This is a genomic window from Cloacibacillus sp., from assembly GCA_036655895.1.
In the GTDB taxonomy this organism is placed as follows: Bacteria; Synergistota; Synergistia; order Synergistales; family Synergistaceae; genus JAVVPF01.
In genome coordinates, this window is sequence record JAVVPF010000002.1 from 1 (window position 1) to 113,947 (window position 113,947).

The 113,947-nt window shown below is 52.0% G+C and carries 114 protein-coding genes, 10 tRNA genes, 1 other RNA gene, 1 pseudogene and 1 riboswitch (1 of these 127 cut by a window edge); of the genes and pseudogenes, 67 read left to right on the forward strand and 59 right to left on the reverse strand.

Annotation, left to right across the window (positions count from 1 at the left end):
- Positions 1-260, forward strand: a 260-nt coding sequence (locus RRY12_01005) for a hypothetical protein (GenBank protein MEG2183241.1), incomplete at its 5' end; no start/stop codon positions are given.
- A gap of 422 nt (positions 261-682) precedes the next feature.
- A complete protein-coding gene (locus RRY12_01010) occupies positions 683-1,546 on the forward strand; it encodes a VIT1/CCC1 family protein (protein ID MEG2183242.1) in 864 nt (287 codons plus the stop codon).
- Between the two features lie 65 nt (positions 1,547-1,611).
- Here RRY12_01010 and RRY12_01015 read toward each other — a convergent pair whose 3' ends face one another.
- The 4 genes from RRY12_01015 to RRY12_01030 form a co-directional block, all read right to left on the reverse strand.
- A complete protein-coding gene (locus tag RRY12_01015; GenBank protein ID MEG2183243.1) occupies positions 1,612-3,999 on the reverse strand; it encodes a Synerg-CTERM sorting domain-containing protein in 2,388 nt (795 codons plus the stop codon).
- A gap of 6 nt (positions 4,000-4,005) precedes the next feature.
- Entirely contained in the window at positions 4,006-6,525 is a 2,520-nt protein-coding gene (locus tag RRY12_01020; GenBank protein ID MEG2183244.1) for a Synerg-CTERM sorting domain-containing protein, read from the reverse strand.
- Positions 6,526-6,692: 167 nt separating this feature from the next.
- Positions 6,693-6,777: riboswitch (cyclic di-GMP riboswitch) on the reverse strand.
- Positions 6,778-6,940: 163 nt separating this feature from the next.
- Entirely contained in the window at positions 6,941-8,350 is a 1,410-nt protein-coding gene (gltA, locus tag RRY12_01025) for an NADPH-dependent glutamate synthase (protein MEG2183245.1), read from the reverse strand.
- Complete coding sequence (locus RRY12_01030) at positions 8,341-9,186, reverse strand: sulfide/dihydroorotate dehydrogenase-like FAD/NAD-binding protein (protein ID MEG2183246.1); 846 nt, start codon at positions 9,184-9,186, stop codon at positions 8,341-8,343. Before RRY12_01030 ends, gltA begins: the two co-directional genes overlap by 10 nt.
- A 346-nt stretch (positions 9,187-9,532) precedes the next feature.
- On the opposite strand from RRY12_01030, the pseudogene RRY12_01035 reads away from it, so the two are divergent.
- From RRY12_01035 to RRY12_01100, 14 genes and pseudogenes are all read left to right on the forward strand, one after another.
- A pseudogene (locus tag RRY12_01035) lies at positions 9,533-9,733 on the forward strand (glutaredoxin domain-containing protein).
- A 114-nt stretch (positions 9,734-9,847) separates the two neighbouring features.
- Positions 9,848-11,209 carry a glucose-6-phosphate isomerase gene (locus RRY12_01040; GenBank protein MEG2183247.1) on the forward strand — a complete coding sequence of 454 codons (1,362 nt, stop codon included), beginning with the start codon at positions 9,848-9,850 and terminating at the stop codon, positions 11,207-11,209.
- A gap of 46 nt (positions 11,210-11,255) precedes the next feature.
- Positions 11,256-12,458, forward strand: a complete 1,203-nt coding sequence (metK, locus tag RRY12_01045) for a methionine adenosyltransferase (protein MEG2183248.1) — start codon at positions 11,256-11,258, stop codon at positions 12,456-12,458.
- 236 nt (positions 12,459-12,694) lie between these two features.
- Complete coding sequence (locus tag RRY12_01050; protein MEG2183249.1) at positions 12,695-13,246, forward strand: phosphoribosyltransferase family protein; 552 nt, start codon at positions 12,695-12,697, stop codon at positions 13,244-13,246.
- A gap of 55 nt (positions 13,247-13,301) precedes the next feature.
- Positions 13,302-14,264, forward strand: a complete 963-nt coding sequence (pfkA, locus tag RRY12_01055; GenBank protein ID MEG2183250.1) for a 6-phosphofructokinase — start codon at positions 13,302-13,304, stop codon at positions 14,262-14,264.
- Between the two features lie 109 nt (positions 14,265-14,373).
- Positions 14,374-15,243: a DUF4392 domain-containing protein gene (locus tag RRY12_01060; GenBank protein MEG2183251.1), complete on the forward strand. Its 870-nt coding sequence runs from the start codon at positions 14,374-14,376 to the stop codon at positions 15,241-15,243.
- Positions 15,244-15,364: 121 nt separating this feature from the next.
- Positions 15,365-15,820 (forward strand): hypothetical protein, encoded by a 456-nt coding sequence (locus RRY12_01065; protein MEG2183252.1) that lies wholly within the window; start codon positions 15,365-15,367, stop codon positions 15,818-15,820.
- A 616-nt stretch (positions 15,821-16,436) separates the two neighbouring features.
- Complete coding sequence (gene rho / locus RRY12_01070; GenBank protein MEG2183253.1) at positions 16,437-17,921, forward strand: transcription termination factor Rho; 1,485 nt, start codon at positions 16,437-16,439, stop codon at positions 17,919-17,921.
- Between the two features lie 44 nt (positions 17,922-17,965).
- The gene (locus RRY12_01075; protein MEG2183254.1) at positions 17,966-19,372 is read left to right on the forward strand and encodes a peptidoglycan DD-metalloendopeptidase family protein; all 1,407 of its coding nucleotides are present in this window, start codon (positions 17,966-17,968) and stop codon (positions 19,370-19,372) included.
- A gap of 39 nt (positions 19,373-19,411) precedes the next feature.
- Positions 19,412-21,025 (forward strand): CTP synthase, encoded by a 1,614-nt coding sequence (locus RRY12_01080; GenBank protein MEG2183255.1) that lies wholly within the window; start codon positions 19,412-19,414, stop codon positions 21,023-21,025.
- Positions 21,026-21,032: 7 nt separating this feature from the next.
- Positions 21,033-22,175, forward strand: coding sequence for a hypothetical protein (locus RRY12_01085; protein MEG2183256.1), 1,143 nt, complete (start codon positions 21,033-21,035; stop codon positions 22,173-22,175).
- A 14-nt stretch (positions 22,176-22,189) separates the two neighbouring features.
- The gene (lptC, locus tag RRY12_01090) at positions 22,190-22,729 is read left to right on the forward strand and encodes an LPS export ABC transporter periplasmic protein LptC (GenBank protein MEG2183257.1); all 540 of its coding nucleotides are present in this window, start codon (positions 22,190-22,192) and stop codon (positions 22,727-22,729) included.
- Positions 22,717-24,570, forward strand: coding sequence for a hypothetical protein (locus tag RRY12_01095; protein MEG2183258.1), 1,854 nt, complete (start codon positions 22,717-22,719; stop codon positions 24,568-24,570). Before lptC ends, RRY12_01095 begins: the two co-directional genes overlap by 13 nt.
- Positions 24,571-24,602: 32 nt before the next feature.
- On the forward strand, positions 24,603-25,532 hold the full coding sequence (locus RRY12_01100; GenBank protein ID MEG2183259.1) for a D-alanine--D-alanine ligase: 930 nt from the start codon (positions 24,603-24,605) through the stop codon (positions 25,530-25,532).
- 84 nt (positions 25,533-25,616) lie between these two features.
- On the opposite strand, the gene greA is transcribed toward RRY12_01100, so the two are convergent.
- A complete protein-coding gene (gene greA, locus RRY12_01105; protein MEG2183260.1) occupies positions 25,617-26,105 on the reverse strand; it encodes a transcription elongation factor GreA in 489 nt (162 codons plus the stop codon).
- Between the two features lie 213 nt (positions 26,106-26,318).
- On the opposite strand from greA, the gene RRY12_01110 reads away from it, so the two are divergent.
- The 10 genes from RRY12_01110 to RRY12_01155 all read left to right on the forward strand — a co-directional run bounded on the left by RRY12_01110 (position 26,319) and on the right by RRY12_01155 (position 36,674).
- Entirely contained in the window at positions 26,319-27,983 is a 1,665-nt protein-coding gene (locus tag RRY12_01110) for a diphosphate--fructose-6-phosphate 1-phosphotransferase (GenBank protein MEG2183261.1), read from the forward strand.
- A 375-nt stretch (positions 27,984-28,358) separates the two neighbouring features.
- Positions 28,359-29,399, forward strand: coding sequence for a threonine synthase (gene thrC, locus RRY12_01115; protein MEG2183262.1), 1,041 nt, complete (start codon positions 28,359-28,361; stop codon positions 29,397-29,399).
- A complete protein-coding gene (gene thrB / locus RRY12_01120; protein MEG2183263.1) occupies positions 29,396-30,358 on the forward strand; it encodes a homoserine kinase in 963 nt (320 codons plus the stop codon). The genes thrC and thrB overlap by 4 nt, the downstream gene beginning before the upstream one ends.
- Positions 30,355-31,590, forward strand: coding sequence for an aspartate kinase (locus tag RRY12_01125; protein MEG2183264.1), 1,236 nt, complete (start codon positions 30,355-30,357; stop codon positions 31,588-31,590). Before thrB ends, RRY12_01125 begins: the two co-directional genes overlap by 4 nt.
- On the forward strand, positions 31,590-32,591 hold the full coding sequence (locus RRY12_01130; GenBank protein MEG2183265.1) for an aspartate-semialdehyde dehydrogenase: 1,002 nt from the start codon (positions 31,590-31,592) through the stop codon (positions 32,589-32,591). Before RRY12_01125 ends, RRY12_01130 begins: the two co-directional genes overlap by 1 nt.
- Positions 32,592-32,721: 130 nt before the next feature.
- Positions 32,722-33,501, forward strand: coding sequence for a Nif3-like dinuclear metal center hexameric protein (locus tag RRY12_01135; GenBank protein MEG2183266.1), 780 nt, complete (start codon positions 32,722-32,724; stop codon positions 33,499-33,501).
- A gap of 54 nt (positions 33,502-33,555) precedes the next feature.
- Complete coding sequence (gene trpS / locus RRY12_01140) at positions 33,556-34,551, forward strand: tryptophan--tRNA ligase (GenBank protein MEG2183267.1); 996 nt, start codon at positions 33,556-33,558, stop codon at positions 34,549-34,551.
- Between the two features lie 9 nt (positions 34,552-34,560).
- Entirely contained in the window at positions 34,561-35,349 is a 789-nt protein-coding gene (locus RRY12_01145) for a segregation/condensation protein A (GenBank protein MEG2183268.1), read from the forward strand.
- Positions 35,336-35,950, forward strand: a complete 615-nt coding sequence (scpB, locus tag RRY12_01150) for an SMC-Scp complex subunit ScpB (GenBank protein MEG2183269.1) — start codon at positions 35,336-35,338, stop codon at positions 35,948-35,950. The genes RRY12_01145 and scpB overlap by 14 nt, the downstream gene beginning before the upstream one ends.
- A complete protein-coding gene (locus RRY12_01155) occupies positions 35,943-36,674 on the forward strand; it encodes a pseudouridine synthase (protein ID MEG2183270.1) in 732 nt (243 codons plus the stop codon). Before scpB ends, RRY12_01155 begins: the two co-directional genes overlap by 8 nt.
- A gap of 24 nt (positions 36,675-36,698) precedes the next feature.
- Here the strand turns inward: RRY12_01155 and RRY12_01160 are convergent, their stop codons facing one another.
- Positions 36,699-37,376 (reverse strand): ATP-binding protein, encoded by a 678-nt coding sequence (locus tag RRY12_01160; protein ID MEG2183271.1) that lies wholly within the window; start codon positions 37,374-37,376, stop codon positions 36,699-36,701.
- A 153-nt stretch (positions 37,377-37,529) separates the two neighbouring features.
- Here RRY12_01160 and RRY12_01165 point away from each other — a divergent pair, with 153 nt between their 5' ends.
- Genes RRY12_01165 through RRY12_01175 form a run of 3 tightly spaced genes read left to right on the forward strand, consistent with a single transcriptional unit; the run spans position 37,530 to position 39,911 of the window.
- Positions 37,530-38,213, forward strand: coding sequence for a response regulator transcription factor (locus RRY12_01165; protein ID MEG2183272.1), 684 nt, complete (start codon positions 37,530-37,532; stop codon positions 38,211-38,213).
- Positions 38,214-38,257: 44 nt separating this feature from the next.
- Positions 38,258-39,349, forward strand: coding sequence for a lysylphosphatidylglycerol synthase transmembrane domain-containing protein (locus RRY12_01170; GenBank protein MEG2183273.1), 1,092 nt, complete (start codon positions 38,258-38,260; stop codon positions 39,347-39,349).
- On the forward strand, positions 39,327-39,911 hold the full coding sequence (locus RRY12_01175; protein ID MEG2183274.1) for an isoprenylcysteine carboxylmethyltransferase family protein: 585 nt from the start codon (positions 39,327-39,329) through the stop codon (positions 39,909-39,911). Before RRY12_01170 ends, RRY12_01175 begins: the two co-directional genes overlap by 23 nt.
- Here RRY12_01175 and RRY12_01180 read toward each other — a convergent pair.
- Together RRY12_01180 and RRY12_01185 are read right to left on the reverse strand one after the other, a co-directional pair.
- A complete protein-coding gene (locus RRY12_01180; protein ID MEG2183275.1) occupies positions 39,908-40,780 on the reverse strand; it encodes an MBL fold metallo-hydrolase in 873 nt (290 codons plus the stop codon). The two genes, RRY12_01175 and RRY12_01180, sit on opposite strands and share 4 nt — an antisense overlap.
- A 9-nt stretch (positions 40,781-40,789) precedes the next feature.
- Complete coding sequence (locus RRY12_01185) at positions 40,790-41,488, reverse strand: SprT family zinc-dependent metalloprotease (protein ID MEG2183276.1); 699 nt, start codon at positions 41,486-41,488, stop codon at positions 40,790-40,792.
- Between the two features lie 120 nt (positions 41,489-41,608).
- On the opposite strand from RRY12_01185, the gene RRY12_01190 reads away from it, so the two are divergent.
- The 8 genes from RRY12_01190 (at position 41,609) to RRY12_01225 (ending at position 49,993) form a co-directional block, all read left to right on the forward strand.
- Positions 41,609-43,429 carry a YgiQ family radical SAM protein gene (locus tag RRY12_01190; GenBank protein MEG2183277.1) on the forward strand — a complete coding sequence of 607 codons (1,821 nt, stop codon included), beginning with the start codon at positions 41,609-41,611 and terminating at the stop codon, positions 43,427-43,429.
- Positions 43,430-43,565: 136 nt separating this feature from the next.
- Positions 43,566-43,982 carry an OmpH family outer membrane protein gene (locus tag RRY12_01195; GenBank protein MEG2183278.1) on the forward strand — a complete coding sequence of 139 codons (417 nt, stop codon included), beginning with the start codon at positions 43,566-43,568 and terminating at the stop codon, positions 43,980-43,982.
- 151 nt (positions 43,983-44,133) lie between these two features.
- Complete coding sequence (locus RRY12_01200; GenBank protein MEG2183279.1) at positions 44,134-44,619, forward strand: CtsR family transcriptional regulator; 486 nt, start codon at positions 44,134-44,136, stop codon at positions 44,617-44,619.
- 13 nt (positions 44,620-44,632) lie between these two features.
- Positions 44,633-45,139: a UvrB/UvrC motif-containing protein gene (locus tag RRY12_01205; protein MEG2183280.1), complete on the forward strand. Its 507-nt coding sequence runs from the start codon at positions 44,633-44,635 to the stop codon at positions 45,137-45,139.
- The gene (locus RRY12_01210) at positions 45,139-47,610 is read left to right on the forward strand and encodes an ATP-dependent Clp protease ATP-binding subunit (protein MEG2183281.1); all 2,472 of its coding nucleotides are present in this window, start codon (positions 45,139-45,141) and stop codon (positions 47,608-47,610) included. Before RRY12_01205 ends, RRY12_01210 begins: the two co-directional genes overlap by 1 nt.
- Before the next feature lie 105 nt (positions 47,611-47,715).
- Positions 47,716-48,651 (forward strand): peptidylprolyl isomerase, encoded by a 936-nt coding sequence (locus RRY12_01215; GenBank protein ID MEG2183282.1) that lies wholly within the window; start codon positions 47,716-47,718, stop codon positions 48,649-48,651.
- A 156-nt stretch (positions 48,652-48,807) separates the two neighbouring features.
- Positions 48,808-49,812, forward strand: a complete 1,005-nt coding sequence (locus tag RRY12_01220; protein MEG2183283.1) for a mechanosensitive ion channel family protein — start codon at positions 48,808-48,810, stop codon at positions 49,810-49,812.
- Between the two features lie 106 nt (positions 49,813-49,918).
- Positions 49,919-49,993, forward strand: a tRNA-Val gene (locus tag RRY12_01225).
- Positions 49,994-50,124: 131 nt separating this feature from the next.
- On the opposite strand, the gene RRY12_01230 is transcribed toward RRY12_01225, so the two are convergent.
- The 13 genes from RRY12_01230 to RRY12_01290 all read right to left on the reverse strand — a co-directional run bounded on the left by RRY12_01230 (position 50,125) and on the right by RRY12_01290 (position 59,045).
- Positions 50,125-50,667 carry a glycosyl hydrolase 108 family protein gene (locus RRY12_01230; protein ID MEG2183284.1) on the reverse strand — a complete coding sequence of 181 codons (543 nt, stop codon included), beginning with the start codon at positions 50,665-50,667 and terminating at the stop codon, positions 50,125-50,127.
- A complete protein-coding gene (locus tag RRY12_01235) occupies positions 50,664-51,089 on the reverse strand; it encodes a hypothetical protein (protein MEG2183285.1) in 426 nt (141 codons plus the stop codon). Before RRY12_01235 ends, RRY12_01230 begins: the two co-directional genes overlap by 4 nt.
- Before the next feature lie 12 nt (positions 51,090-51,101).
- Positions 51,102-51,338: a hypothetical protein gene (locus tag RRY12_01240; protein ID MEG2183286.1), complete on the reverse strand. Its 237-nt coding sequence runs from the start codon at positions 51,336-51,338 to the stop codon at positions 51,102-51,104.
- Positions 51,339-51,754: 416 nt separating this feature from the next.
- Positions 51,755-52,186: a phage tail protein gene (locus RRY12_01245; protein MEG2183287.1), complete on the reverse strand. Its 432-nt coding sequence runs from the start codon at positions 52,184-52,186 to the stop codon at positions 51,755-51,757.
- A 159-nt stretch (positions 52,187-52,345) separates the two neighbouring features.
- Entirely contained in the window at positions 52,346-53,050 is a 705-nt protein-coding gene (locus tag RRY12_01250) for a hypothetical protein (protein ID MEG2183288.1), read from the reverse strand.
- Between the two features lie 33 nt (positions 53,051-53,083).
- Positions 53,084-53,587: a phage tail protein gene (locus tag RRY12_01255; GenBank protein ID MEG2183289.1), complete on the reverse strand. Its 504-nt coding sequence runs from the start codon at positions 53,585-53,587 to the stop codon at positions 53,084-53,086.
- 16 nt (positions 53,588-53,603) lie between these two features.
- A complete protein-coding gene (locus RRY12_01260; GenBank protein MEG2183290.1) occupies positions 53,604-54,164 on the reverse strand; it encodes a hypothetical protein in 561 nt (186 codons plus the stop codon).
- A complete protein-coding gene (locus RRY12_01265; protein MEG2183291.1) occupies positions 54,161-54,760 on the reverse strand; it encodes a putative phage tail protein in 600 nt (199 codons plus the stop codon). The genes RRY12_01260 and RRY12_01265 overlap by 4 nt, the downstream gene beginning before the upstream one ends.
- A complete protein-coding gene (locus tag RRY12_01270) occupies positions 54,750-55,799 on the reverse strand; it encodes a baseplate J/gp47 family protein (GenBank protein ID MEG2183292.1) in 1,050 nt (349 codons plus the stop codon). Before RRY12_01270 ends, RRY12_01265 begins: the two co-directional genes overlap by 11 nt.
- Complete coding sequence (locus RRY12_01275; protein ID MEG2183293.1) at positions 55,789-56,271, reverse strand: phage GP46 family protein; 483 nt, start codon at positions 56,269-56,271, stop codon at positions 55,789-55,791. The genes RRY12_01270 and RRY12_01275 overlap by 11 nt, the downstream gene beginning before the upstream one ends.
- Positions 56,272-56,282: 11 nt before the next feature.
- Positions 56,283-56,819 carry a phage baseplate assembly protein gene (locus tag RRY12_01280; GenBank protein MEG2183294.1) on the reverse strand — a complete coding sequence of 179 codons (537 nt, stop codon included), beginning with the start codon at positions 56,817-56,819 and terminating at the stop codon, positions 56,283-56,285.
- A 1-nt stretch (position 56,820) separates the two neighbouring features.
- Positions 56,821-57,906 carry a hypothetical protein gene (locus tag RRY12_01285; GenBank protein MEG2183295.1) on the reverse strand — a complete coding sequence of 362 codons (1,086 nt, stop codon included), beginning with the start codon at positions 57,904-57,906 and terminating at the stop codon, positions 56,821-56,823.
- Complete coding sequence (locus RRY12_01290) at positions 57,906-59,045, reverse strand: DNA circularization N-terminal domain-containing protein (protein ID MEG2183296.1); 1,140 nt, start codon at positions 59,043-59,045, stop codon at positions 57,906-57,908. Before RRY12_01290 ends, RRY12_01285 begins: the two co-directional genes overlap by 1 nt.
- Before the next feature lie 60 nt (positions 59,046-59,105).
- Here RRY12_01290 and RRY12_01295 point away from each other — a divergent pair, with 60 nt between their 5' ends.
- Positions 59,106-59,402, forward strand: coding sequence for a hypothetical protein (locus RRY12_01295; protein MEG2183297.1), 297 nt, complete (start codon positions 59,106-59,108; stop codon positions 59,400-59,402).
- 1 nt (position 59,403) lies between these two features.
- On the opposite strand, the gene RRY12_01300 is transcribed toward RRY12_01295, so the two are convergent.
- The 31 genes from RRY12_01300 to RRY12_01450 form a co-directional block, all read right to left on the reverse strand.
- The gene (locus tag RRY12_01300; GenBank protein MEG2183298.1) at positions 59,404-61,311 is read right to left on the reverse strand and encodes a hypothetical protein; all 1,908 of its coding nucleotides are present in this window, start codon (positions 61,309-61,311) and stop codon (positions 59,404-59,406) included.
- A 99-nt stretch (positions 61,312-61,410) separates the two neighbouring features.
- On the reverse strand, positions 61,411-61,701 hold the full coding sequence (locus RRY12_01305; GenBank protein ID MEG2183299.1) for a phage tail assembly protein: 291 nt from the start codon (positions 61,699-61,701) through the stop codon (positions 61,411-61,413).
- Complete coding sequence (locus tag RRY12_01310) at positions 61,701-62,057, reverse strand: phage tail tube protein (protein ID MEG2183300.1); 357 nt, start codon at positions 62,055-62,057, stop codon at positions 61,701-61,703. The genes RRY12_01305 and RRY12_01310 overlap by 1 nt, the downstream gene beginning before the upstream one ends.
- An 18-nt stretch (positions 62,058-62,075) precedes the next feature.
- On the reverse strand, positions 62,076-63,557 hold the full coding sequence (locus tag RRY12_01315) for a phage tail sheath subtilisin-like domain-containing protein (GenBank protein MEG2183301.1): 1,482 nt from the start codon (positions 63,555-63,557) through the stop codon (positions 62,076-62,078).
- 3 nt (positions 63,558-63,560) lie between these two features.
- On the reverse strand, positions 63,561-63,755 hold the full coding sequence (locus RRY12_01320) for a DUF2635 domain-containing protein (protein MEG2183302.1): 195 nt from the start codon (positions 63,753-63,755) through the stop codon (positions 63,561-63,563).
- Positions 63,756-64,328: a hypothetical protein gene (locus RRY12_01325; protein MEG2183303.1), complete on the reverse strand. Its 573-nt coding sequence runs from the start codon at positions 64,326-64,328 to the stop codon at positions 63,756-63,758. It abuts the gene before it with no gap.
- Between the two features lie 26 nt (positions 64,329-64,354).
- Positions 64,355-64,663, reverse strand: a complete 309-nt coding sequence (locus RRY12_01330) for a hypothetical protein (GenBank protein ID MEG2183304.1) — start codon at positions 64,661-64,663, stop codon at positions 64,355-64,357.
- 14 nt (positions 64,664-64,677) lie between these two features.
- Positions 64,678-64,992 (reverse strand): DUF2190 family protein, encoded by a 315-nt coding sequence (locus RRY12_01335; GenBank protein MEG2183305.1) that lies wholly within the window; start codon positions 64,990-64,992, stop codon positions 64,678-64,680.
- A 13-nt stretch (positions 64,993-65,005) separates the two neighbouring features.
- Positions 65,006-66,919, reverse strand: coding sequence for a hypothetical protein (locus RRY12_01340; protein ID MEG2183306.1), 1,914 nt, complete (start codon positions 66,917-66,919; stop codon positions 65,006-65,008).
- Entirely contained in the window at positions 66,919-68,415 is a 1,497-nt protein-coding gene (locus tag RRY12_01345; protein MEG2183307.1) for a phage portal protein, read from the reverse strand. The genes RRY12_01340 and RRY12_01345 overlap by 1 nt, the downstream gene beginning before the upstream one ends.
- Before the next feature lie 211 nt (positions 68,416-68,626).
- The gene (locus RRY12_01350; GenBank protein ID MEG2183308.1) at positions 68,627-70,474 is read right to left on the reverse strand and encodes a phage terminase large subunit family protein; all 1,848 of its coding nucleotides are present in this window, start codon (positions 70,472-70,474) and stop codon (positions 68,627-68,629) included.
- Positions 70,464-71,030 (reverse strand): hypothetical protein, encoded by a 567-nt coding sequence (locus RRY12_01355; GenBank protein MEG2183309.1) that lies wholly within the window; start codon positions 71,028-71,030, stop codon positions 70,464-70,466. Before RRY12_01355 ends, RRY12_01350 begins: the two co-directional genes overlap by 11 nt.
- 121 nt (positions 71,031-71,151) lie before the next feature.
- Positions 71,152-71,775 (reverse strand): hypothetical protein, encoded by a 624-nt coding sequence (locus RRY12_01360; protein ID MEG2183310.1) that lies wholly within the window; start codon positions 71,773-71,775, stop codon positions 71,152-71,154.
- Between the two features lie 316 nt (positions 71,776-72,091).
- A complete protein-coding gene (locus RRY12_01365) occupies positions 72,092-72,679 on the reverse strand; it encodes a site-specific integrase (GenBank protein ID MEG2183311.1) in 588 nt (195 codons plus the stop codon).
- Between the two features lie 16 nt (positions 72,680-72,695).
- Entirely contained in the window at positions 72,696-72,899 is a 204-nt protein-coding gene (locus RRY12_01370; GenBank protein ID MEG2183312.1) for a hypothetical protein, read from the reverse strand.
- 89 nt (positions 72,900-72,988) lie between these two features.
- Complete coding sequence (locus RRY12_01375; protein MEG2183313.1) at positions 72,989-75,043, reverse strand: ATP-binding protein; 2,055 nt, start codon at positions 75,041-75,043, stop codon at positions 72,989-72,991.
- A 184-nt stretch (positions 75,044-75,227) separates the two neighbouring features.
- Positions 75,228-75,758 (reverse strand): hypothetical protein, encoded by a 531-nt coding sequence (locus tag RRY12_01380; protein ID MEG2183314.1) that lies wholly within the window; start codon positions 75,756-75,758, stop codon positions 75,228-75,230.
- 43 nt (positions 75,759-75,801) lie between these two features.
- Positions 75,802-76,713, reverse strand: coding sequence for an ATP-binding protein (locus RRY12_01385; protein ID MEG2183315.1), 912 nt, complete (start codon positions 76,711-76,713; stop codon positions 75,802-75,804).
- Between the two features lie 19 nt (positions 76,714-76,732).
- The gene (locus RRY12_01390) at positions 76,733-77,650 is read right to left on the reverse strand and encodes a hypothetical protein (protein ID MEG2183316.1); all 918 of its coding nucleotides are present in this window, start codon (positions 77,648-77,650) and stop codon (positions 76,733-76,735) included.
- A 628-nt stretch (positions 77,651-78,278) separates the two neighbouring features.
- Positions 78,279-78,812, reverse strand: a complete 534-nt coding sequence (locus RRY12_01395; GenBank protein MEG2183317.1) for a methyltransferase domain-containing protein — start codon at positions 78,810-78,812, stop codon at positions 78,279-78,281.
- On the reverse strand, positions 78,796-79,293 hold the full coding sequence (locus tag RRY12_01400) for a Lar family restriction alleviation protein (GenBank protein MEG2183318.1): 498 nt from the start codon (positions 79,291-79,293) through the stop codon (positions 78,796-78,798). Before RRY12_01400 ends, RRY12_01395 begins: the two co-directional genes overlap by 17 nt.
- A 137-nt stretch (positions 79,294-79,430) precedes the next feature.
- Positions 79,431-80,189, reverse strand: a complete 759-nt coding sequence (locus RRY12_01405; GenBank protein MEG2183319.1) for a hypothetical protein — start codon at positions 80,187-80,189, stop codon at positions 79,431-79,433.
- 11 nt (positions 80,190-80,200) lie between these two features.
- Positions 80,201-80,527, reverse strand: coding sequence for a hypothetical protein (locus RRY12_01410; protein MEG2183320.1), 327 nt, complete (start codon positions 80,525-80,527; stop codon positions 80,201-80,203).
- Positions 80,528-80,611: 84 nt separating this feature from the next.
- On the reverse strand, positions 80,612-80,821 hold the full coding sequence (locus RRY12_01415) for a hypothetical protein (GenBank protein ID MEG2183321.1): 210 nt from the start codon (positions 80,819-80,821) through the stop codon (positions 80,612-80,614).
- Positions 80,821-81,048, reverse strand: a complete 228-nt coding sequence (locus tag RRY12_01420) for a hypothetical protein (GenBank protein MEG2183322.1) — start codon at positions 81,046-81,048, stop codon at positions 80,821-80,823. Before RRY12_01420 ends, RRY12_01415 begins: the two co-directional genes overlap by 1 nt.
- 141 nt (positions 81,049-81,189) lie before the next feature.
- On the reverse strand, positions 81,190-81,447 hold the full coding sequence (locus RRY12_01425; GenBank protein ID MEG2183323.1) for a hypothetical protein: 258 nt from the start codon (positions 81,445-81,447) through the stop codon (positions 81,190-81,192).
- Between the two features lie 170 nt (positions 81,448-81,617).
- Entirely contained in the window at positions 81,618-81,992 is a 375-nt protein-coding gene (locus RRY12_01430; protein MEG2183324.1) for a hypothetical protein, read from the reverse strand.
- 120 nt (positions 81,993-82,112) lie between these two features.
- Entirely contained in the window at positions 82,113-82,331 is a 219-nt protein-coding gene (locus RRY12_01435; protein MEG2183325.1) for a hypothetical protein, read from the reverse strand.
- Between the two features lie 346 nt (positions 82,332-82,677).
- Entirely contained in the window at positions 82,678-82,812 is a 135-nt protein-coding gene (locus tag RRY12_01440) for a hypothetical protein (protein MEG2183326.1), read from the reverse strand.
- A gap of 83 nt (positions 82,813-82,895) precedes the next feature.
- Positions 82,896-83,372 carry a hypothetical protein gene (locus tag RRY12_01445; protein ID MEG2183327.1) on the reverse strand — a complete coding sequence of 159 codons (477 nt, stop codon included), beginning with the start codon at positions 83,370-83,372 and terminating at the stop codon, positions 82,896-82,898.
- Between the two features lie 212 nt (positions 83,373-83,584).
- The gene (locus RRY12_01450) at positions 83,585-83,866 is read right to left on the reverse strand and encodes a helix-turn-helix transcriptional regulator (GenBank protein ID MEG2183328.1); all 282 of its coding nucleotides are present in this window, start codon (positions 83,864-83,866) and stop codon (positions 83,585-83,587) included.
- A gap of 186 nt (positions 83,867-84,052) precedes the next feature.
- On the opposite strand from RRY12_01450, the gene RRY12_01455 reads away from it, so the two are divergent.
- The 5 genes from RRY12_01455 to RRY12_01475 all read left to right on the forward strand — a co-directional run bounded on the left by RRY12_01455 (position 84,053) and on the right by RRY12_01475 (position 89,246).
- Positions 84,053-84,517 carry a helix-turn-helix domain-containing protein gene (locus tag RRY12_01455; GenBank protein MEG2183329.1) on the forward strand — a complete coding sequence of 155 codons (465 nt, stop codon included), beginning with the start codon at positions 84,053-84,055 and terminating at the stop codon, positions 84,515-84,517.
- A gap of 192 nt (positions 84,518-84,709) precedes the next feature.
- Positions 84,710-86,368: a DUF4041 domain-containing protein gene (locus RRY12_01460; GenBank protein ID MEG2183330.1), complete on the forward strand. Its 1,659-nt coding sequence runs from the start codon at positions 84,710-84,712 to the stop codon at positions 86,366-86,368.
- A 17-nt stretch (positions 86,369-86,385) separates the two neighbouring features.
- The gene (locus tag RRY12_01465) at positions 86,386-87,162 is read left to right on the forward strand and encodes a potassium channel family protein (GenBank protein MEG2183331.1); all 777 of its coding nucleotides are present in this window, start codon (positions 86,386-86,388) and stop codon (positions 87,160-87,162) included.
- Between the two features lie 511 nt (positions 87,163-87,673).
- The gene (locus RRY12_01470; GenBank protein MEG2183332.1) at positions 87,674-88,666 is read left to right on the forward strand and encodes a hypothetical protein; all 993 of its coding nucleotides are present in this window, start codon (positions 87,674-87,676) and stop codon (positions 88,664-88,666) included.
- Positions 88,667-88,688: 22 nt separating this feature from the next.
- Positions 88,689-89,246 (forward strand): hypothetical protein, encoded by a 558-nt coding sequence (locus RRY12_01475; GenBank protein ID MEG2183333.1) that lies wholly within the window; start codon positions 88,689-88,691, stop codon positions 89,244-89,246.
- Between the two features lie 77 nt (positions 89,247-89,323).
- Here the strand turns inward: RRY12_01475 and RRY12_01480 are convergent, their stop codons facing one another.
- Positions 89,324-90,211: a hypothetical protein gene (locus RRY12_01480; GenBank protein MEG2183334.1), complete on the reverse strand. Its 888-nt coding sequence runs from the start codon at positions 90,209-90,211 to the stop codon at positions 89,324-89,326.
- 48 nt (positions 90,212-90,259) lie between these two features.
- A complete protein-coding gene (locus RRY12_01485) occupies positions 90,260-91,450 on the reverse strand; it encodes a tyrosine-type recombinase/integrase (protein MEG2183335.1) in 1,191 nt (396 codons plus the stop codon).
- 537 nt (positions 91,451-91,987) lie between these two features.
- Between RRY12_01485 and RRY12_01490 the strand changes: the two genes are divergently transcribed.
- Complete coding sequence (locus RRY12_01490) at positions 91,988-93,310, forward strand: Y-family DNA polymerase (GenBank protein ID MEG2183336.1); 1,323 nt, start codon at positions 91,988-91,990, stop codon at positions 93,308-93,310.
- Between the two features lie 53 nt (positions 93,311-93,363).
- Here RRY12_01490 and RRY12_01495 read toward each other — a convergent pair.
- From RRY12_01495 to RRY12_01510, 4 genes are all read right to left on the reverse strand, one after another.
- Positions 93,364-93,439, reverse strand: a tRNA-Lys gene (locus RRY12_01495).
- 36 nt (positions 93,440-93,475) lie between these two features.
- A tRNA-Lys gene (locus tag RRY12_01500) sits at positions 93,476-93,551 on the reverse strand.
- 21 nt (positions 93,552-93,572) lie between these two features.
- A tRNA-His gene (locus RRY12_01505) sits at positions 93,573-93,649 on the reverse strand.
- Between the two features lie 27 nt (positions 93,650-93,676).
- Positions 93,677-93,753: transfer RNA gene (locus RRY12_01510), tRNA-Arg, on the reverse strand.
- A gap of 270 nt (positions 93,754-94,023) precedes the next feature.
- On the opposite strand from RRY12_01510, the gene RRY12_01515 reads away from it, so the two are divergent.
- Genes RRY12_01515 through RRY12_01585 form a run of 15 tightly spaced genes read left to right on the forward strand, consistent with a single transcriptional unit; the run spans position 94,024 to position 110,150 of the window.
- Positions 94,024-95,733, forward strand: a complete 1,710-nt coding sequence (locus RRY12_01515; protein MEG2183337.1) for a ribonuclease J — start codon at positions 94,024-94,026, stop codon at positions 95,731-95,733.
- A gap of 47 nt (positions 95,734-95,780) precedes the next feature.
- A complete protein-coding gene (locus tag RRY12_01520; protein MEG2183338.1) occupies positions 95,781-97,412 on the forward strand; it encodes a Na/Pi cotransporter family protein in 1,632 nt (543 codons plus the stop codon).
- Positions 97,413-97,423: 11 nt separating this feature from the next.
- A complete protein-coding gene (locus RRY12_01525; protein MEG2183339.1) occupies positions 97,424-98,233 on the forward strand; it encodes an undecaprenyl-diphosphate phosphatase in 810 nt (269 codons plus the stop codon).
- 1 nt (position 98,234) lies between these two features.
- A complete protein-coding gene (locus tag RRY12_01530) occupies positions 98,235-98,483 on the forward strand; it encodes a hypothetical protein (protein MEG2183340.1) in 249 nt (82 codons plus the stop codon).
- Positions 98,480-99,076 (forward strand): Maf family protein, encoded by a 597-nt coding sequence (locus tag RRY12_01535; protein ID MEG2183341.1) that lies wholly within the window; start codon positions 98,480-98,482, stop codon positions 99,074-99,076. The genes RRY12_01530 and RRY12_01535 overlap by 4 nt, the downstream gene beginning before the upstream one ends.
- Positions 99,073-100,980: a DUF5693 family protein gene (locus RRY12_01540; protein ID MEG2183342.1), complete on the forward strand. Its 1,908-nt coding sequence runs from the start codon at positions 99,073-99,075 to the stop codon at positions 100,978-100,980. The genes RRY12_01535 and RRY12_01540 overlap by 4 nt, the downstream gene beginning before the upstream one ends.
- Positions 100,981-100,988: 8 nt before the next feature.
- The gene (gene csaB, locus RRY12_01545; protein ID MEG2183343.1) at positions 100,989-102,011 is read left to right on the forward strand and encodes a polysaccharide pyruvyl transferase CsaB; all 1,023 of its coding nucleotides are present in this window, start codon (positions 100,989-100,991) and stop codon (positions 102,009-102,011) included.
- Positions 102,004-102,819, forward strand: coding sequence for a hypothetical protein (locus RRY12_01550; protein ID MEG2183344.1), 816 nt, complete (start codon positions 102,004-102,006; stop codon positions 102,817-102,819). The genes csaB and RRY12_01550 overlap by 8 nt, the downstream gene beginning before the upstream one ends.
- The gene (locus RRY12_01555) at positions 102,809-103,756 is read left to right on the forward strand and encodes a transketolase C-terminal domain-containing protein (GenBank protein ID MEG2183345.1); all 948 of its coding nucleotides are present in this window, start codon (positions 102,809-102,811) and stop codon (positions 103,754-103,756) included. The genes RRY12_01550 and RRY12_01555 overlap by 11 nt, the downstream gene beginning before the upstream one ends.
- A 6-nt stretch (positions 103,757-103,762) precedes the next feature.
- Complete coding sequence (gene ftsE, locus RRY12_01560; protein MEG2183346.1) at positions 103,763-104,458, forward strand: cell division ATP-binding protein FtsE; 696 nt, start codon at positions 103,763-103,765, stop codon at positions 104,456-104,458.
- Positions 104,445-105,329 carry a permease-like cell division protein FtsX gene (locus tag RRY12_01565; GenBank protein ID MEG2183347.1) on the forward strand — a complete coding sequence of 295 codons (885 nt, stop codon included), beginning with the start codon at positions 104,445-104,447 and terminating at the stop codon, positions 105,327-105,329. The genes ftsE and RRY12_01565 overlap by 14 nt, the downstream gene beginning before the upstream one ends.
- Positions 105,330-105,339: 10 nt before the next feature.
- Positions 105,340-106,557: a peptidoglycan DD-metalloendopeptidase family protein gene (locus RRY12_01570; GenBank protein ID MEG2183348.1), complete on the forward strand. Its 1,218-nt coding sequence runs from the start codon at positions 105,340-105,342 to the stop codon at positions 106,555-106,557.
- A gap of 41 nt (positions 106,558-106,598) precedes the next feature.
- Positions 106,599-107,804 carry a S41 family peptidase gene (locus RRY12_01575; GenBank protein ID MEG2183349.1) on the forward strand — a complete coding sequence of 402 codons (1,206 nt, stop codon included), beginning with the start codon at positions 106,599-106,601 and terminating at the stop codon, positions 107,802-107,804.
- A 10-nt stretch (positions 107,805-107,814) separates the two neighbouring features.
- Complete coding sequence (locus tag RRY12_01580) at positions 107,815-108,858, forward strand: divergent polysaccharide deacetylase family protein (protein ID MEG2183350.1); 1,044 nt, start codon at positions 107,815-107,817, stop codon at positions 108,856-108,858.
- On the forward strand, positions 108,855-110,150 hold the full coding sequence (locus tag RRY12_01585; GenBank protein ID MEG2183351.1) for an adenylosuccinate synthetase: 1,296 nt from the start codon (positions 108,855-108,857) through the stop codon (positions 110,148-110,150). The genes RRY12_01580 and RRY12_01585 overlap by 4 nt, the downstream gene beginning before the upstream one ends.
- Here the strand turns inward: RRY12_01585 and RRY12_01590 are convergent, their stop codons facing one another.
- Positions 110,151-111,065, reverse strand: a complete 915-nt coding sequence (locus RRY12_01590; protein ID MEG2183352.1) for a PfkB family carbohydrate kinase — start codon at positions 111,063-111,065, stop codon at positions 110,151-110,153.
- Positions 111,066-111,154: 89 nt separating this feature from the next.
- On the opposite strand from RRY12_01590, the gene RRY12_01595 reads away from it, so the two are divergent.
- The 8 genes from RRY12_01595 to RRY12_01630 all read left to right on the forward strand — a co-directional run.
- Positions 111,155-111,232 (forward strand) — tRNA-Pro (locus RRY12_01595).
- 122 nt (positions 111,233-111,354) lie between these two features.
- Positions 111,355-111,440 (forward strand) — tRNA-Leu (locus RRY12_01600).
- An 11-nt stretch (positions 111,441-111,451) separates the two neighbouring features.
- Positions 111,452-111,528 (forward strand) — tRNA-Met (locus RRY12_01605).
- A 4-nt stretch (positions 111,529-111,532) separates the two neighbouring features.
- Positions 111,533-111,609: transfer RNA gene (locus RRY12_01610), tRNA-Met, on the forward strand.
- A gap of 48 nt (positions 111,610-111,657) precedes the next feature.
- Positions 111,658-111,735: transfer RNA gene (locus RRY12_01615), tRNA-Pro, on the forward strand.
- 107 nt (positions 111,736-111,842) lie between these two features.
- On the forward strand, positions 111,843-112,313 hold the full coding sequence (gene smpB / locus RRY12_01620; protein MEG2183353.1) for an SsrA-binding protein SmpB: 471 nt from the start codon (positions 111,843-111,845) through the stop codon (positions 112,311-112,313).
- Between the two features lie 22 nt (positions 112,314-112,335).
- Positions 112,336-112,689: a transfer-messenger RNA gene (gene ssrA, locus RRY12_01625) on the forward strand.
- Between the two features lie 213 nt (positions 112,690-112,902).
- Positions 112,903-113,947 carry the 5' portion of a tyrosine-type recombinase/integrase gene (locus RRY12_01630; GenBank protein ID MEG2183354.1) on the forward strand. Its footprint extends 113 nt past the window's final position, so the window shows 1,045 of its 1,158 coding nt (coding positions 1-1,045); it begins with the start codon at positions 112,903-112,905; the stop codon falls past the right edge of the window.

The window sequence follows — 113,947 nt, forward strand, 5'->3', positions numbered from 1 at the left end:
TGAGCTTATATGTCCCGCCGGTATTAAATGCGTTTTTTAAAGCTTCAAAATCAGCTACATCTGCCGCCATAGCTCCCGAGGTGAATGCCATCATTACGGCCGTCACCAGCAACGCGATGATTCCGTTTTTTCCAAATTTCAACAATTTCCCCACACCTTTCTTTGCCTTGTCATTGCAAAAAATTCCAGATAAAACCGTAACAACAGCCGCCGGGTTTGCTGGTTATTTTTATACGCGCACCTCCTTCAATATTTTTTGATCTATGTGAAAATAAAACGTATTGCCAGTAACGAGGCACAGTCCATCAACAGCCCGAGTTCGGCCTTTATGTTTACAGTTATAAAAAACATCTGCGTATTGTTTTTGCAACCAGCTGTTAATATATTATTATACATACCTTATTGATACTGGTGTAAAGATAACACTACAAAATTATGTTGTCAACCTATTGTGCTTTTATTGTTTTTTTAATTTTTAAAATTATTTTCCGTGGCCTCCGCGCTGGTTGGAATGCTCAAGTTGTTTGCCGGAGGCTTCGTTGCGCGGCAATAGGCCTAGGTTTTGCCCCTATGTAATAAAAAGTGTTATATAATAGAGAACAGTGACGAAGTATTTATATGAAGTAAAAGAAAAGCGTCTGTGAAATTATTTTATCAAAAAAATTGTGTGGAGGAATTATTAATGTCACCTGAAGTTCTTGCGGCGATAAAAACTATGCAGCTCAACGAGGTCACGGAACATTTGATTTATGCGCGGATGGCGGCGCGCGCGAAGGGAGAGAACGCGAATCTGCTGGCGCAGATATCGGCGGACGAGCTGCGCCACGCTGAGATATGGAGCAGGTATACGGGGGAGATGCCGAAGCCCGGGATTTTTAAGATGCTGCTCTATCGTGTGTGCGGACTTATCTTCGGGCTTACGTTCGTTATAAACCTGATGGAGGAGGGCGAGGCCAAGGCTCAGCTTGAGTATTCGGAGATAGCGAAGTCCGCGCCCGAGGCGCTCCAGATATACGAGGACGAGGAGCGTCACGAAGAGATGCTCATTGGCATGGTGGACGACGAAAGGCTGAAGTATATAAGCTCGATGGTGCTGGGCATTAATGACGCGCTGGTGGAGCTTACGGGCGCGCTTGCCGGCTTTACCTTCGCGCTGGGCAACTCGACCGTTATCTGTATGGCCGGCTTTATCACAGGAAGCGCGGCCACTCTTTCTATGGCCGCGTCGGAATATCTTTCAAAAAAGAACGATCCGCATGAGCGCCACCCGCTGAAGGCGGCCGTATATACCGGCCTTGCCTACATGTTCGCGGTATGTATGCTGCTTATGCCCTATACTTTTATAGGTTCTCCGATAATGGCGCTTGGCGGTTGTCTTTTCAACGCCGCTATCGTCATCATGCTGTTTACTTTTTACGTCTCGGTGGTGCGCAAGGAGCCGTTTATGCCGGCCTTTACGGAGATGATATGTATAAGCTTCGGAGTAGCCGCGCTCTCTTTCCTGATAGGCTGGGGCGCGCAGAAGATGCTGGGGATAACGATGTAATCCAAAAAAATATGTGGAACAAATAGCCGGCAAAGGCTTTTTAGTGAGCCTTTGCCGGCTTTATGTTACCTCTTTTTACCTCGAAGCGCCGGAAGCAGGGCTAGGGCTACCAAAGCGAGCGCTCCGAAGCCTGTGTTACATCCGCTGGAGCTGCTAGAGCCGCTAGATCCGCTTGGCTTCGGTGCTTCTGTCGCTATCATTGCGGCTGGGTCCAGTATCGCCCGCTCTTCACTCATCAGGTCGAAATCCCCGTTGTCTTTGATGAAGAGCACGAGCCTGTATGTTCTATCCGCTTCAAATTTTCCAGTGAAGATATTATCGCTTGCGTCCTGCACTGTGAATGCGCCGTCGCCGAAGTCCGAGGCTTTTGCGGCGTATTTGAAGAATTTGCCGGAGGAGGAAGATATTATCTTCACGATTTGCAGGAGTTCTGGCGATTCCGCCTTGAACTCGCTGCCTTTAAGGTCAAAGGCTACGGCTACTACCGTTCCGGCTGTTGTGACGTCTTCACTTGTTATCGTGAAGATCGGCAACGGGCGAACGGCCGTGACTGGAGCAGTCAGTCCTTTATCCTTGAGCGCCTGTTCTGCCGCCGATTTTGCCGTGCTCGGGGAGGCCTGAAGAAGCTGCGTTTCCTCGTTGACTGTTAAATCCGCGGATGTGAGAGTACCGGGCTTTATGGCGGATAGCAGCATATTGACGGTCTCTTCTTTTTCTTTCTCGTCGGCAGGGTCAATATATGCTAGGCCCGGCTTGGCGGCGGTTATGCCCTCAGGCGTGCCGATAGGAAGAGTCGGCTTTACAGGAGCTTCTTTTGTGACGGATGGGCAGGAAAGCACTAGGGTGTATGTGTGCGTTGCTTCGTCGTAGGAGACTTTGCTTGCTGTAATGCCTGTGGCGCTTGTTTCGTCCCGCGAGAATATTTCGCCTTCGGTAGAGGCTGTGAGAACTGTGACCGTTCCTCTGCCCGCCCAGTCGCCGGTGAGTTTAATGGTAAGCCCAGGCGTGAGTTCTATCTTCCCGAGTTTCACCTGTGTTCCGGGGGTGAGTGTGATCACGTCAAAATTTTTAATTTCCGCCTGTGAAAAATCTGCTGATACGTTGTCAAAGACAAGATTGGAGTCGCCCAGTACGGAGTCGGTGTAGCCGTCTATTTTATAATCTCCGTTTGTACCTTGGCCTGAGAGATGCCCTTTGAACGCGGCGTCATTGATGTCTTTAAATGTTATAAAGGCGTCGCCCTGCACTGTGGCAAGCGCGGCAGATTCGTTGCCTTTCCTGCCTCCGGCAAAAATCATAGCATCAGGCGATAGGGCGGCCAGCCCGTTGTTCCCGAGCAGCGTTATATTACTGTTGCCTTTAACGATGGATTCAGTGGCGGCTGTCTTTCCATTCCAGCTCATTCCGCCGCCAAAGATGTACTTGATATTTTTGCCACCGGTTACGGTGATGTTCGTGCTGCCGTTGACGTATCCTTTTCCGCCTTCGACTTCAATGTCATGTCCGCCCCACAGCCTGGCTCGACCGTTGTTTTGCCCCATTTCGGCATTAGAGACGGTGATATTGGTGTCGCCCAGCACTGTCGCGGTGCCCTTAGTCCAGACCTCCGCGCCCGCGAAAACGCTGTCATCTACTAAGCCGTTTTTTAGTTCTATGTTTGTTGACTTGACACTGAGGGTCGGGGCGCCGAGATTTAGCAGAGCGCCTGCCGCCCACATTTCCCTAACGGCCCCCTTGCCGTCCACGACAATACTTGCTGTCCCCTTAACGATGCCGCTGGCGGCACCGGTTTTTTGGATCATTGGTCCGGCCAGTAAGGCTGTGCCTCCTCCGACTTTCCAATCAGCGTTAAATAATACGCGGCTGTCGCCTTCAACTACTATTGAACTAGCGGCGCTGTCGTTGTTGATCAAACCGGCCGCCGCCGCCTTAACGTAATAGACATCGTTCGTAGCTCCAAGAGAGCCACTGATGTTTAATAGAGTGTTACCGCGTACAGTCCCGCCTTCCGGCCCTCCCGCGAGCAGTAGTGTTTTTTGCCCCGAGCCGTTGGACGCGTAGAGTTCTGAACCCGCCTCTGAGTTGAAATTAAGAGTCGAATTGCCAAGGGCGCTGTTCTGTCCGCCTCCGAGGAATTGAACGATGCCGTTTGTATATAGTTTTGATGTTCCCCAGTTGATGCTCAGATTTGAATCGCCGGCTTCGTTACCTTGTGCGCCATAGATTTTAAAATTCTTTGCGTCAGGAGTGGCGGCGCTTCCAAGCGCGCCGGTTATGTTCAACGTGTTGGTTCCTGCTGTATTTGGTTTGTAGAGGCCGTTGTTCACAACATCTAGGAGGGCTAGATTTCCTCCATTATCATAATTATTGTCGAGACTCCACGCGCAGCCCAGCATTGTAAATAGAGCGATGATGACGCCGATAAAAAAGTGTTTTCGTGGAATATGTTTCATCTTATATCACCAACCTTTTCTGTTTGTATTGCGTTTTACACGAAGCGTTGGAAGCAGGGCTAGGGCTGCCAAAGCGAGCGCTCCGAAGCCTGTGTTGCAGCCGCTTGAGCTGTTGTGCTGCGGCTGCTGTGTTTTTTCTGTCGTTATTATGGCCGACGGGTCTGTTATCTGGCCTTCTATACCGTCCAGGTCGAACTCTCCGCCGTCTTTGATGAATACGGTTACGTCGTACCGCGCGCCTTTTTCTATGGATTCCGCTATTACGCTTGTGCCGTGTGTGAAGATGGTGAAGCATTTATCGTCGAAGTCCGCGGCAGCGGCGGCGTATTTGAAGAAGGCGCTTTTGTTGGCTCCAAGATATTTCATGATTTTTACATCGGCGGGCACGCTTGCGCCAAGCTGGTCTCCCGTAAGGACGAACGAGGAGGCGGCTATTTTACCTTTTTCTACGGGGGCTTTGAAGACCGGTATTGGCAGAGTGGTTTTCAGCGTTTCGCCAGCTAAGATGATTTTTTCTGCGGCTTTTTTTGCCGTTTCTGTTTCAATGACGACTGTTCCAGCGGCGTCGATGATAAGTTCCGAGGCGGTGACGTTTGGCATGGCGGCCGCCACCTCTGTGATTTTTGCCGTTTTTTCGCTTTCGGAGGCGTCTTTAGCGACGTAAGAGATCTCCGCGACAGTGGGGCGTATCTCTTCTTTTGCGCCGTCTGGGATAATCGGCTTTACCGGAGCTATCTGCTCCGTCCCGGTGCAGGTGAGGATAAATTCTGTGCGAGCCTCGTTCCATCTTGCGGACGAGAGCCCCTTTGCTCCGCCGTATTCGATTTTAAGGCTCTCAGCCGGCGTAGGCTTCTCTGATTTGAATACGACGTATGTTCCTTTGTCTGTCCAGTCTCCGTTCAGCGTGAGCGTTATCGCGCCGTTGTTTGTGGAAGAGAGCGAGCCGGTCTCTATTTGTGACGAAGGGCCGGCCGTGATTGCGATCGCTGCGTTGTCGGCCGTTATTTTTTCGCCTTTTATGACGACTGTACCGGCTGTGATGGAGATTGAAGATTTATCGGCCGCAGCCACATCGCCGTTTAGCACGACGGACTTTCCCTCCGAGCCAAGCGTCAGTTTTCCGCCGTAGACGGCCGCCGCCGCAAGAGACTTGCTTGCTAAAATTTTGCTTTCGGATTCGTCCAGTGTTCCGGCTGCCGTTCCAGCCGCGGTTATGTTTACATTGCCAAGCAGCCGGACTTCGTCGTTGAGGTAAGGAGCGGTATGTCCCCCTCCCTCTTTGTAGGCTCCATTGTCGGACGCTACACCTATCGCCGCTTTTATGAAGTCTTTAACGGATATGGCGACGTCAGTATTTTTTGATACGTTTACGACGCCCCCGCAGTTTGTTCTGATGCCATAGCTGTCGCTGTAATCAGCCGTCGCCTTGGAAGTATCTGCCCCGCCTGTTACGCTGACGTTAAATTTTGGATTATTGACGGTAAGGCTTTGCTCCTCGCCGCAGTAAACACCCGCCGTACCGTTTGCGTTATTGGCGTCTCCGTTATATATGCCGGACCCTTCAACTATTATATTGAAATTACCTACTGGCTCCGCAACTGTCACACGATTGCCAAGCACTCCGACCGCATTTGTTTTGCCGATGCCGTCGGAAATTACGGAGCGGATGGTAATGTCCCCTCTATTGAATTTTACACTACCATTGCCGCCTAGCCCCGTCGCGCCACTCTTGCCGGTTGTAAGGATCGTTGTTTTATCGCTGTTGAATTCGACGTAATCGTCGGGCGACGTGATACTGATGCTCTGCGCCGTATAGTTTCCTGTGTTTTGTGTGGTGAAGGATGTTTCCGTTGTGTTGAAAGAGACCTGTCCTATATTTTGTGTGACCAGAGCATTAAACCACTGTGCGCCTGTGCTGCTACCGTTAATAAGTACCTCTGTGGCAGCTCCGTTGAACGTAATGGACGCTGCGTCGGCGTAAATGCCTTTGGGGCATCCTCCATCTGTTCCAGCTGCGTTGATTTTAGTACTGCCGTTTAATGTTATTGACCCGTTGTTTCTTGCGTCTACACCAATAGCCAAGCCGTCCTTTCCTGATGTTGTGGCTGAGATTTGAGTGACGCCGTTTAACACGATAGCTCCCGAGGCGAGTTTTCTAATTGTGCGCGCCTGCGCTCCGTTTGTCCCCGTCGCGTTGTAAACCGCGTCCGCTGTGATGTTTATGGCCCCTGTGCCGTTGTTGTTGACGGCGTATGCTCTGTCGGTGGATATTGCGACAGTGGAGTTGACATTCAGCGTCTTGCCGCTGGCGACGGTTATCGTGAGGTCGTCAGCTGTTTTGCTTCCGATGCCGTATAATTTTCTGTTGCCCTCAACATCATCGCTTGTCGCCGTGATGGTGGTGTCTTCCGTGTAGTGCTGGTTTGTGTTGACGGAGCCGCTTGCCGCCGCCCAGGCTATTCCCGCCGTTGCAAATAAGGTTATCATAATGGCTGAAAAAATATGTTTTTCGGATATGTTTTTCATTATATATCACTGAGCCTTCCTACTTTGGTGTTTCATGACGCCTGTTGTTTTATTTTGACGTTGGTGCGGCATGGGTGTAGTTTTTTGGCGCGCCTCCTTGTTCGCTCCCTCTGTAAAACAAATAAAGACCGAGGGCTTGGGGCAGCCCGCGGTCTTTTACGACTTTTTACGGTAACTGGCTGCCATTCCGTATCGGGTCAGGCCCTGTAGCTTTGCGTACTCCGCCTTTCGGCGGGTTTGCCTTTGTACTTTATTTATAATAACTAACAGCGCCAGTTGCGGCGCTGCTGGTTTGTTTCTATTGGAAGATAGCACCGATTGAGGCCCGTGTCAACAAGCTGGATTTACTTCACAAAAAGGCGCGGCTCCATCGTAAAGACGGAGCCGCGCCTTGTATTCGGTTGTTGAAAAAAGCTTACTTCGCTTTTTTCTCTGTGATGTATTTGTCGATGGCTACCGCAGCGTCTTTGCCGGCGCCCATCGCGAGGATGACGGTCGCGGCTCCCGTTACGATGTCTCCGCCCGCGAATACGCCGGGGACTGAGGTCGCGCCGGTCTTTTCGTCGGCTTCGATGTAGCCCCATTTGTTGAGCTTCATCTCGGGGAAGGTGGAGAGCAGCACTTTGTTGGAGCCCTGACCGATAGCTTCGATGGCGCAGTCGGCTTCGATGAAGTATTCGCTGCCTTCGACGGGGACGGGGCGGCGTCTGCCGGAGGCGTCGGGCTCGCCGAGTTCCATTTTGATGACTTTGACGCCTTTAAGCTGGCCGTTTCCGTCGTCAACGTATTCCGTGGGGTTCGTCAGCCAGTTGAAGACGATGCCTTCTTCGACGGCGTGATGATACTCTTCGATACGCGCGGGGAGTTCCTGGAGCGAGCGGCGGTAGACTACCGTCACTTCGTCGGCGCCAAGGCGTTTTGCGGAACGCGCGGCGTCCATAGCGACGTTGCCGCCGCCGATGACTACGACCTTTTTGGATTTCTTGGCGGGCGTGTCATATTTGGGGAACTGGTAGCCGTGCATGAGGTTGATGCGGGTAAGGTATTCGGAGGCTGAATAGACGCCGTTGAGGGTCGTGCCGGGGACGCCCTGGAAGTGGGGAGCGCCCGCGCCTACGGCGATGTAGCACGCGTCGTATTCGTCCATTATCTCCTGCATTGTGATCGTCTTGCCGACGACTACGTTGCATTCGACGTCTACGCCGAGCTTTTTCATTGCGTCTATTTCCATTTTGACGATGCTCTTGGGCAGACGGAACTCAGGGATGCCGTAGATAAGGACTCCGCCGGCTGCGTGGAGCGCTTCAAATATTTTTACTTCGTAGCCCATTTTGGCGAGGTCGCCCGCAACGGTGAGGCTTGAGGGGCCGGAGCCTACTACCGCTACTTTGCCTTTCTTTTCGCCTTCGCAGGCTTTTGCGGCCATGTCTGTCTGGGCGTATTTCCAGTCGGCGACGAGGCGCTCGAGCTTGCCTATTGAGACTGGTTCATAGCCGGGCATTCTGCCGACTGTGCAGAGGCCTTCGCACTGTGATTCCTGCGGGCATACGCGGCCGCAGACGGCGGGAAGGTTCGTATATTTGTCCATGACCTCCGCCGCGCCAGCCATGTCGCCGTCTTTGACGCACTGGATGAAGGCGGGGATGTCTATTTTAACGGGGCAGCCGTTGATGCAGGGCTTTGTTTTGCACTGCAGGCAGCGTCCGGCCTCAAGCTGACCCTCTTCGAGCGAGTAGCCGAGGCAGACCTCTTTGAAGTTGCCCTTGCGAACCTGGGCGTCCTGTTCTTTGATGGGGGTCTTTTTCTTTGAGAATGTTACAGCCATGTCTTTTCACCAACTTCTGATTCGTATTTGTCCATGGATATTTTTTCTTCATCTTTATACTGGCGCAGACGGCTCATGAACTCGTCCCAGTTCACTTTGTGGCCGTCAAATTCGGGGCCGTCGACGCAGGCGAAGAATATTTTTCCGTCTACGGTGACGCGGCAGCAGCCGCACATGCCCGTTCCGTCAACCATGAGCGGGTTGAGGGAGACCCATATCGGAAGGCCGAGTTCTTTTGCGGCCTTTGTGCCGAACTTCATCATGATGGAGGGGCCGATGCACCAGCTGCGGTCGATCTTTTCGCCGCGCTCGACTATCATTTTCATGGCTTCGGTGACTACGCCCTTCATACCCTCTGAGCCGTCGTCGGTGGTGATAATGAGTTCATCGGAGTATTTGGCGCATTCGTCTTTCATGATGACGAGGTCTGAGGTGCGTCCGCCAAGGATGGTGATGACTTTGTTTCCGGCCTGCTTCAGCGCCTTGATGATGGGGAAGAGCGCCGCGATGCCGACTCCGCCGCCTACCATGAGCACTGTGCCGAAGTTCTCGATCTCGCTCGGCGTGCCCAGCGGGCCTGAGATGTCCTGGATGGCGTCGCCTACGTTTAACGTGGACATTTCCGCGGTCGTCTTGCCGACTACCTGGAAGATGAGGCGGATGAGGCCCTTTTCGACGTCGTGGTCGGCGATAGTGAGAGGGATTCTCTCGCCTTCGTCATTGACGCGAAGGACGACGAACTGGCCGGCCTTGGCGTGCGCTGCGATGCGCGGAGCTTCGACCCAGATGTCGAATTCTTTCGGCGCAAGCTTTTGCTTGGATACGAGTTTGAACATGATGTACCTCCTATAGAATGTCAGAGCAATTTATATCATACACAGCATTTTACGCAAACTGTTGTTAAATGTAGCGCAATTATTAAAATTTTGCAATGTTCCAAGGCATAAAATCGCAAACCAGCCATAAAAGAATTTTGTGCGTTTTGGTACGGCGCACCGCGCCGCCTTTTCGCGCCGTCACAGGAATTACGCAGAATTTTTTCACGCATTAGCGAAAGATTATTTTAGGCTTATGGAGTATAATGGATATATAAAAAGATTACAAACTATCTCTTGACCAGCAGAAGGAGTGACTATGATGGAAGTTAAAGTTTATTCGACGACTACCTGACCGTGGTGCACAAAGGTAAAGGATTACCTTACATCTCTTGGAGTACAGTTTTCCGTCGTCGACGTGGCCGCAAGCAAAGAGGAAGCTATGCTTTTGGTGAAAAAGACAAAGCAGATGGGAGTGCCCGTGACGCAGATCGGCGAAAAATATATCGTGGGGTATGCCCCTACGGAGATCGAAACGGCGTTGAAAGAGGCGGCTCTGTTAAAGTAAGAGCTTTTTAGAAACGGCGTGTAAAAATAAAAGTTTTGATATATGATAATGGCGGCGGATGCGATATCTGCCGCCGTTATTTTTTAAAGCCTTCAAGAAAGCCGGTGGTTTTTTATGAAGAATCTTAAATTTTCTTTCGGCGCTGCAATGGGCGCTTCGAGGACAGATATTGAGACGCTTAAGAACGATTATGCCTCTTGTGCGGCAGAGGCGCAGCGATGGCTTGCGGATGTGCCGTTTGACGCGCCGGGCCACGGATGGATGGCGCTGCCGGACCTTGACTGCGATGCGGCAAAGGAGGCGGCGGAGTGGCTGCGCGGCTACGACTGCGTGGTGCAGGCCGGCATCGGAGGCTCCGCGCTCGGCAATCTGATGCTCAATCAGGCGCTGCTTGATCAGTATTATAACGAGACGCAAAGCGCGCCTAAATATTATCTGGCCGACAACCCAGACCCTGATAAGACGCGTTCTATCTGGGAGCGCGTGAAGGGCAAACGCACGGCGCTGGTGGGCGTCAGCAAATCGGGCGCTACGGCGGAGACTATGACGCAGTTTTTGTGGCTGAGGAGCCGGATGTTGGAAAACGGCGCGACCGACGGCGATATTCTTGTGATAACCGACCCAAACGGCGGTATCTTCCGCGCCTTTGCGAACGCGTCGGGCTGCCGCTCGCTTGAACTTCCGGCCTCCGTTGGTGGACGTTACTCCGTGCTCTGCGCGGCGGGGCTGGCCGCGGCGGCCGCGCTTGGCATCGACGTCGACGCGCTGCTTTCCGGCGCCGCCTCGATGAAAAAATTCCTGATGAATGAGCGTTCCTTTGATAAAAATCCGGCGATGCAGCTTGCGGCGCTCCATCTTTATCACGAAGAGGCGGGACGTCCTATGTCGGTGATGATGCCCTATTCAAGCAAGATGGCCTATTTCGCGGAATGGTACGCGCAGCTTTGGGCGGAGAGCCTTGGCAAGGACGGACGCGGCACGACGCCGGTGCGGGCGTTGGGCACTATAGACCAGCACTCGCAGGTTCAGCTTTACGCCGCCGGGCCTGACGATAAATTTTACACATTCATATCTCTCTACGATCACGGGCCGGAGGTCAATGTGCCCGACGCTGCGTGCGAGGCGCTCGCTCCGCTCGCCTATCTGAACGGACAGGGGATAGGCGCTATGCTGAACCTGGAGGCGCAGAGCACGGCCGCGGCCATCGCAAAGGCTGGACGCCCTCTCGTATGGATAGAGATGGAACGGCTGGACGCGAGGACGCTTGGTTCGCTTGTTTTCTTCTATGAGTATCTGACGGCGCTCACCGGGCGCATGATGGGCGTCGACCCGTTCGACCAGCCTGGCGTTGAGCAGGGCAAAAGATATACTTACGGCCTCATGGGGCGCTCCGGTTTTGAAGAAGACGCCGGCGAGGTGGCGCGCTATTTTGAGCAAATAAAGAAAATTACAGTTTGCGCCCAAACGCAAAAATAATGCTACAATAATTAGGCAATATAAATTTTTACGGAGGTGTTTGAAGTTGAGCAAAGAAAGGTTTCTTATTTCGTCAGAATCAGTGACGGAGGGGCATCCAGACAAACTCGCAGATCAAATTTCCGATGCTGTGCTAGACGCCATCCTTGAAGCGGACCCTATGGGACGCGTCGCATGTGAGACTCTCGTAACGACCGGGCTTGTTGTCGTGGCCGGCGAGATAAGCACGACATGCTACGTCGATATCCCAAAGATTGCGCGCAAGACAGTTAAAGACATAGGCTACACAAGGGCAAAATACGGTTTTGACGGAGACACCTGTTCCGTCGTCACGACGATTGACGAGCAGTCCGGCGACATCGCTATGGGAGTCAACAAGGCTAAGGAATCTAAAGAGCTTTCCGACGACGAGATAGATCAAATCGGCGCCGGAGACCAGGGGCTGATGGTGGGCTATGCCTGCAATGAGACCGAAGAGCTGATGCCACTGCCCATATCGCTCGCCCATAAGCTCACGCGCCGCCTCACCGAGGTGCGCAAGAACAAGACGCTGCCCTATCTGCGTCCAGACGGCAAGAGCCAGGTTACGGTAGAATACGCCGACGGAAAGCCCGTCCGCGTCGACACGGTGGTCATCAGCACGCAGCATCACCCTGCCGTCGACCACCAGCAGATTGAGGCCGACATAATCGAGCACGTCATCAAGCCGGTCATTCCGGCGGAGCTGATCACCTCAAAGCCGACCTTCCTCGTCAACCCGACGGGACGCTTCGTCATCGGCGGCCCCCAGGCGGACAGCGGGCTTACCGGACGCAAGATAATCGTCGATACCTACGGCGGAGCCGTGCCTCACGGCGGCGGCGCTTTCTCTGGCAAGGACCCGACCAAGGTGGACCGTTCCGGCGCGTATATGGCGCGTTACGCCGCGAAGAACGTCGTTGCGGCGGGGCTTGCCGACGCGTGCCAGATACAGGTGGCCTACGCCATCGGAGTTGCGAAGCCGGTTTCGATAATGGTAGAGACTTTCGGCACGGGAAAGATACACGACGAGGAGATCACAAAACTCCTCCGCGAGTATTTCGACTTCCGTCCCGCGGCTATAATCCGCGACCTCGACCTGCGCAAGCCGCAGTACAGGCGCATCGCGGCCTACGGACACATGGGCCGCACCGATCTTTCGCCGATGCCGGCGTGGGAACGCACAGACAAGGCCGAGCTGCTGAAAAAGGCGGCGGAGCGTTTCGCGTAAATAAGAATAAATCTTGGGGGCGGCGCATAATGCCGCCCCCATTTTGAGCCTTTGTGTGAATGTTGACCTGCCATCAGGCGCAGCAAGCGCTTTTTTCCTCTCTCCTGCATATCCTCTTCCCGCAGCATTGTCCGGTCTGTGGACGCCTTGGCGTTCCATTTTGCGCGGAATGCCTGACGTCATCTCACGGTGCGGCGCTGCCGCCGTTTTGTTCGGAATGCGGAGGGGCTTTCGGCGTGGAATGCTGTTACGGCAGCGCGCCTTGCTACGCCGCGGCGACGCACGACGGGGCTGCTAGGCTTTTGATGCTGAGCCTGAAGTACGGCAACAACAGAAAGCTGGGAGGCCCGGTCGGCGCGGAGATGGCGCGCGTTCTGCCGCAGGTCGAAGCCGACTGCATAGTTCCGCTCCCGCTGCATAAAGGAAGCGCCAGGGGGTATAATCAGACGGAGCTGATGGCGCGCGCCATTTCTTTAGCGAGGAATATACCGCTTGAGGCCTCCGCGCTTCAATGGAAAGAGGGCGCGGACAGCCAGACGCACAAAAACGCAAGAGAAAGGCGAGCGCTTTCGTTTTCATCATTTACGGCGCAGGCCGCGCTTGCGGGCCGTTCCGTTATTCTTGTGGACGACGTCTATACGACGGGAGCCACTGTGCGCGCCGCGAAGTTCGCGCTTGAACGAGCTGGCGCCGTGGTTGCGGCTGTATTTTTGTGGACGCGAAGGGTTCGAGGACACGAAGACCCGCGCAGTTGGCCCGAGCCTGATTCGGATTTTGCGCGGGAATAGATATTTTGCTTTTATTTCACATCGTTTTATACAGAAACGCCGAGGGGGATTACAGATGCTTCGCAGAATTGGAGTTTTGACCAGCGGGGGCGACGCGCCGGGTATGAATGCAGCTATTCGCGCCGTGACGCGCACCGCGCTCTTTCACGGGCTTGAGGTGGTTGGTGTGCGAAGGGGCTACGAGGGGCTGCTTGACGGCGATTTTACGCCGCTGACAAAAAGTTCGGTGGGCGGGATACTCCTGCACGGCGGCACCATTCTTCGCACGGCGCGCTGCCCCGCCTTTTTGAGGCCGGAGGGTGTGAACGCCGGCGTGTCGAGGCTCAGGGAAAACGACATCGACGCACTTGTGGTAATAGGCGGCGACGGCTCTTTCCGTGGAGCTAAGGAGCTTCACGACCGCGGCGTGACGGTGATTGGCGTGCCCGGCACTATCGACAATGACATGGCCGGAACGGACTGCACCATTGGTTTTGACACGGCCTGCAACACGGCGCTTGAGTGTATCAGCAAGCTGCGCGACACGGCTTCTAGCCACGACAGGATGTTCATCGTAGAGGTGATGGGGCGGCACGCGGGCTTTCTCGCGCTTGAAACTGGGGTAGCCGCCGGAGCAGAGTATGTGCTGATACCGGAGATCCCTGTAGACATCGACGCGCTGTGCGCCAAGATACATTACGCGCGCGAACGCGGAAAGACTCATTCAATAATAGTTTTGGCCGAAGGCGTCATGTCCGCGCAGCAGCTAGCCGACAAGATAAAGGGCGGCTGCGACTACGACCCGAGGATAGTCGTGCTGGGCCATTTGCAGCGCGGCGGCGCGCCCTCTTGTTTTGATACCGTGCTTGCGTCGCGTCTTGGAGCGGCGGCCGTCGAAAGCCTCATCGCGGGAAGCGACGGAATGATGGTCGGACGCGTGAAGGGCGATATAGTGACGATGCCGCTTGAATTTGCCTGGGAGGCGAAGCACGGGCTTGACCCGGATATGCTGCGTCTGGTGGAGACGCTGAGCATTTAAGAGGTGGCGCCTGCGCAAGATAAATCATGCTTCGGCGTTTGTCCCGGCGGATATTTAAGGCGCCGTGCATAAGCGGTGCAGACTACCAGCAGCCTTTGGAGGAGATAATGTGACCGCCTTTAACGATATTTCAGAAAACTTTGCACAGGAGCTTATTTCCATAGTTTCAGCAAACAGAGGCGGCAGGGGCGTCTCCACGCTCTGCCGACCGTCTGACTGGCGGCGCGCGGCGCGCGCTTTTTCCAAAATAAAGAGCGCGGCGGTAGTCTCCGGTTTTTATATCCCGGCCGCAAAGGCCCCGGAGACGGACGGCCCGGGCGGCGCGGTGATGCTTGCGCGCGCCTTTATGCGTCAGGGCATTCCCTCTGAGATATGGACAGATTCACTCTGCGTAGCGGCGATGAAGGCCTGCGCGTCGGCCGCGGGCTATCCCGCGGAGCTGGTAAAGGAGGCGCCGCTTTCTCTGCCAAAGGAGGCGCCGGAGGGCATAGTCTTTACCGAGCGGCTGGGACGCGCGAAGGACGGCGGCTATTATAATTTCCGCAAAGAAGATATCTCGCGCTGGACGCCGCCGCTTGACCGCCTCGCGGACGAGGCGCGGCGTCGCGGCGTTGTGACGCTTGGCATCGGGGACGGCGGCAACGAGGTGGGCATGGGGAATTTTTATGACGCTCTCTGCGCTCTGCTTCCCGAATACAGACAGTGCCTCTGCACGGTGACAACGGACTACGCGCTTGCCGTCGACGTCAGCAACTGGGGCGCCTACGCGCTGTGCGCTGCGCTCTCTCACGTTTGGGGCGCGTGGCGCGGCCCCGAACCTAACGAAGAGCTGTCGATGCTGCGCGCGCTTTCGGCGCTGGGCGTAGTGGACGGCATCAGCCGGACTGCGGAACTTACGGTGGACGGCTTTGACATTTGCACGCAGGATAATATAATATTGTCTTTGCATGGATTATGGAATCGGTTTGCCTCGCGGTGACGAAATTTTTCTAATGACAGAAATGCTTATTTTTTAATATGACGACGGTCAGGCTTAAACTTTCTGTATATTTTTCATAAAACTCATGTTAGAATAAAAGACACAGAGATGGGTGAAACAGATGGATCAGGAATACAGAAAGAACTCCGGCAGCAGGTCTCTTATTCTGCTTGGAGGCGCGGTCATAATTTTGGCGGCTCTCGTTGCGCTGAGCCTCAAATCCGGCCTCTTTGTGAATCCCTTCAAAATCGACAAGGCTGTCGTCTGTGTGGAACTTGACCGTAAAAGGCGCCCCCATAAAGTTATGGATACCATCCCATACGGCACTCGTCAGGTTTGTCTGTGGTTTCAATATTCTTCCGCACCTGAAGGAAACAGATTAGAAATCGCATGGTATTACGGCAAAGATCTTGTCTTGTCCGAATCGCTGAAGCTGATGGCGAAAAACGGCGAACGGGCCTTTTACCTTCTGCGCGAAGAGGGGACGGCGCTTCCCATTGGCAAGTATCGCGTGACAATATCATCTCCCACAAAAAAACTAAGCGACCTCAATTTTGAGATCGCGCGAAAAAAATGATTTTTTAACATTGCACATCTACTATCAAGGTATAAAAACGGAGGCCGACAAATTGCCAAAAACTAAGACAGAGACTACGGACGAGCCGCAGATCATAAAAAAACGGCGAGGTCCAAAGAAATCAGAGGCGGAAAAGCTGACCGCGCCGTCTGACGCGCCTGTCCAAACGACAGATAGCGCGCAAGAGAAGCAGCGGGAAACGGCTGATATAAAGCCGGAGCATCCCAAAAGGACTTACACCAGAAGAAAATCACAGGACACGCAGCAGACGCCCCCCGCAGCTGACGCCGACGCGGCGAAGGCGCCCCAAAGCCCGCAGAAGGCTCACAGAACAAAAAAGAAAGATACGGCAAATTTGAAAGAACAGGCATCCCCCACGAAAACCCCCGATATCCAAACGCAGGAAAAGACAGACCAGACGGAAAAACAGGCTGCAATGCAAGAGGCGGCGCAAGAGCAGACTTCAAAAGGACGGCGCGTTTTTAAAAGAAGCCCGCGCGCGCGCGACGAAGAAGGTCCAGTCATAACAGAGGCAGCCGTGCAGCCGCTGGCAGACGCGGTTGAAATTGCCGCGCCACAGGCGGCGGCGCAGGAGTACGCGCCTGAAAATGAAAATATAGAAGACATAATAGAAACGATATTAGAAGAGCCGGCTGCGGCCATCGCCGACGACGGCGCAGCGGAGACGGCTCCAGACGCCGAAGTGATAGAGGCGGAGTTTGCGGACGCAGCCGAAGCCGACATCTTAGAGGCTCAGGTAGAAGAGGCGGCGGACGACGGCGCGGAGGCTCAGGAGACGAAATACGAGAAGCCTCAGCGTCAGGATTTCAAACAGACCCGCCATCAGCATCCGAAGCTTGGCTTCAACCAGCTTGCGCCGCAGACTCTCGCGGAGCTTCGCAAGATAGCTAAGGAGATAGGCGTCTCCTCTATAACTACGCGCCGGAAGGACGACCTCATCAACGACATCCTGAAGACGCAGGCCGAGGCGCTCGGATACCGCTACAACGGCGGAACGCTCGAATGCATGTCGGACGGCTACGGATTCCTTCGCCCGTCGGGACTGCTCCCCAGCAACAACGACATCTATGTATCGGCTTCGCAGATAAAACGCTTCGGGCTGCGCAACGGCGACGTCGTTTGGGGCATCATCAGGCCGCCGAAGGAACAGGAACATTACGAGGCTCTGCTCCGCGTTGAGAACGTCAACTTCTCAGACCCGGAAGCAGCGCGCCGCCGCCCGCATTTTGAGGCGCTCGTGCCTATTTTCCCGGAAGAAAAACTCAACCTTGAAACGGACCGCAAACAGATAGCTACGCGAATAGTCGATATATTCGCGCCGATAGGAAAGGGACAGCGCGCCCTCATCGTCTCTCCGCCAAAGGCGGGAAAGACGACGCTCTTAAAGAGCCTTGCGCATTCCATCACGACAAACCATCCCGAAGTCATACTTATGGTGCTGCTCATAGACGAACGCCCGGAAGAGGTCACAGACATGGCGCGTTCAGTGGACGGCGAGATAATAGCCTCCACCTTCGACCGCCCGGCGGAGGAACATCTCCGCGTGGCCGGGCTTGCGCTTGAAAAGGCAAAGAGGCTCGTCGAAGTTGATAAAGACGTCGTACTGCTGCTTGACTCAATCACGCGCCTTGCGCGTGCCTCAAACCTCATAGTGCCTCCGTCGGGCCGCACCCTCTCTGGAGGAATGGACCCTGCCGCGCTCTATTTCCCGAAAAAATTCTTCGGAGCGGCGCGCAACATCGAAAACGGCGGCAGCCTCACGATAATCGGCACCTCTTTAGTTGAGACTGGCAGCCGCATGGACGACGTCATCTACGAAGAGTTCAAGGGCACGGGCAACATGGAGGTCCATCTCTCGCGCAAGATTTCGGAGCAGCGCATCTTCCCGGCTCTCGACATCACGAAGTCCGGCACGCGCAAAGAGGAGCTTATGGTTCCCGACGACGACCTGAAGCGCATCTGGGGCCTTCGCAGGAAAATATCGAACATGGATGAGGCTGAAGTTCTAAATCTTATTTTGGATAAATTAAGAAACACCCCCACGAATCGTGATTTTCTTGCTACAATAAAGGCGGGCTAATGGCCTTCTGTTTTCGGTAAGAAAAAACGCAGCGGGGTGCATCTATGAGAAATAAGGCGGAACCAAATAAAATAAACAAAAGAAAAACCATATGCCTAGTTCTCTTCCTGTCGGCTGCGGTAAGCGGCGCCGTCATCTTTGCGGCAATGGCCGCCGAACGTACAGGTATGTACTGGATAGGCCAGGACAATGAATTTGTAACGGAACGCCCCGAGGACAACCGGGGCTTCTTTACTGTAGACGTATCGGACTTTCTGAGCGCGGGCCCGGGGCCAGCCGAGGCCGCTTTGGAAGAAAAAGAGATAGTGCCGCTTGCGATAGGGCCTCTGCCGAGCATCCCCACCCTTACGGAGGAGGAGCTTAAACTTTACGGCATCCTTTCAAAGAACGACGGGCTCATTTCAAGCACGGACCAAAGCACGCTTGACGAAGACATCCACTGGACAGAGGTCGTGCTTGAACCTGGAGATACGCTAAAATCCATCGCGGATGATTTCGGAGTGAGCGCGGAGGACCTCAGACGCGCGAACGGCCTTCAAAAAGGCGAGACGCCGAACCAGTCGGAGGTGCTCTATGTTCCCGACACGCCTGGCGACGTTCCCGCCACGCTGCTCTTTGTCAGAAAGCTCCAGCGCGAAGAGCTGCTGCTTGCCAAAAAAGGCAAACTGCTTGAGGTCTCTATGTACACCGTAAAAGCGGGAGACACGCTCTGGGCGATATCCGATAAATACGACCTGGACGTGGACACGCTGGTCGGCTCTAACAAAGAGGCGCTGGCAAAGGACATCAACCATCTCAAGCTCGGCATGAAGCTGCGCATCCCCAACCAGGACGGCATCTTTATCCGGGCGGCAAAGCGCGACACGATAGATAAACTCGCCGACCGCTACGGCGCCACAAAAGAATCGGTGATGACGGCCAACTCGCTGAAAAGCGACCGTCTCGTTGCGGGCACGGAACTCTTTCTGCCAGGAGGCAAGCTCGTCGCCGTCACGGACGTGAGGATTACCACAAAGACGAGAAACGGTACGCGCTCCAGAACGGTCAGCATCTCTAGGGCGACCGTGCGCGGCTTCGGCTGGCCGGTCTTCGGCCAGATATCAAGCAGCTTCGGCTGGAGGAGGAGCCCGTTCGGAAGGCGCAGAGTGTTCCACTCAGGCCTCGATATAAGGGCGCCGCGCGGAAGCATAATAAGAGCCGCCGCAGGCGGAGTCGTCGTGCATTCCGGCTGGATGGGCGGATACGGCAAGGCTATAGTCATCTCTCATTCAAACGGCATGACCACGCTTTACGGCCACTGCAGCAAACTTGTAGCAAGGCGCGGGGCGACCGTGACACGCGGACAGACTGTGGCGCTTGTAGGCAGTACGGGGCGTTCCACGGGCAACCACGTGCATTTTGAGGTGCGAGTAAGCGGTGCGCCGCGAAATCCGTTAAAGCATTTAAGATAAAACATAATAAAAAGTTTACAAAGGGGCGTATTAATTCTTATGACTAAGTATATTTTTGTAACCGGAGGAGTCGTTTCGTCACTGGGAAAAGGTATCACGGCGGCGTCGCTCGGCGTGCTGTTGAAACGACGCGGCTATAAAGTGAGCATTATAAAGATGGACCCGTATATCAACGTAGACGCCGGTGCAATGAGCCCCTTCCAGCACGGCGAAGTCTTCGTCACATGCGACGGAGCTGAGACGGACCTTGACCTAGGACACTACGAGCGCTTCATCGACGAGGCTGTGCTCGGCGAGAACAGCTGCACGACGGGCAAGGTTTATTCTTCCGTCATTCAGCGCGAACGCGAGGGCGGATATAACGGAGCGACGGTCCAGGTCATCCCGCACATCACAAATGAGATACAGGACAGAATAGAGCGTGTCGGCAAGGGCCAGGAGGTCGTCATAGCGGAGATAGGCGGCACGGTAGGAGACATCGAAGGCCTGCCGTATCTTGAAGCAATACGCCAGCTCGCCGGCCGCGTCGGCCGTGAAAACATACTTTACTGCCACGTCACGCTCGTTCCGTACATAGCTGCCTCCGGCGAACTTAAAACAAAGCCCACGCAGCACAGCGTGAACGAGCTGCGCAGGATAGGCATCCAGCCGGACGTCATCGTCTGCCGCTCGCAGTACTCTGTGGGCGACGACCTTCGCGAAAAGATAGGGCTCTTTTGCAGCGTACCCGCGGACTCTGTCTTTGTAGCGATAGATTCAGACTCCATCTATCGTGTGCCGATAGTGCTCCATTCGCAGAAGTTCGACACTCTCGTGCTCAAAAAGCTCGGGCTTTCCGCAAAGGGCGCTCCCGACATGAAGGACTGGAAAGATTTTCTCCATAAATACGACACGAGAAGCGGCGAGCTGACAGTCGCCCTCGTTGGAAAATATACCGAAATAAAGGACGCCTATCTAAGTGTCAACGAAGCGGTAGCCCACGCGGGCATCGCGCACGGAGTGAAGGTGAAGATGCTTCCGGTCAGCTCCGAAGATTTGGAGACCGGAGACGCAAGCGAGATACTTTCCGCGGCCGATGCGATACTTGTGCCGGGCGGCTTCGGCCAGCGCGGTGTGGAGGGCATGATAGTCGCGGCTCAGTACGCCCGCGAACATAACATACCATATCTTGGCCTCTGCCTCGGGATGCAGGTCTCCGTCATAGAGTTCGCGCGCCACGTCCTCGGATGGACCGACGCCAACAGTCTTGAGATGGACGAAAATACGACGCATCCCGTCATACATCTCATGGAAGAGCAGAAAAATATTGCTGAAATAGGGGGCACCTCGCGCCTCGGCGCCTACCCGTGCCAGATAAGCGCAGGCTCAAAGGCTGAAAAAATCTACGGGGCGAACAGTATTGAAGAACGTCACCGCCACCGTTTTGAGTTCAACAACGATTACATAAACGAGTTTGCCGCGGCCGGCATGAATGTTGCCGGCGTATGCCCTACCGGCGGGCAGGTCGAAATAATGGAAAATGTCAATCATCCGTGGATGGTAGGCGTCCAGTTCCATCCTGAGTTCCTTTCGCGCCCAGTAAAGCCGCATCCGCTTTTTAAGGCCTTTATAGCGGCGGCTCTCGAGCTCCAGAAGAAAAACAAAAGGGGGTAATATCGAAATGAAGAAAAAAATTCTTGTCTGCGCGGCTCTCTCCGCGGTTCTCTTCTCAGCCGCCAGCGCCTTTTGCGCCGAGACGGCGGCTGCTCCTGCTGCGGCGCCCGCGCCAACAGTACAGGTGCCCGCTGCAACTGCTGCGGCTCCCGCTCCTGCGGCGCAGCCAGCTCCGGCTCCAGTCCCTGCCGTAGTTTCAACGGGAACGCAGAACACGATAATAGCGCCGGCGGTGGGCGCAGCTCCCGCGTTCAAGACGCTGGAACGCGTAGAGACAATAGTCTACGGCGCTCCCCGCGAAGGCGGAATGGTGGCCAGGCTCAGCGAAGTTGAAAAGACCGTCTTTGGACGCGAGCTTCCTGGAAGCCTGACGGAACGCCAGACCGCGCTACTTGATTTTCTGGAAAAGGGCACCGCGACGCAGCCCTCTCTGCTTTTTAAATTGTCAGTGGCCGAATGGGCCGTTGAACAGCAGATACATCCCACATGGGCGCTCTCAAAGAGAGTCGACATGATGGAGGGCGTTGTTGAAGGCTCCACGCAGGGAGGCCCGCTCGTCTCCCGCATAGAGCGTCTGCTTACGAAGCTCCTGCCAGACGGAGTGACCGCCACCCCCGTACTGCTGCCCAAAGAAAGCATAGTAAAGGGCGCGCTGCTGACGACCCTCTCCGTGAGGAACGTCAAAGTAAACGACATAATCATCTTGGGCCTCGTTGAGCCTGTATCCTACAACGGACAGCTCGTCGCCCCGAAGGGCAGCCGCGTCTTCGGCCATATCACAAAGGTGAAGCCTCCGCGCAGCTTCGGACGTTCCGCTGAGATAGAGCTGCAGCTTGATACGCTTGAGGTGCTCGGCCCCTCCGTAATTCCCATCAGCGTAGGCGAGGCCGCGAAAAAGGCGATGGATGCCGACAGCGGCGTGATAGGCGCGGCTGGCGCAAGCGTAGCTGGCGCTATCCTTCTTGGCCCTGTGGGGCTTGCCGGCGGCTTTTTGATCCGCGGCAACGACAAACAGCTCAAAGAAGGCACTCTCTTCTATGTTCAGACGGTAGGCGAGGCAAACGTGCTCTCCTACACGATACCGACTCAGATCACCCCGTTGTCGCAGCCTGAAGGCTCAGCGCCTCAGGGGACAAGCAATCGGCCGTAGGTTAAGGTTCCCTGTTGCAGAAGAAAATATCCAAAACCAAAATCATTCTCCTGACGGTTGTCGCTGTGACAGCCGTCGGGGTGTTTTATATGTGGCGCGACCTTAATCTGGACTCTATCAAAAAAGTTCCGATACCGGACGTCGTCGTCGAAAATCTTGACCTTAACCGCGTCATAAAGGGCGATACGTGGAAGTTCCGTTCCCCGCGCGTCGAACACAAGGAGGGCATGGTCTACGGAGATTCTATGGACGTCACAATCACCTCTCCCAACGGAAGGGTCTCCCATATCACAGCCGAAAAGGGCGTTTTTTCACGCGCGAACAACGACCTCACCCTTAAGAACGCCGTAGGCCGCATGCAGGAAAAAGATAAAGTCTACGACCTTAAATCAGGAAACGTCTTTTACGAGGCGGCGAAGGAAAACTGGCATTTCAGCGACGGCATAGAGCTTATCATCGGCAAGATAAAGGTGAGCGGCAAAAACGGGACCTACGATACAAAAAGCGGGGACTGCAAAATAACCAACGGAGGCCTCATCACATGGAGCGATTGATATTTAAAAATAAAATAACCAAAGGCCTGGCGCTCTTCGTCATCCTTTGTCTGGCCGCCTGCGCGCAGCCGGCAGCGGCTCAGACGGACGCCGCGCGGCAGACGGAACAGAGCAAACCGTATACTCCCGCCTATGAGGAACTGCTCGCGCCCGGCGCCAAATCAAACGCGGACGACATGGCAGTTCCGCTGAAGCCGTCCGCGCCCGCAAGCGCCGCCGTCGAGCAAGAGGCTTCCGATGAGGAGGCGCCTGAGGCGCCGAAGACCCCGCAAAACGAGGTCTTTCTTGACGCGGACGAGGTGAGCTACGGAGAAAATACGGGGCTTGCCACCGCGGAGGGCAACGTAAAGATAACCAACAAACAGGTGCGTCTTTTTGCGCCCTACGCCGAATACAACGCAAATACGAACATCGTCGACGCCTACTCCGATCACCGTGAGAACGTCGTCATCTTCTCCGGCGGGGACAAATTTACCGGCAAGCATCTCAAATACAACATGGAGACGCGGCGTGGAGTGCTGACGCAGGTCTCCGGTAAATCCGAAGCCATGTACATGCAGGGCGGCACGGTGAAGCTGATGCCGCTTGAGGACGCGATAAAGCAGGGCATCGTAAACGCGCCCAGGAAGAAAAAGAGCAGCCAAAGCGAAGACGTAGCGGAATGGCTCGGCGTTACGTCGACCACCTGTGATTTTACGAACCCGCATTATCGTCTAGTCTCAAAGAAAGTCATCGTCTATCCCGGCAAGAAGACGGTCATCAAAAAGCCGAAGTTCTATATAGGCAAAACGCTCATCATGCCGTACCCGTTCGACTATATCGTAAACAGCAAAAAGAACAAAAACGACATCATGCCCATCCTGCGCTTTGACTCAAACAAAGGAATGGGCTTCGGTATCAAGGGACCGATAGACATGGGCGAATGGGGCGAGCTGGACCTTGCCACAGTCTATTGGACGAACGACATCTGGGAGGCCAAGATCGGCTACCAGTACGAAATTACGGACGGCCTGACAGCCTTTGCCGCGACGAACCGCCTGTACAACTCCGACGAAAAGGAGATACTCTGGCGCCCGAACTGGGGCGTCAAGTACGCAAAAAGCGGCTGGGAGGCAAAACTTTGGTGGTCAGAGCGCGAGCTCGTCACCACGGAGATGGTGCCCGGCTACGAAGAGCGCTTCAACGTATGGCGCAAGCCCGAATTTCTGCTTTACACGCCGTGGGTGAAAGACGGCGTCACAGGCGGCCAGTTCAGAGGAGTCGGTATCTGGGGAACCTATCAGGACAACCGCGGCTCCGCGGGGCAGTGGATAGACCGCTACGCGCTCGGCGTTGAATATAACGGCAACCCGACGTGGTCCATCGGCTTTCTGAAACCGTTTTACGGCGCGCGCTACATGGGCTACCATTACTCCGAGCCCGACCAGAATCAGGATGTTTCGGAGGCCTGGTTTGGATTTAATTATAAGATCGGCGCATTTGACTTCAACAGCTACTACTTCCGCAGATGGGTCGGCGGAGCAAGCCCCATGGGCTGGGACGCCTACTCGGAGAATAAAGATATATATCAGACGGTCGGCTTTCCTCTGCCTCTTGGCGCCTCTTGGGAGAAATGGTATTTGTCGGTCACCGCGGCCTATAATTATATAACGGAAGAGATAGGCTCGATGCGCTATACCATCACCTATGACAAGCACTGTATGACTTGGCAGGCTTGGTATCTCGACAACAGATCAGGAGACGAAAAGAAGTTCGGCCTTACATTCTTCATCAACGCCTATCCGGAATACAAGCTTGAACTTGGCTCCGATACGACGGGCGCAAAAGAGGACGATTTCTAAATTTTTTAAATTTTACAAAGGAGAAACAATATATGAAAATAGTTGTTTTGTACGGCGGCACGAGCCCGGAGCGCGAGGTATCGCTCAACTCAGGTGTTGCGGTTGCGGATGCTTTGCGCGAATTTGGCTACGAGGTCGAAGCCTATGACATCACCTCGATACGCACATTTATAGAAAAGTGGCCCAGCTTTAAAGCGGACGGCGTTTTTATCGCGCTGCACGGCGGCTGGGGCGAAGACGGCAGGCTGCAGGCCGTGCTTGAAGCCTTCGAGATACCCTATACCGGCTCTGGCCCGGAGGCCTCGATGCTTTCGATGGATAAGAGCGCGGCGAAGCTAGTCTTTATAAACGCCGGTATACCCGTGCCGGAGGGTTTTATAGCCACGAAAGAAAACGACGCGAGGGACGCGGCTGAAAAATTCCTGAAAAAATACGGCAAGATAATAGTCAAGCCAAACGGCAGCGGGAGCACCGTAGGCGTGACGCAGCTCACCGACATCGGAGGCTACGGCGCGGCGCTTGCGCTTGCGTGGGAATCGGAGCCGAAGGCGCTGGTCGAGCAGTTCATCGAGGGAGAAGAACTTACCGTCCCCGCCTTTGAGGATGCAGTGGAGGGCCTCCGCGCTCTGCCCGCGATACACATCAAGCCAAAGAGCGGCTATTACGATTACAAAAATAAATATACGGCCGGCAACACGGAATATGTCTGCCCAGCGGACTTCTCCTGCGAGATATCGCAAAAAATCGCGGAGTACGGCGCCGCCGCCCACAGGGCGCTCGGCTGCAGCTCATACAGCAGAACGGACCTGCGTCTTGCGCCGGACGGAGGCCTGTTCGTCCTTGAATTGAACACTGCGCCAGGCATGACCTCTACAAGCCTTGTGCCAAAGGCGGCAAAGGCCGCCGGGATGTCATTCGGAGAATTTCTTGACAAAGTGATCAAAAATTCTTTTTCAAAATAAATAAAATCAAAAAATAAAGAGGGGCGCGCAGGCGTCCCTCATATTTTTATGCTTTGTCGGCGAGTCGTTTTGACTTCGGTCAGGCTACTTGAGCTGGATCTTTTCGACCTTCAGATGACGGATGCCGCGCGGTGTGCGCACCATGACTTCGTCGTCGACCCTTTTGCCCATTACAGCCTTGCCGACCGGGCTTGCCGCCGATATGCGGTTTTCTTTGATGTCGGCCTCTTCGGTGCCGACCAGCGTATAAACGAACTTCTTTTTCATGTCGAGGTCTTCGAGCGTAACAGTGGTGCCAAGGCTGACGAGGCTTGTGTCTACGTCCTGCGTTTCTACGATCTGCGCTTTGCTCAGCTGATACTCCAGAAGCAGCACTCGGTTTTCAAGTTTTTCCTGCTCTTCCTTCGCCGCGTGATACTCCGCGTTCTCGCTGAGGTCTCCAAATCCGCGAGCCTCTTCGAGCTTAGCCGCTATTTCATATCTTCCTTCGCTGCGAAGGGAGACAAGTTCAGCCTTAAGCTTTTCATAGCCCTCGCGCGTCATTACAACTTTATCTTCTGCTTGTTTAGCCATTTTAACCCCACCTAAGAGTAACAATTCTCAATTCTTAAGAATTTTAGCAGATATATGGCAAAATATCAAACGGCTTTAACGCGACGGGCAGCTGGCCGCGTAAATTTACAAAATTTATGCGGACGTCTTTGGAATAAATATTTACGGCTTTTTTATTTTTATCTATTAGAGTATAATGGGCAGCTAAATATTTAATCAGGGCAGTGATCTACGATGGATAAAATTACTGATTTCGAGCAGGCCAGACTGCTTTATATCCCGCAGCTTCCTCCAGCGCTCCAGCACGGCGCCGCCGTGGAGGAGCGCTGCTTGGGGGCCACGGTGGCTGCGGGCGGCGAAGAAGAGATAGCCGCGTTATTTCCAGAGATATTCGGACTTCCGCGCGTTTGTTTTGATCAAAGGGCCGAACGGGCGGAGGGCGCGCCTTTGGCCGTTGGAGTAGTGTTTTCAGGAGGTCAGGCCCCCGGCGGCCACAATGTCGTCTCCGGCCTTTTCGACGGCATAAAATCAATAAACGGCGCAAGCCGCCTCTACGGTTTTAAAAACGGCCCGGATGGGTTGATCGCGAATAAATACATTGAGCTGGACGCGCCGTTAGTTGACCGCTACCGCAACACCGGCGGCTTTGACATGCTCTGTTCAAGCAGGACGAAACTTGAAAGGCAGGAGCAGTTCGACGCCGTTTTCGCAAATGCGGCGGCGCTTGCGCTCTCCGCTATCGTCATAATCGGCGGCGATGACTCAAATACGAACGCCTGCCTTCTTGCTGAAGATTTTGCAAGGCGCGGAAGCGCTCTGCGCGTCGTCGGCTGCCCAAAGACGATAGACGGCGATTTGAAGAACGAATACATCGAAACCAGTTTCGGTTTTGATACGGCAAGCCGCGTCTACTCAAACCTCATCGGCAATATTTGCCGCGACGCGCTTTCCGCCGGAAAATACTGGCATTTTATAAAGCTTATGGGACGTTCGGCTTCGCACCTGACGCTTGAATGCGCGCTGCGGACGCACCCGAACGTCGCTCTCATATCGGAAGAGATAAGGGCGAAAAACATTCCTCTTTCGCAGATAGTGGACGAACTCGCCGCGGTGGTAGCGGCAAGGGCCGGCGAAGGGAAAAATTTTGGAGTGGCGCTCGTCCCCGAAGGGCTTATTGAATTCATACCAGAGATAGGCGTGCTGATAGACGAGCTGAACGACATTTTCGCAAAACGCGGCGCAAGGATAGACGCGCTCGAGGATGTCGACAGAGAGAGCTACATAACTAAATATCTGTCGGCAAAATCAGTCTACGTTTATCAAAGCCTGCCGGAAAGGATACGCTTTCAGCTCTGCGCCGAACGCGACCCGCACGGAAACGCGCAGGTCTCAGTCGTTGAGACGGAAAAACTGCTCGCGGATATGGTGCGCGAACGTCTGCGCGCCATGATGCGCGAGGGGCGCTATAAAGCCTCCTTCCACCCGGCTTTTCACTTTCTTGGCTATGAGGGGCGCTGCGCCGCGCCGTCGAACTTTGACGCCAACTACTGCTACGCGCTTGGCTATAACGCGGCCGCGCTCATAGCCGCTGGCAGAAGCGGTTATATCTCCTGCATCTGGAATATGGAGATGCCTGCGTGTGAGTGGAAGTGCGGAGGCGTTCCGCTTACCGCCATGATGGACATGGAGCGCCGCAAGGGCGAGATGAAGCCGGTCATCAGAAAGAGTTTGGTGGACTTAGAAGGCGCGCCGTTCAAATATTTCGCGGCTCGACGCCAGCTGTGGACGAAGGGTGAGGATTATCTCTACCCGGGCAGCATACAATATTTCGGGGCGCGAAAGCTCTGCGACGATATCTCGGAGACTCTCAAACTTGAAAAGGGAGCGCTGCGCGCATAAGCTATACCAAGAGCGGTAAAATATCAATCGGCTTTGGTGCTTGACATTGAGCGCATTTAGTAGTATAAATCCTTCCAATGAACTTAATATTCTTGACGCTATGAAGGGGATAGTAAGGTTCATCTTCTTAACAGAGAGAGGCTTGTCACGCTGCAAGGGCCTTTAAGAGATGAGCGCCGAAGACCACCCCAGAGCGGACGCCGAATCGCGGCAACAGGTCGCGGGTAAGGCGTATGGGTGCGCCCAGCACAGCGCAAAGAGGGCCGTCATCGTGCGGCCGAAACGGAGTGGAACCGCGTCGTTGTTTATAATGCCGCCTCCTGTACAGAGTTGTACAGGGGCGGCTTTTTTAATAATCTAAAAGGAGGAATAATTATGGGAGTAATCGAAAGGTACCGCGAACTTTTGCCTGTTACGGACAAGACGCCGGCCATCACGCTGGGCGAGGGATCGACGCCGCTGGTGCGTCTTGGCGGCCTCAGCGAAATGCTCGAGATAGAGCTTTACGCGAAGCTCGAAGGCTGTAACCCGTCCGGGTCGTTTAAAGACAGGGGCATGGTAATGGCCGTCGCCAAGGCGCTTGAGGGCGGAGCGTCCGCTCTTGTCTGCGCCTCTACGGGAAACACCTCCGCATCCGCCGCGGCTTACGCCGCCGCCGCTTCTGTGCCGTGCTTTGTTCTGCTGCCCGCGGGCAAGGTGGCTCTTGGAAAGCTCGCGCAGGCTCTAATGTATGGCGCGAAGGTGATTGCGGTCAACGGAAATTTTGACAAGGCTCTTGAAATGGCGCGCGAAGCGGCTGAAAAGGAGGGTTATGCCATCGTGAACTCCGTCAACCCGTACCGGCTATGGGGCCAAAGAAGCGGCGCGTGGGAGATATGCGAAGCTCTAGGCAAAGCGCCAGATCTGCACGCGATACCTGTGGGCAACGCGGGAAACATCAGCGCCTACTGGGCCGGATACAAACAATATAACGAGCTTGGAAAAATAGAAAATATGCCGCGCATGATGGGCTTTCAGGCATCGGGAGCCGCGCCGCTGGTCACAGGAAAGCCGTGCCCCGCGCCTGAGACGGTCGCCACGGCGATACGCATCGGAAACCCCGTGAGCGCGCATCTTGCAAAGGATGCCGTGGCAGAATCGCACGGCGAATTCAACTCTGTGACGGATGAAGAGATACTTGCCGCGCAGCTTATTCTTTCGTCTAAGGGCGGCATCTTTGCTGAGCCTGCGTCGTGCGCGCCGCTTGCCGGGCTTATCAAGCTGAAAAAAGAGGGAAAGCTCGCGCGCGGCCTGACGGCCGTCATGATACTCACAGGCAACGGTCTCAAGGATCCGGATACGGCGATGTCGCAGGTGGGCCGTCCCGTTGAGATAGGCGACAATATCGAAGAACTGCTCGAGGTGATGAAAAGTTGAAGCCGCTCATTTCTCTGCGCGTTCCCGCAACCAGCGCGAACCTCGGCTCGGGTTTTGACACGATAGGAATGGCGGTCTCGCTTTATAACATTTTTAAGGTGACGGAGCTGCTGCCGGCAGGAGAGTTCAAGGTAGAGGCGCACGGCGAAGGCGCGCGCGAGCTGTCGTCAGCAAAGGCGAACCTCGTCGTCCAGTCCTATGAGCGCACCTGCGAGCGCTGGAATGTAAAAGGGCCGGGATTTTCTTTGTGGTGCCACAACATAATCCCGTTGTGCCGCGGGCTTGGAAGCTCGGCCGGAGCCGTGGTGGCCGGCGTGCTGATAGCAAAACACTTAACCGGCTTCAACGCGGACGAGGACGAACTTCTGCGCGCAATGACGGTCATTGAGGGCCACCCCGACAACGTCGCTCCCTGTTTTCTGGGGGGGATGGTCGTAAGCTGCTGGGACGGCCGCGACCTGCGCTATGTAAACCTTCCAGCTCTGCCGCCCGAGGTGCTCTGCGTAGCTGCCGTGCCGGACGCTCGCGTAAAAACTTCAGACGCGCGCAGAGCGCTTCCCAAAGAGGTGCCCTTTGAAGACGCGGTCTTCAACGTCGGGCGCGCGGCTCTTCTTACAGCGGCGTGGGCGACGGGCCGATGGGACTATCTAAAATGGGGTATGGACGATAAACTGCACCAGCAGTACAGAAGCAAACTTTTCTCCGGCGGCGAGGTGATATTCTCGCGTGTGGAAGAGCTGCCGGAATGTCTCAGCGTCGCGATAAGCGGCTCCGGCCCGAGCGTCATTGCGCTCGTAAAAGGCCCCGCGCAGCGCGTGGCGGAGGCTATGTGCCGCACCTTCACCGAATACGGCGTGCGTTCGCAGTATTTCGTACTGGACGGGAGCGCGCAGGGCGCGAGAGTGGACCTTTCGATGGAGCTTTCCGATGAACTTAAAAAAATTGGAGGCGGAAAATGATGGAATGGGAAAAATTGCCCCTTACCGTACTTAAATTCGGCGGCAGCTCCGTCGCGGATTCGGAACGTATGCTGCATGTTGCGAAACTGGTGAAAAAATTTCGCGACGAGGGCAGCCGCGTCGCCGTTGTCGTCTCCGCGATGGGCAACATGACGGACGATCTCCTTGCGCTGGCAAGCGACGTGGCGACGGAAAAAGACGGCCGCGAGCTGGATCAGCTGCTTGCCACCGGCGAACAGCAGAGCGTGGCTCTGCTTGCTCTCGCGCTGAAGCAGTTTGGGCTGCCCGCGCAGTCTTTCACCGCGCAGCAGGCTGGCATCCGCGCGCAGGGCTTCCCGATGGAGGGGCGCATCTATAGGATAGAGCCGGCCGCGGTCGAAAAGGTGCTAAACGAAGGCGCAGTAGCCGTGATCACGGGATTTCAGGCGATAACGGACGCGGGCGACGTCATAACGCTTGGCAGGGGCGGCTCCGACCTTTCGGCGGTGGCTCTTGCCGCCTCGCTTGGCGCTTCGTCCTGCCGGCTCTTGAAGGACGTGGCCGGGATATACACCGGCGACCCGAGAGTCGTAAAAAAACCGCGCAAACTTAGCTATATGGGTTTTGACGAGTGCATGGAACTTGCCGTTCAGGGTGCGGGAGTGCTGCAGGCGCGCAGCGTCGAGATGGCGGCGCGCTACAACATCCCGCTTTACGTCGGTTCCAGCTTTGTAGAAGAGGAGGGTACATGGGTTATGAGCAATCCCGTAACGGAAGGGTTAATCGTAAAGGCTGTAGTGCATGACCTTAAGGTCGCAAAAGTAGTGCTTCTTGGGGTGCCGGACATTCCAGGGGTTGCTGCGCGGCTCTTCGCCGAGCTTGCCGACAACGGCGTCGGTGCAGAGATGATAATACAGAACAACATGAGCGGCGGCGTCAACGACATCGGATTTCTCGTCAAAAAGACGCATCTTGAAGCGGCAAGCCAGGTTTGCCGCAAGATATGCCGCGACATAGACGCGCAGGGAGTATCTTTCGACACCGAGATAGCGCGCGTTTCGATAGTCGGCGCCGGCATCGCGAACCATCCCGAAGTGCCGTCGAAGATGTTCTCGATACTGGCCGAGGCCGGCATCAACATAGACATGATAGCCTCCACCTCGCTAGCCGTCACCTGCATCGTCGGCAGCTCTCGAGCTGAGGACGCTGTGCGCGAGCTGCACGACCATTTCATAGACGAGGCGGCGTTCTGATGGACGGCAAGAGAGTAGCGGTACTGGGCGCCACTGGGCTTGTAGGGCGCGAGATGCTCTTTACGCTGGAGCAGAGAAATTTTCCCGTATCTGAACTCATACCTCTTGCCTCGCCGCGGTCGGCGGGCAAAACGATAAAATTTCGCGGCCGCGATGTGACTGTACGCGCCGTAACGGAAGACTCGTTCAAAGGAGTGGACATCGCCATCTTCTCGGCGGGCGGCAAGGCCTCAAGAGAATGGGCGCCGGTCGCGGCCGGCGCCGGCGCGGTCGTCATCGACAACAGCTCCGCGTGGCGCATGGACCCGGACGTGCCGCTCGTCGTGCCCGAGATAAACCCGCAGGACATCGCGCTTGCGAAAAAGGGCATCATAGCGAACCCAAACTGTTCTACGATACAGGCGGTGGTTGCGCTTTACCCGCTGCATCTGGCGGCCGGGCTGAAATATATAAACGTCAGCACCTACCAGTCCGTCGCGGGCACAGGCAAGGCGGCAATAGAATCGCTGCGCGACGGAGCGAAGGCTTCGATAAAGGGTGAAAACTACCATGACGAAGTCTACCCTCACAGCATCGCCTTCAACCTGCTGCCGCAAATAGGCCCGTTTGACGACGAGGGCATCTCCGAAGAGGAATGGAAGATGGTCAACGAATCGCGTAAGATAATGCACCTGCCAAATCTGCGCGTAAGCGGCATCACCGTCCGTGTTCCCGTATTTCGCGGGCACGGCGAGAGCGTGACGGCGCAGTTTGAGCGCCCCATCACGCCGGAAGCCGCGCGCGAGATATTAAAAAAGGCGCAGGGCGTAGTCGTCCGTGACGATCCCAAAAACGCGGAATATCCTATGCCGGTCGACGTGGCGGGCCGCGACGAGGTCTGCGTGGGGCGCATCCGCCGCGACACAGGGCTTGACGGCGCGCTCGCCATGTGGGTCGTAGGCGACAACCTTCGCAAGGGCGCGGCGCTCAACGCGGTGCAGATAGCGGAGAAATTGCTGTAACTTTTTTCTTTGACAAAAAATCATAAATAAAAAATTCAAAGGCCGCGGTTTTCTTCGGCCTTTGGATTTTTTTGACGTCATCATTATGCTGGTATAAAATATACGGATATGTTGAGAATGAGGTGCGGCCGTGAAGCTTTCTGAAATTATGGAAAAAATAGAAAAAAGAATGCCCAAACGCTGGGCCGAGGAATGGGACAACCCAGGGCTTCAGGCGGGCAGCGCGGATAGCAACGTGCGGAAGATAGCGCTTGCGCTCGACGCCTCCGACGCGGCCGTTCACGAAGCGGCGACTGCCGGTTGTCAGCTTCTTTTTACGCATCACCCGATACTTTTTCGTCCGATCAGATCTGTCACCGACGAAAACTACGCAGGGCGCGCCGTGACCGCCGCTATACGTGAGGGCGTAGCCATCTACGCCGCTCATACCAACTGGGATTCGTCCCCCGAAGGCGTCAACTTTACCCTTGCGTCGCTTCTTTGCCTTAAAAATTTATCTCCTCTTGCGCCAAGCGCGGGCGGCGCATGGGGAATGGGCGCCGTGGGCGATTTTGACGCGCCTGTAGACCTTAAAAAACTAGCTGCGCTTTTAAAAGAACGATGGCGGCTTTCCAACTTTACTCTCTACGGAGACCCGCGGCGTGAAATAAAGCGCGCGGCCATAGGCGGCGGCGCCTGCCAGGAATTTTGGCGCGAAGCAAAAGCCTTGGGCGCTGACGTATTCATCACGGCGGACCTCTCCTACCATTTTAGGGAAGAGGCGGCGTCTGCTGGGCTTCTTCTTGCGGCCTGCGACCACGGCGAGATGGAAAGAGCGTCGCTTGCTTCGCTTCGCGGCATAATAGAAAACGAGACCGGTCTTCCAGTGGTTCTGCTAAACGAGCCGGGCATACCGTTCTTCCACGGATAGATTAAGCATACAAATAAAAATCCAACAGGTTTTTATATAGAAAGGATGTTTTTTATGGACGAGAGAAAGAGGATATTCAGCGGAATGAGGCCCACAGGGCGCCTGCATTACGGACACATGGCGGGAGCGCTCATAAACTGGGTGAAGCTGCAAAACGAATACAACTGCTTCTGGGGCATAGTCGACTGGCACGCGATGATGTCCGATTACGCTGACCCGAGCCATGTAAAAGAGAACTGCTACGAGATACTTCTTGACTGGCTCGCTGTCGGCGTCGATCCTGAAAAATCTTCGATATTCATCCAGTCGCACGTCAAACAGCATGCGGAGATACACTTGGCGCTCTCCATGATAACGCCTCTTGGCTGGCTCCAGCGCTGCCCGACCTATAAGGAACAGATACTGAACCTCAACAACAAAGACCTTTCAACATACGCGTTCCTGGGCTATCCCACTCTGATGGCGGGCGACATCGTGCTTTATAAATCATGGGGCGTGCCGGTCGGCGAGGATCAGAGCGCTCACCTTGAACTGACGCGCGAGATCGTGCGCCGTTTCAACGGCTTCTACGGCGACGTATTCCCAGAGCCGGAGACGCTCCTGACCCCTGTAGCAAAGATGCCGGGCACCGACGGCCGCAAGATGAGCAAATCCTACGGCAACTCGCTGCAGATAGCTGAAAATATGGACGAGATATGGGCGAAGGTGCGCACGATGATGACCGACCCCGCGCGCGAAAGAAAGACCGACCCCGGGACGCCGGAGAAGTGCCCCGTCTGGGACATCCATAAATTCTTCAACAAAGACGCGCAGGAGCTTTCAGAGCTGCACGAGGGCTGCACAAAGGGCGCCTTCGGCTGCGTCGAATGCAAGAAAAAGCTTATGGTGCACCTATCTGCGATGATGGACCCGATCCAGAAGCGCCGCGAAGAGCTTGCAAAACAGCCCGACTATCTGCGCTCGATACTTGAAGAGGGCGCAAAAAAGGCCCGCGTGGTCGCCGCCTCCACAATGGACGACGTATACAGCGCGATGAACCTCGTACATTAGGGGAACTTTGTGCCTGACGAAATAATCGCCGAAAACGCAGCAGGACAGAACGCGCCCGGATTTGAAGTCCGCTTGGGCAGCTTTTCCGGGCCGCTCGATTTACTGTGCCATCTTGTTGAGTCGCGCGAGCTTGACGCCGTGAAGCTGAACATCACAGAGCTCGTCTCGCAGTATATAAGCTTCCTCGTCACGGCGAAGGGCGCGACGCTCAACGAGCTGGCGGAATTTTTTACCTTCGCAAGCCGTTTGCTTTTGCGAAAGGTACATTCGCTTTTGCCCGGCGCCGAGCCGGAGGAGCTAGAGGAGCTTCCCGCGGACGACTACATCGAAAGCCCCGAGGAGCTGGCGGCCATCATCGCGCGCTACAAGCCGTACAGGGCCGCGGCGCGCCGCCTTGCGGCCGCTAAGGAAAACAGAGAAAAATATTTCGTCCGCGTCATAGACGAAGAGGACAACTATTACTACGACATCGGAGACCTTGAAACGCTCGCCGCAAAATGGTGGGAGACGCTCGCACGCTACGAAGAGCGCACTCAGGCCGATAGATACGAGAGCGAAGAGATGATCTGGGACGAGATACCGGACGCGATGCCGGAGGAACGTCAGATAGAAGAGCGTATGAACGAGCTTCTTTCAGTCGTGCGCGGGCGCAGGCAGACGCTTGGCGAGCTGCTTTCCGACAGAAACCCAAAGACGCTAATAGTGACGCTGCTCGCGCTGCTTGAGATGTCGCGGCTTGGCCTCGTCCACATAATACAGACAGAGACGCTGGGAGGCGTGGAAATTGCAGCCTACTGATGAAAATGGAAGTTTAGGGCTTTTGGAGCGGCAGATAGAGGCGCTGCTTTTCGTCTCGCCTCAGCCGGTCTCCACTGAAACGTTGGCCGACCATCTGGGCATCTCCGCTGAACGCGCTGAAAAGGCGATAGCCGCGCTGAAACGCTGCTACGCTGCGGGGCGCGGACTTGCCATAATAAACGCCGGCGGCTGGCAGATGACGACGGCGCCCGACCTTGCGGACGCGGTGGAGAGCTTTTCGTCATACCTTTCAATGCAGCGCGTGCGGCTGAGCCGTGCTGCGCTTGAAACACTCTCCGTCATCGCCTACAATCAGCCCATCACGATGGCGGAGATAGAAGAGATACGTTCCGTGCGCTGCGACCGCGTCGTGGAGACGCTACTGAAAAACGGCCTCATAGACCGTCCCAGGCGCGAAAACCGTAAAAAGACGCAGCGCCGCTACAGAACGACGAGCAAATTTCTTGAAATATTCGGCCTCGCGTCAATAAGCGCGCTCCCCACACTGGAAGAGCTGCGCGAGGAGTACGCCGACGAAGAGGCCGCCGATACGCCGGAGGATCCGGCCGAAGAGCCTATGGAGGCAATGACAGATGAGTGAAGATAGCATCCGTTTAAACAGGTATCTTGCGATGTGCGGTGCGGGCGCGCGCCGCAAAGTAGAAGAATTTATAACTGCGGGAAGAGTGACCATAAACGGCCAAACCGTCACAGAACCGGGGCGTCAGGTATGCGAGAACGACGCGGTGACGCTTGACGGACGTCCCGTAAGCCCGGTGGAGGAGACATACCTCATCTTCAACAAGCCGGCCGGCATCCTCTCCGCTGTGGAAGATTCGCGCGAGCGCACCGTCATAGACATTCTGCCGCCCGCTATGGACAGGCTGAGGCTATTTCCCGTAGGCAGGCTTGACCGTGACAGCGAGGGGCTGCTCATCCTCACCAACGACGGAATGTTCTCGCAAGAGCTGATACATCCGAGCAACGGATTTACAAAGACCTATGACGTTGAGCTGCGCAAGCCGCTTGACGAGCCAAAGCTCATCCAGTGGGCGAAGGGCGTAGAGGCGGAGGGGCATTTTTTAAAGCCGATCTCCGTGAGACGGCTTGCAAAAAGCCCGATGCAGTGCTGCTTCGAGGTGGTGCTGGGCGAGGGGATAAAGCGCGAGATACGCCTCATGGCGCGCGCTCTTGACAACGACGTGCGGAGCCTGCGCAGAAGAAAGATTGGCAAGCTTACGCTGAAAGAGCTGGAGCCGGGAAAATTCGTCTCCGTCAGCCGCGACGAACTGTGGAGCTACATAAAAGAGGGGCGCACGGTCTAGCAAAAAGCGCCGTGCGCCGCGGCCTTATTCGTTCAGCATCCCTTCGGGCCAGCTTTCGTTTGTTCTCATGTTTTGCAGCGCATGCACGATGTTGCTTTTGAACTCGGGCACCTCAGCTTCAAGCGCCGCTACTATTTCCTTTGTGCTTTTTCTCTTCGACTTGTCGCCGAACGGGCAGCAGGCGCTTATGACCGGCAGCGAAAGCCGCGTCGCCTCAAGCGCTATGAGCCTTTCTTCGACGTAGACTAAGGGGCGTATGACGCGCATCTTTGTGCGGCTCATAAAAAGGTGCGGGTGAAAGCATTTGAAGCGTCCGCCGTAGAGCAGGTTCATCAAAACAGTCTCCGCGGCGTCGTCCTTGTGATGGCCGAGCGCGATGACGCCGCAGCCGAGCGCCGCCGCCTGATTTGCCAGTATGCCACGCCTCATGTTCGCGCAAAGGCTGCAAGGCGAGCGTTCCTCCCGCTCCTTCATTATCTGATAGGTCGGGTGCATGACGACGGTCACGGGAATATCAAGCGCCTCCATGTAGGAAAAAAGCTTTTCTGGCTCCATTGCGCCGTTTGACTGATCTATGAGGCAGGCCTGCAAAGTAAAATCTACAGGGCTGCGTTTTTTCAGGGCGGCAAGCGCAAGCGAGAGCAGAAGGCTGTCCTTTCCGCCGGAAAGGCCTATAAGTATTCTGTCGCCGGCCCTTATCATGCTATAATCCCTTATAGCTTCCCCGGCGAAGCGGGATATTTTTTTAGACAGGGGATATGTTTCCATAAAATCGTGTTTCAGGCAAAAGGCCTCCTTTTTAGCTCTGATACATTTAATATCCTATCATATTGAATAGGCGGAAGATACGACGTAATGAAAAAAAATCAGATCATTCTGGCCGGAACGAACTTACTTTTTTCGGACGCGCTCCGGCTGGTTTTAGAAAACGACGGAAATTATACAGTAACTGTAGACAGCGCCTCCGAAACAGAGGCGGTAAAAAATTTATCGGCCGCTAGGCCTGACGTCATGGTACTCTATCAGCCGCAGCCGGCGCTAGGATTGATAGAGGCTCTTCGCGAGGCTGGACGCCGCGCAAAGGACATCCACGTACTTTTTATAGTTAAAGAGGCCACGGGCGATCTGCTGGCCTTTGCCGGAGAAAGCTCAAGCGTCGGCATCATGGACGAGAGCTCCTGCATGAAAGATTTCATGCAGGCTGTGCGCGCCATCGCGCGCGGCGAGCGCTATATCAGCCGCGCCGTGCTGTCGTCGGCCGGCGTCTGCGCCGAACGCAAAAGAGAGGACGATCCTTTGACCGAGGTGACGCCGCGCGAACGCGAGGTGCTCTATTGGCTCTCGCACGGCCTGACCAACAAAGAGATATCAGAGCGCATGATACTCTCTGAAAAAACTATAAAGAACCACGTGAGCCATATTTTAAAAAAATTGGAGCTGGCGGACAGGACTAAGGCCGCCGCGCTTGCGTGGCGCGAGGGATTGCCGCAGATTTCCGAGGAATTCTTTTCGCTTCGTGCACAGGCGATGTTAAAATAGGCGGTGTATGATAATATAGTTCTGTTTGACAGGGGAGGCATACTTTGACCGTCCAGAAGAGTTTTTCAATCTTTGTAATAATAGTGATGGCCTCGATTGCCGGCGTTCTATTTTTCAGTATAGACGCCTCTACTTTCGCCATGCTGAAACACGCGGACCCAGTGCTGCTTGCCTGCGCGGCGGGCCTTGTTGCGGTCGGATGGGTGCTGGATGCCTGCAAATTTATGGTGCTGGCCCGAGCTGCGGGAGAAAAACTTTCATTTAAATGCACAATAGAGGTCGTCTGGATAAATTATTTCGGCTGCGCAATCACTCCGATGCAAAGCGGCGGAGGCCCGTTTCAGATATACCTTCTTTACAAAAACGGCGTTTCAGTGGGCAAATCTGTGGCTATAACTCTCGTGCGCACTTTACAGATACTCTTTTTGCTGGCGCTTGTCGTTCCGTTCTCACTTTTAGCCGATCCCGAGATACTAAAAAAATATATCTACATGCGGTGGTATGTCTGCTACGTGGTCGTCTTTATCGGCATAAGCGCCTTTATGATGGTGGTCAGCGTCATAAGGCCCCAGTGGATAAAGCACTGGACGAACGCGGTGCTCGTCTGGGTCAAACGGCTCGGCGTGCTGAAGCCCAAATATCTGCTGATGGCGGTGCGGTGGGTCAATAAAGAGGTCGACGCCTACAACACGAACATTAAGTTATTCATCTCCACCGGCAAATGGTGGTTCATCTTTTCCATGTTCCTCGCCGCGGCGCATCTGTTCGTCTATATGTCGATCATGCCGTGCCTGATATTGGCCGCGGGTTTTCCAGTCAACTATACGCAGTGTATGCTCGCTGAATCGCTGCTCTTGTTTATGCTCTATTTCGTCCCAACCCCGGGCGCAAGCGGCGCCGCCGAGGGCGGAGCCGTCGCGGTATTCAGGCTCTTCGTCCCGTGGAGCGTTTCCGGCGTCATGGCGGTGACGTGGAGGCTGCTTTCGGAATATACCGGCATCGCGCTCGGCGCGTACATTATTGTCAAGATGCTTGGCTGGGGCGGAGCGAACAAGGTGATGAAGCACGAGGAGACTGTTATAGAAAATACAGAAAAGGCAGAAGAAGCTGAATATGAAAATAAGCAAAAAAGTTAGTTCGCTCGCGTTTAAGGGACGAGGCCTGTTTTGGGGATTTTTCGCGGCGGGGATATTGATCTTTCCCGGCCATTTTAATATTATCAGGTTCATCTGTGGGATCATTCTGGTGCTTTTAGGACAGCTGCTTCGCTTCTGGGCCGCCGGCTTCATTCCGAAATACCGTACCGAAACTATAGGTGCGCCAGTTCTCATCACATGGGGGCCGTACGCCTATGTCAGAAATCCTCTTTACGCCGGAAACGCTCTGATGGGGCTCGGCTGGTCGCTCATGGTGAGCTGGGGCTGGGTCGGCGCCTTCGCCGCGGCTTTTTTCCTGCTCTATTCGCTGATCGTCATCCCGGCGGAGGAATCTTTTCTTGGTGAAAAGTTCGGAAGCTCGTACACCGAGTACAAAAGCAAAGTGCCCGCGCTCTTTCCGATTTTGGGCGCGCCCCTTCGCGCTGCAAACCAGAACGCGCGCCCGTTTGACGCAGCTCAGGCATGGGCCGAGGAGATATATTCCATCCGCGTCAACATCGTCGTCACGGTAATTATTTTTATACGTCTTTTTCTGCTTTAAAGCATCATAAATTTGTCTGCGACCGGCTTGGTTATTTTTCTGTATATAGCCAGGCTGTCCAAGTCAACTATCATCCCGTCCTCTCCCGGGACGACCTTCGTCTGCGGCGTGTCGAGGTCCCGCAGATATTTTTCCCCTTCCGGCGAGGTCATCATGGCGCCTAGGTGAGAGAGCGTCGCCGTCTTTGGATGGAGCGTCGTCAGCAGCCCGCGCAGCTCTTCGATGGACATGTGGTCGAGGCGCAGTTTTCTGTTGGGGAAGGTGACGTTTATCGAAAGATACGAACAGTCCTCGTATCTCTTTGAAAAGCTCGGCAGTAGCCGCGTGTCGCTGATAAGGCCCCACTCCGGCAGTCCCGGGCCGCGAAAGACGTACCCGAAACAATCGACGCCGTGATGGAAGTGCGCCACAGGCTCCGCCGTGACGCCGCGGCCAAGCTCTATTCTCATTCCGTCTTCCGCTGTGGCCGTGCTGTGCGCCTTCGCCTGAGAATATTTCAGCACGACCGGGTCGCTGCCGTGCATTGCGTCCTGCGGCGCCACTAGCAGCCCTCGGTCTTCAAAGCCGCCCTGCGTCATACATTCTATCAGCACATTGGCGTCCGTGCTGTGGTCTATATGTTTATGCGTCAGCATCACAACGTCTATCGCGGCGCTGTCAAGCGCGGGCTGCGCCGCGCAGATTTGCGCGAGGCTGCCGGGGCCTGGGTCGACGACGCAGTTTATGCCGCCGTAGCGAAACCATATCCCTCCGGTGCTTCGCGCCTGCTTTATCATCGAGAAGCGGCCGCCGCTCGTACCGAGATACCTTAAAAAGTTCTCAGGATAGGAAAAGTCCGCCGCGTTATCGTGTTTTTTATCATCATTCATGAGCTGTCATCACCATCTATAAATATTTCCCTCTTTTTTAAGCTCCGCGCGCCGTTTTTCGTAGTCGGGGCAGTAGGTCTTTACGCGCCTCCAGAAGGCGCCGGAATGGTTCATCTCAAAGAAATGGCATATTTCATGGACCATCACATATTCCATAAGAGATTTCGGTACAAGCGCAAGACGGACGTTCAGCGTCATGGCGCCGGTGGTGGAGCAGCTTCCCCAAAGCGTTTTGGTCTCTTTTATGTGTACCGTCTTTGGCCCCGCGCCCATTTTTTTGCAGAGCGGAGGCAGTTCGCGGTGTATCAGCTCTTCCAGCCTGCGCGCGTACCATACTTCAAAGTTATGCCGTATCTTGGTTTTATCCTCGAAATCGCAGCAGAAAAAACGTCCGTCGCGAAGCTCTATCGGAGGCGTCGCAGCATAGCCGCATAATGTGAGCGGGAACAGTTCGCCGCGGAAGTAAAAAAGCTCTCCCTCCGCGTATTTATGGGACGGCGCTTTTGCACGCGTTCCCGCGTTTTTTATTTTTCTCAAAAAGCTCTCCGCGTTGTCTTTTAGCACGCGTTCAAGCTCCGCGGCGGGTGTGGCCTGCGGCGCGGCGATGAAGCAGCGGTTCTCCTCGTCAATGCCGAGCGAGATGCGGCTGCGTCTTGCGTTTCGCCTTATTTCAAAGTCAGTGCCGTTCATCCAGATATGATCCGCCATAATTACTCCTATAACGCTTAAAAGATGCTAATATTATAAGCGAAGTAAAGAAAAATTTTGCTGAGCAATATTGATTGGATAGAAATAAAAATAAGAGACGTACTAAGACGGAGAGATATTTTGTATAAGAACAGACCAATGATAAAAAAAGCGGACAGAAGCGCCTTTCTTCCCGTATGCCGTAAAGATATGGAGGCGCGCGGCTGGGACGAGCTGGACCTCCTCGTCATAACCGGAGACGCCTACGTCGATCATCCCAGCTTCGGGCACGCAATAATCGCAAGGTGGCTAGACGCGCACGGCTTTCGCGTAGGCGTCGTTTCGCAGCCCGATTGGCGCGCCACGGAAGATTTCGAAAAGATGGGGCGTCCGCGGCTTGGCATCATGCTCGCCGCCGGTAATCTGGATTCAATGCTCAACCACTACACCGCCTCCGGAAAAAAACGCCGCCGCGACGACTATACCCCAGGAGGCGTAAGCGGCAGAAGGCCCGACCGCGCCACCGTCGTCTACTCAAACAGAGTGCGTCAGCTTTGGGGCGACATTCCGCTTGTCATCGGAGGCATTGAGGCGAGCCTTCGCCGCTTCGCGCATTATGATTACTGGAGCGACAGCGTCAGGCGTTCGATGCTCACGGACAGCCGCGCGGATCTGCTCGTCTTCGGCATGGGAGAGCTTGCTTCGCTTGAAATTGCGCGCCGCCTTGCGGACGGAGCGCCGGTATCCTCTATCCGCGACATAGCGGGCACATGCTGGAAGACGCACGACGCGGAGGCGGCAAACGACGCCGTCACGCTCGATTCATTTGACGAGGTATCTTCAGATAAATTAAAATTCGCCGCCTCCTTCAAAAAATATTACGATGAGCAGGATTCTTTCAGAGGAAAAAGGCTCATCCAGGATCAGGGCGCATGGCACGTTGTGCAGAACCGCCCCGCGCGTCCGCTTACTACGCGCGAACTTGACCGAGTCTACGCTCTGCCCTACGCGCGCGCCTGGCACCCAGATTATGACGCGGTTGGCGGCGTACCAGCCTTCGCCGAGGTGAAATTCAGCATCACCAGCCACAGAGGATGCTTCGGCGAGTGCGGCTTCTGCGCGATAAGTTCGCATCAGGGCAGAATGATCCAGCGCAGGAGCGACGAATCTATGATCAAAGAGGCGGAGCTGCTGACGAAGCAGCCCGACTTCAAAGGCTACATCCACGACGTTGGAGGCCCCACCGCGAACTTCACCGCGCCGTCGTGTCCAGAGGCGCTAAAACGCGGGAGCTGCAAGGGGCGTTCATGCCTCTATCCGCAGCCGTGCCGCAGCCTGCGCCCCGATCACTCCGATTACATAGAACTGCTGCGCAAGGTGCGCGCCGTGCCGCGCGTCAAAAAAGTATTCATACGCTCCGGCATAAGGTACGACTATATGCTTGCCGACAAAAAAAATGACTTCCTCGAAGAACTCTGCAAATATCACATAAGCGGCCAGCTCAAAGTAGCGCCGGAGCACGTAAGTCCAGCGGTGCTGAAATACATGCGAAAACCAGCGCGCGCTGTGACGGAGGAATTTTTGAAACGTTACAACGAAATGAACGAGAAGCTCGGCCTGAAGCAGTTCATGGTGCCGTACTTTATGTCGGCCCATCCCGGCTCTACGTTGAAAGAGGCGGTGGAGCTTGCGGAGTTCATACGCGACAGCGGCCTGCGCCCCGAGCAGGTGCAGGATTTCACTCCGACGCCCGGCTCGCTTTCGACCTGCATCTACTACACCGGCGTCGACCCTGCGACGATGGAAAATGTCTATGTGCCAAAAGAGATGGAAGAGCGAAAGATGCAGCGCGCGCTTTTGCAGTATTGGATGCCGGAGAACCACGAATACGTCATAAAGGCGCTCATAAAGGCGGGGCGCAGAGATCTCATTGGCGCAGGAAGCCGTTGCCTCGTCAGATAGCAGCGCGCGGCGGCTTTGTTTTGAGTAATATTGCGCCTCGGTATGGACAATAGGCCGCTATGGTTATAAAATTTACAGGTGCGACATTGAAAAAGGGGATCATGGAAAGATCCGTATCCAATCAGGAGGTATGAATGTGAAAAAAACAGCTGTATTATTGCTGGCAATAGCGGCGCTCTTTGCCTTTGGCGCGATCTCATACGCCGCGGAAGACAAAGTCGGCTACGTTGATGATATGGGCGTCCTTCAGCAGTTCTCGAAATTCAAGCAGGCTCAGAAACAGCTTGACGAGCTTGGAAAGAAAAAGTCAAACGCGGCCAAGGCTGCCTTTGACAAGGAAAAGGACGAAAAGAAGAAGAGCCAGATAGTCCAGAATCTTCAGCTTGAGCTGCGCCAGGAAGAGACAAAGCTTATGAACCCGGTGCTCAAACAGGTAAACGACACAATAGCCGCGGTCGCGAAGAAAAAGGGCATCACGATAGTCGTGAACAAAGTGCTCGTATATTACGGCGGGATAGATCTCACGCCGGACGTAATAGCCGCTCTTAAGTAATTTTGACAGATAGAGGCCGTCTCCCCGAAAGGGCGAGGCGGCTTTTTCATGCCCTTTTGACTATGATTGACTTATGTTGACCTATAATATATAATCACTATTGGTTAAATTCGGGTTTTTCTTGCCCTTTTTTGGAAATGGAGTGAATAATGTGTCGGCATCCAGCCTTACTAGAAAAATAGAGGAATATATCGCCCAGCTTTTGGAAGATAACGGCGGAGGAATGATCTCGCTCAGAAGAAAAGATCTTGCCGAGCAGTTTGAATGCGTCCCAAGCCAGATAAATTATGTGCTCAGAAGCAGGTTTGCGCCTGAAAACGGCTTTATAGTCGAAAGCCAGCGCGGCGGTCACGGCTACATTCGAGTAGTCCAGCTGACATTTAAAAACTGCGAAGAAGAGGTCATACATTTAGAGGACCTTATCGGCAACAAGCTCTCGGAGCAGGAGTCGAAGCGCCTGATGATGAACCTTCAAAACAGAAAGCTGCTCACGGCGCGCGAACGCCTCTTGATAGAGGTGGCTCTGCGCAATCAGGAAGAGATGGGGCGCACGCTGTATGACATTTCAATATATAAACGGGAAATAATGAGGGCAGAGCTGCTAAAAAAGCTGCTCACGAGCCTTGCGTTGAGTTAGGAGGCGTAGTTTTATGCTGTGTGAACAGTGCGGAGTAAAAGAGGCGGAGATACATCTGGTAAATGTGGTAAACGGAGAGCGCCATTTCTCTCATCTTTGCAGAGAATGCGCCGGTACGAAGCTGAGGCTTGACGACGTTTCAAATATAATAAAAATGTCTTTCTCCCTTGACGGTCTCTCCAACATAGAAGAGGCTTTCAAGGAACTTGTCATGCCCGCTTTAAGAGGAATAGAGGTAACGAAAAAGAAGCGCCATATCTGTCCGCACTGCGGCTCAGTGCTGCCTGCGTCGATGTTTGCTGACAAAGAGGCGGACGATCTCTTCGATGAGATGAGCGCGGAGGATGTTAGGCATATCTCAGAACGCGCGGCTCCCATCTCCGCTGAAGAAGAGATGGCGGAACTTTCCAAAAAAATGGCGGAGGCCGTAAAAAAAGAGGAGTACGAGGCGGCGGCGAAATTCCGTGACCGTATCTTGGAACTCAAACATTCGGCCGCGCCGCAGGAGAAAAGAAACTGATGTGGAGCAATTTCACTGAACGCGGCAAGCGCGTCTTTCAGCTTGCGCACAAAGAGGCGCTCAGAATGGGGCACGACGTCATCGGCACGGAGCATATCCTTTTGGGGCTGCTCTACGACAACGACGGGCTTATAACAAAACTTCTCGCAACCTACAACTTAACGCCGGAACAGCTTGTAAAAGAGGTGGAGCATTACGCCGGCGCCGGTACGCCGCGTTACGGTTCGGTAGACCTCCCGATGAGCCCGCGCGCAAAATGCGTCATGGACCTTGCGATGCGCGAGGCAAGGCGCATGTCCGTCAATTACATCGGGACGGAGCACATCTTTCTTGCGCTGCTTGCAGAGGGCGAGGGAATGGCGGCGCGGCTGCTCATCTCGCACGGCATCGACCTTTCGGAATGCCGCGCGGCGGTCGTTGAGATGCTAGGCGGACTTTCTCCAGAACGCTCCCAGCAGGAGCGCAGGCAGCCTCAGGAGCCGCGCCGTTCCCGCCCCGCCGCTCAGTCAAAGACTCCTACGGTGGACCAGCTTGCGATAGATCTCACGGCGATGGCAAAAAACGGAGAGCTCGACCCGGTGATAGGCCGTTCCAAAGAGATACAGCGCGTCGTGCAGATATTGTCGAGGCGCACAAAAAACAATCCCGTCCTCATAGGAGAGCCGGGCGTCGGAAAGACGGCCGTGGCGGAGGGGCTTGCACAGAGGATATTCTCGGGCGACATCCCGGAGATACTGAAGGATAAGCGCGTCATGCAGCTCAATGTGGCAAACCTCGTGGCTGGCACAAAATACCGCGGCGAATTTGAAGAGCGTATGAGAAGGCTGGTACTTGAGATACGCGAGTCCAAAAATATAATCCTGTTCATCGACGAGATACATACTATAGTCGGCGCGGGCGGGGCAGAAGGCGCGGTAGACGCCGCGAACATCTTAAAGCCGAGCCTTTCACGCGGAGAGTTTCAGGTAATAGGCGCCACCACAATAACGGAATACAGAAAATATATAGAAAAAGACGCGGCGCTTGAACGCCGTTTCCAGCCAGTTTCAGTCTGCGAGCCGACGGAAGAGGAGACGGTCCTCATCCTCAAAGGTCTCCGCGACCGTTATGAGAGCCATCACAAGGTCGTCATAACTGACGCCGCCATCGAAAGCGCGGCGTCCCTTTCAAAACGATACGTCACGGAGCGTTTCCTCCCAGACAAGGCAATAGATCTCATTGACGAGGCCTCGGCGCGCGCGCGGATAAATACGCTTGAGACGCCGGAGGAACTAAAAGCGCTTGAACGCAGCATAGACGACATCCGCATGGAAAAAGAGGCGGCCGCCGCCGCTCAGGAATTTGAAAAAGCGGCTATGCTGCGCGACGAAGAGCACAAGGCAAAAGAACAGAGCGAAGAATGGCGCGCACAGTGGACCGATTCGCGCAATAAAATAACGCCGGAGATAACGGCGGAGGACATAGCCGTCGTCGTAGGCGAAATGACGGGCATCCCCGTGACGCAGCTGACGGAAGAAGAAAGCCGCAGGCTGCTTTCAATGGAGGATGCGCTGCGCCGCCGCATGGTCGGACAGGAAGAGGCGCTTCATTCCGTAGCGCGCGCGGTGCGCCGCGCAAGAAGCGGCATGAAAGACCCAAAACGTCCGGTAGGCAGTTTCCTGTTCCTGGGGCCAACGGGAGTCGGCAAAACGGAGCTTGCGCGGTCGCTTGCAGAATTTCTCTTTGGCAGCGAAGAGGCGATGATCCGCATGGACATGAGCGAATATATGGAACGCCACGAGGCGGCGAAGCTGATAGGCGCACCCCCAGGCTATGTGGGCTACGAAGAGGGTGGCAAGCTGACAGAGGCCGTCCGCAGAAGGCCATATTCCGTCATACTCTTCGACGAGGTAGAAAAGGCGCACCCGGACGTCTTCAACATCATGCTCCAGCTGCTTGAGGACGGGCGTCTCACCGACGGACACGGCCACGTAAGCGACTTCCGCAACTGCGTCGTCATAATGACGAGCAACGTAGGCGCCGTGGAGAACGCGGGCGCCCGCGCCTTAGGCTTCGGCGGCGCGGAGAGCCATGAGAAGGCTGAGGCCAAAAGGCTGCGGGAAAACGCGCTAGAAGCCGCGAAAAAGGCATTCAGGCCCGAGTTCCTGAACAGAATAGACGAAATACTTGTCTTTGAGCCGCTGGGACGCGAAGAGCTGCTCCAAATAGTGGACATCATGCTTGCCGACGTAAAAAAACGCGCGCTGGAAAATAAGATAACGCTTGATGTCGACGAGAGCGCAAAACGCCTCATCCTTGACAAAGGCTACGACGAAAAATATGGCGCGCGCCCACTGCGGAGGACGATACAAAAAATGATAGAGGACGAATTGTCAAACCGTCTTCTTGACGGAACTGTCGTAAGCGGAGAGACAATAAGCGTAACAGCCTGCGATAATTGCTTAAATTTCGAGGTTATCCATAAAAAATAGGCAAAAATAAGCGAGAGCAGTAAATTAACCGCTCTCCTTTTTTATTTTTTATGGTAGCATATTCCAAGTTAAAAAACGGTTATTAATACTCGAGGAGGACTTTAGATGTCAATCAGAAAAAAACTTGTAGTAAGCATCGCAGTTGTGGTTTCGGTCTCAGCGTTCGCTGCGGCCTCGTTTGCCGCGGCTCCCGCCGCAACAACGGCCCCCAAAGAAGCGCCTGTGGTAATAGTCGGAGAGGCGACGCTCGCCCCTAACGAAGTTATCGCCGTGCTTCAGAACACCGCGGGCGGCAACCCGATGCTCGTCGGGATGATGCTCCAGCAGTCTACGCTCAAAGAACGCGCTGAAATGGCGGCCCAGATGGCTGACGCAATGCTCTTTGCAGAGGGCGCGAAATTAAGCGGACTTGCCGAAAGAGAAGATCTCAAATTCAAACTCAAATGGCAGCACACACAGTCGCTCGTCGAAGCATATCTTCAGGAGATCAGCAAAAAATGGGATATGGGCGAGAAAGCTATGAAAAAATATTACGAGACGCACAAAACTGAATTTGTGCAGGCGGCGGGGACGCACGTGCGTCATATCCTGACAAGCACTGAAAAAGACGCGAAAGATGTCCTCCTTGATATTGCGAAGAACAACGATTTTGAAAAGACGGCGGAGAAATACAGCCGCGACACCAACACAGCGGCGCGCGGCGGAGACCTTGGATGGGTCGAGAAGGGCGTACTGCCAGCGCCTCTTGACAAAGAGATCGACGCAGCCAAGAAAAACGAGATCGTAGGACCCGTCAAGACCGAACTCGGCTGGCACGTGCTCCAGGTGCTCGACCGCCGGCCCTCAAAACAGCTCACCTTCGAAGAGGCAAAGGATGAAATAGTACAGCGCCTTCAGATGAGCTATGTAGCCAAAGAACTTGAAGCCCTCAAAAAGAAAATAAAGGTCGAAATCAAAGAAGAAGGCCTCAGCAACCTCGGCGGCATTCCCGCGGCCACGCCCGAAGCCGACAAGAAATTTGAAAAAGGAACAATAAACTAACGGTCACTCAAAGCACCGACAGAACCGCGAATATAGACCACACAAGCCGGCTTTGCATATAAAAGCCGGCTTGGTTTATGAATATATACCGATTACAGAGAGGCACGCGGTGTTAGTATATACTCAAATCTAAATTTCATAAGAGGTATCAGCCGGATGATAATGTCAGAATATCAAAGACAGTTTTTAGAATACAAAGGAGAGATGCTGCTTGAGCTTATTATACGCAACATGGCCACCATACTGCTCATCGCCTTCATACTCTTTATTTGGTATCTGATAGATAAAACCGTCCCGCACATCATCGGTCATATCTTCAAAGTCGCCTCCGAGCGCGCCAAACAGACCATGCACAAAGAAAACGCGATAAAACGAGAATGGTTCATGTATCGCATCTCCACACTGCGTCAGCTCACCATCCAGCTTTTGCGCGTCATATTGGCCACCATCATGTGTTTTGTGATACTGGACGCCGTTGGAATAAACGTGAAGCCCATACTGGCCGGCATCGGGATAGCAGGCCTGGGCATCTCGCTTGCCGCGCAGAACTTGATACGCGACTTCATCAACGGGATCCTAATAATCGCCGAAGACCAGTACAACGTCAACGACTGGGTGCAGATAGGGAACTACCAGGGAACCGTCGACCACTTTACGCTGCGCCTGACGCGTCTGCGCAGCATCGACGGAAACTTGATAATAATTCCCAACAGCAGCATCCAGGAGGTCATAAACTACACAAAGGACTGGTCCTACGCCCTCATAAACGTCACCATTCCTTACGAAAGCGATTACCTTGAGGCCAAACGCATCATGATGGAACTTGCCGCCGAGACGACGACGAGCGGCGACCCGCAGATATTTCCCAATCCTGTATTCAACGGAATAATTGACTACACGCAAAACGGAATAAAATTCAGGAGCCTCATAAAGACCGCCCCCGGCTATCAATGGACCGTGGGTTACAAATTTCGCGAAGAGCTGCGCAAGCGCTACGACGCAGCTGGCATTCCTTTTGCCTATCCCGCCGTCAACAACCACCTGGGGCCGCCTGAAGACCCTGAATTCATAAAACACATGGCGGAAAAATGGAAGGCCGAGGCACAGAAAATGCCGCCGTCAAAAACCGCGGAGAGACAAACCGGCGAGGAGCACGTTTAACGATAAAAAATCATAAAATGGGCCGATTTTCCTAAAAAGGCGTGAATTTGCAAATGTCCTATTGTCAACGCGCGAAAAATCCTTTATAATCCTTACTCGTTGAGACGGGCGATTAACTCAGCGGTAGAGTGTCACCTTCACACGGTGGAAGTCGTTGGTTCGAACCCAATATCGCCCACCATTGCAAACACAAGACTTTCGGAATTTTCCGAAGGTCTTTTTTCTTTTGTGTGGCTACCGATTGGCTACCAAAAATTAAATTGAAGGGCGGAATCGATGCCCCGCCCTTTGCTCAACTCTTATTTGCTACGCTTACATTTTTATGCAGGCTGCTTTTGCCAGTGCTTTGGTTCGGTTGCACCAGCCGGATAGGAATACTTTCTGCCCTGGGTTTGCCTCAACGATGCGGTCGTAGTAATTGAGGCGCTTTATGAGCAGCATCTTTGCAAGGTAGAGCCCGTTGCGCCATGCGAGCCTGTAGAGTGCATCTCGTGTCTTTGGCCCCCATTTACCGTCTATTGTTACCGATGAGCCGCAGGATACGCAGGCTCGCTGTGCTATTTTCGCCGTTCCGCCGAGTCCATGGTTGACCGTGAGGTCACAAAGTATCATATCTACAGGCTCACCGTAGCGGCCCCAATCGTATGGCAGCCAGTAGTTGGCTTTATATATAGCACAAGCTTCGTCGCGGGTGAGCGCTTTTACGTTGTTATGGCGTACGATTCCGCATTTATGAGCGTGGTTGAGTGTTGCCTGTGTTATTCCTCTGTTGGTTGGGCCGCCCTTGTCGGCGGGATGATTTGTGTAGCCGCCTTCCCATTTCAGCGTGAAGGCTATCGCTTTTTCCCAGCTCATTTTATGCCGTATTTTTTATACAGGGCTTCAATGCGGTCGTCGATGCTTGCGCTCTCATTTATGGCTGTTGCCGCTGCTACTGTCTGTTCTGCGTCTGTTTTTGGCGCGTCTACAACGGCGGCGACTTTTGTGATTTGTTCAGGCGTAAGGGTTACGCTTGCCCAGTCATGCCCGCAGAGCAGATTGAGTTTGTCGCAGGCGAGGTCAACTAGGACGCCGAAGGCCGGCCCGTCGAATGGCTCGATGTACCACGGCAGTTTTACCATGTCATCAAGGCGCTGTACGACGTAGGCTCTTTTGTCTGTGCCGGTTGCGCCGGGGATTGTCTGCTCTGCCTCTAATATCTGCTGGACTACCCAGACTTTTAGCGATGATACCATTCCTGTTGCGAGGCTTGCCAGCCAGTTTTTAATGTCAAACATGTTCATTTCCTCCTATAGTTTGTTTTCCAGTCCGTCGATGCGTTTATGGGCTGATTTCGCAGATTCTTCAACGCGCGCGATGCGCTCCGTCTGTCCGTCTATTTTTTCGTCCATTTTTGAGATTGTGTTTTCAAGGCGGTCGATGCTCCGCTGTAGCGGCGCTATTACGATAAGCCTCATGCCGGAGCAGGCGAGACAGATGATGGTGCACGCCAGTCCCAACATGCTTACGGCGGTAGATATGTCCATGTGCGGTTACCTCGCCTCCTGTGTTATCTATGAGGGTATTTCCAGCCATAGCCCCAGCGCCATGTAAACGGCAGATAGGGGCTGCCTCCTATGCGTACGGCAAGGTACATGAGCCATGCCCATATAGGGTATCCTGTAGCGGCAACCTCGGCACGAAGTCGCCTGTCTGCTTTTTTGCGCTGGAGTCTTGTCCCGCCACGCCAATAAGCGTGGTCGTGTTCGATGCAGGCCTGTAATCGTCTGCCAGACGATAGACATGCCGCCGCTTCACCCGTCGCTTTTAAATGGTTTTATCAAAATTACAGCCTCCTTACAACAAAATACGTTCTGGGCTACATAGCCAGACCGTATCAGAGTTGGATTGAGAAAGTTATGTTGCCGCCAGATGCGAGCAGTAACGGCAAGTATATACGCTTTTATTCGTACACGATACAGAACATCGCCGCGACGTTTCGGGGGCGGGTCTCCGCTCCTCCGGCATTCGATGTTCTATAACTCGACACACCGCCGTTTCTCCAATAATATTCGCTCCCTACTGTAGCCGGTAAGCCTTGAGGGGAGAAGTTTGCTATAACATGGCTGTGTGTCATAATCTCATCGCTCTGTATGCTACACAGTGTACGTCCAATATCAACTCCGCGCCCGTGGTCCCACCCGCGTATAAACTCGCCCCGCAAATCCGGCAACGCGAAGGTTGTGCTGCCATCGCCGGCGCCGTGTCTTATACCGATGGCCGCGAAGAGCTTGGAATAGGTACTGCGGCTGATGATGGCGCCGTTGAGTTCGAGCGTGTGCGGGGGCGGCGTATCCGTAATGCGGATTATGATATCGCCTACTCTGCCGCTCATGATTATGGGCTCCGTCGTGCCCGGGAGCCTGAGTGTCGGGGCCGCCATCTAGGCCACTTCCGACGAGTTGTAGGGCTTACGGTCTGTAGGTGTGTTACTTACAGCCCCCTCTCCCCCCGATTACGCTTACTGATATTTAACATTATCATTTCACACATTTTATTCTGCCTCCCATGTAATAACGATAGTATCAAGCGTCGCTTTGTCCGCCGCCGCCTCGACCTGCGCGCGCAGCTGCTGCTTTCTGGCGTGGGCCGCTCCGTATGCTGCAAGCATTTCCAGCTGCACCGCCTTGATTGTGGCAAGGGGTATGTCGTAATGGGTATCGTCGCCCGCATCTGTGAGATAGGCAACCGCGATGCCCTGCGCCTCCATGAGTTTGATACTGCCCTCCAGCTTCAGGCTGTCGGACTCTCCGAACTGCATCTTGTAGCCCTGCGTTGTTGTAATACTGCCGGCCACATAAGCGTTGAAAGCTGTCTTCACCTCGTTAAGCTTGCGTTTGCGGCACACGGCAAGCGGGATTTCCCACGTTGTGCCGTTCCACTCGGCTTCGTGGTCGGTCGGCTCAATGTCTGTGAGTTCCGGCGCTGGAGTGATGCCAAGTTCCTTTATCTCTACTTTTTCCCGCGTTGATTTATTCCAGTAGATTTCGCCGCGGTAATCTGGTACAAGCTCCCATGCTCCGGTTATGGTGTTCCACCGGGCGGCCTCGTGCTCTCCATGTGCGGGCGGCGTGGTGTAGGTGGCGCCTGCGGGCAAATGATACACTCCGGGCTCAAGCGGGCTCTCCCATGCTTTGGCTTCGCCGAGGTATTCGCCGTTTTCCGCGTTGTAGCTGTAGGCTGTTTTGTAGTTGCTCATGTGTGATCTCTCCTTTTGTTTTTAGGTTAATAGTTAGTATTTTATGCAGGCTAGGAAAGCTATGGCTTTGGGGCGATTTTCGGCGGCGGTGGGGACTACACGATTGGCACTAAATCCGACGCCTTGAATTTTGTGTGCGCCACTCATTTGTCCCGTAGTGGCAACTGCCGGATCTTCGTAATCATAAAATGCACCACTTTTACCATATACAACAACACTATCGCCCAGAGTGCGAAAACTGAGATCACCATATATATTCCTTATCGCATCCTCCTGTATTTGTCCAACTATCAATCCGTTGCCTGCGAACCGCGGGAATCTATCCTCGGTGTTTGGCAGTCCGAACGACGTGCTGCCATCGCCCGCACCGTATTTCGTACCGATGGCCGCGAAGAGCTTGGAATAGGTACTGCGTGATATCACAGCCCCGTTCATGGGAAGCCAGCCCTCCGGTGCAGTGTCTGCCGCAAACAGTCCTATAAAGCCTGGGCCGATAGTTATTATTTCCCCCCCGTCGGGGGTCCTCAGTTTTGGCATTTTGTCACTCTCCTTATCAATTAGTCCAGTACCCGCCGCAGCAGTAGGAGGCGAGCAGAGTGCTTATCGTCTCCTCGCTGTCCGTGCCGCTCATGTGCGCGCCGTTGGCTGTATCCTGTGGGGTAAGTCTTGATCTCTCGAACTTCGTCACCGTGGCCGGTATTATCTTTGTGCGGTCATCAAACCAGACAGTGACAGACGTTACGCTATTTGCATATGTTGGGTCACCAAATATTCGACAGAGGTACTGATCATCTCCGTTGAAGCGTAGGCGCTTGCCGATGGGGTATGTCGCGGTCTGGTCACCCGCAAGGGTAATAGTATAGTCGCCTGTGCGGGTAGGGGCGAGGTTCTCTTTCTGCCACGGGGTATTCAATACCTGTGTAAGCTGCGTCAGGTCATCCTCAGAAGGAATAAGCCCTGCTGCTTTAATGGCGTTCTCAATCTCCTTTTGTGGATGTTCAATTGCCTTGCCTGGCACGGTGCTCCCTGGTACTCCAGTTGACGGGTTCGCGTCAACATAGCTTCCGTTGCGTCCTGCATAGCTCGAATCATTCAACGGCACGACATATTTCATGCTCTTGCCTCCTCATAAAAGAAAAAGACCTTCGTGTGTGAAGGCCTTAATTTATTTACCCTACATATAAACTCTGCGGCATCTCGCCAACTTCCCAGCGGATCTCCACAGGCGCTGGTGCCAGTCACGAAGTATTCTTGATTCGTACCGAAGATTCTGAAGCTCCAAACATAACGAACGTTTTCATTGCCTGTCATATCAGTGCTGCCGCATTGAGATGCAGCGCAGACAAAAGGACGCCATTCTTCGAGGTCCACATCATATCCAAGATCCTGTGCCAGTCTTAGATACCATTCAGGAGTCATTTCGCCTCGCGCGCGTATCTTTGCAAGCAGCGCGCCGCGCCTACCTTCTAGAGTTGCCGCAAGCGGAGTACATTCATCAGGCAGTCCGTAGTCTATTTCCCAGTCAGAAATGAGCTCTTCCGTTTTGCGCGGGTCCGCTTCACGCAGCAGGGCTTCCTTTCTTGCATCCACATTTACAAGCTCATAAGCGCAGGAATTATTAAATGTGTTCAGTACGCCGCTTTCTCTGTTCCAAGCAAGCCCCTGCGGATAAAGCCCCCATATCATTTCTAGAAACGCTTTAATATCCACTAAAAGTCACCGTTCCAAGAGTTGCTATTTCGTTTGCGGTACATGCCACATCGGCAGATGGCGCTGTAATGGTATGATGCACTTCATTGAGCGCGGAGGATATCGCCTCGCTTACGCGCGACAAATAAATGGTTCTGCCCGGCTCTGCTTCACGCACAAAGAACGCGGCAAGCTCATCTAATACGTCCGCTTGTACCGCCGCGGTGTACGGTGATATCGTCAAAGTGAAATCGACGTTTTTAGCAATAGGTGCGAAAACCGTTACATCCGCCGTAACCGGTCGTTTCAGGTCGATATATGCTTGCAGGGAAGTTACCTCGCCAGCGTCAGGAATAAAACTAATATCGTTATCGCGCACAAACGTAACCCCTACCGTGCCGACCCCAAGCCAGTTGTCTTTCGTCCAAGCTCGCGTAACACCGGGATGTTCCATGGCCCATCGTACATAATCGTGTCTTGCGCCGCCCATTGCTGGATTTTGAATAGCTTGGAGTACACGTTGTCTAAGCGAATCATCTGTTTCGGCATCCACCCCGCCGACAAGTCCGTCCGAGGATACAATTGCGTCGTTCTTCACTCCTGAGACAGGGGATATAAGCGATAATTTAGCGCCACTGTCACAGTTATAGACGCTGCCGGTATTTTGAGAGACAACACCTACCGCGGTAAGCCCGTCTGTAGTAGTCTCAAACAACGCGCCATCCGAAGCCCTTTTTAGAATGCTGCCAGAAGGGACCATCGATCCCAACGAACCGGTGAAAGTGACTATCCCCGAAGATGCAGCGGCCGGTTTTCGAAGAATTCCGTAAACTCCAGCGTGCATAAATTCTAGATAATAACCCTCTGCCGTTGTAACAAATAGTTGTTTGCTTGCCCAGTCTAAATGTCCATGCATGAGGTGAGCACAGCCAGCAAACACCGTTGAAAGCACGCCTACTACGGAACGACGCATGATACCGCCTGTAAGTTCCAAGCGGCTTGTTAAGTCAACCTGTATGCGTTCTTTCAGCTCAGGAAGAGTCGGCCTATTAAACGCCATTTCGAAGCACCTCCTGCGCCTTCCAGTTCAAGTTATATCTTTGTTTCAGGTTGTTGCCGTCTGGGCGTGTAATATCTACGTATAGCGCAAGTAAACCGCCGTCATGCCATTCAGCAACAACATTTATCGACTTTACTATTTTGTCTTTGATAAGCCATTTGAGAGCCTCCTCCGCGTACTCCTTTGCTCTAAGCGCAACACTGGTCAGCTGTTTTTCGCGGAATAGCAGCCAAAGCTTACTTCCTATTTTGTCATTTTGCACATCGGTAACGCTGTCACCCCACCATCCGCGCCCACTGCTCTCGTTCTGTGGCAGCTCTTCTCCAGCAGCACGCCGATCGGTAAAAAGGCTTATTATTACAGCCGTTTCTAACCCAGCATCTGTAGAAATATCGGTGAGCGGCGCGTCTAAAGATAAGTCGCCGCAAAGCCCGCTCTCGTTCCACGTTATTTTTATATCTCCGCCAAGCATGGTGCACCTCCTTAGTTCGGCTCCGAAGTATTGCCGCCGTGGGGACAGGTATGAATATGATTTACCAAAGATTTTCCTGATGCCACTACATCTCCGGAGACAGTTACATTGCCGAGGATAGATATATCGCCCGTTATTTCTGTCTGCGGCGCAGTCACAATCAGCTTGCAGCCGGTTACGATCTCTATCTCCTTTCCGCGCTTGAAGTGGATATAATCGCCCTCGTCTGTATAAATAGCGACCTCGCCGGGTAGCAGGTCTTTTTTGCGATATCGTGTATCGTCTGTTGCAATCACTACGCCGCTGCTTCTGTCACCTCCAATAAATATTGCGATGCCTCGACAGTCGGCCTGCGGCATAGAGGTAAAGCCATACTCCTGAACTCTCTCTACATCTGAGCGTGTTTCTCCGGCCAGCGCATCTATTTGTACAGATTGGAGAGGCACGGAATCGTTTACAAGCTTTATGATGCACCGAGCCGAGGCAAGCGCCGCCTTTTGCGCTACAGGCCGTGTCAGTTTCTTTATGACATTAATTGTGTCGTTCACATCAATCCCCCCAATATTGGCCGTAATTCTCTTCCGTCTTTTTCTTTTTATCTTTCTTTTTTTTCTCGTCAGAGATAAAAGCGTCTGGGTGCTTGAGCGTCAGGGTTGTGGTTATGCCATTATCATCAATTACATTGGAAATGGCGGCGATAATAAATTTTGAGCTGCTAAAACCAAGCGCTGGCGCCTCTATCGTTACTATGCCGCCCAGCGGCCATAAAGAACCGTCTGATTGTGTCCAGCCTACGACTTGTGCCGTTATTTCTACGGCTTCGCCTATGCGACGTCGTTTTTCACGATCTGCGCGTAATGCCGCCGATTTATCGTAACTTTGCGCTTCGCAGGTTATGATAAGAGGTCGGTAGCGCTTGACGTTGACATCAGTCGCCTTGCCCTCAACGATATTTTTGGCTTCGTTCCAACCGTCGCTCTTGTCTCCGGTTGATGGCATCTGCGCTTTAATGGTGTAAGAACTGAATAGTTCTGTATGGTCTAAATTCACCGAAGCGCTCTTAAGGTTGTTCCCAAAAATTAATTTATCCACGGTACTACGAGAACCAAGATTGCATAAAATAAGCGAGCCTTGTCCATCAGTGATAAGGCTGACATCCCTCTGTCGTGCCTGCCGGTCTAGGCAATCCCAAACACTTTCGCCTGGCTGTATGGCGACTGTCGCAAATAGCTCGTTGTCTCCCGCCCTATCTTGCACCTTTATCCCAAATGGTTTGCAAAGCATCACCGCAAGCGCCGCAAGAGAGATGTTATGAAGTTCAAACGCCGTTACCACGGCGGAACAGTCAACAAGGTCACAAGTAACATCCCGGCCCGCAATCGACACCGAATGTGATGTTCCATCTGCGCTTCGCGATGAGCTGTCCACCCAACCAGTAATCACAGGCGTTCCGTTTATTTTCACGGTACATTTATAGCCTGGTTTTATTACAAGCGGGTCTCTGTTCATGTTCCACTTATCACCTGTATCCAGTGCAAACGAGCCAGAAACAGCTTCAACGCTGCGGTCAACTCGTGCGCTCTTCCATCCCTCATAAAGCTGGCCGCTGACATAAAGCTGTATTTTGTCTTCCATTAGTCTGCCACCATATTGATCTTCCCATTCACAAACCCGGGATGAGGGGTATTATTACGAGCAACTATATCGTCGGCACGCAGCGCATCTTCGTACGTCTCATAAGCCAGAACAAGAACGGATATAGGATGATGTAACGTTACACTTATCAGCTCCGGCAGCTCCTCAGACGGCAGTGCCTCGACCACCGCCGCGCGCAGGGCAGTTTGAGCGGTATAAAGAGCGGTGTTCATTGTGCGGTCCATCTCATTATTCAATGATTCCGTAATTTGACCTGCCACTTTTTCGGCATCCTGACGTGTTTTGTAATCGCCCTCTTCATCGCCGCTGACGGCACAACGCGCCGTTTCCGCCGTTGCCGCCTGCCGGATTAGAGAAACCAGAGCGTTGTTGTTTGTAACCGCCGCCTTCTCAGTGCGTGATGTGGTCAGCGGCGTTTTGTATTCGCCAAAAGAGCCCCATACGGCGCATTGTGATGCTACAGTCGAAAAAGAATTGCCTCGAGAATAAGAATTATTCGTGAAAGTTGAAATCAACCCTTGTACGTTTTTTGCGAGTTTGAGCGGCTGAGACAGCATGTCCTTTACGTCTGAAATAGCAAGTCCGATGTTGCTAAAAAAAGAAGAGAGCAAGCTAAAGGCATCCGCTGCAATAAACTCCGGGCATCCATCCACGCTGAATGTATCCGCAAAATCTTCTGCTGCGGCATCGTCAAGGGAATCGGCCGCCTTTTCAGCCGCCGCAGACCTGTCCTTTGAAGCCTCTGGGTATTTGTTTTCCCCGCTTTCCACGAAAGTCATCGAAAACCGTGCCATGCGGCCTTCGCTGTCATTTTCGTTCATCGTATAACCTTCGCACTGTACGGTAAGGGAACCTAAATACGGATGTACAAGCTCGCCTTCGCCTTTTTCATTCAGCGCCTTTACGAGGCTGTCGCGTTGATCCATATAATCGTCGCCGATTACGTATGCCTCGACGCTGTACCGCCTTGCTTTTAAGCCCAAGTCCTCCGTATATGGCTCGTCACGCAGAGGGTACTCATGCGTCACAAGGCGGCGCCCGCCCTGCAGCTCGTGCGAGGGCACAAAAAATGAGACGCCGCGAAAACTGGCGTCCCTAAGATTATCCTTCCAGGACATTTCATCATCTCCAATAACCTCTAAATGTGGTACAATCAGGATGCGACAGGAGGCGATAACGTGACAAAAAAATACACAGTAACAGTCTCTGAGGTTGACGACTCTCACTCTCTTGATGAACCAATTACTGGAATGCAGGTGGCATTTGCCGCTCTATACGGATTCCTTGCAACTGGAGGCTGTGTTTTTGCCGGCTATCTGACCTTCAAACTTTTCAACTTTGTAGCTCCTTTATTTTGGGGGCTGCTGCCGGCATTGCCGCTTTGGTTGTACCTTACCGCCGGCCTTTGTCTGGGCCTTTTCTATTCACTTCCGTCGGTCCTTATTGTTTGCGGCTGGGTAAAATATAAGCTCTGACTTAATTTGTAGCCATAGCAGGCCCCATCTTCACCTTCGTAGCCAGATCCATCGTTCTGTCCTTTTTGGTAGTTATCGTAGTACCCCTTGGCAGGTTTGAAAACTCTACCTGCACCGCGGCTTTTGATGTTTGATTGTTTTGCTGTGCGCCCATTGCGGCAGCGGCTCGCCCCGCCATTGGCTGACTTCTGGGATGCTGTGGCAGCATTGGTGCAGCTGGTCCAATAGACGGCAACGTGCCAGGGCGCGGCATTCCGCCAGCGTTGCGGAAGGAGAACGAAAGGCTTGATGCCCAGGAAGTTATTCCTTTAAAGATAGACTTCATCCCGTCCCACAAAGACGTGAAAATCTTTACTCCTATGTCATACAAAGAGATGGCTTTAAAAAATGAAACGACCCCTTCCCAAAGAACAGAGAGTCCCTTTATTTCAAGTGCCCAGATGTTTTTCAGTCCGTTCCACAGTGAAAAAAAGATAGCAACGCCAATATCAAACAGACTAACACCTTTGAAAAACGAAATTAAAGAATCACAGGCAACTTGAAACCAATGCAATATGCTTTTCCAGCCTAATTTAAACCCATTACCAAAAAATTGAATGAATTTCCAAGCTATTAAGATTAATGTGGCTGGTAATGAAACGAGTCCACGTATTAATTTTGAAAGCATAGGGCCGATTTTATCCCAATGAATAAATGCTTTATAAACTAAAAATGCAGCACCTGCTATTGCCAGCAATATCCATCCAGCTGGAGTGGTCGTTAAAACCACGCCAAGTGCAATGATTGACATTATGGCCGATGATAGCGCCCCAAGAAATACGCCGCCTATTACTACTGCTATTACCTTGAATATTGTCTCCATGCCGCCAAGTTTTTCAATGAGGTCGGAGGTTTTGAAAATAAAAGTTTTTATCTCCTCAATGACCGCAAAAAACATTTTCTTGAGTTTGGGCAGGGACTTTTTAAGATTTTCCACCCACTCTTTAATTTTGCTTTTTATCAGTTCACGATTTGCCTCGACCCATGCCTTAATATCAACAACAATGTCGTTGATAACTGGAATGAGCTCTGAACCAAGATTGAAAACAAGTCCTTTGATTACCTTCACCATTCGGTCTACATTATCATTAAAGGCCTCGGCGCTTTTTGCCGTTTTTTCATCCATTACAATGCCCAGGTCTCGCGCTTCTTTGCGCATTTCCTTCATGCCGTCTTTGCCGGCATTCAGCATGGGAATAAGGTCAGCTCCGCTTTTGCCCATAAGCGCCATAGCGACAGCGGTTTTCTTTGCTCCATCCTTTTGTTTCCCGAAGACCCCGGCCATATCCGCCATTACGTCTTCGACGCTGCGCGCCTTACCTTTTGCGTCGACAAAAGCCACGCCTGCGCGTTTGAACCATGCTATTAGCGTTTTATTGCCGGTTCCTGCCTCTACGATATTTTTACTGAGCTTCATCATGCCCTTGGAGAGAGCGTCACCCTCAACGCCCGACATCTCTCCCGCATGGCGCATTTCCTGCCATGCTTCGACATTCATTCCTATTTTTTGTGATGTCTTCCATGCTTCGTCACCATAGTCCGAAGCGGCTCGAGTAATTTTATATATACTTGCGACCGCGCCGCCAACAACGCCGTTGACGGCCGCGATAGCTCCTACTAATTTGGCAGTTTTTGATACTAAGTTATCAATACCTTTGCCGCAATTTGAAAAAGCGTTTTGTACTTTTGAGCCTCCAAGTTCATCAAAACGCAATCTCAATTCGTTGTTAAATTTCTTAAACGGCGCAGTATACGTGCTTACTTTTTTTGATAGATTTTGAAGGGGCGCCGTAGCCTTATCTATCGCCTTGATAACAACGCTTAGAGCAAACTCTTTTCCTGCCACCTCAAACGCCCCTTTCCATTGCATTTACCTGCTCTTCTATTCTTTCATTCCAGAAAACTACTTCATCAAGTTCCATTTCCCAGATGTCGCCAGCCGGGAAATGGAGGTGAAAAGCGATGTTGCCTACTGCGGTTTCCCAGCCGTAAGCATTCCACCGGGCAAAAAACCCATTACCGCGGCTCCTAACGCGGTAATGTCCTCAAGTCCAAGTTCGTCTATTACTGCGGGCAGTTCGCCTGTCAGTTTTACGGCTAGGTCGATTATCGTATCGCTTTCGATATTTAGCCCTCCGTCTGAAATCATGAACCGGAGACCTCGTAAATGCTTAGCCTTTGGCTTATGCACAGTAAGCTCCGTTACCGTCTTTCCACCGACTGTCACCGGCTCGGTGAGTACGATTTTCTGTTCCTGCATTAGACAAGCACGCCTTTCTCGGCATAGAACTCAAATGCAAAGAGCGCAGTGCCAGTGTTATTTGTGCCCTCGCCGGCGACGAAGCCGTCCGCGAAAACAAAAGTCTCCCCTGTGGCTACTTTGAGCTGTAGGTCCACGCCCTCTTTCTCCTGAAAGGCCTTTATATCAAAGCCTTTCGTTCGCCGGAGATTGCCCTTCACAAAAGCCGCCTGCGGCTCCTCTTTGTAGCCGTGATAACGATCAGAGCCTACAAGCGCCTCGCGCTTCGGAGTTCCAAGGTTATATTCAAATTCTCCTTCGCAGTTCTGCGTTTCACCATCCACTGTGAGATGGATAGTACCTGCTATCTTGCCCATCTATAAGCACTCCTCTCCCTAAAGAATGAACTGCATCTGCGCCGCAAGCACGCGCAGCTGATTCACTACATCTGGTGTAAGCAGAATGTCAAGGCGGCACTCGTCGTTTGCGTTGCGTTCAACGATGAGTCCCTTCTTAAATGTGTCGATATCTTCCGCTATGCCCTTCGTGACCTGACGCTGATACCACCCGATAATATCGCCTTTCACGCTGTCTGGCGTGGCTATCGCCTGTCCTGCGCCAAACTGTGTTATATCTCCGCTCGCCAGCTTGTGGCGCGGATAGCGCAGCAGGAGAAAGTTTCTGAGGCTGTAACGCAGGCGACCCAGCGTAAGCGGAGTATTGACGTCCAGGTAACTGCGGTCGTCGGCGCCAGCCGGAGATTTTTTATAAGTGGTAATGAAGCGCTCCGCACGAATGGCGGCTGAGGCGTCAGTCTTCCATGTACTTATGCCGTCATAGAGTAAAATGTTTCTTTCCTGCAGCGTGAAGCGTTCTTCCAGCACAGGCGCCATGATGCCCGTAAGTTCAAGCGTCTGGAACGGGCGCGCAGGGTCAATATTGCCGTAGTAACTGGCCAGCCCCGCGGCGGCCGACGCCATCTCAAACGGCGCATTCGGTACTCCTGCCGCATGGATTATGCAAAGATTCTGTGTATTGTTTGCATTGCCGAAGGTTCCCAGTTCTGATACCGTGCCGCGCCTTCCCGTGAAGGCGATGCCTTCAAGTTGGCGAAGCGGTCCCCAGCGGTCGTCAAGCTCCTCATCAAGAATTTTTAGATTTGCGCTGTCTGAATAAGGGAACACGATAATGTTGTAATGCACATCGTCGCCTATCGCCGCAAGCCCATCGGTCACGTCAGGATTTGCTGTGCCGCCAGAAAGCGCCGTTATAGCTACCGTCACCCCCGCGGGGTAGACATCGTCCGAATAATAATTGCCGCGGACATCTATATCGTTTCCGGTAAGCCCTTTCCATTTACATGTTAAATTGACTTTACCCGGTGTCGTGCTGTCAACCGCCGCAGTAAGAGGCAGCTCCGTCTTAGCGTTTATAGCGGTCGTAACGGCAGTAGCGACTGCCGCAGCCGCGTCGTTTGCCTTGACGCCTACAGTTAAACGTATGCCGCTCACATACAGGGCAAGCGTTCCAGGCGCGGTACACGTGCCTGTAAAAGTAATCCCGCCTGAAGCAGCGACAGCCGCGGCATCATCCTCCAGAGGCAACGCCCAGGTCTCAGTAAAACTGTCTGTCTTGCGGAAGGAATTGACGATCATGGAGAGCATCGAGCCGGCGCCAAAAAGCGTTTTTGCCTGAGCTTCTGAAGTGACCAGCACAGGCTTGTTACATGGAGCCGTTCCCGCCGTCAGCTTTTGGCCCACAAGAAGCACTGTATATGGCTGGTCTGTGTCGCCCTTCAGAGCCTTGGAGTTATCAAATTCGATATAGCACCATGGCACTCGCAGCGTTGTTGGTATACTGTTGAATGAAATAGCCAAGGTTTATGCCTCCTTCTTTGAATTTGTCTTTTTATCAGGTTCTGCTATTTTGATGGTAACGTCGCCGCACATCCTTCTGCGTATCCAATACGATGATCGTTCAACAGCAGCGCCCTCCGCGGGTATGACCGCGCCGGCGTTGTTCGGGTCGCGCACCTGAAGGCCTGCACGCGGCATTATAAATATCGTCTCTCGCATTTATATGAAACCTCCTATCTTCTCCCATGCAAGGTCTATGTGATCTTTTTCGGTCGGGGTATCCGCTAAAGAACCCATCGGCTTTGTATCAAGGTCAATGTGCTTGAACGGCACAAGCCGATTAGATTTAATCTGACCGCTGTTCACAGCGTCCTCATAATAGATCACCTCAAAGGTCATCGCCGCGCCGCCAGTCTGTACATCGCAGTCTACCGAAAATCCGAGCTCCGTTTTTAGGAGATGACACTCTTCAACAAGTTCATCGTAGCTGGCGCCGAGATATATGTGCTCGTTAAACACCTGCTCGACCTGGCTGCATATTTTATCAAGCAGGTCGTCAAGCGCTTCGTTATCCTCCGCAACTACGCCTATCACCAGCGAGAGGGTCTTTTTATACGACCGCGGCGACTCGTTAAATATCTCGCAGCTCTCGCTGTTCGTATAGACAAGCAGACAAGGCAGTTGAGAGTGATTGAGCTTGCGTCTGCGGCTAGGATAGACTCGCTCCTCAGCGGCCGTGGGATAGCCATTTACAGGTTCAAGGCTGTCACAGTGCAGGAGAATGTCCGCCACTCTGCGGCGAATCTCCGCCCGGCGGGTCATTGTCTGTTCACTCGCTGGAGCATCATACTGACGCCGTGCTCGCTATCTGGACGTTCCTCGATGATCTCATACAACACGCCCTCTATTTCCATTCGGTCGCCCTCCTGCCACCCGTTTCCGGGGATGTCGCACCGATTCATGTCAAAGACGGGGCCGACCGACATCACCGGCAACCCCGTCTGAGGATCTACTTCTGTGTAATTCGCGTCGAATATGCCCCGTACCGCCTTTCGTTCATGCCATCTGATATAAACGGCGTCCACGCCAAGCGTTCTCAGACAGGTATTGAGCATATTATTGGCCAATGCTGAAAACTCCATTAGAGCCGCAGGCGAACCTGCGCCTTATCGCCATCCGCGTCCACGTACCATCCGGCGTGTGTGTTGCTTGTTGAGGTGGTGGTCACATAGCCGTTGGTCGTGTCCCAATAGACCTTACACCCAGCGGAGAAAGTATCTCCGGTCTTCTTTGGCAGAGCAAAAATGCCTTTCAACGCAAAAATGCCTTCCGTGTTCGCCGCGTAATTGTTCACCGCTACCGCGAAGAGGTCGCCGATGACAACACCGTCGCCGGAAGAAACGGCGGTAGCCAGCGTTGCCTTGATGTTATAGCCTGGCGCTACATAATTTTTCATCTCTATTGCCCTCCTATTCGCCCGCGTTATAGTACATGCCGCGGTGGTCTATAGCCTTCGCGCCGAAAACATGGCGCGCCTTGATTTCCATGCCGTCTACATCGAAGCCGTAACGGATTTCCGTGTAAAGTCCTTCCTGTCCGTCAAGATACGCATATTCAATGGTGTCACACATCATGGGATCTGTTACGAGCCACCACTTTTTACCTGTGATATGGGGGTCAAGTACAGGCGTAAAGGCGCCCTTGAATACGTTTACATCAGCGCTTTTGCCGGCCAGCATTTCCATGCTCAGCAGCTTCTTTACGGCAACGATGTTCTTGGGGCCATGTACGAGGAACTGAGGCTTCACGTTGATAGGATCTCCTGCGGCGTTTGTCTGAGCGTACATACCCTGCACTGCCTCAGACAGAGTCGTCTCGCTTGGAACTCCTGCGGTTCCAATATTATTATGTCCGGAGCTGAACAGGGCATTCCCATCACTCATATTGGCATTCGTGGTAAGAATACCGAAAACAGTCTTTGCCTCTTTCTCGCGGGCAGCGGCTGACATCATCATCGGAATACGATTGAAGGCGCCCAGGTCGTCATTCATCATCATTTCCAGCGTGAGTCCAATGATACGTCCTGACTTTTTAACTTTATATTTCTCAGTGGCCTCCGAAAGGGAACCGCGAGTATACTCACCGTGCTCTGCAACGTCCTTAAGCGCAACATCGCCGGAGAGAGATACAACTGTCATCTCCTTGAAATCTATCGCGGTAGCGCGTGTGCAGAACTGCTGCCATGTAGGAGCCATTTCCTGATATACTCCCTGCAAACGTCGTGCAATCGTATTGCCGAGTATGAGCGGCAGGTCGCCGGAGCTCATAAGGCCGCCAAGCGCAGTGCGGCCGCAGAGGGCAAGCTCTGCTATTTCGCGCCTGCTTGCGCCTTCGACATTTACGCCGTTTTCTGCGAGATATTGACGCGACATTTCAATAAGAGACAGCCCGCGGTAGTGATTACTTTCGCACCTTACTGTGCCCGGAGCTGCTCGGTCGAGCAGGGCAAGTTCTACTTCCTTGCGTTGCTTTTCGCAGGCCTCTGCGCCGATAGATATACTCTGTACTGTAGGCGCAGTCTTGGCAAGCTCTTCAAGAATTGCGTCACGCACACTTTCAAGGCTTGCTCCGCTTTCCACATACTGAGCGGCAAAGCCTTCCTTCATGCCGTGCTTTGAGCAAAGTCCCTGAATTTTTGTGATTCGGCTACGTTCCTCAAGTGCAAGCGCCTCCTTCTGCTCCGCGCTAAGCTCCGCCTTTGTATTTGGCGTTGTTTCAATTACAGGTATTGTCTTATCTTTCTCCATCTTCACGTCTCCTTTTATAAGATTCAGGACAGGGTCATCTTTGTCCTGCAGATAACCAAGTGTCTGAGCATTAGGATCTGCGCCCACTGGTACAAGCGACAGCTCCTGTACGCTCCACTTCGTCGCGCGGTAGAGCTTAGGCTTGCCTTCGACGCTCTCAACCAGCTCTATAGCATCAATATTTGCGCCCATAGACAGGTTACAGATAATGCCGTCCTTCACATCCTGAAAGATTGGCTCCACCTCGGGGCGCTGCGAGAAGCGAACTGTCGCATACCCGACCCCGTTCTCAATTCTTGCGTTTTCCACAACCCCTATAATGTCCTCAATTCTGTAGGTACTGTGGGCATTAAGCAGCGGCGCTGTTCCGCATTTAAGCCTCTTCAGGTCTACGGCGGACGGCTCCATTGAGAGTTCAAGCATATAACGCCCCTCGCTCCAGCTGTACCGTTCGACCGTTGCCCCCGTATACCATGCCACTTCAACAGTCCGGTTCTCGGTGTTGATGCTGCTGGGCGCGAAAGCCCCCTGAAAGCTGCACATTGACAGAGGAACTGGTATCTTTTTATCTGGCATCATTCATCCTCCTTGTTATTATTTTCTTCGGCGCCGCCTCCGGTCATATCTGCCTGAGCCTGTCCGCCGTTATTTACCCTGCGCGGGTCGGAGTCGAGAATCAGCCCCTTTGCGTCGGCGTTGGCATTATCCTCTTCAAGCTCGCCTTCAACCACGCGCGGGTCAAAGCCAAGCTCACGTATCTGCTGCTGGCGGCTGGAGAATCCAGCTCGCACCGATTTCACCATCGCTGGTATCTCCCTTGTTGGGTCAACTAACTGTCGTTTTGGAGGCACCCACTCAATGCGCACCCCGCTTATGTCACAGCCTTTCAGTTCCGCGGCCTCAAGAAACCATCGTCCTAGAACCGAAAGAGCCTGTGGAATAAAAATATGCCATTGCCAGCAGTCGAGCTGAGTCCAAAAATCACCGCGCCCCATGCGGCCGCTTGTAAAATTTACCTGCGAGTAATCGCCCGTAAGCATCTCGTACGTTAGACCAACGCCTGCGGCTATACCGTGAAGCACCTGCCTCATATATGCGTCATAATTTTCCGGCCCGGGGGGACTGCCAAAGACAATATCTTTTCCCGGAGGCAGCGTCTCTATGCGCCCTGGCTCAATGCGTTCAAGCAGTTCATCGTCATCGCCGGAAATAGAGCCTCCGCCTTCTGTGTCGCGGATGAAGGCAGCGAAGCAGGCGGCTATTTTTTGCCTAAGCAGCTGCGCATCCTCGTAATCATCCAAGTCCTTCATCCGCAGAATGCAAGGCGTAAGCCATGGGATACCGCGTATCTGCTCCGGCCTGTCGCGCCTGAAAAGATGAATCACCTCATCGGCTGAATGCAGGCGGGAGGCATTCATCGCAACGCCTTCACCTGGGTGATTGTCAAAGAGCCAGTAGCCTGTCCTTTTTCCAAGAGCGTTAAATTGAATACCAAGGCAGGTAAAGGGTTCTCCCACAAGCCTATGATAAGAATCCCGCGTGCTGTCGATATGGTCCGGCTCTAATACCTGAATTTCAAACGGGAGCACCCTGCTGCTGTCATTCACGAAACGCCGCAGCACAACGCACTCGCCGCTTTCTGCCAACGTCTTCGCCATCATGCCCTGCAGCGCGTAGATATTGCCAACCTCGTCAAAATCACAATAAACACTGTCCTCGCCCCACGCTGTCCAAAGCTCGTTCAGCCTGTCAGCCTTAGCCTTGGACTTCGCCTTGAAGACCGGAATGATGCCTGCGCCGACCATATTGTTTGCAATCTGGTCAATAGCCCTGACCCCGTAATAATTATTGCGAGCAAGGTCTCTTGTGCGCTCCCGAAGCGCACGAATGACAGGCCTTGCCTCAGAGTTTGCTGAAGCTGCTGTTACCTTGCGCCAGCCTGAAAGCCGTCTTGTGCGAGAGGCTCCGTCATATCCTAGTGTCACATCCAGCGCCATGCGCGCCCTGACGCGATTTAAGGCCGCCCTGGGAGAGATGCAGGCCAGAGCTCTGTCCAAAATACCTATCTCCACACCACCTACACCCCCTTTGAGTAAGCAGGATAACGATAAGAACGGGAACTCGCTCCGAGCTCCCGTTCTATCAATCCTTTTATTTTGATTAAATCGTCCAGCGTCTGATACTGGACTTCTCTGTCCTTATACTTAACCCGTGTAGCGCCGCTTGCAATGGCAGCGCGTACAGCGTCAAGGTCTCCTTGAGTAAAAGCCATACATGATCACCTCAGCTCCAGAAATCAGAAGTGCTGCGTCGTTTTTTTGAAGAATTTGCGCGTGTGCCATTATAATTCTGACGTTTTTTCCATTCTTCGTCAGAAAATCTGTCCGTTCCTATAAGCATCGCCATTGCTCTGTTGAGTATGCGAATGTCGAGCGCCTCGTTGCGCTCGCGCATCTTCTCCCATACATAGCGGCGATAACCTCTTATTACTCTAGGTATTGTCTGCTCTGCCGTCAGCATCTTGAAATATTCCGCTTCATACTGCGGAAAATGGCACCAGCCGTAGGGAATGTCCTTGTCCGGGTCGCGCTGCTGCTTAAGCCATCCATAAAGCTCTGACTTCGCAATATTTGTGCCTATCGTCCACACCTTGATACCGCGATAGATACGTTTACCATTCTCACGCACCTCAACTGCACGAGGCTGATTTATTACAGCAGGCGCCGTTTCAACGCCCTTTGTAGCAATCACGCGAGCCGCATCCTGCGTTCTAACCCAGTTGTATACGGTATTTGTGTTAAAGCCGCTGTCGATTGCCATCTTTTCAATCTGACGTGCAGCGCCAAGGCTGTCGCGCCAGTGTTCGGAAAGCAGTGCGGCAAGCTGTTGCCAGCAGGGCGCGCTTAAATCCTGCGTCTTGCCGGGGAAAACTCTATAATCCACGCTCCATGACTCATTATTGCGCCCCCAGGCGACAACCTCCGCTTCGAGACGGTCCGCCTGAACGTCAACACCGGCCGTAAGGATGACCCCGCCCTCCGGTATTGTGTTGCGTTCGTAAAGCTCCCTGCGCTCATAGAGCCGCTCCCACTCGGGAGCTTCGCCCTTATCAACCCAGCACTCGCCAAGAACTGTATTGACAAAGGTCTTCAATTGCTCCGGATGTCCCTTTACCTCCTCAAATTCCGCCGCGAGCTTCTCCCACGTGCTATTCGGATGGTAGCTGTAGCCGGCCCAAATGTGAAAGCCAACATACCCATTGCGCCCCTCGGTCGTAGGACACCATTCTCCACGCTCAATCATCCACGACTTCTGACTGTGGTTTATCTTTCTATGACAGTGCTCACACTCATAACGCGCCGTCTCAGGCTTGCCCTCATCCCATTTGATCTGGCTCCAGCGTAGAAACTGCATATGTCCACAGAAGGGACACGGAACAAAGTAGCGCATCTGATTCGTGAACTCAAACCATTCCTGTATACGGCTGCGCCTGTCAATCGTCGGCGTACTGCCTATTGAAATTTTGCGATTCCAGTAAGTGTCTGTACGCTTGATGCCAAGGCGTATCTGGTCGCCCTCGGTGCCCGCCGTCGGAGGATAGCCGTCAACCTCGTCAAAAAGGACAACGCGCATAGTGACACGACGGAAACCTGAGGGCGCGTTCGCTCCGATAAGAAGCAGCTGCCCGCCGCGAAAGAGCTTCTTGCGCAGCGTGTTGCTGGAGGAACGGCTCTTCTCGTCAGATACGAGACCTGCTATACATGGAGTGTCCCGCAGCATGGGGCCAATGTCGTCCTTACTGTAATCCTCCGCGTCCTGATCTGTCGGCTGCACCACCATAATAGAGCATGGATCCTGATGGATGTAGTAGCCTATCGCGTGGTCTATCATCTTCGTGTATCCAACCCGGGCGCTCTTCATAACGACAATATACTCAACGCCGGGGTCTGTGAAGGCGTCAAGCATCCCGCGCTGATATGGGAAACAGTGCCACTTGCCCGTCTCCGCCGATGATTCTGGCGAGAGATAGGCATATTCGTCAGCCCATTCAGAGAGTGTCAGCTCTTTTGGGGGGCGGAAGCCCTCCATTACCTCGCGGACAAGACCGCCAATAGAAACGTCACACTGCATCTTTTAAGCTCCAATCGGCAAGCTCTGTCAGCGCCTCGCGCATCAGGTCGTCAAGGACGCTCATGTCAGAGACTGTGAGGTGCGGCAGCCGTATCTTCGCCTTTGAAGGTACGGATTGCACTCGCTGCCTGATCGCGGAGACCATCTTTGAACAGGCGTATTTCACGTCCTCAGCTCGCACAAGCTGCCCCTTTTCTTCGAGATATTTGAGACGCGCGAGCTTTGCCTTATAGGCCTCCGTTGCACCGCGCTGCTCAAAATAATCCGTCCCGCTTGGAATGCCTGGGTCGTCATCGTCCTCAGCAATCGCGGTTTCTGCTTCTGAAGGAAACTCAATCACAGGTTCTTCCTGCTCCTGCACGCTGCGGCGCTTACGCAGCTCCGCCTTAAGCTGCGCGCTCCTGTCCCACTGCGCCGAAGCTATATCCCAGTCAAGCTTTGCCCTGGCGCCTGTATGAACAACACCTATTCTGTTGCATTTAATAGCTTTATGTACCGATTGCGGAGTGACGCCCTTGCGGCGGGCAAACTCCGACATGCTGATTAGTTCCGCCAAGGGCGTCACCTCCTGTATACTTCAGCCTGATTTTTTCACTCACAGCTAGAAACCCCCCGCGCCTCGCGGCACCCTCATGCCCTGTTTTTTGCCAGAACCTAGTATCCGGGGGGTGGGAGTGTTATTTTGCTGTGTCCATTGCATTTTTAAATGCTCTTTCAAAGTTTTTATAGTATTTTTCGGGCGCAATGCTGGTAGCGCGCTCCCTGAAATTCCAACGGTCTGGAATCTTTACGCTTTCAGCAAAAGAGTATTTCAGTTCTATAGGATAGCGAGCCTTCTGCGCTCTATAAAAGACAAAGCCCCTTCCATCCTTGCGTGTCCACATAAAATAGCCTGGCTTTTTTAATATAGCCTTTGGCCACTTAGTTTTATCTAAGATTTCTCCGACAGGATCACGCTTGGGAATAGCAAGCCTGCGTGCTTTCTTTCGCGGGTCTTTCACTCCGCCAAGCTCCTGCATAGCCATAAAAGCATCAACGCTGCCAATGCTGACTTCCATCCCTGATATCCCAGCGCTTGCATTGCGGATGGCCCGTGAACTGCCGGGTTTTATGCGGATGCCCTTGCTGACCCAGTCGTTGCGAACGGTAAAAAGTTTCGGCAAATCCTCTCTTACAGCCGTTTGAATATCCTTCGCGGTATCATAAAGAGCCACAGATGCCGCGAACTTAAGTTGTTTTAAGACCTTGCCGGTGAACCATTCCTGCATCTCCGCAAAATTAGTTTCTATCTGAACATCCATAGCAATCACCTCACTCACTATTTGTATGCTTTAAAACATAGTCTAGCAGTTATCTAATGTATACTGAATTCAACGTTTTTTAGAAAATCATTTTTAAACTCAACATAATAAGGAATGGTGAACAGCTTTTTCAAAAATAGAATTCACTGACAGCAACGCTTTAGCCCCTGTACTTTCACGCTTTAATACCATAAATTCTACATATCTATGGTTTGTTGAATTTCAACCAACCTTATAAAAGCCGCTGACTGCAATGCTCTGTGATGCTTCTGGCTTAAATTCCAGCCGCTCGTTTTTTGAGGATATATAAAACCGCCTATAGATTCAGAGCTTTTATATAGCTGTCAGTCTCGTCTTTTGTAATTCCTATGTATGATAAAGTGATTTCTGGTGAACTGTGATTAAGCAAATATTGTATCCTAGTTATGTCCACACCCTGCTTATAGAGCTGATATCCGTAAGTCTTACGCATAGTATGCGTTCCTACTTTTTCCCTGATTCCCACCTCGTTCGCGGCCAGTTTGAGAATCAGCCACACCATGTATCGCGATATTGGCTCACGCCCCTGACCCACACGTGAAGGAAAGAGTGGAGAAGTCTCGCGATAGATCAGCGGAGAGGCGCGGAGAAATTCACGGAGAGCGGAACGGGCGGCCTTATTTAAGGGCAGTTCTTTGCACTTTCCCGTCTTCTTCTCGACGATTTCAAGATTGTCCTTTATGCGGACATCCCTTTCTGTAGGCTCAACGACATCCATCACTTTGAGCCGCAGTATGTCTGATACTCTAAGACCTGTATTCATACCAAGGACAAAAAGCGCATAGTCGCGCAAATTCCGCTCCTTCAGAGCGCCCTTTATTTTCTCAATATCAGATTTAGTCCTAAGCGGCTGCACGAAATGCATCTTCTCACATCCTTTACTATCGGCACTGCGCCCTCATGCGTTTTGCGCTCCACCCGAGCGCAATCTGCTTGCGTATCCACTCAAGCATCAGCTCCGTGTCACATTCTGGCACGCGCGTTATTGGAATAGCCCCCAGCGGAAGAGGGGAGTAATCTGCCTTTGAATGCCCGGCAATCCGCCCGCGGCCGTTGTCCTTGACCCAGATAATAACCTCGCCCATTCAAAGGCCTCCTTTTGCATAATAAAAAAGCAGCCCCTTTGAAAAAGGGCTGCGTGATAGGCTCTATTAGTGACTGTGCTTTAATCCCTTTAACGTCGAGATGGAAGTCCCAGTTTTTCAAAGAAAGCGTAATTGCGCTCATATGCTCTGCTGACAAGCGCATCATAGGATAATACCTCAATAATTGCCTTATAATTATCATTCACGCCAATAAAGGACTGTCCGTCAGCTGACTCTTTATAACCGGCAGTAAGGCACCTGTCTCTCATAGTAGATGTTAAATCACAAACAATATACAGATAACACTGCTGATTTGTGATATTTATTGTACGTCCCGACGACGTTTTAGCTTCACCTTTTCTAATTTTTTTCAAATATCCAATTGCCTGCAATATCGGGTCTTTGTCCTCACATGTCATATCGTTTCGCATCGGCTTTTTAAACTCAATTATACTCAATGCAGTCTTAGGGCGTTCACCATCATCTGAAGCGGCCACAGGACCATCATAGACTTGGAGAATCAATGCGTCAGGGCGATCAAGACTTGTGCTGTCAGTGATCTTAATTTGTTTAAGCGGCAAATCTGACGCAAGGTAGTCGTGGAAAGCAAGTCTTTCATCAATGAGCCAGAGATTGGCCATTTGATATGCCTCATCGGTAGATTCGCACTTCATTGGAAGAATAAGAGCGTGCAAGCTGGCTTCTGCTTCATACTTTCCATCCGCTTTCAATTTTAAAAGCTTTTTCAGCAGTTCAATAACGGCTTTCCTGTGGCTCACATATCCGGCAAGGTCGCTTTTCTTAATATCGTCGATGTCCTTGAGATATTCATTAAGTCGAACCTCATATTCCGGAACAAAAACATCTCTGGCTTCTAATATCTTACGCCCTTCGTTGAGCACCTTGCATTCGATATTATATTGATGTTGATGTAGATATTTGTCCATTTCACTGTAAGATGCTGTGTCGGAAAAAGGCAGGTCCTCAGGCAAGCGGCCTAAAAACGGACGGTATTTAGGTGCAATTTCCGCGACATATTTCGCAATATGAGCTTTTGCTTTCTCTTTGTTTTCTTTTAAAAATTCATGTAGGTATGTTTTTACAGCAACAAGCAGAGCAGCTTTGATTTCCTCCATGGAAATGTCCAAGTCTTTTAATTCGCTTCTTTCAAGAGGAATATCAAAGGAATTGCGTTCTGATGAGACTCTCTTATTCAGAAAACTGGATGACACCCGGCAGAAATAATCAAAAACACCACTCTCCGTTTGCACTCTGCCTATCAGCCCGGGGACGAGAGGTTCAAGCTTCCAGCTAGAAACCGCTCTGCCATCAGCAGTCAATATCATGCGGGGTGCCTGTTCCTTTGTTAAAGAAAACAGAATATGGGATAAATTAAACTCATTATCTCCGATGACAATAGTTTCGCACGTGACACAGGTTTTTGATTCGTCAAATAAATCTGAAATATCCAGCGTCTTTCCGCCGTCAATTATAGTTATATGCGGAATATTTGTATTTCCTACAATATACCCGATACAGTGTTCCAGAAGTTTAATTCCTATAGATTCAATACTGCTGGTGGGTGCGAATTCCGCATAATAATTTTTAAGGCATACTTTTGTAAGACATGGAGCTTCATTGACAACTACTGCCGGAGGTTCCACCGTAACATCGTTTTTGTGGTCGAATATTATACTGCGGTGTTGTTTTTCGTCTCCTTCAATATAAACGCTTTCTATTTCCACTTTGGCAAATGCCTTAAGCCAGACAAGGCGCCCTATCCCCTTGCCACCTCTGTTGCTTTTATAATCGCTGTCAAGCGTTTTAAAAGATTGCAGATTTGCATCTGTAAAGCCAATACCGTTGTCTGTAATTGTTATAGTCTGTATTGCGTTCTCTTTGACTTTTTCATCATCATTTATGGTCGTTTGATTTACTCGGTCTATTTTAATTTCTATAAAATCTTCGCTTTTTGCAGGAGCATTTCTATCTTCTATTGCATGAATTGAGTTGACAACTGCTTCAAATAAAGGCAGCAACGCATCGTTTTTACTAAACTTAACAGAACGTAACCGTCCTTCAAAATTTGTTATAATCTCGCCCATTGATGAAGACACCTCGCTAAAGGTATTTGTTGCGTTCATTGTACGTCAACTCCTCCCAATGTGTCTATTAAAACAAAAAAAACCTCATCCACAGTCCAGCCCCGGACCTTTGCCGGGGCTGGTATTCTGGGAGGTTTTGTAATGGCGTTTTCTGTTCAATTTCGATGATACAATTATACCGTAAAGAAAAAACATAGTTAGGCCCTTAGTGAGGACACCTTTTTTAGTTCAGCTTTTTATTTATTACAGGGTCATCATAAAGCCTAAACTCTTCGTCGGATGGACGCGTGATAAGAAAAAGGGCGATCGTACGAAGAAAAGCTTCGCGCCTGCGGCGCAGAGTTTTTGCCGTGATACCATCAAAACGTTTGCCTATCATCACAGTAGCACCTCCGTTGCCGTCACGCACAATACCTCCAGGACGCACAAACATAGAGGACATCTCAAAGAGCCTCCATGTCTCCGGATATTCTTTTCTAAATTCTCGAAATGCTCTTGAAATATTCCCCCACCCTCCCAGCATCTTGACGACCTCTTCCTGGCGTGATTCAAGGACGGCCTGCTGATGCGGCACATCCTCACCTCCATCTATCCGCACCCCATAGTCTTCCTGGGGCGCGCGGCGCATCTCATATACATCAACTGCACTGGGTGGCGCCGTCATTCCAAGCAGGACAGCAAGACCGTCGTCACACTGGTTTATTATTAATTTTATAAGCCTTATCACCTCTGACAGGGTTGGGGTATCTGACATAGCGTCTCCTCTCTGCGTCCTTAGGCTTGTGATGCTCGGCATATTATCTTCGCCTGTAGTCCGGAGCTCCTATCATCCACGCCTGTTCCGTCATCTCCATAAGACGGCTGAAAATTCTTTCGCCTCTGTCGCCGCTCAAAACCTTCTGAAGCCCCTCTTCGCCGACAGCGTTAGTCGTAATGACCGTAGGCAGCTTATGGCCGTAACGCCAATCTACAATCATAAAAAAACGCTCGTCCTTCCAACTGGTCACATTCTCCGTACCGGCATCGTCCACAATAAGCCAGTCGCAGCGCTTTACCTCTTCCAAAAGCGTAGCCTGATTGTTTAGCATCTCGCTTTTCAGTGCCTCTAAAAGCTCCGGCATAAGAGCAAACTTCACTTTGCGTCCGTTTTTCAAAGCTTCCATGCCCATTGCGATAGCAAGATGCGTCTTGCCACAGCCAACAGGGCCGCCGAGAATAAGCCCTTTATTTCTTTCCACACATTCTCTTGCTGTTCCCTTGGCGGCGCGCAGCGACATATCAGCGCCATCAAGGCTAAAATTGGCAAAAGTGTTATCGTATCTCTCCGCGGGAATGCCGCTATTCAAAAATACTACAGTCCGTGCGTGTTTTTGTGCATGTTCAACGCTTTGTGCGCAGGGACGCGCTCTCGTCACAAAATGCCGGAAACCATCGCGGTCATATTCTTCGCAGATTTCAAGAACAGCGCGCGAATGGCCGCACCTGCGCTGGTCAGTGCATTGCGCGCATCCATCCTGCCAGCTCATAATGCACATGATGTCCTGGACAAGAGTATCGCCTATCTCCTCGTCGCGCACCTCGCCAAAACGCATATAAAGCCATCGTGAAGCGTCCGCCCTGTCTCGTTTCCTAGCCTGCTGCAGCAGGGCATGATTCGGCAATATCGCCTTGAGATCACCTTGCTTGAATACCTCAGTCGTGGACATCATAACCTCATCCCTCCCGCTCTTAATCGATGTCCTTGTACTTTTCCGCCATTAACTGCACATGTTCGATCTCCGCTGCTGTCGGCGTCCCTATAGAGCCATCGGGATTATGCTCGGGGCCGTTCCTGGCCCTCTGTGGGGATATATGTGGCGGCGTAGGGTTCTTTGACGCCCGCTCTACCCAATTGCGGACAAAAAGCAGCAGATTCGCTTTTTCTCTCTCCGCACGGCTCTTTTTTCCCTGAATCCAAAGCGCCATCTTACGTGCCTCATTCAGTCCGTCCACACCGGGGAACTCGCGTTTTAAACTACGAAACTGCCCTATAAGCCTTTGCCCGTCAACCTTTAACCCCTCGACGTCACAGAACAATTGCACGATCTCCGTTTCCTCTGCGCTAAAATCGTCAATAAGCGTCATTTGTTCATCGTCGCCGCAATCTTTTGTTTTAGATTTTGATTTTATATTCTTTTCTGTTCTAATCTTCTCTGTTCTTAACGTGACATTCTCGTCGTTTGCGTGACGCGGCGTGATGTTGCGTGTCGTCTCGTGTTGTGGGATGTCGGAAAGTGGCGCAACCTCCTCGCGGTCTTCGCCAGCCGATGAGACGTGTTTTCTCCTGTCGCGATAACGCTTGCTTCGTTCTGCGTCACTGATGGGCTGACGCTTAGACCATGCGGCAATACAACCATCCTTGATAATTTCCTTTTCTATCATGGCAGTTAATACGGCCTGACAGGTTCCATCCTCATACCCGTACAAAGCATCGATAGTTTCAGGGTCATAGGACACAACAGAACCACGGTCAGCCTGCTGAGAGGCATGCTCAAGTATAGAAACCCAAATTGCGACAACAGTACCCATATTAGTATGTGCTTTTCTTGCAACAAGCGTCCACTTAGCATCAGAACAAGCACCGTGATACCATCTCAGCCAATCCATATCATTGAGCCCCTCTCCTTAACGTATAAACTTATAAATTTTTTATGATAGCGAACGCGTCTTTAAATCCCTGCGCGTATGCTGCATCTGCGTTGTAGCAGGTTAGGCTGTTCTTTGCACTGTTTCGGCATCCTGGAAGCATTCGATATGTGGTTCATCGGCGAGTTGACCCAGTAGCTGTACATAGTTATATTCTTTGGACATTTTTTATTTCCCCTCATTCTTATGCCAGAATCATTTTGATTTAGAAATGTTTTGCTTTTTCTTCGCTTAAACATACTTCTTTATTCCGCTCGTTCCAGATTCTTATTGCTTCGTTAAAACTATCCAGTGTACCAGTTGTATAGTTGCAATCTTCGCAGTGGATTTCATATCGAAGCCCCTTCGAGGTAACGATTACTTCTGGATTTCCGCAGTTACAGCGGTTCATACATCTTCCTCCATAGCCGCTTCCGCAGTTAGCCCGTTCTTCTTAGTAGTTCTTCTCATTATTCTGCCTCCTGCTCTAGCCATTTTTCTATCGACTCGTAAGCTCATCTATAACAATGGCAGGTATCCATCCACTTTACCATTTCGCGTGGTGCCATTTCGAAAATCATCTTTTTCAGTGCTTCAAGATTGGTCATTTTTATAAACTCCCTTCATAAAGATCTCCATAAGGGTCGTATGCTTGATACTCATATTCATCATAAACACTTTTATTACATTCCTCCTTCATAAACACTATCCAATGCCGCTTACTTTTCTGCTCCCGGATAAGCGGTTTTTGTCCGGCTAAACAAAGAACGTTTTTTACCGGAATCTGAATCTCACTCCATTTGAAAATTAGTATCCCTTCAGGCTTTAGAACTCTGAAACACTCAGAAAAGCCTTTGCGCAAATCCTCGCGCCAGTCGTTGCCTAATATGCCGTATTTCAGCGCCAGATAGGATTTTGCACCGGCGCGTATAAGGTGAGGAGGGTCAAATACAACAACAGAAAAAGAACTGTCTTTGAACGGCATATCGCGAAAATCCCCAATCACATCAGGAGCAATTATCAGCGTGCGGCCATCGCAGAGTTGTGTACTAAGACTACGATTATCCATATACACTACGTCAGGGGCGAATTTGTCGAACCAAAACATCTTCGAGCCACAGCAGGCGTCAAGAATTTTCTTCATCCCCAGTCCTCCTGTTCCATGCCTCAAAGGCTCTCTGTTGTGCTTGCTTTTCGGATGGCTCAACGAATTTAAACCCAGCATGGCAATTCCAACACCATGCCTTACACACATATCGAGCTCCATAATTTAAACTACCCTCTATCATGATACGTATATCATCTGAACCACAAAACGGACAGGGCTTGGGCTTAGTACGTTGTGCCACAACAGGCAAGGTTTTTGTTATATCATGGATTTCCTTGTTCGGTCTGTCCTCAGTGGCTGGCTGCCCTTCAATATCTTCAATTAGGAACTTAAAATCGCGGAGCAGTTCCGCGTATGCCTCTTGAGAACCAATATCGAAATCAGCAAAAGGTTCGCCGCCTTCGGCTACTATCTCATCGTTTATTGAATCAGCTATACTTCGTGGTGCGTCGGTGAAACCTTCGAGCAATAGTTTCAGCTGTTCTAGTGTTTTTTCAGTCAGTTGGTATTTGCGCATTGTTCCAGCTCCTCTTAAAGTACCCAAATTCGCACGAGCATGTCAGATTCTTTCACTATGCTATAATCCTTTTAGTTGATTTTTGTAATTGCCCGCGGCGGAGATGACAGTCTCCGCCGCGGGTGCTTTATACTGCGCTATGCTTTTGTAGCTTTCGTGGGGTTGCCCTGGACTATAAGCCAGCCATTAAGTTCTTGTGTCATCTGATCGAAAAGGTTCTCCTGCGCCTCTTGCAAATAGCGGTGGAATTTAGGGCAACGTAGCTGGAAAAGCGGCTGCTCTCCGGCTTGTTTTGGCTGTTCTATCTCTATTTCGATTTCCATCCACTGAAACCAGTCGCTGTTTTTATATATCTCAATATTTGCGAGAAACACTTGTGGAATTCGTACGGTGCCTTCTGCGTCTTTGACTTTTACGCAGAAGGTATAGTTATTGCGGTTGTCGAACGTAAAATCGCCGGTGATGTTGGATACATATTTGAAGTTTTTAATGGAATCCAGCAGGGTGTCAAAGTTTTCTATCGTCTGATTATCACTTCTCTTGATGTAGTCAATCAGTTCTTTAAGCTTAAAGACCGCTCCGCCGCTCTCAAGCACAGGACGCCATTCTTCCATCTGCACCGAATAGGTATATGGCATAGTAACTGTATCCTGACTACGGTGGATTACAGTATCATCCAGGATGGAATGAAAGCCGTCTTTATTACCAAAGACTACTGCGTAATCAAGTATGCCTTTTTCTTTAACCAGCCGACAAAAACTCTTGACGTCAAGCGCTTCGTACTGAAATCCCTGATAATTGTACGGTTTTAATGGCGTAGGGGCAGTGCCTTCTAGTAACACTATAGGTTCATCGCCGTTATAATCACTTGGTATTACAAGATTTTTGATATCCATGACATTTCCTCCTAGTTTTCTTCTGATTTAAAAACGCTGCTCTGTGTTGCTCCGACCTGCGCATTGCCTAGATCCCAGCTGTCTGCCTTGAGGTTGCCGACAAGATCTCGGCGGCAGCGTGTCACCCTCTTATCTGTAGCAAAACTTGGCTTCACTGAGGTTTTCATATCAAGCTGAGTTTCGCTGTCAGGGCAAAGCTTAAAATTCAGTGTGATTGTGATGCTGGCTGACTGCGATTCATCCTTCAGTGAGTTCACAACCGCCGGCAGCACCTTTTTAAACTGAGCATCAAGGTCCGTCATTTCCTTAAGAGATAGGTCTACCATCCCGTCTAACATCTTTGTTTCCTCCTTATGTGATATAATTTTCTCAATGAGTGTTCTTCTGGGCTTTTGACAGCGCCAACTGCCAAAGCCCTTTTTTCATGCCCATGCGCTTTTGCTGCGCGTTGAGATCTTGCCTTGTAGCTCTCCTGATGCCACCAGCTTGTCAGTAAAGCTCACCATCCAGCCACCTGTTACTGATGAAAACAAAAGATGCTCGCATTCACTTCCTTTCACTGTTTTTTCATATCGCAGCTCGCTGCCCATATACTTGATAATTTCCCCCGGCTTAAATGAAGCAGCTGCCATCACACGGCCTCTTTAAGACTGCACTCCGCGGCGTAAGCATCTAAATCAGCCTGAGCTTCGGCGGCGGTGCTGCGGAACGGCAGCTCTTTTTTCAGCATGCTGTGCTGCGTACCGCGGCGATCGCGGAACTTTGTACTGTAGGCTTCGCCATTTACGGTCTTATGCGGCGCCACATACAGGGTGTATTGATACCCCTGCGGAGCGTATATATAGCTTTTACCTGCCATCTTTATCCTCCCTTTCGCCCAATACCCAAGCCGATGCAGAAGCTCCGGAAGGCCACCCACGTGAGTCCTCCTATGCCAACCCAAAATAGGTTAATCACCAGTCCGATGTTCGGGGCGACATACCCGCAAAAAACGCTGCTCTCAGCAATAGCGTTCATCTTCGGGAGCCCCTTCCGTGAATAGGGCACATACATCGCAATCTAGAGACAGGCTGAGCACTCTGATGTTCTTCAGGTACGTTTTTAATTCGTCCAAAGACTGACCTTTTTCAAGACCAGCCTCAAGATACGTAAGAATTGACCGCAAAAGGTCAATATCTTTGTTCACTGTCTCGCGGCTGGTTTTCTCTGCCGACTCGGTCTTTATCAGTTCTACAATGGGTTTATCGTATTCCTTCATTTTTCACCCTCCCAGTGTCTCTTCTTCGCGTTTTTGTTGAGATACTCCATCCGCTTCCGATTCCGTTCTCTATCGCAGCCTGCGCTCCATAGGGCAACCAGGCCCGTCATAAGCAGCAGCAAAACCATCGCTGCGGCTATGAGTCAGAATCTCATAACAATTGCCTCCTTTCAGATATTTGCCCGTAGCCCTTTCAGCCTTCGCTCCATCTTGGTCATGGTGCGACCGGAAGACTTCCTTGTGGTGTCGCGCCACTCATCTAACTCTGCTTTTACGTAATAAACCTTTGAGCCCTTGCTTCCTATGTTGTGGAAGGGCGGTCCCTCGCAGGCATTTGCGGTTGCGATTCGGCTTCTATTGAGAAGTCCTTGGGAAACCCTCAAATAGGCAGCTGCTTCTTTTGTGGTCATATTGTAGGGGTCGCCACATTCGGCGGCAGGTTTCTCGCGCTCTGAAAGCAGCCTATCCAATTTCGCGCTCACCTCATCAAGCTTTGCGATAATCGCCGCAGGATCTGCAAGCTGTAGAGTAACTATCCCGTCCATTAAAAGTCCTCCTTCCTTTGTAGAGGTCCTGAACAAGTCCGCGCCTCCCTTATCAATGCTTTCTGATATAATTAAAAAAATTCAAACTGGCATCATGGCAATTAGATACTTGGCAGAATTTTATTTTTCTTCTTGACCAGCTTGATCCACAGCAGTTTCTTTACAGACACACCCAGCGCTGGTTTCTTTGAGAATTTCCATCGCATCAATAGGAGTTTCCTCAGAACCTCCGGTTATATACAAACTCCAGCCCGCTGGCGCAGAATTTGTCCCAAATCTGCAAAACTTGTATTGCAATACAATCACCTCGCTTAAAGGAGTGGTTTTATGCCCGTACAATGCCCTCTACACCAGCAAGATTGCATCGAGCAAAAATGTGCGTGGTGGGAAGAAATGTCAGGCGGATGCGCGGTTAAAGCAATTGCGTTCTGGCTTTCATGTATAGATTCTGATATTACAGATAAACCAGATAAAAAATAATTTTTATGCCCGGTATCCGATTGTCATGGTTCGCTTGCGGCCTAGACTACTTTTAGGATCACCTCCGCGCCGCGGCGGAGTTTTTCGTTTAGCCCGGGGTCGTCGATGCGGGCGTTGTCGCTGAGGTCCTGCACGATGTCCGCATATTCCTTGCGGTCCGATATCGCCGGAAAAAGCTCCTCTATGGCCTCCCTAAACTCCCGAATTATGCGGCTGATTTCGTCTCTGGTCGGTTCACCGCCGCGATTTGGCTCGCCTCTTCCCGCTCGCGGCTCGACGGGGGCGGCGTAGGGTTTTCCAGCAGGAGGTCGTCTACTGTGCAGCCGAAGAGTTGGGCCATTCTGACAAGCTCTGTTGCTCTGGGCTCACGTGTCCCTGCTTCGTACCGTATGATTGTCGCCGTTGAGATTCCAATCTGTTCTGCTACTCGAAGCTGCGTGAGGCCTGCGCTTTCACGCCATTTTCTGAGATTTGCCATTTAATCACTTCCCGTTTAAGATTTTTTGTGTCAACGTGATACCATTTTTCCGGAATTCGCACATATACGCCCTTCCAATACGACACACCGATATCAGGCAGATATATGCGTCCAGGGGACAGTCCCTGTTTGCGGAAGAAGCGTGTAAAATAGCGTTCTTCTTCGGTTGGCACATGTTCCCATGGAAAATATGGCGGATATAGCTTCATTACATTTATGCAATAAAGTTCCATTGCAAAAGCAAAGGCAGAAGCACTCATTACAGCGCCTCTTTGTTTTATGACGCAGCACTTGAATGCGCGTTCTGCCACCTCGTCCCAAAGCAAAAAGCGAATAGGCTCTTTTGTATGACGTTCCTTTATCATGGCGCACATATCTCTTTCATATTTCGGAGTTCGTACCATTCCAAAGACTTTTGACATAGCGTTTGCCTCCCTCAATGGGTCAAGATGTCCTACACGAGCGGTTTATTCCAGTGCTGCGAGGAGCGCTTTGGCTCCTCTTTCTATCTTCGCTCTCATTTCCGGGGCGTCGATGCGTCCGTTATCGTTTAGGTCTAAGAGAATATTGGCGTAGCTTTCCTTGTCTTGGACCTCTGGAAAGAGTCCGTTGACGGCCTCCCTAAACTCTCGAATTATGCGGCTGATTTCGTCTCTGGTCGGTTCGCTGCCGCGGTTTGGCTCGCCTCTTCCCGCTCGCGGCGCGGCGGGGGCGGCGTAGGGTTTTCCAGCAGCTCATCAAGCGGAATACCGGTAACTTTTGTAATCAGCAACAGCGTATCGATTGACGGCTGCTTGGCTCCTGTCTCCATACTGCGCCAGAAAGTCTGACACACGCCCACCATCTGCCCGGCTCTACCTTGTGTCAGGCTGTGCTCCTTTCGCCATTTCAATAGCAAATCTGCTCTAAATGCCATTTTTACCCCCCTTTCTCTTATTGTTTTCCTCTACCATATTTCTAATGAACCCCTTAATGTTCATTAATATACCCTTAGGGGCTATTTATGTCAATACCCCAGGGGGATAATTATGCCCGTAAAGTTTTTGCAAGTTAAAACCCCATTGGGTATAATGATGTTAATTTGTTAAGGAGAATAAACTAGATGACGAGTGATATAACTGCCGAAAGAATCAAAGATTCTAGGACAAAAATTGGACTAAGCGGTCAATCTCTTGCAGAAGCAATTGGTGTCACACAAACATCTATTTCCAGATACGAGACCGGAAAAAAGAAACCTAGTTTTCGTACTCTAAAGAAGATTTCAAGGACATTAAATGTATCAACCGATTATTTAATGGGGTTATCGGAAGAATCAGAACCGCCGGCACAAAACGAAGATGTTATGTATACCGTCAAAGCTCCACGCATGAACACAGATCAGCCTGACGCGCCTAAAATTACGCATGGAGATATTCCTACCGCCGCCGCAGAATTTCGCGGAAGGCTTAAGCAAGAGATATACCACATGGATGCAGACGATCTAAAAATTACACATGATGTACTTGTCTCCTGCATAGCAATGTTGGATTCTTTGAGAGATACAGAAAAGCAAGTAAAAACAGCCTGATAATACAGCTCTACCCAGAACTTTAAAGGTTCGAGCCTAAAGTAAAAAACACGTTTCAATGTGGGATATTTGTTCGTATGTCGAGTGCATTGTAAACGAGTAGGTGCAATCTCATTCTAATGTCTTGGCTTTTTCAAACGCTCCTCTCATATTCTGAAATGCAATTATAAATTTGGAAGGGAAGGGTTTTTTGTGGCAAATGTCATAGCGCTGTTTATTCTTTTTGGGCCGGCAGTAATCTTCTTAATCCTTTTTTTAGTTCAAAGGAAAAAAACAAAGAATTTACTCAGCCAATCGCAATCTTTCCAAGAACGTATCGCTTCGCTTGAAAAATATGATGGCATCCTTGATATCGATAAGATAATAGAGAATAAACGGCATGAAGCAGAGCAAATAAAAACGACCGCTCAGAATGATGCTGACGAAATTATTCAGAAGGCTAAAGCGGAAGCTGAACAAATGCTGGAAGGATCACAGGAAGAGTTAAACAAAGTACAAGAAGAGAAAAGAACAATAATTGCTCAGGCGAAAGAAAAAGCCGCTGAAGTGGAGCTAAGAGCAAATGCCACGTTGCAATTTTCACAAAAGAATGCTATGGATATCATGCTAAGCGCGCAGGAGAAGGCAAAGGAAATTGCTGGAGAAGCCTACACTATCAAAGAACATGCCGACCAATATAAAGACATTGCAGATGCTATGCTCAATAAAATCGAGGGGTACGGAAATAGGTACATCATTCCTGGTAGGATCCTTTTGGATGACCTTGCCGATGAATATGGCTTTGATAAAGCTGCGCAGGATTACAAAAATATCAAAAGACAAATTGATGTCATGGTGGAAAACAGAACCGCTGCCACATGTGACTATGTTGAACCACACAGAAAAGCAACCGCTGTAGACTTTGTTGTGGATGCTTTTAATGGAAAAGCCACGGTCATTCTCAGTAAGATAAAAAAAGACAACTATGGACAGTTGAAGCAAGAACTGCATGACGCTTTCATTCTGGTTAATCACAATGGCAAATCTTTCAGAGATGCTCGAATAACCAAAGCATTTTTAGAACAATATTATGAGGCATTGAGATTTGGCACCATACTTTATGAAATGAAGGAAAAAGACAAAGAAGAGCAACGTGCAATTCGAGACCAGATGCGCGACGAGGAAAAGGCACGTCGTGAAATCGAAAGGGCTATGAAAGATGCGGCCAAGCAGGAAGAAGTTATTCAGTCTGCTCTCGCTAAGGCGCGCGAAAAATATGCCGTGGCTAATGAGGAGCAAAAAAGCAAATACGAATCTCAACTTGCAGAGCTAGAGGCTAAACTAAAAGAAGCTGAGGAGAAAAACCAGAAGGCTTTATCTATGGCTCAGCAAACGAAGAGCGGCCATGTTTATATTATTTCAAATGTGGGATCACTTGGTGAGGACATATTAAAGATTGGCATGACACGGCGCTTAGAACCTCTTGATAGAGTCAAAGAACTGGGGGACGCCAGCGTACCATTTGCGTTTGATGTCCACGCAATGATTTGGAGTCAAGACGCACCTTCACTTGAGAACGCGTTGCATAAGCATTTTGCATTGTCCAGGGTAAATAAAATAAATAACAGAAAGGAGTTTTATAAAGCTACTATTGCAAGTGTAAAGGAAGAAATTGAGACGCTAGGTATCAAGGAAATTAAATGGACTCTCCAGTCTGAGGCTAGAGAATATTATGATACTATTGCTCTTGAAAAACAATTTGATGAAGACCCAGCGGTACAGGAATCATGGCTGGTTGCAAACACGAAAGATTTTGACAGTTCGAAAATAGCGCTTTTATCAAGTCCCGATGAAAATTCGGATGATGACTAAGCTATCGCGTTTTCAAAATGATATGTAACCCTCAGCACAGCCGTCTATATAACTTTTTTATAATGTTGCTGGCCCTAGGGTCAGTGATTATCATCGTGGTTGACGGCCATGTATCTATGCCGCCAGAAGAGCAGATGTTGCTTCAAATAGCAGATAACGTCATTTGGGGCATTTTTATCGCTGATTATTTCATAGGATTATTCCTGTCCGCGAATAAGAGCTCATACATAAAAACACACGTTCTAGAACTCATTGCCATTCTTCCTTTTAACGCCATTCTGAAAGGGCTTCGGGTTCTGCGAATTTTCAGGGTTATGCAGTTTGCGCGGGTGCTGCGCATCGCCAGAATGGCAAGAATAATAGCTTATTTCGGCAGAGCCCTGGGAGCTACGAACCGGTTTATGACACGGCACAGCTTCCAGTATGTGCTAATTATCACCTGCGGCATTGTTCTTCTGGGTTCGGCCATGATTATTTACTTTGAAAAAATGGACGTCGAAGATGCCCTATGGTGGTCGTTCGTGACGGCTACGACGGTAGGATACGGGGATATTTCGCCTCGTACCGTTGGAGGCAGAATAGTCGCTTCCGTCCTGATGCTGGCCGGAATAGGCTTTATCGGCGTATTGACCGGCAATATCGCATCTTTTTTTATAGCAGAAGACTCGACAAAATCGGTGAAAGAGGAGATGGTGAATGTCGCTATCAAAAAACTGGAAGATTTCGACAGCCTGACGGAAGAGGAACTTACGGAGGTATTTAATGCTCTTGTTGCAATTAAGAAAGCTCATTAGGCCCCGGAAGGAGTAGGTGTTAGAGTATATCAATTATCCCAATTTGGAAGATGTGATTGCAAAGGCAAAAGAGGCTTGTGCGAATAGCGGATAGAAGTAGTGAATTTGATGTCGTTGATAAACTGTCCTGAATGTACAAATCAAACCTCCGACAGAGCCTATACCTGTCCGCACTGCGGCTTTCCGCTGAGCGAAACACCGATCAGCACCCGGAAGTGTCGGGGGAAAATATACGTTGCGGGCAAGGCTCTTGACACTCTGGCACGTAATCTTCGTGACAGACTTAGCATAGAGTTTGACGAGACAGACGAAAAAACACTGGCCGATGTAAAAGAAGTTCTCTATGATTGCATGCGCTTTTATGAGGATCATAAGGTCAAGCAGAAATTAGCTTAGAATTACAATAATTTAAGCACATCTACACCCGTACTAGAAACAGACAAGATACACCCTAAATATCAAGTGACACCCTGCAATGGCAGGTTATTGATTCCAGAAAGAGGTGGATTTAATGGAAAGTTCAATAACTGGATATCACGGTTATATTGGTGAACATCTAAATGCAAAGAATATCAATGACCGTGGTCTCCAAGTACTATCTGTTTTAAATAATGGAGAAGATTTTGCAGATTTGTGCCAAGGTTATTTCAGCACAATAGGGACATTGGTGAGTGATGGGAAATCTCAGCATGCATTCGAGGGTGTTTCTCATTTTAGGAAGGGACGCCTTTTATGGGGGCAAATAAAAAACGGAACTTTCGGATACGCTGCAGAATTGAAAGACTGCAGAACCGGTTCTAAGTCTTATGATAGGACAGAGAATGACGTTGAATTGCTCAAGTATGTGTATATGATCTATATACCAGAAGGATATTGTAGGTGCCTTTTAGTTTTACAGAAAAATGGGAATATCGGAATTAAAAGCGTTTTAACAAAAGCAATAGCCAATAGATTCAACGAATATCATAAAGAAGATGGTATGACACTAGGTTTTCTTCCTTACCTTGACATCAATCTTTTATACGAGTATATGACTTCAGGCGAAATTGTTTCTATTAAATTCTTAAAAGATAAGTTGCCTTTAGACATCGCGAATAAAATTGGAGCCGATGATGATGAGGAGAGTGCAAAGGCCGTTTTAACTTTTACCAAACTCAGGAAAAGAACGATTCATAAATTACTCGGAGAAGATCTTTTTCAGCGCCTAAAAAATAAAGAGAGCACGGCGGGGCTAGCCCGTCTTGATATTGGATTTGACTACGATACTATAAAATTAGAAATTTCAAAGGAAAAACAGACGAGAAAAACCAAGGTGTTTAATTTGATTGATTCAGACGGCTTTATAGAATCAAGAGAAATAGTGCCTCCGGAAGGAGAGACGGAACATGGATGGCCTACTTTTACTTATGTCTGCGATAAAGCCTTTGATTATCTCTGCGAACTATGCTATAACTTGTCAATAGTAAAGCCGGAAAAACCAGAGAGTTTCTCATCAGAGAAATAAATAATCGAAGGAGGAAAATCTATTGTTTGAGAAATTATCGATAAACGATATAATAAACGAACATTATCATACCCTTCATAATTTTAATAGTAAGAGAATAAAAAAGTCAGAAGTATTTTTTTTCTTTATTGCTCCGACTCTTATCTCTCTGTTATGCGCGTTGCTCTCACCTTTGAATTCTACCATTTCAACAATTACAATTACTATTATGTCTATTTTTGGAGCTTTGCTTTTTAATGTCCAGATTCTACTTTGCGATCTTAGGATTAAGATAAAAAAACGGATGAACGAAGTAACACCTCAAAGTAGAGATAAACAAGAATCAGAAATAACGTCACAATTAATAAAAGAATTATACTCCAATGTTTCTTTTGGAATTCTAACTGCTTTGTTTGAGGTCATCATAATGTTTTTTTGGTCTCTATCAACAGCCGCCTTTTCTGCAAACTGCAAGGTATATTTGCCATTGAACTATATCTTTTCTGTCTTTTCGTATACTATTATTTTTTGGTTTTTCATCACGCTTTTAATGATTTCAAAGAGAACGCATGCCTTAATTACAAGAGGGGAATTCTCTTGAAAATCTTAGAAGCTCTCGTTTAGGATACAATGTAAACATTCGACGACTGATTCCACCATTATGAGGCTTATATCATTCTATGTTTTGCTGGGGTTGTCATATCCGACAATTTTGTTTGTGTTTTTGTCCGCACCCCCCAATCGCTTCCAATTATTCCAATAGGCCGGGTGATAGCATCGTGAGATGGGTGTTTCCTTAAAATTATTTATTAAAAAACCATATACTAGTTGATTGAGCCCGTTGTTTTCGACTATTTTCCCATCTTTTTCTAATTCTAGTCCGGTAACTGCATCTATGATCCATACAGGATTATATGAACGCAGACGCTTGAGAAGATCGTCCTGAATTGCTTTTATTTCCCATAACAATTCGAACATATTATCTCTTATAGTTTCATCTAGTTTTATTCCTCGTTTGATACTACTTCTTGCAAAATCAAGGGATGTCTGGTATTGAATCGCATTGCAGATTACAAGCGGACATTCTGGTTTGATATCACGAATTAAGTCTTGAGTGTTTTCGCAGTTTGGTGACATGTTCACACGGTTTTGCTTCAGGATGATATGCAATGCTTTTGTTAAGAACTTGTCTATATTATCTCCTGTTTCACTCTGAGCTGGATAAATAGGCATTAATTCTCTATTTTTATAATTTTTTTGCACATATTCTGATTTATGAGGTGATTCTATGAGCAAAACAATAGACTTTTGCAGGCCAGAATCGCATTTTTTGTCATAAAACTTTGAAGTTCCTTCGTCTTGTTTTGGCTTTAGTGTAGATGGATAAATAAATTCTTGCTTTGTAATGCTTATGGAACCTCGCTGAGTATCTGGAACCTTGGAATCGTTCAAAAATGTTTTTTGAAAATCTTCGCAATAAATGCGTGCTAGCCGGGAAATAAGCCGCTTATATAACCTCTTAACTTGATCGGAGGTCAATTCCTGCGTATCGTTATTATCTGACATTGTATTTATAGCCTCCAGACATCTTTATTGTGTATTGTGGCACTGCGTTTATTTTAATATATCCACAGCCGATTTCAACCCCTGCGGCGCCAGATGCGCGTATCGCAGGGTTGTTTTTATGCTTTTGTGCCCCAGCAGCTCGCGAACGGTGTTAAGCGGTACTCCGGCGATTACGAGCTGGCTTGCGAAGGTGTGACGGAGATCGTGCCAGCGCAGATGACCAAGGCCGGAATCGGAGAGCAGCTCATACCATGCGTCGTTTACGTTGTAGAACAGGCCGCCTTTTGGAGCAGGGAAGACCAGGTCTCCCGAAGCTGATGGCAGCTCTTTTTTCCATTTGTCCAGCACCGGCAGCAGTACGCCGCTGATGGGGATGCTCTGCATATCCTCGGACTTTGTATCGTCAGCCTCAAGGTATATGCTGCCATGTATCAGGTCGAGGCTGCTCCAGCGCAGCGTAATCAGGGAGCCCCAGCGTATGCCGGAATATAAAGCTGTCATTACCATAGGGGTAAGCGGATCGGGGTAGTCCCCGGACAAGGGGGTGTCATAGATACATTTTTTCGTGCCATTGCGTACCAACTTGTCTCTGGAGTCGAGCGCACTCCTCAAGACTACGATCTCTTTTTTGGACAAGAACCGCCATGCCTTTTTAGAATCTGTCTCTTTCAGGTGATCTAACTCTGCAAGCGGGTTGCCCGCGATGATTTTCTTATCGACGGCCCAGTTGAGCATTGAAGTCAAGTATCCGGCAGATCTGTTCAGCGTGGCGTTTTTTAAATGCCTCGTTTCTCGCATCTCCCGCCGCCATATCTCCATGTCGGCAAGCGTGAGCTCTGAGACGGGCTTGTCGTCAAAGGCTGTGAAGTACCGTTTCAGGCCTTTAATGGTCTCTCCGCCGCTCTTCCGGTGTTCCATGACCCATTGCTCGTAATAGTTATCCCGAATCATGCCGCAGGTCTTTTCTATCTCTGGAACTTTGAGAGGGTCTTCTCCCCGTGCAAGAATGCCGAGAAAGGCCTGAGCGTCACGGCGCGCTTCCTGGAGGGAGATAAAGGCAGCATCGCCGATAAGATACCATTTGCGTGCGCCGTTGATTTTATAATCAAGGTAGAAGGTCTTGTTGCCCGAGATGCCTACTCGCAAGGTAAGTCCGGCTATCTGAGTATCCCTGATAGAATACCTCTTATCAGGGACGCCTAAAGATGCTATCATTGTCTGAGTGAGTTTGGCTTTCATCTTTTTCTCCCATTTTTATGGCTTCCAGTGGCTACCGATTGGCTACCGTTTTTCGTAAAAAATTATATCACGGAAGATATGAAAGTAAAAGGTGAATTTAGATATATACGGTGATAGTCAGCATTTTTAAACATTATCAAACTACCTAAAATAGCTACTTTTAAGCAGAATCGCCTTCACACGGTGGAAGTCGTTGGTTCGAACCCAATATCGCCCACCATTGCAAACACAAGACTTTCGGAATTTTCCGAAGGTCTTTTTTATTGGTCATTGAAAACTCACGGATATATCACCAATTTTTAGTCACTCGTATAGTGTTGATTATGAATATAGCTGTCTTTGAGATGACTTCCAATAAATCAGGCGGAGGTATTGTCGCAAGCCTAAGATGTAAATAGGCGTAAGCTAGTATGGATCACGACTATTGCGGGCTAACGATCTATTGTGATCAGCCTTTGTTTACTTGTGATTGACATATATGTATGCCTATGATATAAAACAATACAATAAGTATCTCTTCTTGGGGGCGTTGTAGATATGCTCAGGGATGAATTATCTGATCGCCGAATTGGATTGGCGGACTGCAATAATTTTTTCTGTTCTTGTGAGCGGCGGATCTGTCCGGAACTTGAAGGAAGGCCCGTTGTTGTGCTGAGCGGCAATGACGGCTGCATTATCTCACGTTCGAACGAGGTCAAGGCGATGTGTGTGCAGATGGGCGCTCCGTTTTTTAAATATAGAGAGCTGCTGGCCTATCACGGCGTCGCCATTCGTTCCGCAAACCACAGGATATATCAGGGCATCTCCTCCGAAGTGATGGCTGTTATCCGGAGCTACACAGACTGTCAGGAGATATATTCTATAGATGAATCTTTCTTTAATCTCGCCATCCCTACCATTTCAGATCCATTTTCCTATTGTGAAAAGCTGCGTCAGGAGATATGGCGGCGATGCCGCATTCCCATCTCGATAGGCATCGCTCCTACGAAAACTTTGGCGAAGCTTGGAACTGAGTACGCGAAGAAGCACCGTGAGACTAACGGCGTTCTTTGGATGGATAAGTCAAGATATAAAAGTGCCGGTTTCATGAGCGCCTTTCCCTGCCGCGACGTTTGGGGCATCGGCCCTAAGATGGCGGAGAGTCTGAGCCGCGCCGGTATCAGCAACGTGGCCCAGTTTGCGGCACGAGAGGACACGTGGATCAAGGATAAATATAATATGCCAGGGCTATATACGGCATGGGAGCTGCGCGGTTTCTCCGTAAACCCCGTTCAGAATAAGCGCAGGCCTCAGCAGAGCATTATGGTCTCGCGCTCTTTTGGAGAGCCGATAACTACCTTTTCCGGGGTGCTGGACGCCCTTATCTCGTTTACCGTCTCTGCCGCTGCGCAAATGCGGCGAGCCGGGCTTTCAGCCGGAAAAATGGAGGTGTATGTGGCGACAAATCGTTTTGGCAATGATTATTACGCAATGGGGAAGGACTTCGTCTTTCATGAACCGGAGACACTTGACGGAACGTTTATCAAAATCGCGACTGAGCTTCTGAAACAGATATATACGGACGGACGCCAATATAAAAAATGCGGCGTTATCCTCTCTAATCTGTCAAACGTATCTTTGGGTAGGCAGACGAATCTTTTCGCCGACGAAGCTTGTGAAAGGCGCAGGGCGGCCATGACCGTAATAGACCGTTTAAACAACGAGGGAAAGAGGCCCGTTCTGAAGCCCGCTGTGCTATGCGAAAGGCCGGATTCAGAAAAAAACTGGAAAAGCAAATCAGAGTTTAAGACAGACGAAAAAACATTGCAAAACTCGCCGGTGGAGGCGACGCGCTTTCAATCCCACGCCGAGGATTTCTGAGGAACCTTTGCAAAATGGCATAAAAAAATGGGCTTACGCCCAAAAATGTTCAATGGTGGATCGTACAAGAATCGAACTTGTAACCCCCTGATTAAGAGTCAGGTGCTCTGCCAGTTGAGCTAACGATCCATATAAGCCTTGAGGTCCGGCTTTTTGGAATAAAAATGGTGGATCGTACAAGAATCGAACTTGTAACCCCCTGATTAAGAGTCAGGTGCTCTGCCAGTTGAGCTAACGATCCATCATATATGAAAGTTATAAGTGGGGTGAGTGACGGGAATTGAACCCGCAACCACCGGAACCACAATCCGGTACTCTAACCAATTGAGCTACACTCACCATACAACTTTCGGTGCTTTTCTAAAGTGGCGCGCCTGAAGGGACTCGAACCCCCGGCCCACTGCTTAGAAGGCAGTTGCTCTATCCAACTGAGCTACAGGCGCATCTTTCACCACTGCCTCTGCCGAAGCACGCGAATAATTATAACTAAAATTATCTTTATGTCAATAACAAAATGACAAATTGCCAGCGGCGATATACTCCGATGTCCTACGTCAGCCGCGAGCGAAAAGTGGAACTTCCAAATTATCAATAAACATGGAAAGCTAGACCCGCAGAATAGCATTGTCAAATTAATCAAGATAGTTAACATAAAACTATAGCTCAATATCACATCTCGTGATAGGATAATACATTGGAGGGGAGTTGTATTAATGGCAGATCCCGAAAAGAAGTCTGTAAAAAATCATAAACACAAAAGAAAGAGCGCTAATCTCACCGTGTGCCCGCTTGGCGGCATGGGCGAGATAGGCAAAAACTTAACTGTATTCGGCTATGGCGAGGAATTTATCATAGTGGACTGCGGCCTTAAGTTCCCGGAAGAGGATATGCTGGGAATTGATTTTGTAATTCCAGATATCGAATACCTTATGGAAAATAAGGCTAAGATAAAGGGTATATTCATTACCCACGGTCACGAAGACCACATAGGGGCGCTTCCGTTCGTGCTCCCGAGGCTCAATGTCCCCGTATACTGCACGCGGCTTGCAGGCGGCCTCATCGAAAACAAAATGCTTGACGTAAAAACTGGCTACACTCCTGATTTTCGCTATGTCTCCCAGGGGGACAGCGTGGACGCGGGATGCTTCCATGTCCAGTTTATTCCAGTCTCCCATTCCATTCCCGATGCAAACGCGCTTGCCATCCACACGCCGGCCGGCGTCGTCGTACACACCGGCGACTTTAAGTTCGACCCTACGCCGATAGACGGCATTCGTTCCGACTACAGCGCCCTTGCGAGGCTTGGCGACGAAGGCGTGCTTCTTTTGATGTCCGACTCTACGAACATCGAAAGGCCCGGCTCTACGCCGTCCGAGAAAACTATCGAAACGACCTTCGAGCGTCTATTCCGCCTTTACAAAGATAAAAGGATAGTCATCGCCACGTTCGCCAGTAATTTGAACCGTACGCGCATGATCATCTCAACCGCTGCGCGTTTCAACCGCAAAGTGGTGCTTGTCGGGCGCAGTATGATAGCGAACGTCGACTTGGCGGAGCGTCTTGGCTATATCGACGTCCCTGAAGGGCTTGTCATCACCCCTCAGGAAGCGGAGAATATGCCAGACAACCGCGTGGTGGTGCTCACGACGGGCAGCCAGGGCGAGCCGTTCTCAGGCCTCGTGCTTATGAGCCGCGGAACGCACCGCCTTGTGAAGCTCGGGCCGAAGGATCTAATAATCATTTCCGCTACGCCTATACCTGGCAATGAGAAACTTGTGAGCCAGACGGTCAACCGTCTCTTCGGATGCGGCGCGGAGGTCATCTACGAGCGTGACGAAAAAATACACGTATCGGGACACGCCTCACGCGACGAACTGATGATGATGCTGAGCCTCGTGCGCCCGAAGTTCTTTGTGCCGTGTCACGGCGAGTACAGGCATCTTGTGCGTCACGCGCAGCTTGCGCGTGAAATGGGCGTTCCGTCGAAGAATATTTTTATTCTCCAAAACGGCGACGTGCTGCAGTTCACAGGAGCCTCGAAGGCTGAAATAATCGGACGCGTTCAGGCGGGCCCCGTCCTCATCGACGGCATGGTGCTCGGTGAGTTTGAAGGCAGCATCCTGCGCGAACGCAAGGAGATGGCTGAAAACGGTCTTGTTGTCGCCTCCGTCGTCTTGGACGACGAGATGCGTCCTGTTGCGCCGATACAGATCCAAACGCGCGGCAGCGTCTATTCGGCGGATGACGGAAGCACCTTCCGCGATCTTGAAAACGCGGTAAAAGGAGCGGTAAGTCAGTTTGCGAGGACGCCGGGCGCAAAGAGGGAGACGCTTCCCACGGAGATACGCAAGCGGGTGAGGGAGGTATTCGCGCGTACGTCGCGCAATTATCCTACCATCATCCCACTTGTAACATATATTTAAATTTATGCGGCAGATAATGCCGCATTTACATTGAGGAGAGATATTTGATGTCTGTGACATCTGTTTTGCAGGTGCTTGCCGGAGTTGGAATTCTTATTTATGGAATCATCATCATGGGGGACTCTTTGCAGATAATTGCGGGAGACCGGCTCCGCAGGCTTATAGGTTCACTTACGGGGACCCCTATCAAGGGGCTGATGGTCGGCACGGTCGTTACGTCAATACTGCAAAGCAGCAGCGCTACCACGGTTATGGTCGTAAGCTTTGTAGACGTAGGGTTCATGAACCTTACGCAGGCTATAGGCGTCATACTTGGAGCCAATATCGGTACGACCGTAACCGGTCAGCTTATAGCCTTCAAGATAACAAATTTCGCCTATCTGTGCGCCGTGGTTGGGGCCGCTATCTGCATCCTCTGCCACAAAAAGCGCCATAAGCAGATAGGCGTCGGCATCATCGGCTTCGCGCTGCTATTTATAGGCATGGAGATGATGCAGCAGCCGATGTCGTTCCTAAAGACGCGCCCCGATCTTCTTATGGCCTTTGGGAACCATCCGATGCTCGCGTTCTTGGCGGGACTGGTCATTACATTGATAGTCCAGTCCAGTTCGGCTACGGTAGGCCTTACGATGGCGGTAGCGGCGCAGGGCGTCATTCCACTGCACACCGCTATCATCATCATACTTGGCGACAATATAGGCACGACGATAACGGCTGTGCTTGCCTCTCTTGGGGCAAACCGCGCGGCAAAGCAGGCGGCCGCGGCCCACGTCATGATAAAGGTGCTTGGCACCGTAGCTATAATGATGGTGCTGCCGGCCTATACGCTTCTTATTGCAATGACGGCCGATAATATCTCGCGCCAGGTGGCTAACGCGCATACCATCTTCAACATAATCATTGCCTTTATGTTCCTGCCGTTTGTCGCGCAGTACGCAAAGTTCATAAGGAAGATAATCCCGGACGACAAGAACGTCGTCGAATCAGGCTCGCTTTACCTTAACCCGGCGCTCATAACGGCATCTAGCGCGGCCGCGGTAGACGCCGTCCGTAAGGAAATGATCCGCCTGGCGCAGTCCGCCCTTCAGATGATCGTTGACTGCCGCATACTTATCATTGAAAATAAGGAAAAATATTCGGACGAAGTCGGCCGCTACGAATCGAACGTAAACGAGCTGACGCACGAGATAGTCCGCTATTCGACGGAAGTGGGGCAGACCGGGCTTTCACGCGACCTTTCGCTTTTGCTCAACTCCTGCACGAACGCCGTAGGAGACGTCGAACGCATAGGCGACCACGCCACAAATCTGGTGGAGATGTCGCAGTATCTTCAGGACCATAAGCTGACGCTGTCGCGTATGGCGCTTGAAGAGGGCAACGAGATGTTTGAGCTGGTGATCACCGCTCTTACAAAGAGCATTCAGGCTTTGGAAGAGGAGAACATAGAGCTTGCAAAAGAGGTGATTGCGCTTGAGGAACGTATAGATTACATGGAGAAGACACTGCGCGCACAGCACATAGCCAGGCTCAACGCGGGCGGCTGCACACCGGGCGCGGGCGTCATCTTCATTGACATTCTGAGCAATCTGGAACGAGTAGGAGACCATGCCAACAACTTGGCGATGGTGGTATTTGATATAGAACGTCTGCGTCATCACGACAAAGCAGTGAAAGCATGAGGTGTTGTTAAATGAATTTAGATGTGATCCTTTTGGGGTTTGTGCAGGGTTTTACTGAATTTCTGCCGGTGAGCAGCTCAGGACATCTGGCGCTTGCTAAAATTTTTCTGGGAGTCAGCCTGCCTCCGCTCAATTACGATCTTGTGCTGCACGTCTCGACTACGCTTGCTACAATAATATTCTTCTTTACCGACATCTGGACGTTTTTTGTGCAGTGGTGCAGAGGATTTACCTCGCCTGAAGCCAGAAAGAGCCAGGGCTGGAGCGTAGGCTGGGCCGTTGTCATAGGAACGGTGATCACAGGCGCCATAGGCATGACTCTTAAAAATTTCGCGGAAGAGGCGTCGCTCAATTCCATGCTGGTGGGGATAGGACTGACGATCACAGGCGTGCTGCTTTTGGCGTCAAAGTATATAAGAGAGGGATACGGCAAAGTGTCGCTGATGGACGGCGTATATGTCGGCATAGCTCAGGGCATAGCGGTCATGCCCGGCGTATCGCGTTCTGGAATGACTATCCTGGCTGGGCTTTCCGTAGGGCTTTCCAAAGAGGCGGCCTTCAGGTTCTCGTTCCTCCTTTCGATTCCCGCCATTCTTGGCGCGGCCTTCGTGCAGGCGCTTGAGATCGGCGGCTGGGAGACCTTTGTCTCAACGCTTCCTGCCGGATGGATGATAGGCGCAGTAAGCGCGTTTTTAAGCGGCCTCCTGTCGCTCTTCATTCTGAAAAAACTCGTCATAAACTCTAAATGGTGGTTCTTCGGCATATACTGTTTCATCCTTGGCGTTTCAGTGGTCACGGCAACTTTGACCGGAGCGTGGTGAGATGGCCCTCTTTAAGAATTATTCTATCCGGTGGGGCATAATTTTTCTCTGCCTTGTCATGGGCACGTGGCTTGGGATATTTTTTCAGCGTTTTCCCGCCACGGCCGTGCTCTTTGCCAACGTGGTCGATTTTTCCGTTGATATAAAAGAGATAAATTTCGTAATGATACGTTTGGGCTTTCTATTTGCCCTCAAACTCAATCTTGGGACGCTCATCGGCGCAATAACGGGGATATTTATAACAAGATGAGGAACAATCTTATACTTGCCTCTGGCAGTCCCAGGCGCCGAGAACTGCTGGCCGGCCTGGGCTGGAATTTTAAGGTCATTCCATCAGAAGTTGACGAGAAAAAAATTGAAGGCGAAGCGCCGCATCTGATGGTCGAACGCCTCGCCTCTGAAAAGGCGGCTGATGTCGCCTCGCGCAACAAGGGATGCTGGACGATAGGGGCGGACACCGTCGTCGTCGTAGACGGGCGAGTGCTTGGCAAGCCCTCGTGCTCCGGCGAGGCCTTTGAGATGCTGTCACTGCTTGCGGGGCGCGCTCATTCCGTCTTCACAGGAGTTGCGCTTGTTTCTCCGTCTGGCGATACGCTTGTGCGCCATGAAGAGACGCGCGTTCGCTTTCGGCCCCTTTCAGACGCAGAGATAAACGCCTACATCGCTCAGGGAGAATGTATGGATAAGGCCGGAGCGTACGCTATACAGGAAAAGGGCACGCTGCTTGTCGACCGTGTCGAAGGCTGCTATTTCAATGTGGTGGGGCTTCCGCTCAACTGCCTCAGCGCAATGTTTCGCGAGATGGGAGTGCCGCTTGATGAACAATGGGGGAAAGAAGAATGAAAAGACTGAATAAAAGAACGCTGCTTTACGGGGCGTTGCTGCTTGCCGTCATACTCGCGCTTGCGGGGCTTACGGCGCGCCTTGCCGCGGAAAGGCGCAATAAAACGGTGGCCTTCGCCGTGGACTATCGCGAGATAAGCTCACTCGGCTATCAAAACAAAAAGCCTGCTTCTGACGTGTGGAAGGAGCTGCACGCGCTTGGCGTCTTTGGCCTGACCGCCGCGGAATATACGGGCGACGAGCTGATGCTTTACAACGCGATGCCGATAAAATTTGGCGCGGCGGGCGTGCTTTCTGACTCCGCCAAATTCAGCGACTACGCAAACAGAGCCGCTATCCGCTATCCGGCCGACATGACCGACGCGGAGAGGCTATACGTCTACTTAAGTAAAAAACTTCCCGCGTGCGAGCTGGTGCGCGGCAAAAAATACAATACGCTGCTGCTGCCCGGCACAGTTGATGAATTTAAATATTCGGCGTTCGTCCCTGATTTTCAGGCGCTTGATTTCTGCAAAAAATATAATATAAACGTTCTCTACCGTCCCGGCCCGTGTACGCCCGCAACAGGAGAAAATACCGCGAAGGCCCTTCTTTACCTTTCAAAACTGTATCCGCAGATCAAAAACATAATACCCTCGGGCCTCATAGCCCCCGGCTATCCCGATTTGGGACAGATAGCCTCCGTCTTGAAGGAAAGAGGCATAACGCTTTCTCAGGTTGAGTTCATAAAACAGGTCGGAGTGCCTCAGCTTGCGCAGAAGGCCGGCAGCATGGTCGTGCCGATGCACAGTCTGACTCGCGATGAAATAATATCGCGCAACGTCAAACGCAGCTCCATCACGGACCGCTTCATCAGGGCTGTGCACGAGCGTTCGATACGCCTGCTCCTTGTGCACCCGTATGATCTTCAGATGGGCGGGCGCCTTGAGATTTTCAAAGAAGACCTTGGGCTTTACAAGGGAGAGCTTGAAGCGCACGGGTATAAGATGGGCTGGCCCAAACCTATGGGCTCCTGGCCCGCTCCGTTTGCCGGAGCTATGGCCTGCGGCCTCGTCTTTATCTTCACGCTGTGGTTTTTCGCAGAGCGTATGCGCGGCGCGGAGTGCGGCGCAGTATCTCCCAAGGGCGCTCTTTTGCTCTTTGTTTTTGCCTTTGCGCTTGGCGCCGTCATGTTGAAAGTTTCCATCGCCGCGAAGTTGCTTGGCGGTTTCTGTGGAGCACTTGCTGCGACGGAGGCGGCTCTTACGGCGCTTGGAAGTTCGCGCCAAAGGTTCAAGGGAGCGGTGGCCGGCCTGTTTATCGTTATGGCGGGCGGCCTTGCCATAGCTTCTTTCTACGGAACGTCTGCTGCGGCTCTCCGCCTGACGCCCTTTTCCGGCGTGAAGCTGACGCTGCTTCTGCCGCCGCTTCTTGTGTTGGTCCACGACCTTGTGCGTCGCGTGCATCCTGAAAGTGTCGGCGAGATACTGGAGCGTCCTGCGATATGGGGCGAGCTCGTCATCATAGGCGTTATGCTGGGCGCAATGCTCGTCATGGCGCTGCGCAGCGACAACGTCTCCAACGTGCCCGCCCTTGAGGTCGCCTTCCGCGACTTTATGGAACGCGTAATGGTTGTGCGGCCGAGAACTAAAGAATTTCTTATCGGATACCCCGCGCTTGTGCTCTACTGGTATCTTGTGCGCAATAATTTCCTGTCAGGGTACCGTGAAGCCGTGCGTATTGCGGCGGTGCTGGGATTCTGTTCTGCGGTTAATACTTTCTGCCACTTCCATACCCTGCTTTACTTAAGCGTCATCCGCGTGCTCAACGGCTGGTGGCTCGGCCTCGTAGTAGGCGTCGCCTTTACGGCGCTTTTGAGCTTTGCGGTAAATAAAATTTTGCAATCGAAACCAGCGCGCCTGTAAATTTTTACATGTCAAAGGTTTATGATTTTCTGCTGCTTGGATACTACGGCTTCGGCAACTTGGGCGACGAGCTCCTTGCCGAGGCCGTGCTTTCTTTGCTTCTGGAATGTGGGATAAAAAAAGAATCTGTCGCCGTTCTTTCGGCCTCCCCGCGTGAGAGCGAAGCAAGGCTTGGGATACGCGCCTTCAACAGGTGGGACCTGCGCGAGGTGAGCCGCGCCTGCCGCAGCTCAAGGGCGCTGCTTCTTGGCGGAGGCGGCCTCTTTCAGGAGAGCACGAGCCTCCGCTCGTGCCTCTATTATTACGCCGTGGTGCGCATAGCCGCGCTGCACGGCGCCAAAATAATGGCGGCAGGGCAGTCCGTCGGCCCGCTGCGCTCCTTTGCGGCGCGCGCTCTTACGAAAAACGCCTTTTCGCTTTGCGCGGACGTTGCCGTGCGCGACAAGCCCTCCTTTGCGTGGCTCTCAAAATGGAAAATACCGGCTCGCCTTTCGCCGGACCTTGTAATGTCGCTGCGTCCGCAAAGGGCGGCCTCACAGCAGCGACTGCTTGTAAATATCAGGCCGGGACACGACGAACTTGCCGCTCTTACGCTGCAATGGGCGGCGGAGCTTGCCAAGGCGCGCGGGCTCTCCGTCACAGGCATAGCTCTTTCAGACGATGACGCGGCATTGTTTGATAAATTCAAAAAATTTGATTATGCGGATTTGAGCGATATAATTACCGTGCGCTCGCTGGACGATTTTTCGCAAGCCGCACAAAATGCAGGAGGCGCGGTCGGTATGAGGCTTCATTTTTTGATACTGAGCTGCCTTTGCGGAGTGCCTTCCGCAGGTTCCGCGTACGACCCTAAGGTCGGCGCTTTTTGCGCGGAATACGGGCTTTCGCTGGTCTGTGAGCAAGAGACGCCGTCCCTTTGCGTCCAGGTTTCGGAGGCGAGGCTGGACGCGGTGCGCGGGACGATAAAAAAAGACTTTATTTCCGGCGTGAAGGCAGTGCTGCCGCGCTGGTCGGGAGAGAGCAATGGATAACAAAAGGATAGAAGAGCTTAAATTTATTGCGCAAGAGGTACAGAAAGACGTTCTGAGAATGGTCGGCCTTGCGCGTTCGGGGCCGTTTGAGACCTCTATGGCGGCGGCGAACCTGCTCGTCTACCTTTACTGGGAGGAGCTTCTGCTCGTTCCCGAGACGCCGAGGCGCGAAGACAGAGACCGTTTCGTCATGGACCTGCCGGCCGCCGTTCCAGCTCTTTACGCCGTGCTTGCAAGACGCGGTTACTTTGAGCGCGAGCACCTGTGGCATTACAGAAGGCTTGGCGCGATGCTTCAGGCGCTGCCCGACTACCGCAGGACGCCCGGCATAGACGCGCCCTGCGTCACGGCGGAGCCTGCGCTTGCCATGGCCTCCGCGCTTGCGGGCGCGCTGCGGCGCGGCGCGGATTCACCGCGAGTTGTGATAATGACCGATGAAAGCGCGTTTTCCTCAAAGGTCTTTGCGGAGGAACTGCGCTTTGCGGGGCGCGCCTTTGCCTCAAATCTGATCATGATAGCGCTCTCGCGCAAAGCGGATGCAGGCTCCCGCTGCGAAAACGAAAAATTGCTTGGCTCATGCGGCTGGCAGACGCGTACCGCGAACTCCGAGGACTGGCTGTCGCTTGAGGCCGCCTTTTCTTCCTTTGATTATTCAGCGGCTGCGCCAAAGGCGCTGCTCGTCTTTGCAAACGCGGAACTAGGCCTCTTTGTCACAGATGCGGCAAAGAGATCGCCGGCCCACGTGCTGAGCATGGGGGAGCTGGACCAGGCACTAGAAGAACTGGAGGTTAAATCCAATGAACGGTAATCCCGGAGAATCGACATTCAGCGCCTTTTGCAGGCTGAGCGCCGAATACGCCGTAACACACGAAGATTTTATAATGCTTGTGCCGGAAAAGCTGGCAAAAACGCCGCTGTTGGATAAGCTCCCTGCGGACAAATTTATAGTTGACGACGGCTGCGCCGGCAGCAGACTTTTAAAGGCGGCTGGGCTTGCCCTTGCCGGAAAAAAACCGTGGGTGACGGGCTCCGTATCTGAACTAGCAGGCGGCAGCTACTCACACATCCGCGAGGCGGCCGCGCTTCCGCAGCTTCCCGTAAGGATAGCCGCTGTAAACGGCGGCTTTTCCTCCGCTCACGAGGGGGCGGCGGTGCAGCTTCTTGAAGACATAGCGATAATGCGGACCATTCCAGGCATGAATATTTTTATTCCCGCGGACAAAACCTCGCTGCAGGGGATGATGGCAGAAAGCGAAAATATAAACGGCCCGCTCTATATCCGGCTTGGCTCCACCGCGGCGCCCGATGTGGAGGAACGCCCGGACGAGGCAAATATTTTTCGCGGCGCGAGAATTCTTCGTCCAGGAAGTGGCATAACTATATGTGCCTGTGGTATTATGGTTAACCAGGCTCTGGCGGCGGCGGATCAGCTTGAACGGCAGAACATAAGCGCCGAGGTGATCGACTGCTGCGGCATCAAACCGTTCCCCGAACAGACGCTGCTTTCGTCCGTCAGAAAGACCGGCTGCTGCGTCACAGCCGAGGAGCACGGCGCGATAGGCGGGCTCTTTGGGGCGGCGGCCGAGTGCCTTAGCCGCACCTATCCAGTTCCAATGCGTTCGGTGGCGGTTGCGGACCAGTTTGTCAGCAGCGGCACGTCGGAAGAATTAAGAGAATATTATGGCCTTACATGGCAGGAAATCGTTGACGCGTCGGCGCAGGTTTGGGCGCTGCGCAGGAGGTAATGAGAAATGGAAATAAAATTTTCAGGGGTCACCAAGATATACGACCCCGATATCGTAGCTCTTGAAGACATCTATCTTGACATAGAAAAGGGAGAGTTCGTCTACCTTGTCGGTGAGACAGGTTCCGGAAAGACGACGCTCATGCGCTGCATCTTTCGCGAAGTGGTCCCAACAAGAGGCCACATCAGCGTAGGCGGCCGCGCTCTGAGAAAAATAGGGCGCTTTGAGCTTGCTCTCTTCCGCAGAGACGTAGGCGTCATTTTTCAGGACTTCAGCCTGCTGCCGGACAAGACGGCCTTTGAAAACGTCGCCTTCGTGCTGGAGGTGATGGGCGTTCCGTCAAGGGAAATAGAAGAACGAGTCACCGACGTGCTTAAAACGGTCGGCATCTGGCGCCGCCGCAACCTGACGCCGCCGCAGCTCTCAGGCGGAGAGCAGCAGAGGCTTGCGATAGCGCGCGCAGTTGTGAACGAGCCGTCGCTCATAATCGCGGACGAGCCCACGGGAAACCTGGACAACCACACGGCTGACGAAATAATGCAGCTGCTGCTTGACATAAACGCCGCCGGCACCACCGTTTTGATGGCGACGCACAATCAGTTTTTAGTCAACACCTATCGTCACAGGGTCGTGGAAATCAAACGCGGGCGCATTGTCCGCGATGAAAAAGAGGGAGGCTACGACGCAGATGTCGCGGATTAAATATCTTTTACGTGACGGCTGGAGGCTGATATGGCGTCATTTCGGCATGAGCCTTCTCACCGTATTTACAGCAATGGCGGTATTCTTCGTGATAGGGGCCACGATGCTCTTTATCTTAAACATCAGAAACGCCGTCGGCATAATGGAAAACCAGCTCTCCATACAGGCCTATATGAAGCCGAACACGGACCTTTCGGCTGTGGCTAAAACAATCAAGGGAATGCACAACGTCCGCGACGTCAAGATAATCACAAAAGATACGGCGCTTGAAAGACTGCGCGCGAGGCTCGGCAATCAGGCCGACGCCGTTACGCTGCTTGGGGAAAACCCGCTTCCCGCAAGCATAGAGGTGCGCGTCAATAAGGCCTCTCAAGTGGCGGCCACGGCGCGTTCTTTGGTGGCCATCCCCGAAGTTGACGACATCGTATATGCCGGGCATGTCGCGGAAAAGCTGTCGAGGCTTTCGTCGTTCGTGGAAAGCTTCTCGGCGATAATGCTCATTGTGGCGCTTGCGGCAAGCGGTGTAGTGCTCTTTAACACGATACGCATAGCGGTCTATTCGCGCGCTCAGGAAATAGACGTGATGATGAAGGTCGGAGCCACCTCCACCTATGTCGCCTTCCCGTTCGTCATCCAGGGCTTCATACTGGGGCTCACCGGAGCGCTCGCAGCCTCCGCCGCGCTGGGGTACGCCTATTTCACGGCCATCGCGCGGCTCAAAGACATGCTGCCGTTCCTATCCTTCATAGAATCCCCGAGACTGCTGCTGAATCTCAGCATGGTCCTCATCTGCTGCGGCACAGCGGTCAGCCTCATAGCGAGCCTCATTGCGGTCGAGAAATTTATAAGGAAGGCAGCGAAGCCGCTATAGCAGCACGGCAATGATGATTATGACATGGAAACGAATATTGCAAACAAGCGCGCTGTTTTTCGCCGTATTCTGCCTTACCTTTGCGCCCCATACCTCCCCCGCGGCTGAGGCCGCAAAATCAGCCTCCGACATTGACAAGCAGATAAAGCAGCAGGAGGCGGAGTATAAAAAAATACAGAAGCAGATGTCCCAGACGACGCAAAAAATAAGGGAAAAGCAGCAGCAGGAAAAAAACGTATCGACGCAGCTGAACATCCTGAGCCAAAAAATCACGGTAACGCAGCAGAAGGTCAACGTCGTCACCCTTCACATGAAGAAGGTCCAGGGCAACATCTTTGTCCTGGCCGACAACATCAGGACCGCAAATAAAAACATCGGCGCCGCACAGGGCGTGCTGCGAAAAAGGCTCGTCACTATCTACAAGTATGGCGGCGTGGCCGAGTTCAACCTGATGCTTTCCTCCCGAGGCGCGGAAGAGGCTCTTGCCAACACCTACCTGCTTGGGAAAATAGCGGATCAGGATCAAAAACTGATAAATAACCTCACGGAACAGAAGCGCCGCCTCACCATGACGCAGGCGGAACTTAAAAAAGAACATCTGAGGCTGAAAAGTCAGGGCAACGACTTAAAACAGCAGAACAAAGAGCTGAAATCCGCAGCCGACGAACGCAACAGTCTGCTGGTCCGTGTGCGCAACGATAAAAAACTCTTCATGGCGCAGCAGGACCTTCTTCTGAAGGCCTCGCGGGAACTGCAGAGCGCGGTAAAGCGGCTGCTTGCCGAAAAGAAAAAACTTATGGCGGCAAAGCATCCGGGCAAAAAACAGACGGTCTACTACCGCGGAGGACGCCTCGCGTGGCCCGTTCAGGGAACTATCAACAGCCAGTTCGGAACGAGAGTGCACCCCGTGTTTAAGACAAAAATAACGCACACCGGCCTTGACATAGGGGCGCCGAAGGGGACGCCGGTCAAAGCGGCCGACCCGGGCGAAGTGCTCTACACAGGGTGGATGCGCGGCTACGGCCAGGTAGTCATAATCGACCACGGCGGAAACCTGACCACGGTCTACGCGCACCTTTCAAAAATTGAAACCACAGAAGACGCAAAGGTGACGCGCAGCACGGTCATAGGCCGCGTCGGTTCCACCGGCGTAGCCACCGGCAATCATCTGCACTTTGAAGTTCGAGTAGACGGAGATGCCGTAAATCCGATGCGCTATCTTCAATAATAACTGATACAATATAGCGACGGAAAGAAACAGAAAGGGCAGTGATCGTTTTGAAATTTAAATTTACACATGCGGCGGTCGGAGTCGTAGTTGGATTCCTCCTCTGCGCTACGCTATATCAAATACCTCAGGCGATAGGCGCGGACTGGGAAAAAAGTCTGCCGTTCACGCCACAGCAGCTTGCCGTAATAAAGCAGGTCAAGCTTGCTCTCTCGACCTATCAGGTCGACGGCGATAAAAAGGGCAAGGTCGACGATACGAAAATGTATTACGGCGCGATGAAGGGGCTTGTTGAGTCCCTCGGAGACCCGTACACGCGCTTCGTAGAACCGAAAGTGCTCGCCGAAGAGAACATGGAGATGGAGGGCGAGTACGGCGGCCTAGGCATCTACATGGCCTCACGCGACGGCAGGACCATCGTCATAGCGCCGATAGAAGACACTCCGGCGGACAAGGCGGGCATCAAGCCTCTCGACGAAATAATCAAAGTCGACGATAAAAACGTCATGGGCATGGACAGCGACGAAGTCGTCAAAATGCTGCGCGGCCCGGCCGGCAAACCGGTGGTGCTTCAGATACGCCGCAAAAACGCCGGAAAACTCATACCGGTCAAAATCGTCCGCGAGATCATAAAAATAAAGACGGTAAGGCTTGAGATGCAAAAAGACGGAATAGCCTACATAAAGCTGAACCACTTCAACCTCAAGACCGACGACGAACTGCGCGCCGCTGTAAAGACGGCGCTTCAAAAGAAGGCGAAGGGCTTCATCGTAGACCTTCGCAACAACCCTGGAGGGCTGCTTGACGTCTGTGTCGACGCGACCTCGCAGTTCATACCCAAGGGCGTCATCGTCGGTATGAAGGGCCGTTTTGACAAGGCAAACGACGTGCTCTACGCAAAAGAGGGCCGCGCCAACAACCTGCCGCTCGTCGTCCTCGTCAACGAAGGAAGCGCAAGCGCCGCCGAAATATTTGCGGGAGCCGTTAAAGATCACAAACGCGGCACAGTCATCGGGACAAAGACCTTCGGCAAAGGCTCAGTGCAGACGCTCTTCAACCTTCCCGACGGCTCCGGCATGTACGTGACAATCGCGCGCTATAACACTCCCTCCGGCTTCGTGCTTGACCATAAAGGGCTGCAGCCTGACATCAAAGTGGCCGGAGAGATAAAGAAGGACAAAAAGGACGACAAACAATATCAGAAAGCTCTTTCCGTCCTTAAACAAAACATAAAGAATAAAAAATAGAGGCCCCGTCATGGGCAGACATTTTAAAGACCAGGATAAAAAATCCCTCATAAAACCGGCGTTGCTGCTTCTTTTAGCGGCGGCGCTGGTTTTTGGCGTCTTTTTTCTTTCGGGAGGCCGCATTGGCACAAAAAAGACAGAGGACTATTCGCAAAGCGCGCCCGCGTCAAAAGAGGCGGCGCACCTGCTAAAAAGCGCGGACGTAACGCCTGCGCTATCGGGAGACGCACACTCTGCCGATAGTTTTAACGGCGTCTCGTCGACGGATATCATGAAAGATAAAATAAAGGAGCTCTCGGCCTCAAAGGACAAGAGCGAAACGCAAGAGCCGTCATACGAAAAAAAATATAAGTTCGAACGCCCGCTCGTTGCCATAATAGTCGACGACGGCGGGGCGCAGATGGATCTCACAAAACGCGTGGCGGCGCTTGCCCTTCCGCTCACGTGGGCGATAATGCCCTATCAGCGCTACTCGTCGGAATGCGCGGAGACCGCGCGCGCCCAAAATATCCCGTACCTGCTCCACATGCCGATGCAGGCCGTAATAGACAAAGACAGCTCGCAGTACATAATAGGCGGGGATATGAGCGACGCGGAAGTGACCGCGGCCTGCGAAAAGGCGCTTGATTCGCTGCCCGGCGCTATAGGCATGAACAACCATCGCGGCTCGCGCGCCACCTCGCAAAAAAATCTAATGGAACCGGTAATGGAGACGTTAAAAAAGCGCGGACTGCTCTTTGTTGACAGCAGAACGCACAATAAAAGCGTAGCCTATAAAACGGCGCTTGCGGCCGGCCTCCCTGCGCTTAGAAACGGCGGCTTTCTGGACAACACGCCCGACAAACGCGCCATAACAGCGCGCTTCGACGAGGTCGTAAAGACGGCGCAAAAAAGCGGGCATGCGGTTGTTATCTGCCATTTTCGCCCCGCTACGATAATGTTTCTTGAAGAGCTGAACAAAAATTACAAAGACCTGCCAGTCAAACTGGTGACGGCGCCGGAAATGCTGAACGAAATGAAACAGGCGGAACAAAAGGCCGCAGACCAGCTATGAACTCTTCGGAAAACAACGTAATAACAGGTCTTCAATGGGGCAACGAGGGAAAGAAAAAACTTACCGACTTCTTTGCCAACCGCTCTGAAGCCATCGTGCGCTTCAACGGTTCGTCGTCAGGTGGACATCCGATAAACGCGGGCGGTGAGAGCTTTACGCTAGACTATCTTCCCTGCGGCATCCACCACGACGGCAAGCTCTGCGTCATAGCGGCGGGAACGGCGCTTGACCTTGACAAGGCCGCCGACGAGATAGTGGCATTAAAAAACGCGGGCGTCCTCAAGGCGAGGCTCCATATCAGCGAGCGCTGCCCGCTCATTCTTGATTTCCATAAAAAACAGGAACTGCTTGAGGCCCGCGCCATGTACAGAAATATGGGCTGGCTGATGAACGAACGCGGATACGGCGCCGCGCTCTCTGATATGTACGGGGCGCTGGGGGTCACTGCCGGCGACCTGCTGCACCCGTTAGTTTTGCGCGAAAAGATAAAACACGTCATGAAAATCAAAAACGAACTGTTTTTAAAAGTTTTTAACGAAGCTCCGGTAGAGCCAAACGCCATTTGTGACGAAATTTTAAAAAAAGCGGAGGCGCTCTTGCCATACGTCAGCCCGGTAGAGGGGCTGATAGCAAAGGCCGTGGCCGACAACGCGGGCGTGCTCTTTGAGGGATGCGACGGCAGCATGAACGACGCGCAGTGCGGCCTTTATCCGTCGCTTGCGCCTGGACGCAGGAGCGCGGCCGAAGTTTTTCTTTCGTGCGGCCTGCGGCACAATACCTCGCTTCGCGTTATCGGGGCCGCGAAAGCCTACTGCGCAAAGAGTGGTGACGGCCCCTTCATAACGGAAGAAAAAAGCACAGTCGGCGCCTTTTTACGCGCAAGGGGCGGCGAATTCAACGAGCTGACCGGTGAACAGCGCAGAACCGGCTGGCTGGACCTTCCTGCCCTCGCCTATTCGGTGCGCGCCAACAGCGCCGACGTTCTGGCTTTGACAAAGCTAGACGCCTTAACAGGCATAGACGAATTAAAACTTTGCACAGCCTACCGTATAGACGGCAAAGAAGTGACCGCAGGCGACATCACGGCGGAGGAAGCGGCGCGCGCCGTCCCGGTCTATGAGACGCTCGAAGGCTGGAAAGAAGAACTCCAAGGTTGCGCCGACTTCAGCCGCCTGCCGCGCCAGACGCAGAGCTACATACGCTTCATCGAAGAATACGTCGGCCTCCGAGTGATCTGGGCCGGCCTCGGAAGACAGTGGGGCAACGCGCTCTACGCCTCTGAAGAACGATAATCAAAAAAGACGGTCAATTACAGATGTACAGGTCGGCTCTATCACCTGTATCGTAAGCGACGCAAGCTTCGTGCCTTTTTCCACCGCCTCAGAAAGAGCGCAGCCGCGCGAAAGCGCCTCCATCGTTCCCGCAAAAAAGGCGTCTCCAGCTCCGCTTGAATCTACGACCTTGGTAGGAATGGCGGGGCAGTATCCGCGTGCGCTGCCGTCGCTGTAAACGGCTCCGTGCTCGCCCAAAGTTATTACCATCGACTTTATCTTCTCTTTTTTTATATATTCATCAAGCATCGCAAGCGCCGTTTTTGGGTCGCTGGCTGCCACATGCGCGTCAAAAAGGCGTCCGGCCTCGGCGTCGTTGCATATATAACACTCAAGGCTCCTCAGGAACTCCCTGTGCCGAAGTATGACCTCCATGTTCCCAGTGATGCCGTAGACCTTTTTATCGTGCTTCACGGCCAGCCTAAGCACCTCAGAAGAGATATAGTCGTTCAAGTCAAGCTCCAGCACGATGCAAGAGGCCTCTTGGACAAGCTTTTCTCCCTCGTCACGAACGATAGCGTCCATTATCGAAAGGTCAGGCATCTGTGAAACGGAGCCCGCAAGCGCGCCCTTTTCGTCCATCACGACAAGCCACAGCCCCATGCCGGAATGCGCGCTTTTCCGCACTGCGCTCACATCAACGCCCTCTTTTGCAAGGCGCGCCAGCACCTCCGCGCCGAGCGCGCTGTCGTCCACGGACGATACGAATTTGACGCTGGCTCCGATCGCCGCCAAATCCTCAGCGACATTTCTTCCCACGCCGCCGTGGATGAATTTAACGCTCCCTACGTTCCTTCCGAAAGGGTCGTAGCGGTAGGCCGCGAAGCCCTTACAGTCCATAAAGACGGTGCCAAAGACAACAGTTTTAGCATTCATAAATAAAAACTCCCTTCACAGAGTCATTATAAAACAATAACTGCTACTTGACCAAATAGAAAAATTGAGATATTATACACTGCGTTGCACGGGATGTAGCGCAGCCTGGCTAGCGTACCTGCATGGGGTGCAGGTGGTCGGAGGTTCGAATCCTCTCATCCCGACCAGATTATACCAAGAGCTTCTGCTCTTTGCAGGAGCTCTTTTTTAGTCAAAGCAAGCCGGGTTACGGAGCAAAATAATCAGGGGCTTGACTGAATCGAAAAAATTGGTATAATACCTTTCGTTGGCCGGGGTGGCGGAAGGGTAGACGCACGGGACTTAAAATCCTGCGAACGCAAGTTCGTGCGGGTTCGATTCCCGCTCTCGGCACCAACAATTTAAGTCGCGGGGTGGAGCAGTACGGCAGCTCGTCGGGCTCATAACCCGAAGGTCACAGGTTCAAATCCTGTCCCCGCAACCAATTTGGCGCTGTAGCTCAGTTGGCTAGAGCATTCGGTTCATACCCGACAGGTCACTGGTTCGAGTCCAGTTAGCGCCACCAAAAAATTATCGGCCTCTCAGTGATGAGAGGCTTTTATATCAAAGTTTCCGGGGCGTAGCGCAGTCTGGTTAGCGCGCTTGGTTCGGGACCAAGAGGTCGGAAGTTCGAATCTTCTCGCCCCGACCATTTTAGCAGTAAGGCCTCCCGCCAGACGGAGGTCATTTTTTTTCAGTATTTTTTATGGTTTGACTAAACCTGCTCAATAACTTATAATCATGTTCGAGGTGATTATTGTGCCTGATGACAAGACCGTTGCTCAGAATCGCAAGGCAAGACACGAATATTTTATCTTGGATTCCTTTGAGACTGGCATAGTGTTGTCGGGGACAGAGATAAAATCCCTCCGTGAAGGCAAGGCGAACCTGAAAGATGGATTTGCCTCTGTAGAAAAAGGTGAACTGTGGCTTCAAAACGTCCACATCTCGCCTTATGAAAAGGGAACCATCTACAACAAAGATCCGCTGCGCCCGCGTAAGCTTCTGGTCCACAAGAACGAAATCTACAAGCTTCTTGAAAAGACGCGCGAAAAAGGACTGACGCTCGTACCTCTGAAAATGTACCTTAAAGAGGGCCGGTGGGCAAAGGTAGAACTTGCCATAGCGAAAGGCAAGCAGCTCCACGACAAGCGCGACAGCGCCGCGGAACGCGACGCCGCCCGTGAAATGGACAGAGCGATACGCCGCAAGACCCGCGGCGACGATTAAGCAACACCCGTACCATCATACTGGGGACGACAGGTTTCGACAGCAGATGGAGGATCGGGGGGAGCGTGCCGAGGATGGGGAAGCCTCGTAAATCCGGCTCCAAAACAATAATTGTCGAAGACAATTACGCACTCGCTGCTTAGTTAAGCAGCGCGCTCTCTAGGACTTCCGCCATCGGGTCTTAGAAGAGCGTCACTCAGACGGCTGGGAACCCTGCAGAGCTTTTCGGCAGTGTTTCGAGATTCAGGAGAGGCTAGGGGACGGGTATCCTGCCTATGGGAGCCCCGAAACCGAAATTGAAATCAAAGGCTACGCACGTAGCGCCCTCCAGGTTGGCCTCTGTTGGACCGGAGTTCGATTCTCCGCGTCTCCACCAACCGACTTAATCAAGCCCCCTCACGGGGGCTTTTGTTATTGCCTTAGCCTCCTCAAATGCTGTATAATACTGAATAAATCGTTGGTATGGGCTTGTATGCTTTCTCGCGCCTCCTCATACTTAATCAAGCCTAATCACGAAGATTCAGCACTACAAAATTGAAAAAACAGCACTATAATCAAAATTGTAGTGTGGCCAAGGGGGAAAAGGCAGATGCTGACTGAGATTTCCGTGCGCGACTTGAAGGCGAAAGAGGTTCGGTATATGAAGGCCGACCAGAACGGGCTTTATGTCGAGGTGATGCCTTCTGGAATTAAATATTGGTGGCTGTGTGTCCAGCAAAATAAAAAGCGCAGGAAGTTCGCGCTTGGGAAATATCCTGAACTGTCTGTGAGGGCGGCGCGCGACGCCTGCGCTCTCAAGAAAAGAGAGGTAGGGATTTCCTGCGGGCTGGATGTGTCTGACGTCAGGTTTGAGGAGTTGGCGGAGGAGTGGTTTAAAACGCGTATTTTGCCACAGTCGGCCAATTACAGCAGAACTATCCGGCTGCGTATGGATAAGTACCTTCTGCCGGCTTTTAGGGGCCGTCCAGCGGCAATGATAAAGGGAACTGATATTCTTACGCTTTGCAAGCGGATTGAGTCGGACGGTTTTGTGGAGACGGCTCACCGGGTGTTGGATATACTGGCTGCGGTTTTTCAGTTCGGTATGCCTACAGGGATAATTGCTGCGGATCCTACGGCGGGGCTGTCGCGCAATCTTATACCGGTGCGGCGCGCGCATTTTGCGGCTCTTACGGACAGGCGCGATGTGGGGGAGCTTATGCGGGGTATCGCGGCGTACAGGCAGGATAAGGTGCGGGCTGCGTTGTTTTTCAGCGCGTATACTTTCTGCCGTCCGGGGGAGGTGCGGGCTGCTATGTGGGCCGAGGTGGACCTTTGCAGGTGCGAGTGGCGTATTCCAGCCGCGCGGATGAAGGGCCGGCGTGAGCATGTGGTTCCTTTGTCGCGGCAGGCTGTCGCTGTTTTGCAGGCTGAGAAGCTTTTTTTGGAGATGCACGGGGTGTGCAGCGAGTATGTATTTCCATCGGAGCGCAGTGCGCACCAGCCTTTGTCTGATAATACGGTGCGTGTGGCCATTCGCAGTATCGGCTACGGCGCGGACAGGATGACGGCGCACGGATTTCGGCACATGGCATCGACCATCCTCAACGAGTCGGGCCTTTTCCGGCCGGACGTGATTGAGATGCAGCTGGCGC

What these genes read in the sequence shown, in the direction of transcription:
- RRY12_01515 (MEG2183337.1), top strand. Translation starts at nt 94,024, where the DNA reads ATGGCAGATCCCGAAAAGAAGTCTGTAAAAAATCATAAACACAAAAGA.
- RRY12_01305 (MEG2183299.1), bottom strand. Translation starts at nt 61,701, where the DNA reads ATGCAGGAACAGAAAATCGTACTCACCGAGCCGGTGACAGTCGGTGGA.
- RRY12_01155 (MEG2183270.1), top strand. Translation starts at nt 35,943, where the DNA reads ATGAGTGAAGATAGCATCCGTTTAAACAGGTATCTTGCGATGTGCGGT.
- RRY12_01275 (MEG2183293.1), bottom strand. Translation starts at nt 56,271, where the DNA reads ATGCTTGGCGGAGATATAAAAATAACGTGGAACGAGAGCGGGCTTTGC.
- RRY12_01270 (MEG2183292.1), bottom strand. Translation starts at nt 55,799, where the DNA reads ATGGCGTTTAATAGGCCGACTCTTCCTGAGCTGAAAGAACGCATACAG.
- RRY12_01430 (MEG2183324.1), bottom strand. Translation starts at nt 81,992, where the DNA reads ATGGACGGGATAGTTACTCTACAGCTTGCAGATCCTGCGGCGATTATC.
- RRY12_01095 (MEG2183258.1), top strand. Translation starts at nt 22,717, where the DNA reads ATGGAGCGATTGATATTTAAAAATAAAATAACCAAAGGCCTGGCGCTC.
- RRY12_01485 (MEG2183335.1), bottom strand. Translation starts at nt 91,450, where the DNA reads ATGAAAGCCAAACTCACTCAGACAATGATAGCATCTTTAGGCGTCCCT.
- RRY12_01235 (MEG2183285.1), bottom strand. Translation starts at nt 51,089, where the DNA reads ATGTTTGACATTAAAAACTGGCTGGCAAGCCTCGCAACAGGAATGGTA.
- RRY12_01340 (MEG2183306.1), bottom strand. Translation starts at nt 66,919, where the DNA reads ATGCCAGATAAAAAGATACCAGTTCCTCTGTCAATGTGCAGCTTTCAG.
- RRY12_01310 (MEG2183300.1), bottom strand. Translation starts at nt 62,057, where the DNA reads ATGGGCAAGATAGCAGGTACTATCCATCTCACAGTGGATGGTGAAACG.
- RRY12_01535 (MEG2183341.1), top strand. Translation starts at nt 98,480, where the DNA reads ATGAGGAACAATCTTATACTTGCCTCTGGCAGTCCCAGGCGCCGAGAA.
- RRY12_01300 (MEG2183298.1), bottom strand. Translation starts at nt 61,311, where the DNA reads ATGCAATGGAAAGGGGCGTTTGAGGTGGCAGGAAAAGAGTTTGCTCTA.
- RRY12_01160 (MEG2183271.1), bottom strand. Translation starts at nt 37,376, where the DNA reads ATGATAAGGGCCGGCGACAGAATACTTATAGGCCTTTCCGGCGGAAAG.
- RRY12_01375 (MEG2183313.1), bottom strand. Translation starts at nt 75,043, where the DNA reads ATGAACGCAACAAATACCTTTAGCGAGGTGTCTTCATCAATGGGCGAG.
- RRY12_01285 (MEG2183295.1), bottom strand. Translation starts at nt 57,906, where the DNA reads ATGGAAGACAAAATACAGCTTTATGTCAGCGGCCAGCTTTATGAGGGA.
- RRY12_01470 (MEG2183332.1), top strand. Translation starts at nt 87,674, where the DNA reads ATGGAAAGTTCAATAACTGGATATCACGGTTATATTGGTGAACATCTA.
- RRY12_01440 (MEG2183326.1), bottom strand. Translation starts at nt 82,812, where the DNA reads ATGGCCCAACTCTTCGGCTGCACAGTAGACGACCTCCTGCTGGAAAAC.
- RRY12_01395 (MEG2183317.1), bottom strand. Translation starts at nt 78,812, where the DNA reads ATGAAGAAAATTCTTGACGCCTGCTGTGGCTCGAAGATGTTTTGGTTC.
- RRY12_01040 (MEG2183247.1), top strand. Translation starts at nt 9,848, where the DNA reads ATGAAGAATCTTAAATTTTCTTTCGGCGCTGCAATGGGCGCTTCGAGG.
- RRY12_01030 (MEG2183246.1), bottom strand. Translation starts at nt 9,186, where the DNA reads ATGTTCAAACTCGTATCCAAGCAAAAGCTTGCGCCGAAAGAATTCGAC.
- RRY12_01370 (MEG2183312.1), bottom strand. Translation starts at nt 72,899, where the DNA reads ATGGGCGAGGTTATTATCTGGGTCAAGGACAACGGCCGCGGGCGGATT.
- RRY12_01335 (MEG2183305.1), bottom strand. Translation starts at nt 64,992, where the DNA reads ATGAAAAATTATGTAGCGCCAGGCTATAACATCAAGGCAACGCTGGCT.
- RRY12_01215 (MEG2183282.1), top strand. Translation starts at nt 47,716, where the DNA reads ATGTCAATCAGAAAAAAACTTGTAGTAAGCATCGCAGTTGTGGTTTCG.
- RRY12_01465 (MEG2183331.1), top strand. Translation starts at nt 86,386, where the DNA reads ATGATATGTAACCCTCAGCACAGCCGTCTATATAACTTTTTTATAATG.
- RRY12_01540 (MEG2183342.1), top strand. Translation starts at nt 99,073, where the DNA reads ATGAAAAGACTGAATAAAAGAACGCTGCTTTACGGGGCGTTGCTGCTT.
- RRY12_01415 (MEG2183321.1), bottom strand. Translation starts at nt 80,821, where the DNA reads ATGGCAGCTGCTTCATTTAAGCCGGGGGAAATTATCAAGTATATGGGC.
- RRY12_01530 (MEG2183340.1), top strand. Translation starts at nt 98,235, where the DNA reads ATGGCCCTCTTTAAGAATTATTCTATCCGGTGGGGCATAATTTTTCTC.
- RRY12_01405 (MEG2183319.1), bottom strand. Translation starts at nt 80,189, where the DNA reads ATGGATATCAAAAATCTTGTAATACCAAGTGATTATAACGGCGATGAA.
- RRY12_01490 (MEG2183336.1), top strand. Translation starts at nt 91,988, where the DNA reads ATGCTCAGGGATGAATTATCTGATCGCCGAATTGGATTGGCGGACTGC.
- gltA (MEG2183245.1), bottom strand. Translation starts at nt 8,350, where the DNA reads ATGGCTGTAACATTCTCAAAGAAAAAGACCCCCATCAAAGAACAGGAC.
- RRY12_01365 (MEG2183311.1), bottom strand. Translation starts at nt 72,679, where the DNA reads ATGCATTTCGTGCAGCCGCTTAGGACTAAATCTGATATTGAGAAAATA.
- RRY12_01230 (MEG2183284.1), bottom strand. Translation starts at nt 50,667, where the DNA reads ATGAGCTGGGAAAAAGCGATAGCCTTCACGCTGAAATGGGAAGGCGGC.
- RRY12_01550 (MEG2183344.1), top strand. Translation starts at nt 102,004, where the DNA reads ATGGATAACAAAAGGATAGAAGAGCTTAAATTTATTGCGCAAGAGGTA.
- RRY12_01385 (MEG2183315.1), bottom strand. Translation starts at nt 76,713, where the DNA reads ATGATGTCCACGACTGAGGTATTCAAGCAAGGTGATCTCAAGGCGATA.
- RRY12_01420 (MEG2183322.1), bottom strand. Translation starts at nt 81,048, where the DNA reads ATGGCAGGTAAAAGCTATATATACGCTCCGCAGGGGTATCAATACACC.
- RRY12_01110 (MEG2183261.1), top strand. Translation starts at nt 26,319, where the DNA reads ATGGATAAAATTACTGATTTCGAGCAGGCCAGACTGCTTTATATCCCG.
- ftsE (MEG2183346.1), top strand. Translation starts at nt 103,763, where the DNA reads ATGGAAATAAAATTTTCAGGGGTCACCAAGATATACGACCCCGATATC.
- RRY12_01245 (MEG2183287.1), bottom strand. Translation starts at nt 52,186, where the DNA reads ATGAGCGGCAGAGTAGGCGATATCATAATCCGCATTACGGATACGCCG.
- RRY12_01525 (MEG2183339.1), top strand. Translation starts at nt 97,424, where the DNA reads ATGAATTTAGATGTGATCCTTTTGGGGTTTGTGCAGGGTTTTACTGAA.
- RRY12_01445 (MEG2183327.1), bottom strand. Translation starts at nt 83,372, where the DNA reads ATGTCAAAAGTCTTTGGAATGGTACGAACTCCGAAATATGAAAGAGAT.
- trpS (MEG2183267.1), top strand. Translation starts at nt 33,556, where the DNA reads ATGGACGAGAGAAAGAGGATATTCAGCGGAATGAGGCCCACAGGGCGC.
- RRY12_01570 (MEG2183348.1), top strand. Translation starts at nt 105,340, where the DNA reads ATGATGATTATGACATGGAAACGAATATTGCAAACAAGCGCGCTGTTT.
- RRY12_01565 (MEG2183347.1), top strand. Translation starts at nt 104,445, where the DNA reads ATGTCGCGGATTAAATATCTTTTACGTGACGGCTGGAGGCTGATATGG.
- RRY12_01240 (MEG2183286.1), bottom strand. Translation starts at nt 51,338, where the DNA reads ATGGACATATCTACCGCCGTAAGCATGTTGGGACTGGCGTGCACCATC.
- RRY12_01250 (MEG2183288.1), bottom strand. Translation starts at nt 53,050, where the DNA reads ATGAGCAACTACAAAACAGCCTACAGCTACAACGCGGAAAACGGCGAA.
- RRY12_01010 (MEG2183242.1), top strand. Translation starts at nt 683, where the DNA reads ATGTCACCTGAAGTTCTTGCGGCGATAAAAACTATGCAGCTCAACGAG.
- RRY12_01520 (MEG2183338.1), top strand. Translation starts at nt 95,781, where the DNA reads ATGTCTGTGACATCTGTTTTGCAGGTGCTTGCCGGAGTTGGAATTCTT.
- thrC (MEG2183262.1), top strand. Translation starts at nt 28,359, where the DNA reads ATGGGAGTAATCGAAAGGTACCGCGAACTTTTGCCTGTTACGGACAAG.
- RRY12_01590 (MEG2183352.1), bottom strand. Translation starts at nt 111,065, where the DNA reads ATGAATGCTAAAACTGTTGTCTTTGGCACCGTCTTTATGGACTGTAAG.
- RRY12_01390 (MEG2183316.1), bottom strand. Translation starts at nt 77,650, where the DNA reads ATGGATTGGCTGAGATGGTATCACGGTGCTTGTTCTGATGCTAAGTGG.
- RRY12_01185 (MEG2183276.1), bottom strand. Translation starts at nt 41,488, where the DNA reads ATGGCGGATCATATCTGGATGAACGGCACTGACTTTGAAATAAGGCGA.
- RRY12_01130 (MEG2183265.1), top strand. Translation starts at nt 31,590, where the DNA reads ATGGACGGCAAGAGAGTAGCGGTACTGGGCGCCACTGGGCTTGTAGGG.
- RRY12_01360 (MEG2183310.1), bottom strand. Translation starts at nt 71,775, where the DNA reads ATGGATGTTCAGATAGAAACTAATTTTGCGGAGATGCAGGAATGGTTC.
- RRY12_01220 (MEG2183283.1), top strand. Translation starts at nt 48,808, where the DNA reads ATGATAATGTCAGAATATCAAAGACAGTTTTTAGAATACAAAGGAGAG.
- RRY12_01075 (MEG2183254.1), top strand. Translation starts at nt 17,966, where the DNA reads ATGAGAAATAAGGCGGAACCAAATAAAATAAACAAAAGAAAAACCATA.
- RRY12_01455 (MEG2183329.1), top strand. Translation starts at nt 84,053, where the DNA reads ATGACGAGTGATATAACTGCCGAAAGAATCAAAGATTCTAGGACAAAA.
- RRY12_01255 (MEG2183289.1), bottom strand. Translation starts at nt 53,587, where the DNA reads ATGCCAAAACTGAGGACCCCCGACGGGGGGGAAATAATAACTATCGGC.
- RRY12_01580 (MEG2183350.1), top strand. Translation starts at nt 107,815, where the DNA reads ATGGGCAGACATTTTAAAGACCAGGATAAAAAATCCCTCATAAAACCG.
- RRY12_01290 (MEG2183296.1), bottom strand. Translation starts at nt 59,045, where the DNA reads ATGTCCTGGAAGGATAATCTTAGGGACGCCAGTTTTCGCGGCGTCTCA.
- RRY12_01425 (MEG2183323.1), bottom strand. Translation starts at nt 81,447, where the DNA reads ATGAAGGAATACGATAAACCCATTGTAGAACTGATAAAGACCGAGTCG.
- RRY12_01380 (MEG2183314.1), bottom strand. Translation starts at nt 75,758, where the DNA reads ATGTCAGATACCCCAACCCTGTCAGAGGTGATAAGGCTTATAAAATTA.
- RRY12_01065 (MEG2183252.1), top strand. Translation starts at nt 15,365, where the DNA reads ATGGATCAGGAATACAGAAAGAACTCCGGCAGCAGGTCTCTTATTCTG.
- RRY12_01400 (MEG2183318.1), bottom strand. Translation starts at nt 79,293, where the DNA reads ATGCGCAAATACCAACTGACTGAAAAAACACTAGAACAGCTGAAACTA.
- csaB (MEG2183343.1), top strand. Translation starts at nt 100,989, where the DNA reads ATGTCAAAGGTTTATGATTTTCTGCTGCTTGGATACTACGGCTTCGGC.
- RRY12_01080 (MEG2183255.1), top strand. Translation starts at nt 19,412, where the DNA reads ATGACTAAGTATATTTTTGTAACCGGAGGAGTCGTTTCGTCACTGGGA.
- RRY12_01555 (MEG2183345.1), top strand. Translation starts at nt 102,809, where the DNA reads ATGAACGGTAATCCCGGAGAATCGACATTCAGCGCCTTTTGCAGGCTG.
- RRY12_01410 (MEG2183320.1), bottom strand. Translation starts at nt 80,527, where the DNA reads ATGTTAGACGGGATGGTAGACCTATCTCTTAAGGAAATGACGGACCTT.
- RRY12_01165 (MEG2183272.1), top strand. Translation starts at nt 37,530, where the DNA reads ATGAAAAAAAATCAGATCATTCTGGCCGGAACGAACTTACTTTTTTCG.
- RRY12_01125 (MEG2183264.1), top strand. Translation starts at nt 30,355, where the DNA reads ATGATGGAATGGGAAAAATTGCCCCTTACCGTACTTAAATTCGGCGGC.
- RRY12_01480 (MEG2183334.1), bottom strand. Translation starts at nt 90,211, where the DNA reads ATGTCAGATAATAACGATACGCAGGAATTGACCTCCGATCAAGTTAAG.
- RRY12_01350 (MEG2183308.1), bottom strand. Translation starts at nt 70,474, where the DNA reads ATGCAGTGTGACGTTTCTATTGGCGGTCTTGTCCGCGAGGTAATGGAG.
- pfkA (MEG2183250.1), top strand. Translation starts at nt 13,302, where the DNA reads ATGCTTCGCAGAATTGGAGTTTTGACCAGCGGGGGCGACGCGCCGGGT.
- RRY12_01585 (MEG2183351.1), top strand. Translation starts at nt 108,855, where the DNA reads ATGAACTCTTCGGAAAACAACGTAATAACAGGTCTTCAATGGGGCAAC.
- RRY12_01175 (MEG2183274.1), top strand. Translation starts at nt 39,327, where the DNA reads ATGAAAATAAGCAAAAAAGTTAGTTCGCTCGCGTTTAAGGGACGAGGC.
- RRY12_01015 (MEG2183243.1), bottom strand. Translation starts at nt 3,999, where the DNA reads ATGAAACATATTCCACGAAAACACTTTTTTATCGGCGTCATCATCGCT.
- RRY12_01020 (MEG2183244.1), bottom strand. Translation starts at nt 6,525, where the DNA reads ATGAAAAACATATCCGAAAAACATATTTTTTCAGCCATTATGATAACC.
- RRY12_01320 (MEG2183302.1), bottom strand. Translation starts at nt 63,755, where the DNA reads ATGCGAGAGACGATATTTATAATGCCGCGTGCAGGCCTTCAGGTGCGC.
- RRY12_01260 (MEG2183290.1), bottom strand. Translation starts at nt 54,164, where the DNA reads ATGAAATATGTCGTGCCGTTGAATGATTCGAGCTATGCAGGACGCAAC.
- RRY12_01180 (MEG2183275.1), bottom strand. Translation starts at nt 40,780, where the DNA reads ATGAATGATGATAAAAAACACGATAACGCGGCGGACTTTTCCTATCCT.
- RRY12_01450 (MEG2183328.1), bottom strand. Translation starts at nt 83,866, where the DNA reads ATGGCATTTAGAGCAGATTTGCTATTGAAATGGCGAAAGGAGCACAGC.
- RRY12_01205 (MEG2183280.1), top strand. Translation starts at nt 44,633, where the DNA reads ATGCTGTGTGAACAGTGCGGAGTAAAAGAGGCGGAGATACATCTGGTA.
- RRY12_01085 (MEG2183256.1), top strand. Translation starts at nt 21,033, where the DNA reads ATGAAGAAAAAAATTCTTGTCTGCGCGGCTCTCTCCGCGGTTCTCTTC.
- RRY12_01210 (MEG2183281.1), top strand. Translation starts at nt 45,139, where the DNA reads ATGTGGAGCAATTTCACTGAACGCGGCAAGCGCGTCTTTCAGCTTGCG.
- RRY12_01100 (MEG2183259.1), top strand. Translation starts at nt 24,603, where the DNA reads ATGAAAATAGTTGTTTTGTACGGCGGCACGAGCCCGGAGCGCGAGGTA.
- greA (MEG2183260.1), bottom strand. Translation starts at nt 26,105, where the DNA reads ATGGCTAAACAAGCAGAAGATAAAGTTGTAATGACGCGCGAGGGCTAT.